Raw genomic sequence first — 115,343 nt, 5'->3', positions numbered from 1 at the left:
TTCATGCACTTGTGATGAGTGTCACATACCGGGTCGCGTTGGCCGGGTAGTCGTTGTTGCGGGTGGGGATTTGCCCTGAATTGCCTTTTACGGCAGCTTGTCACACCTATGACGGCTCGGTTCTGTTGCATCTGAGATCTCGCCGGGGGGAGGGCGTATCGCGTGAATGTGCTGTCGATCGATGGCTTGAGTGTCGATTTTAGGACCGGCGAGGGAACAACCCGCGCGGTGGACAACGTCTCCTTCGACGTGCCGCACAACCGTACCGTGGCTTTGGTTGGTGAATCCGGCTCCGGCAAGACGGTCATCTCCCAGACGATCATGGGGCTTCTGCCTCAAAGCGCGCATGTTGCCGGCGGTCGCGTGCTCTTCCGTGACAGCGCCTCCGCGGCGCCGGTCGACATTGCCTCGCTCGACCGCAAGGGGCCGGCGATGCGGGCCATTCGCGGCAATCGCATCGCCATCATCTTCCAGGAGCCGATGACCTCGCTCTCGCCGTTGCACACCATCGGCGACCAGATCGGCGAGGCGGCCGAGCTGCATCGCGGCGTCGGTGCCGCCGAGGCGCGTGAGCTGACCCGCGAGATGCTCCGCCTTGTGCGCTTTCCCGATCCCGAGAGGGGAGTGGATGCCTATCCGTTCGAGCTCTCCGGCGGCCTGCGCCAGCGCGCGATGATCGCCATGGCGATGATCTGCCATCCCGCACTTCTCATTGCCGATGAGCCGACGACCGCCCTTGACGTGACGATCCAGGCCGAGATCCTGAAGCTGATCAAGGATGTGCAGGCCGAGCTCAGCATGTCGGTGTTGTTGATCACCCATGATTTCGGCGTTGTCGCGAACATGGCCGACGATGTGGTGGTGATCTATCACGGGCGCATCATGGAGCGCGGCAGCGCCCGCGAGCTGTTTTCCAATCCGGGGCATCCTTATCTCAAGGCGCTGCTGAACGCCGTGCCGCGCTTTGCCATGGAGGCGGGAGAGCGGCTCGTGCCGATCCGGCCGATCGAGCCCCACGCCGTCGGTTCCCGCAAGGAAACGCCATGCCACGCCGTACAGGCCGACGCACCGCTGGTGACGCTCGACGGCGTTACCAAGAGCTTCAAGGGGCGCAAGGGAGGACTGTTCTCCGGTCCGCCGCGCGAGATCCTGGCGCTCGACAACGTCTCCTTCACCGTCCGGCGCGGAGAATGCCTCGGCCTTGTCGGCGAGAGCGGTTCTGGCAAGACGACCACCGCCAAGGCGATCCTGCGCGCGCTCGATATCGACTCCGGTTCCATCTCCTATGACACCGGCAAGGGCGGCTGCGACGTCGCCCGTCTGTCGGGTGCTGATCTTCTCGACTATCGCAGGCGCGTGCAGCTCATCTTTCAGGACCCCTTCTCCTCGCTCAATCCGCGCATGACGGTGAACGAGCTGCTGGCGGAGCCGCTGGTCATCCACAAGGTCGGTACGCCGACCGAGCGCGCCGAGCGGGTGCGCGAGCTGATGAGCCTCGTCGGCCTCGACCCGCGCTTCCTGCGCCGCTATCCGCACTCCTTCTCCGGCGGCCAGCGTCAGCGCATCGGCATTGCCCGTGCGCTTGCGCTCAATCCCGAGTTCATCCTCTGCGACGAGCCGACCTCGGCGCTGGACGTATCGGTTCAGGCGCAGATCCTCAATCTGCTCAAGGACCTGAAGTCGGAGCTCGGGCTGACCTACCTCTTCGTCAGCCACAATCTGGCGGTTGTCGACTACATCGCCGACCGTGTCGCGGTGATGTGCCGCGGTCGTGTCGTCGAGATCGGCGCGACGCGCGACGTGGTCGACACTCCCCGGCATCCCTACACCAAGGCTCTTCTGTCCTCCGTGCCGGAGCCCGATCTCGACGCGCCGCTTGATTTCGCCGCGCTCGACGCCGGCCGCTCCTCGGAGCCCAGTTTCTGGCCCGAGCCCTACCGTCTGGAAGATGGCATGGTTCCCAGCCTCGTCGAGGTGGCGCCCGGTCATTATGTCTGCGCGCCCGGCCTGGCCGGCCGGGGCAGGGGCACGACGCCCCGGGAGGCTGCTCAATGACCGTCCATTCCCGCCCGTTCGGCATGCTTGCCGCCGCCTTGCGCTCCTGTCTTGCCGGCGCTGCCCTTCTTGCAGTCAGCGGTATCGGCAGCGCCAGCGCTCTGGAACTGAAGGAGACGCCGAGCCTGGTTGATCGTGTCGGCGTTGACCTGCCGCCTGTCACCGAGCGTTTGCCGGAAGAACCGCTCATCGTCGATCCGTCCGTGCGCGGCCGGCAGATCGGCACGCCCGGCGGGCAGATCGACACGCTGATCGGCCGCTCCAAGGACGTGCGCCTCATCAATGTCTGGGGCTATGCCCGTCTGGTCGGCTACGACAGCGACCTGCAACTGCGTCCGGATCTTCTCAAGTCGTTCGAGAGCGAGGATGACCGCCGTTTCACGCTGCGCCTGCGCAAGGGGCACAAGTGGTCGGACGGAGCGCCCTTTACCTCCGAGGACATCCGCTTCTGGTATGAGGATGTCGCCCTCAACGAGAAGCTGCAGCCCTCCGGTTTGCCGCAATTCATGCTGGCCGGCGGCAAGCCGCCTGTCTTCGAGGTGCTGGACGAGACGACCGTCCGCTTTACCTGGGACGCGCCCAATCCGCTGTTCAAGCCGGAGCTGGCCAAGTCGCGTCCGCCCTTCATCTACCGTCCGGCGCACTATCTGAAGCAGTTCCACGCCCGCTATGGGGACATGGACGACATCGCGCAGCTCGCGGCGCGCAAGAAGCTGCGCAACTGGGCCGCGTTGTTCAACAAGATGGACGACATGTATGACGCCCGGAACCCGGATCTGCCGACGCTGCAGCCCTGGGTCCGCGTGGTCGACGACGGCGAGCGGCGGTTCGTGCTCGAGCGCAATCCCTACTATCACCGGGTCGATACGGCTGGGCAGCAACTGCCCTATGTCGACCGGGTGATCATGACGGTGGCCGACGGCAAGATCATTCCCGCCAAGACGCAGGCGGGCGAGGTCAACCTCCAGGCTCGCAACATCGGTTTCTCGGACATCACTATCCTCAAGCAGGGCGAGAAGGCGGGGCGCTTCGAGACCTACCTCTGGCCGATCAGCAAGGGCTCGCAGATCTCGCTGATCCCGAACCTGACGGTGAAGGATCCTGTCTGGCGGAAGCTGATGCGCGATGCGCGGTTCCGCCATGCGCTCTCGCTGGGGATCGACCGGGAGATGATCGACAAGGTGCTCTACCTCGGCTTCGGCTCTCCGGGAAATGACACGGTTCTGCCGATGAGCCCGCTGTTTCGCGCCGAATATCGCTCGCTCAACGCGGAATTCGACCCGAAGAAGGCCAACGCGCTGCTGGACGAGATCGGCCTGACCGAGCGGCGCGGCGACGGCGTGCGCCGACTGCCGGACGGCCGTCCGCTGGAAATCATCGTCGAGGCGGCCGGCGAAAGCCAGGAGGAGCTCGACGCCCTCGAACTCGTGGCAGAGACCTGGCGCGAGATCGGCGTGAAGCTGTTTCCCAAGCCGAGCCAGCGCGACATCATCCGCGAGCGGGCGCTTTCGGGCCTGCTGGTGATGGCGGTCTGGTCTGGCTTCGAGAACGGCATTCCCACCTCGGAAATGCCGCCGGAGGACTTTGCGCCGGTGCGCAGCGACTTCCTGTCCTGGTCGGCCTGGGGCAACTGGTACGAGACCCAGGGCCAGACCGGCGAGAAGCCGGACTGGGAGCCGGCGGTGCAGTTGACCAGCCTCTATGACGACTGGCTTACCTCCACGTCCGAGGAAGAGCGCACCGAAATCTGGCACGAGATGCTCAGGATCCACGCCGAGCAGACCATCCACATCGGTCTTGTCTCGGAGGTGCGCCAGCCGGTTGTCGTGCGCGATCTCGGCAATGTGCCGGTCGAGGGGATCTACGGCTGGGACCCGGGCGCCCAGTTCGGCATTCACCGCATGGACGAATTCTACCTGAAATGAGCGTGCGCGGCAGTGGCCGCGGCTGGGAGACCGCTTGATGCTCACTTACATTCTGCGCCGGATCCTGACGATGATCCCGACGCTTCTGGTGATCAGCCTGCTGATATTCGTGATCATCGAGTTGCCGGCGGGCGATTACATCTCGAACCAGATCGCCGCCCTGCGGGCGACCGGCGAGAGCGCGTCCATCGCCAAGCTCGAGTTCCTGCGCAGCGAATACGCGCTCGACCGGCCCTTCTTCGAGCGCTACCTGATTTGGGTCGGCCTCTGGCAGGGGCCGCACGGCTTTGACGGCCTGATCCAGGGCAACTGGGGCTGGTCCTTCGAGTATGAGAAGCCGGTTTCCGATGTGGTCGGCCCGACCCTGCCGCTGACCATCGTGCTCAACGTCGCCACCATCCTCTTCGTCTATGTGGTGTCCTTTCCGATCGGCATCTATTCGGCCACGCGGCAGTATTCCTGGGGTGACTACGGTTTCACCCTTCTCGGTTATCTCGGCCTGGCGACGCCCAACTTCCTGCTCGGTCTGATCCTGCTCTATTTCGCCAACCTGTGGTTCGGGCTCTCCATCGGCGGCATGATGGATCCGAAGTACATCGGCGAGCCCTGGAGCGTTGCCAAGGCGCTTTCGATCCTCGCGCACCTCGTGGTGCCGACGGTTGTCATCGGCACCGCCGGGACGGCGGCGATGATCCGCCGACTGCGCGCCAACCTGCTCGACGAACTGCACAAGCAATATGTGACCACGGCCCGCGCCAAGGGGCTGGGCGAGGCTCGGCTGCTGACGAAATATCCCCTGCGCATGGCGCTGAACCCGTTCATCGCCGATATCGGCAATCTTATTCCCGCACTGGTCTCGGGCTCGGTCATCGTCTCGGTGGTTCTGAACCTGCCGACCGTCGGCCCGGTTCTGCTCAATGCGCTGCAGTCGCAGGACCAGTTCCTGTCCGGCTTCATCCTGCTCTTTGTTGCCTTGCTGACGCTCTTCGGCATGCTTGTCTCCGACCTGCTGCTGGCCGTGCTCGATCCACGCATCCGACTTGGCGGGAGGGCGGGATCATGAGCGCCAACGACACGCGGGACGCGCCGCTGGAGCATTTCGTCGACGCCGAGCCGTTCAACCCGGCCGCCGCCAAGACGCTGACGCCCGAGCAGGAGCGCTACTTCCAGGCCTCGCAGTGGAAGATCATGTGGTGGAAGTTCCGCCGCCACCGGCTCGCCGTGTGGTCCGGTGCGATCCTCATCCTCTTCTATCTCTGCGTTCCCTTCGCCGAGGTGATCGCGCCCTACGCGCCCTCGGAGCGGTCCAACAACCATCTCTACGCGCCGCCCCAGACCCTGCGCTTCTTCCATGACGGGGCCTTCGTCGGTCCGTTCGTCTACGGGCTGAAGGCCGACATCGATCTGGAGACGGTGCGCTGGGTCTATGAGGAAGATCGCACCGACGTTCAGCCGCTGCGGTTCTTCTGCCAGGGCTCGGCCTATCAGTTCTGGGGTCTGTTCGAGGCCCGGTTCCATCTGGTCTGTCCGGCCGAAGGCGGCACCTTCTATCCCGTCGGCACCGATCGGCTCGGACGCGATGTCTTCTCGGGTCTCGTCTACGGCGCGCGTCTGTCGCTCACGGTCGGTCTGATCGGCGTCACGATTTCCATCGTGCTCGGTCTCGTCCTGGGCGGCATCGCCGGCTATTTCGGCGGCTTTGTCGACAGTCTGATCCAGCGCGTGATCGAGATCCTGCGCTCCCTGCCGGAACTGCCGCTGTGGATGGCGCTTTCGGCGGCGCTTCCGGTCACCTGGTCGCCGGTGTGGATCTACCTGGGAATCACGGTCATTCTCGGTCTTCTCGACTGGCCGGGACTGGCGCGCGCGGTGCGCTCCAAGCTCCTGTCGCTGCGCGAGGAGGAATACGCCAAGGCCGCGCTGCTGATGGGGGCGACGCCCTCGCGCGTTATCCGCAAGCATCTTCTGCCCGGCTTCACCAGCCATGTCATTGCCTCGGCATCGCTGTCCATCCCGGCGATGATCCTCGGTGAAACGGCGCTCTCCTACCTCAACCTCGGCCTGCGCCGCCCCGCCGTTTCCTGGGGCGTTCTGCTGAACGAGGCCCAGGACATTTCCGTCGTTGTCGTCTACCCGTGGCTGATGGCGCCGGTCGTGCCGATCATCATCGTCGTCCTTGCCTTCAACTTCCTCGGTGACGGTTTGCGTGACGCCGCCGACCCGTATAAGTGAGAGGGCTGACGCCCCATGCGGGCGGGACCGATCAAACCGGAGACGATGATGGCGAAGAATGCGACGACCGCGGACGGCTGGGACGAGGAATACCGGCGCGGGCGCTGGGCATTCCTGCGCGATCTTCCCGAGAGCGGGCGTTACGGCATCATCGGCATGTGGCTGGCGCTGAACGGCGCGCTCGACAGCGTGCTCGACATCGGCTGCGGCGAGGGGCTGCTCTATGAGCGCCTGAAGCCCATGGGCGTCGACCGCTACGTGGGTGTCGATCTGGCGCCGGCGGCTCTTGGCATTGCCGATGTCGACCCGCAGATCGCATCGCTTAGGGTCGGTGACCTGCACACGTTCGCGGCCCAGCCCGGTGAGACCTTTTCCGCCGTCGTCTTCAACGAAGTGCTGCACTTCTCGGAGGATCCGGCGGCGGCGGTCGCCCGTTACGTTCCCTTCCTGTCGCCCGACGGCGTCATTGCCATCTCGATGTATTCGCCCAAGCGTCCCGAGTCGGGTGCGAATCGCCTGATCGGGCGCCTCTGGGAGGCGACCGACGGTGCCGACTGGGAGGTGCTCGACGACTGCCGTCTGACCTCCGACAAGAAGAACGTCACCTGGCGCCTGCGCCTGATCCGCCCGAAGGGCTGAGGCTCCCCGAAGCGGCCTGAGCACGTCCTCAGGCCGCTTCGGGCTGTCCTGATTCCAGCGGGCAACGCGCCCCACCTGGTCCCGCCGCGTGGTCGGCAATCTCCCCTGCATCCCACTCTCGACGGCCCGCGCGCCGGACAGCACCCGTTTCCGGACACGGACCTCGCCGCGCGCGGTGAGATCCGCGCGCGTCATTTGAAGTTACCTAGCGTAATTTTCGGCTTTTAAAATGCAGTTCCCCGCCTGACATTCCGCGAGAATGTTGCGTTCCGGTCACACTCCTGAGGCGGCTTTCTTGGTTCTGCAAATATGCTGGATCGGGTGCGTTGTTTCTGTTCTGTAAGTATCCAAGGGTTCGAATCGCGAATATTGAAAGATTTCTTTCACTTTGGAGTGCCGAAAGTAACGGCGAGTGCCGGTGAGGGGTTATTCTTTCTGTTTCGACGGTTTTAATGTTTTGGAGAGTTGGGCGCCGATGGCGCCGCCTTGGGGGCAGGAATGACGCAATTGGCTTTTGAAGTTGACGCAACGTGCAAGCCGCGCCGGCGGGGCATCCTCCTTCGTGCGTCTGTCGCGCTTCTTGCGTCTTGCGCGCTGCCGCTTGCTGTCGTGCCAAATGCCCTTGCGGGAGATCTCGTCTTTGATGACGGGTTGCCTAGCGGAGTGTCTGCGCCCGTGACGGCCGGTAACATCACCGTGGGCGAGGCCAACACGGGAACCGTGGTCACTGTCACCGCGCCCGGCTCGATGACGGCGACCTACGACATCACGCTCGGAAAATCTGCCGGGTCATCAGGCACCGTGGAAACCAACGGCACAGTGACGTTGAGCGCGAACCGGTTCTATATCGGCGAGCAGGGTGAGGGGACCCTGACCCTTGCCGACGGAGCCACGGTTACCGCGGCGGGTGAATCGGCGAAGTTCTATGTCGGCTATTGGGGCGGCAGCAAGGGAACGGTCAACCTCTCCGGGGCGAGTTCAAGCCTTTCCGCCCACGACCTCAACATCGGCTGGAGCGGGACAGGCGAGATGACGGTCCAGAGCGGTGCCGATGTCGTCATTGCCCAGGATCTGACGCTCGGCAAGAACGCCCACACAACGGGCACGCTGACCGTGACCGGCGCGGGATCGACGTTGCAGGCCAGCCGGATCTATGTCGACGAAGCCGGTTCAGGCGCCTTGAACATCATGGACGGCGCCACGGTGACGACCACAGGCGACGACAAGGTCTATGTCGGCTGGGCCTATTCGCCTGGCGAGGCCGGCAGGATCAACATTGACGGCGCCGGTTCGAAGTTGACCACCGGCAGCCTGAGCGTTGGCTGGAGCGGAGCCGCCATCCTGGCGATTTCCAACGGCGGTGTCGCAGAGGTGTCCGGTGACACGTTGTTCGGCAAGAACAACGTGCCCGCGACCTCGGTGAGCGCGACGATCACCGGCGATGGTTCCCTGCTCTCCACCGACCGACTGTTCATTGGCGAGAGTGGCAGTGCCACGGTCAGTGTGCTGGACGGCGGCAAGATCTCGGTCGCCAATATTGTCGACATCGGCGTGAAGGAAACCTCGACCAGCAGCCTGACGATCAGCGGCATCAACGCGACGAGCGGCAAGGTGTCGACGCTCGAGACCAGCCGGGTGGTCGTCGGGCGCAACGGAAAGGGGACGCTGGCGGTCGAGAATGGCGGTCTGGTTTATGCGACCGCCACCATCCATGTCGGCCTGGAGCAGGGAAGCACCGGCAGGCTCGAGGTGTCCGGGGCCGGCTCGAAGGTCAAGTCCGACAGCAGCCTCTACGTCGGCAATGACGGTTCGGGCGAGCTTTCAGTCTCCGCAGGCGGCCGCGTCGAAGTCAGGGACGACGTCTATTTCGGCTATCACTCGACCGGCAACACCGGCAAGGGCCTGGTGACCGGCGCGGGGTCGACGCTTTCGACGTCGGTCCTGGAGGTCGGCCGCGGCGGTACGGGCGAACTCACGGTCGAGAACGGCGGCACGGTCGAGGTCAGCTCCATCGACGGCATATTCGTCGGCAAGGAAAGCGGCAGCAATGGCACGCTGGCGATCAACGCGGGCGGCACGGTGAACGCCGGTTTCGTCCACGTCGGTCTCGATGCAGGCTCGAAGGGGGCCGTCGTCGTCGACGGCGCCGGCGCGCATCTCGACCTGGCGGGTGGCTCCATGAACGTCGGCGAGAGCGGGGAGGGCTCCCTGACCGTGTCGAATGGCGGCAAGGTGTCCGGAAAGCTCCTCGATATTGCATCGGCGGCCGGTTCCGTCGGCACCGTCGTCGTGACGGGTGACGGGTCGCAGTGGGTCGCGGCCACGAGTTCCAGCCTCGGCAACCTCGGCAAGGGCAGCATGACGCTTGCCGCCGGTGGCGTGGCCTCGATCGCATCGGGCACCGGCACGCTGACCATCGCCGATCAGGTCGGATCCGAGGGTGCGCTGAACATTGGCGCGGCCTCGGGCGAGACGGCGGTTGCCGCCGGCACGCTAAATGCGGCGGCCGTCACGTTCGGTGCTGGTACCGGCAAGATCGTCTTCAATCACACCGATACGGCCTATGCCTTCGCGTCCGATATCTCGGGCGCCGGCAGCGTCGACGTTCTTGCCGGAACGACGCGGCTTGGCGGCACCAACACCTACACTGGAGCCACGACGGTCTCCGGGGGAACGCTGGCTGTCGACGGCTCCGTTTCCGGTGCGATTTCGGTTCTCTCCGGCGGCACGCTGGATGGCATCGGCTCCGTCAATCAGGTGACGCTGGTCTCCGGCGCGACTGTTGCCGCGAGCACGGCCAATGGCACGTTGAACGTCACCGGCAACCTGGACTTTGTCAGCGGCTCCACCTTTGCTGTCGGCATCTCGCCCGATGGCAAGTCGGGCGTTCTGGACGTGTCCGGCGTGGCCAAGCTCGACAACAACGCGTCCGTCTTCGTCAAGGCGGCATCGAACGCCAGCGCCACCCCGGCCTATGCCGACTACTCCACCTACACGATCTTGACCGCGGCTGATGTCGACGGGAAGTTCGGTTCCGTCTCCGACGACTTTGCCTTCCTGGACGCAGCACTTGGCTACACGGATACGACCGTCACGTTGACGCTGGAGCGCAACGACGTGAGCTTCGCAAGCCTTGGCAACACACAGAACGAGAAGGGTGTTGCCGGCGGGATCGAGAGCCTCGGCCCGTTCAATCCGCTCTACAGCGCCGTCCTTCGTCTGCCGACCGGAACATCGCCGACGGTCTTTGATCAGCTCACCAACGAAGACTCCGTCAGCGTCAACACCGTGGTTTTCCAGGGCACCAGCTTCGTTCGTCAGACGGCCAATCAGCGCATGCGCGCTGCCTCGGGCGGCATTGGCCCGATGCCTGCTGTCGCCTTCCACGGCGCGGGGGCGGCTCCTCGTCAGGATGGCGGCGTCAGCGTCTGGGGGCAGGCCTACGGCGGCTGGGGACAAAGCGCCAAGACCTCTGAGAGCCAGGGCCTGAAGCACAGCACCGGCGGCCTGTTCGTCGGCGCCGATATGCTGGTGTTCGACACGTGGCGCGCCGGCGTGCTGGCCGGCTTCGGCCGCACGCATGTCACCGGCTCCGCCTCGGCTGCCGACATCGACACCTATACCGTCGGTGCCTACGCGGCGAACAGCTTCGGGCCGGTCAACGTGCATCTCGGCGCGTCCTACGGTCTGAGCGACATTTCGAGCGACCGCAGCGTTGTCTTTCCCGGGTTTACCGACCAGCTGTCGTCCCGGTACAATTCCAACGTTGCCCAGGCCTTCGCGGAAGTCGGATATGAATTCGACACGACTTTCGCCCGGTTCGAGCCGTTTGCCAGCCTCGAGGTCGCCTACCAGAGCACCGACGATTACGCCGAAACCGGAGGTGCGTCGGCGCTGAAGGTCAATTCATCGTGGCAGGTCCTTGGTGTGTCGACGCTGGGCATGCGGATGGAGCGTCAGTTCCTCGAGACGGAGGCAGTGACCGCGAGCCTCAACGGGTCGCTCGGCTGGCGTCACGCCCTGGGCAATCTGAACAATGTCTCGACGATGCGGTTTTCGGGTGGTGATGCGTTCAACGTGATCGGCACGCCGATGGACCGCGACAGCGCGCTGATCGAGGCTGGCGTCAAGTTCGAGTTCACCGAACAGGTCCAGATCGATCTGAGCTATCAGGGCGGTTTCGGCAACGTGGCGCAGGACAACGCCTTCAAGGCGCGCTTTACCGCCCGCTTCTGAAACGAAACGCCCCTTTGAAACGACAACGGCCGGGGACTTCGTCTCCGGCCGTTTCGCTTTGGTGACGTCGCCTGTCGGGCCTAGGCGCCCTTTGGCAGGAACTCGGCGACGCGGGCAAAGTGCGCGCCGGGATGGCGGGCCAGGATCGCAAGCGTCCTGTCGAGGAAGTCGAAGCTCGCATCGTCCTGCGCCAGATGGTGGGAGAGCAGGCCGAGCGGTTCGTGCGCATTGGTGCGGCGGCGGGCGAGCTGGTAGTCGAAGCGCAATCCCGCCGACGGCCAGCCGATGAAGCGGCGTCCCTTCTTCCACTTGATCATGTCGACATGGGTCTGCACATGCAGCCGGTCGCGCGGGTGGAACTGGGTGAAGGTGGAGATGGCGAGGAGACCGGCCTCGCCGATACGGGCGGTGATCTGCGGCGCGATCCGGTTCCACGGCGGTACCATGACGGGCACGAAACGTGTGCCGAAGAGTTGTCGCAGGCGCGCGCTGCCCGCCGCGATCTCGGCGATCGCCTCGTCCACGTCACGGCGACGGCCGAACTCCGCGGCCTTCTCGCCGCGCGCCTTGTCCTGGAAGTTGCGGTGCTGGTAGCCGTGCTGCAGGACGCTGACGAAGGGTTCTGCGGCGAGCCGTTTTGCAAGCGCTGGCGTTGCGTCCTTCGGGATCACGGCGAGCGCCACCTCGATCTCATGGGCATTGGCAATGGTGACAAGCCGGTCAAGCGCATCACTCGGCTCCACCGCGTCGTCGTCGCGCCACCATATCGGCACGCTCATGCCGCGCTCGGCGAACCAGTCGAGATGGCGGTTCAGCCCGTCGCGGAAGTCCTCGAAGCCGCTTCCGCTCATGCCGCGCGCTCCCCAAGCGCTGCGATCAGCCGGTCGGCGGCAGCCTCGGCGCCGCCGAGGCGGACCGAGAAGCCGTCCTGGCGCGGAAGCTCCAGCGCCGCGTCGGCCGCGCCGGCAAGCTGCTCCGCCGTCAGCCCGGCTTCGGCCACGGCGACGGCGCGGCCATGGCGCACCAGCGCCTCGGCGCGCTGCGCCTGTTCGGTCTCCCGGATCTGGGCGAAGGGGACGAGCACGCTGGGCACGCCGGCGCGCAGCACGTCGAGCACGGTGTTGTAGCCTGCCTGGCTGATGGAAAGCCGGGCGCGTGCGAGAAGCGAGGGGAAGTCCGCCCGGGCCCGCTCGACCACAATGCCATCTCCGGCCCGCGCGACGAGCCCGTCGAGCGTGGCGGCGTCGATGTCATGGCCGGCGAGCAGGCGCCAGCGACAGTCCTGCGCCCCGCGTGACAGGGCGCGCGCGTCGATGGCCCGTGCAAGCAGGTCCGCCCCCACCGCGCCGCCACCGCAGGAGACGATCACCTCGTCCACGCCGTCGCCGTCCGGCGCCTCGGGCCGCGCACCGCTGGTGTCGACGAACCCCGTGTAGGACACGAGGTCGGCGATCTCCCCGGCAAAGGGAAAGCTGTCCTCCAGCCGCACGAAATCCGGGTCGGAATGGACGAGAACGAGGTCATAGGCGGCCCGCGCCCGCGTTGCCATTTCCTGCTCCTTCCAGAGCTCCTGCTTGCGCACCAGAATGTCACGGATCGAGGCGGCGATCAGCGGAGGCCTTGCCGCCGCCGTCGCTGCGGCGAGGAGCGGTTCCATCTCGAAGGCGAAGGGGCGTCGGCCGAAGGGCCATGTCTCCGTCAGGAGCAGGTCGAAGTCACGGGCGGCGAAGGCGGCAAGCGTTGCCTCGCGTCGCGCGGCCTTCCAGGCGTCGTCGATCTCGCACCCGTCCGGCGTCAGGAAGGTCTTGAAACGTGCGTCCCTGGCCCGTACCGGCGGCAGCTCGACCACGTCGAGGCCCGAGAGGTCGGCAAGCGGTGGCGGCGTGTTGCCGGAGGCGAGCGTCACCGCCACGCCGCGCGCGGCAAGCGCGCGACCGATCGCGGCGGCCCGCAGCAGATGTCCGGTGCCGAGAAGGTGCTGGACGTGGATGAAGGCGGAAAGGGTCATGGTGTCACCGGGTAGCGCGGGCCGCTTGAAGGCGCAAGGCGTCGCGCAGGAAGCCGTCGAGCCGTTTCGCGCCGGCCGCCAGCGTGTGATGTGCGCGGATATGCGCGCGCGCCGCATCGCCCATCGTCGTTGCGCGATCCGGGTGTTCCAGAAGCGTCGCGAGATTGGCCGCGAAGGCTGCCGCATCGCCTTCGCGGGAGAGCAGGCCGCTCGTGCCGTCGGCCACCACGTCGGGCACGCCGAAGGTGGCGCCACCGACGATGGCGAGCCCGGCTGCCTGGGCTTCGAGGAAGACAAAGCCGAACGCCTCGCGCACCGCCGGCCACACGAGAATATCGTGACCGGCATAAAGCGACGGCATGGCGTCGGCGGCGATCTCGCCGGCGAAACGCGCCGGCAGGCCGGCAAAGAGCTTCTCCACCTGGCTCCGGCAGGGGCCGTCACCGGCAACGGTCAGCCGGTAGCGCACCGGATCGATCCGGCGAAGCGCCTCGGCGAGCACCGTGTAGGAGGCCAGTTTCGCGCCCTCGCGCATCATGCCGACAGCAAGGAGACGCGGCGGCTCGCCGTCCCGGCGCGACGTGCGCGGCGTCTCCAGAAACGGGTCCGCGTCGAGAAACGGCGGGACAAGCGCCAGGCGTTCGTTGTCGACCACATCCTGAAGGCAAGTGAGATCGGCGCGGTGAAGCGCCCCCACCTGGTCGGCGCGGGCAAGGCCGGCGTCGGCGGCGGCAAAGCCATACGCCCAGTCGCCGGTCCGCCGCTTCGGCGCGCGGCTTGCCTCAAGCACCGCATAGGCCGCGCCGAAGCGCGTCGCGAGCGCCGGGCCGATCCAGTCGGGAGCCTTGTGGTAGAGATGATAGGTGAGGAACACATCCGGGCGATAGCCCTCGGCGTGCCAGCGGTCGCCGACGCGCAGGGCCTCGGCCAGCGCCTCCGCCTCCAAGCCCTGCTGCATGGCGATGCCGCCGGTCCCGCGCCAGGAGCGGAAGCCGGAGGCGATGCGAACCTCGTGCCCGGCCGCCGCCAGCGCGGCGACGATCAGCCGCCCCATGGTGCGCTCTCCCGAGGGGATCGGGTCGTCGAGCGGTTTCATGGGGGCGGTGAAGGCGATGCGCATGGCGCGTTACAGCACGGCCTTGAACCGCTCGGCAAGAAGATCGATGCCCGGGTCGGAGGAAAAGCGGGCACGCACGTCATCGGCCGCCGCCTGTCCCAGCCGGTCGCGCCTCGACGGGTCCCGGGCGAGGCTCTCGAGCGCGGCGGCGAGTGTTGCCGGCTCCTCGGGAGGCACCAGAACGCCCGTCTCCCCGTCGCGGATAAGCTCCGGGATTGCCGAGACATTGGTGGCAAGGCAGCAAAGTCCCATGGCCTGCGCCTCCATCAGCACATTGGGCAGGCCGTCGCGATCGCCGGATCGGGCGATCTTCGAGGCGAGTACGAAGACGTCGGCGCGTTCGGCGGCGGCGATCACATCCTCGCGCGGGCGCGCGCCGTTCCAGGTGATGCGCCCGGCGATCCCGAGCCGCTCGGCCAGAGCCGTCAGATCGCCGGCCTTCTCGCCGCCTCCGATATGCTCGAAGTGCCAGTCGAGATCGTCCGGCAGGCGGGCAAGGGCGGCAAGCACGTCGTCATACCCCTTCTTTTCCACCGCACGCCCGACCGAGAGGATGCGCACCGGCCGCCCCCGTGCGCCATCGTGCATCCGCGTCTTTGCCGCGCGTCGCGGAAACGGCGTGAAGTCGAGCCCGTGATAGACAAGCGTGATCTTCTCCGGCTCGGCCGCGAGCCCGCGCAGATGTTCGACGTTGACCCGGGTGCAGGTCACGCCCCAGGCGGCGTCGTCGAGCTTCACCTTGAGGTCCCAGTCCGGGCTCGTCCAGATGTCCTTGGCATGGGCCGAAAAGGACCAGCGCCGGCCCGAAAGATGCGCCGCGTAACGCGCCACCGAGCAAGGCGTGTGCAGGTAGTGGGTGTGGATCCAGCTCACGTCCTGCGGCAGTTCATGCGCCAGCACGCAGGCCTGTCCCCAGCGGCGCTGGCGGTTGGCGTTGTGCTCATGCGCGAAATCCGCCTCGTAGAGCGCGCGCGCGGCGGCGTGGGTCGGTTGCGCCTCGGCCCAGCGGCGGGCGCGGGCGACACGCGCCGGATCGTCCTTGATGTACTCGGGAAGATAGAGCACCTCGGCGCCGATCTGCCGGTGCACCTCGTGGATGAACGGATCGTAGGGCTTTCGCAGCGCCACGATGAGCTGGCCGACGCCGCGGCGCTCTAGCCCGAGGATCTCCTGGGCAATGAAGGTCTCGGACAGGCGCGGATAGCCTTTGACGACGACGGCGATGCGGGACATGTCGGGATATCCGGGTGTGTCGGGGTGCGTTGCGCGGGAAGGGCGCTCAGTGGGCCGGGATCATTCCCGGCGTGGCGCGCGGCGTGCGCGCGTCGAGTATCGCCTCCACGCGGTCGCCGATGGCCGTCAGTCCGTCGAGCAGATTGTCGATGCCCGCCGTCGACGGCGGCGCCAGCCAGGGCAGTTCGGCTAGCGCGTTGATCATCTTGCTCACGTCCGGGTAGTCCTCGATGGGAAGAACCTTGAGCAGGCCGATCTTTTCGGCGCGGGTGGCGCGGATCGACTGCTCCCGGCGCGGCACCACGCGTGGCACCAGCAGCGTCGGCTTGTCGAACGACAGGATCTCGCAGAACGTGTTGTAACCACCCATGCCGACGATGGCGCGCGCACCCGCCATATAGGGCTCGATGGTCGGCAGGAAGCGCATGACGTGCACGTCGCGCAGGAGCTCCGCGCGGGACTGGAACTCCGCCGCCGCCGAGGCCGGCATGAAGGGGCCAAGCACGATCAGCGCGGGGAACAGCGGTTTGGTGCGCGCCTCATAGGCCCGCATCACCCAGTCGACCATCTCCACCCCGTCGCCGCCACCACCCGGCGTGACCAGGATATAGGGCTCGTCGTCGAAGGGCAGGGGCTCGGCGATGCGTGCGTCGGCAGGGATGGTGCGGCGCAGGTAGCCGGTGTTCAGCGCCTTGTCGTGCACGGACCTAGGCAAGTCCATGCCTTCGAGCGGGTTGTGCAGGTCGGGCGGACCGTAGATCCAGATCTCGTCATAGAGATCGCGCAGCGCCGGATCGACGTTCTTGCGCGTCCACTCCTCGCGCAGCACCGCCGGATCGTCCATGACGTCGCGCAGCCCGAGCACCAGTCGCGTGTTGCCCTGCCGCTTGAGCATTTCCAGCGTGCCGAGGATCTCGCCGCGCAGGCCGAGCGGCTCCTTGTCGACGATCAGGATGTCGGGGTCGAAGACCTTGGCCGTGTGCTCGATGATCGAGGAGCGGATGGCGAGGATGTGTTCGATGTTCAGTGACAGCGACAGCGGCGTGTATTCGCCGTTCCGCAGCTTGATGACGCCGGGGATGCGCACGAAGTCGACGCGCGAGCGGAACTCGAAACTGCCGATGATCGGCGAGCCGGACAGTATCAGGACCGACAGGTCCTGAAACCGCCGGGCCAGCGCATGGGCGATGGTGCTGCAGCGGCGCAGGTGTCCGAGCCCGAAGGAGTCGTGACTGTAGATCAGGATCTTCGGGGAGCTGTTGATCATGCAAGCCTGTCTCGTAAGCGCAACCGCATTCCACGAACGACCACGCACCCGAATTTTCATTCTGTCTAGCGGGCGCGTAAATGGGATGCAAGGCCCCGGCACGGTGGAGAAGGGTGCCATGCCCGGCAATTCGCTTTGGTTTTTGTTCGGTTGCCGCTTTCGGTGAATTGGTGCTTTGTGGCAGGAAGGTTATGATATGCCGATGAACGGGTGAAAGGGGATGTCGACCGATCTGGTCCCCGAGCAGGCGTTTTGCGGTTGTTGACGAATTCGGTTGTTGGCGAATAAGGCGCGAGAACGCGGCTCGTATGGAAAAAAGTCTTTTCAACTTTATCTGGCGCTACAGCAAGCGCCAGCAGATGGTGATCCTGCTCATCACCATCGTCTCCTATCCGGTTACATATGTTCTGCTCGAACTGCCGAAGCTGATCGTCAACGACGCGATCCAGGGCGAGAATTTCCCGCGCGCCGTTTATGGCCTCGAGTTCGACCAGGTCTCCTATCTGGTGCTGCTCTGTTTCGCCTTTCTCGGCCTTGTCGTCCTGTCGAACGGCATCAAGCTGATCCTCAACGTCTTCAAGGGGCGACTCGGCGAGCGCATGCTGCGCCGCCTGCGCTTCGAGCTTTTCCAGCGGGTGCTGCGCTTCCGCTTGCCGCACTTCAAGAAGGTGAGTTCGGGCGAGATCATTCCGATGATCACCTCCGAGGTGGAGGACGTGGGAGGGTTCATCGGCGAGGCGATCGCCCTGCCGGCCTATCAGGGCGGCATGCTGGTGGTGCAGATCGGCTTTATCTTCATGCAGGATCCGCTGCTCGGGCTTGCGGCGATCTCCTCCTATCCGATGCAGGCCTATGTCATTCCCAAGCTGCAGCGCCGCGTCGTGCGCCTGTCGCGCGAGCGGGTTCGCAACACCCGCGTGATCGCCGACAAGGTGGGTGAGTCGATCGGCGGCATCTCCGAGATCCACGCCAATGACGCCTCTGCCTGGCATTCGGCCGACATCGCCGAGCGGCTCTATACCAACTACCTGATCCGCTTCAAGATTTTCAACTGGAAGTATTTCATAAAGTTCCTCAACAACTTCATGAACCAGTTGACGCCGTTCCTGTTCTACCTGATCGGCGGCTGGCTGGTGATCGAGGGCAATCTGTCCATCGGCGCGCTGCTGGCGGTGATCGCGGCCTACAAGGATCTGGCCGGCCCCTGGAAGGAGCTGCTGGCCTACTACCAGATGGTCGCCGACGTCGACGTGAAGTACCAGACGGTGGTGGAGAACTTCGATCCGGTCGACATCTACCCGGTGTCGCGTCTGGTTGACGATCAGGACGTGCGGCTCGAGGGCGACCTGGTGATGAAGAGCGTCAGCTTCTCCGGCGGTGCCGCCGGGCAGGAGGTGTTCGACGTCAGCTTCAAGGTCGCCGCCGGCGATCATGTCACGATCCTCGGCCCGGATGGATCGGGGCGTTCCGAGGTCCTCCAGCTCGCCGCCGGTCTGATCGGCGCGACGGGTGGTCGGGTGGAGATCGGCGGGCACAATCTCGACAACCTGTCGGAATCGGTGCTCGGCCGCCAGATCGCCTATGTGGGGCCGTCGGTGCATGTGTGGACCGGCACGTTGCGTGACAACATCTTCTACGGATTGCGCCACCGGCCACTGCGCCCGCCAGAGCGCGACAGCGCGGCGACGAGCGAGCACGACCGCCGTCTCGCCGAAGCCGATGCCACCGCCAATCCGGTGTATGATGTCGAGGCGTCGTGGGAGGATCTCGACCGTGTCGGCCTGGCGGACCTCGACGGGCTCGACGGACGCGCACTCGAACTGATCGAGATGACGGGTCTTGCGCCGGATGTCTACCGCATGGGCCTGCAGGCGCCGATTGATCCGGAACGCTGGCCGGACGTGGCGGAGAAGATCCTCGCCGTGCGTCGGGCGCTGGCCGACAAGGTGGAAAGTGACCCGACCCTTTCGGCCATGATCGAGCTGTGGCACGTCGACCAGTTCAACAACTCGGCCTCGGTGGCGGAAAATCTGCTGTTCGCGGCGCCGGCCGACCCGAACGAGGGGCTTGCCTCGCTTGCCGCCGACCCGGATGTCGGGGCCGCGCTCAAGGAGACCGGGCTTGTCCCGCAGCTCGTCGCCATCGGCCGCAAGATCGCCGAGACCATGGTCGAGCTGTTTGCCAATGTCTCGGGCGATTCCGGCCTTCTGGGCGACTATTCCTTCATCACCCAGGACGAACTGCCGGAGTTCGAACGCATCACCCGCGCGGCCCGCATGGGCGACAGCGGCAAGGCCGGGCTGACGCCGGCCGACGAGGCCCGGCTCATCGGCCTTGCCTTCAAGCTGGTGCCGGCCCGTCACCGTCTCGGCCTGCTCGACGACGACCTGCGCGCCAAGATCGTCGCCGCCCGCGGGACCTTCCACAAGCGGCTGGCCCGGCGCGAGGGGCGTATCGTCCAATTCGACCCGGAGCGCTACATCGCGCCGATGTCGGTGGAGGACAACCTGCTGTTCAGCCGTCCGCGGGTCGACCGGCGCGACGCGCGCGAGCGCATCGAGAAGGTTATCCGCACGCTTGTGGAGGAGATGGAGCTGCGTGTGCCGATCATTCGCGCCGGCCTCGATTTCCATGTCGGCGTCGCCGGTTCGCGCCTGTCGACCGGGCAGCGTCGCCGTGTCGCGCTGGTGCGCGCGCTGATGAAGAACGCGCCGATCACCATCCTCGACGACACCGCGGCCAGCATGAGCGACGACGACAAGTCCATTCGCGCCATGCTGCGTGGCGAACTCGAGGGGCGCATGCTGCTCTTCGGCTCGTCGAATTTGATCGTGTCGGAGGAATTCGACCATAGTATCGTCATGAACCAGGGTCGCGTGCGCGGGGAGGAGGAGGACTGATGACCGCTTTCTTCGGCTCGCGTCCCTTGTCGGGAAAAACCTGGGCGGCCCACGGCACAAGATCGCCGGCGCTGCGCCCGAAGGAGGTAATGTGACCCTTGACGCGGAAGTCGATGCGTTGCGGCGCGTGCCGCTTTTCCGGGGCATCGATGCGACGAAGCTGAGGCTGCTGGCCTTCATCTCCGACCGCACCCGCTTCGCGGCTGGCGAGCGACTGTGCAATCAGGGAGAGGAGGGCGACAGCGCGTTCATCATCCTGGAGGGGTCGGCGGACATCCGCGTCGACACGCCGGACGGGGAGAAAACCGTTGCCAGGGTGGGGCGTCATTCCATTGTTGGCGAAATCGCGATCCTGTGCGACGTTCCGCGTACCGCCTCCGTGGTCGCCGCGGAGGAACTCGATGTCCTGACCGTCTCCAAGGACGATTTCCTTCGTTTGCTCAAGGAGTTCCCTGACATGTCGCTCGAGGTCATGCGCACGCTTGCGCAGCGTCTGGAACGGACCACACAGGATCTCGCGGCGCTCAAGGCGTCAGGCGAAGCGGCGTGAAGCGGGCAGGCGACGTGGCGGGAAGTTCCGGGCTGTCTCTCAAGATCTGGGGCGTACGCGGGTCCACGCCGACACCCGGAGAAGCGACGCTGCGCTATGGCGGCGAGACCACCTGCTTCGAGCTCAGGGCCGGCAGCGACCTGATCCTCGTCGATTGCGGCTCCGGCGCCCGGCTTCTCGGCTCGGCGCTGATGGCGGAGCCGCCCCGAGCGCTTGACCTGTTCTTCACTCACACCCATCTCGACCACATCTGCGGCCTTCCGTTCTTCAAGCCGGCCTATGACGAGCGTTTCCGCATCGATGCCTGGGCCGGTCATTTCGCCGACAAGTCGGGGCTGATGGACATCATCTGCCGGATCATGTCGCCGCCGATCTTCCCGGTCGCGGCCAAGCAGTTGAAGGCCGTGACCTTCCGCAATTTCAACGCCGGCGAGACCGTGGAGCGGACCGGCGAGATCGCCGTCACGACGGTGTCCCTCAATCACCCGGGCGGGGCCACCGGCTATCGCTTCGAACACGGTGGCAAGTCGATCTGCATCATCACCGACCACGAGCACGGCGTGCCTGAGCATGACCGGGCGGTGCGCCGCTTCGTCGAGGGCGCGGATGTGATGATCTACGACGCCATGTTCACCGACGCCGAATATCCGACCTATGCCGGCTGGGGGCATTCCACCTGGCAGAAATGCGTCGAACTCGCGCTGGATGCGGGTGTGCGCCAGCCGGTGCTGTTCCACCACGATCCGCGCCGCTCGGACGACGCGCTCGACGCCATCGCGCAAGAGGCGGTGAAACTCCACCCCGGCTTGCTGGTGGCCCGCGAGGGCATGGTGCTTACCCCCTGATACGGCGTCCGGTCCGGCCTCCGCGAAGCGTTACTTGCCGACGAGGTTCGGTCGTTGTCTGATGCCACGACGGCCATTTCGCGCCGGCGGAAAGGGAGGAGAGGCGACGTGGCCGCATCGCAGCCGCCTGCCGGGGCAGCCGGGCATGTCCCCGCGCGTGTCGCCGCCGAGATCCGCGCCCGCGAGGCCAGCGCCGAACGACTGATCGGCTGGATCCAGCTTGCGCTCGTTGTGTTCTTCGCCGCGCTCTATTCGCTCGCCCCGCGCGCCGAGGGCGGCAGCGGGTTCAACTTCGTGCCGCTGGCGCTCGGCGCCTATTTCCTTTTCACTCTCAGCCGCCTGGTGCTTTCCTACCGCATCGAGCTGCCGACCTGGTATCTGCTGCTGTCCATCGTCGTCGACGTGGCGCTGCTTTGCGGCCTGATCTTTTCCTTCCACATCCAGTACGCCCAACCCGCGAGCTTCTATCTGAAGGCGCCGACGGTGATGTATCTCTTCATCTTCATCGCCTTGCGTGCGTTGCGGTTCGACCCGCGTTTCGTGCTGGCAACCGGGCTGGTGGGCAGTCTCGGCTGGGCCGCGCTGGTCGGCTATGCGGTGCTGCCGGCGCTGTCGGAGATGCGTGTCACCCGCAATTACGTCGAATATCTCACCTCCAATGCCATCCTCGTCGGCGCGGAGCTGGACAAGGCCATCGTCATCGTTGGCGTGACGCTGCTGTTGGCGCTGACGCTGCATCGCGGGCGGCAGGTTCTGGTCGCCGCCGTGCGCGAGGAGGCCGCCGCTTCCGATCTCAAGCGCTTCTTCTCGCCCGAGGTCGCCAGCTCGATCACCGACGCCGACGAGATGCTCGTCGCCGGGCGCGGCGAAGTGCGTGAAGTGGCGGTGCTCATGGTCGACATTCGCGGCTTCACCCGCATGGCGGCCGCCCTGCCGCCGGAAACGGTGATGGCGGTGCTGGCCTGCTACCAGGAGGACGTGTCGCGTGTGATCGCGCGCAACGGCGGGCGGGTCGACAAGTTCCTGGGCGATGGCGTGCTGGCGACCTTCGGCGCGGTCACCCCGAGCGAGACGGCCGCCGCCGATGCCCTGCGCGCGGGGCGCGAACTGCCCGCCACATTCGCCGGTCTCGCTCCCGCGCTTGCGCGGCTCGGCTGGCCGGAGGATCTGCGCGCCGGTGCCGCCGTCGCCGCCGGGCCGGTCACCGTCGGCGTCGTCGGGTCGGTCGACCGGCTCGAGTTCACGGTGATCGGCGATGCGGTGAACCGGGCGGCGAAACTCGAGGACGCCAACAAGGCGGAACGGACCACGGTGCTCACCGACGCGGAGACTTTTGCCAGGGCTGTGGCGCAGGGGCTCGATGCGGCCGGCGTCGAGCACAGGCCCGCCTGCACCGTCGCCGGCCTGGCGGGCCCTCGCGATCTCGTCGTCATCGCCTGACTGCGTATTCCCGCCAAGGCTTGACCGTCCCCTGTCCGTCTGTAACCTCTGCGGCTTCGGAGGAGGCTCGCGCCAAAGGTGCGGGCGCAACAACTTGGGAGTGAAAATGGAGCTTCGCGAAGGTCTTTCCGCCGTTGTCACCGGCGGTGCGTCCGGTCTCGGCGCGGCAACAGCGCGCCGACTGGCATCCGCCGGGGTCAGGGTCACGCTTTTCGACATGAACGTCGAGCAGGGCGAGGCGGTGGCCAGGGAAATCGGCGGCGCCTTCGTCGCGGTCGACGTGACCAGCGACGAGAGTGTGGAGAAGGGGTTCGCCACAGCCCGCGAGCACTTCGGCGTCGAGCGCATTCTCGTCAATTGCGCCGGTATTGCCCCGGGAGCCAAGACCACCTCGCGCGGTGAACCGCACTCGCTTGCGCTTTTCGAAAAGGTCATCGCCGTCAATCTGGTCGGCACCTTCCGCTGCATCGCCCATTCCTCGACGGGCATGAGCGGGCTGGAGCCGGTGACCGCCGACGGCGAGCGCGGCGTCATCGTTTCCACCGCCTCCGTCGCCGCCTTCGACGGTCAGGTCGGCCAGGCCGCCTACGCCGCCTCGAAGGGCGGCATTGCCTCGCTGACGCTGCCGGTCGCGCGCGACCTGTCGCGTTCCGGCATTCGCGTCGTCACCATTGCGCCCGGTCTGTTCGAGACGCCGATGCTTCTCGGCCTGCCGCAGGATGTGCAGGACTCCATCGGCCAGCAGATCCCGTTCCCCTCGCGGCTTGGCAAGCCGCAGGAGTATGCCGACCTCGTTGCCGCGATCTGCGAAAACGGCATGCTCAACGGCGAGACCATCCGTCTCGATGGCGCGATTCGCCTCGCGCCGCGCTAATCGCGCAAGACTGCGTTCGCAGGGCCGTCGCGGTGTCCATCGCGGCGGTTTCTTGTTTTTCACGCGGACATTTCATGGCGGTCATGCGCGCGCAGTGGCGCTTGCGTCGACCTCCTGCGAGGACTGCATAGCTGCCACAATTGATGTGTGATCCGGCTCCGATTTTTCTTGTCGCGTCGCGCGACGACGCGTAATTCTTCCGCAAATACATGCGTATTCCCGGAAAAGCTAAAGTGGATCAAAGCATCCCGTCCACGGCCGGTGCCGTGGTTTCGCCCGTGCCGGCCTCCGAGCGCCTGCCCGTGCTCGACGCCCTGCGCGGTCTCGCCGCGCTCGGCATCTTGTGGCGCAACATCTTCGTCTTCGGCCTGCCGACGGTCGCCTTCTCGCTGCCGGAGCAGTGGGGGCTGGCGATCGACTGGAACGTGACCACATGGCTGTTCGTCGTCATTTTCGTCGATGGCACCATGCGTGGCCTGTTCTCGATGCTGTTCGGCGCGACCGCGATCCTGATCATGGACCGCTACGAGCGCCGCCCGGGGGGGCTCTTCGCCGCCGATCTCTATTTTCGTCGCCTGATGTGGCTCGTCGCCTTTGGCCTTGTCCATGGCTACCTGCTGCTGTGGCCTTATGACGTTCTCTACGTCTACGGGCTTCTCGGCATGTTCCTCTTCGTCTTCCGCAATCTGCGCGGCCGCAGTCTGCTGATGATCGCGCTGGCGCTTTTCGTCGTGTCCTCGCTCAAGGACGGCACCGGCTGGAGCCTCGACCAGGCTTCCGTTGAGGCCTATGATTCCCAATTGTCCGCCGCGGCCGACACGCCTCAAGACACCGGCTCCGAGGTAGGGGCCGATGCCGGCGCGCAGGACCTGCCCGATATCGTCGCGGCCCCGCGCCCGGACACTGCCACCGGCGAGGCTGCCGGCGCCGATGCCGCGCAGGTCGACGAGGCCGAGCAGGCGGAGGAGGAGGAAGCGGCCCAGCAGATCCAGGAACTGGAGCGGCTCGCGCTTGCCGAGATGGACGAGCGGCTTGCCTCCTATCCCGACCTGCTGCGCACCATTGCGCTGGAGACCTTCCAGGAGCAGACGACGCTGTTCTTCTCCGATCATGTCCTCGATGTGGGGTCGATGATGTTCTTCGGCATGGCGCTTTTCCGCCTCGGCGGATTGTCCGGGCGCTGGCGCACGCGCACCTATCTGGCGATGGCGGTCGCCGGTCTTGGCGGCGGCGTTCTGCTCGGCTTCCTGATCCACGGCACGACGACGCTCGCCGCCTGGGAGGCCTATTCGATCGGTGACTGGGACGCCTATTTCTACAACGCCCGCCGCCTGCTGCTCTGCCTCGGTCTGATCGGCCTGTTCAATCTGGTGCTGCGGGCGAAGGCGGGGGCGACGCTGCTGCTGCCCTTCGTCGCCGTCGGGCGCATTCCGCTGACCATCTACGTCGGTCAGACGGTGATCTGCATCTTCCTGTTCTACGGGATCGGTTTCGGCCTGTTCGGCACCATGGAACACCATGAACTGCTGGGCGTCGCCTTCCTTATAAACCTGGCGCAGATTGTCTTCGCGCTACTGTGGCTGCGGTCCGGCCGACAGGGGCCGCTGGAGGCGCTGCTGCGCCTTCTGATCGCCGGTGGCAGACAGCACTGAACCGCAGGGGAGCCCAACGGAGAGGCGGCTCCCCGCAACCGCTGCAGGCCTTGCTCTTTCGTCGCGCTGATGCGCAGACTGGGCAAGGAAAGGGCGGGTGATGGTTTGTGACGGCGGAAATGCGCGCCTTCCTGGGCGCGCCGCAATGGCGGTATTGGCGCTTGTCCTCGGGTTTGCGGCGGCCGGTCGTGCGGATGCCGCCCGGGTGACGCGCCCCACCGCCGAACCTTCCGCGCCGCTCGCGCAAGGCCCGGTCTGCCCGCTTGCGCTCGTTCTGGCCATCGATGTGTCGTCGAGCGTCGACGCGCGCGAATTCGATCTCCAGATGCAGGGGCTTGCCCGCGCGTTTCGCGATCCTCGGGTCGGCGAGGCGATCCTGGCCAGTGGCGGGGTTCTGGTGACGGCCTTCGAGTGGTCGGGCCGCGCCCAGCATGTCACGCTTGCCGAATGGACCTGGCTGTCCTCGCAGGCCGGGATCGAGCGCTTTGCCGCCGGTCTTTCCGAAGCCCACCGCACCCATACCAGCTACCCGACGGCGCTCGGCTATGCGCTCGGCCACGCGGCGATCCGTCTGCGCGGCGCGCCGCGTCCCTGCCTGCGCCAGGTGGTCGACATGTCCGGCGACGGGGTGAACAACGAGGGCTTTCCACCCGAGAGCGCCTATCGCGCCTTCGACTACCGACGGATCACGGTCAACGGGCTGGTGGTGCGCGGCGCCGATCCCGATCCGGTCGTCTACTATCGCGAGAGGGTCATTCGCGGGTATGGAGCCTTTGTCGAGGTCGCCGACGGCTATGGCGATTATGCGAAGGCGATGGCGCGCAAGCTGCTGCGCGAGGTCTCCGGCAATGCCTTCGCCGGTGATGCGCGCGGGCGGACGCTGACCCGCAGGGACTAGCGGCAGCCGGTGTCGCCCGAGGAAACGGACACGCCGCCGCGCCCGCCGGAGCCGATGACGACGCCGCTCGAGCGGCAACCGTCGTCCGCAGCCGGTTCGGTCGCCTCTCCTGCCGCCTCTCCGGCCATGCACCTTTCGAAAGCCGAATCATAGGCGTCCTGCCAGGTGCGCTGCGCCGACCGGCCGAGCGCATCGAGCGTCGCCAGTCCGGCGGCGGCCCGCGCTCCGCGCTCCGCGCCACGCGGGCTCCAGTCGCGTCCCGGTCGGCTGCGTCCGGCCAGGCCGCCGATCACCGCGCCGTCCATGCCGGCACCGGTCACGCCATCGGTCACGTCGGCGGCGAACCCGGGATCCCGTTCCGGGCGGTTGCGCGATGCGGCAAGGTTGGCCTGTTGCGCGGCGATCTGGCCGCAGGCAAGCGAGCGGTCGCCGTTCTCGTACAGACTGTCGGCCCGCGCGCCCATCAGGGCTGCGCCCCCGGCAAGCAGGAGCGCCGCGAACATGGCGCTGCGTCTGGTGTTTCGGATGCGCGCTGGTGCCATTTTCCGTCTCCCTCGGTCGCCCTGTTCCGCCCGGCAGCCTAATCGACTCCGCCCTTCCGCGCGATTAACGTGTCCGGTGGTGAAACGTGGGGCTTCACAGAGGAAATATTTTAGGCTTAAAATAATTCCAGATCCGCCGCAGAGCGGAGCGGCAGGACGGACGGGGTCCTTCCATGCCGTGCCACGACAGTCACACCAGCCAGAAGCCGGCGCCCGCGCGGACATGATCCTGCGCCGGGCGTATCCGAGGGGAGAGTTCAAGAATGAAGCGTGCAGTGACGGCGGCCATCGCCGCGGCGGCATTTGGCCTTGGCGGCCTGAGTGCCCAGGCCGAGAGCCTGAAGATCGGTTTCCTCGCCACCCTGTCCGGTCCGCCGGCGGTTCTTGGCGAGCATATGCGGGACGGGTTCCTGCTCGGCGTCAAGCAGGCCGACGGTAAGCTCGGCGGCCTCGACACCGAGGTTCTCGTCGTCGACGACGAACTGAAGCCCGATGCGGCGCTGACCAAGGTGCGCGGCCTCATCGAGCGCGACAAGGTCGACATGATCGCCGGCATTGTGTTCTCCAACGTCATGATGGCGACCTACAAGCCGATCATCGAGAGCGAGACGATCTTCGTCGGCGGCAACGCCGGGCCCTCGCCGATCGCGGGCAAGGCCTGCTCGCCCTATTTCTTCACCGCCTCCTACCAGAACGACCAGAACCATGAGGCCATGGGCAAATATGCCCAGGACGCCGGCTACAAGCGCATGGTCGTGATGGCGCCGAACTATCAGGCGGGCAAGGATTCCATCGCCGGGTTCAAGCGCTACTTCAAGGGCGAGATCGTCGACGAGATGTACACCAAGCTCGGCCAGCTCGACTTCTCCTCCGAGCTGACCAAGATCGCCGCCGCCAAGCCCGACGCGGTCTTCGTCTTCATGCCGGGCGGCATGGGCGTCAATCTGGTGAAGCAGTATGCCCAGGCCGGGCTTACCGAGCAGGTGCCGTTCCTGTCCGCCTTCACCGTCGACGAGACGACGCTGCCGGCGACCAAGGACACGGCCGTCGGCATGCTCGCCGGTGCGCAGTGGGCGCCGAACATCGACAATGAGGCCAACAAGGCCTTCGTCGCCGCCTTCGAGAAGGAATACGGCTACGAGCCCTCGGTTTACGCTGCACAAGGCTATGACGCGGCCCGCCTCATCGACGGCGCGCTGAAGCAGGCCGGCGGCAAGGGTGACAAGGCGAAGCTGATGGCCGCCATGAAGGAAGCCCCGTTCGACAGCGTGCGCGGCGACTTCAAGTTCAACACCAACCACTTCCCGATCCAGGATGTGTACGTGGTGAAGGCGGTCAAGCGCGATGACGGCAAGTATGTCACGCAGACGGTCGAGAAGGTCTTCGACGACAAGGTCGACGCCTATGTCGACCAGTGCAAGATGAAGTGACCTGACGCCTCCGGCCCGCTCCCCCAAAGGGGCGGGCCGGTTGCCTTTCAGCCACATCCCTGGCCTGCCTGAGCGGCCGGGCCACATCACCTGCCCAACCCGCGAGGCCGGAGCGTTGAGCGCGACCCTTCTTGCCGTTCAGACATTGAACGGCCTGCAACTTGGCATTCTCCTTTTTCTGATCGCCGCCGGGCTGACGCTCGTCTTCGGTGTCATGGACTTCATCAATCTCGCCCACGGGGTGCAATACATGCTGGGCGCCTATCTGGCGGTCGCGGCCTATGCGATCACCGGCACCTTCTGGGGGGCGCTGGTTCTGGCGCTCATCGGCGCGCTGGCCTTCGGTCTGCTGCTCGAGGTCCTGGTGTTCCGGCATCTCTACGACCGAAGTCACCTCGACCAGGTGCTGGCCACCTTCGGCATCATCATTTTCCTCAATGAGGCGGTGCGGGCGGTCTGGGGATCGACGCCGCTCACCCTGCCGATGCCGGACCTGCTGTCGGGCTCCTTCGAGTTGATGGACGGGCTGCTCTATCCTGTCTATCGCATCGCCCTCATCGTCGCCGGCCTGGTGGTCGCGGTTCTGCTCTATGTGCTGGTCACCCACACCCGCGCCGGCATGCTGGTGCGCGCCGGAGCGACCAACGCTCCCATGGTCTCCGCGCTCGGCGTCGATATCCGCCGGCTTTTCATGCTGGTCTTCGGCTTCGGCACCATGCTCGCCGGCTTCGCCGGCATTCTCGCCGCTCCCATCCTGGTGGTGGAGCCGGGCATGGGCGACAGCCTGCTGATCCTCGCCTTCGTGGTGATCGTCATCGGCGGTATCGGCTCGATCCGAGGTGCCTTCCTTGCCGCGCTCATCGTCGGCCTCGTCGACACGCTGGGGCGGGGCTTTGCCACCGACATCGCCAAGCTGCTGCTTTCGCCCTCGGCCGCCAACGACGTCGGCCCGGCGATCGCCTCCATGCTCATCTACGTGCTGATGGCCGGCGTCCTCTTCTTCCGACCGACGGGTCTGTTCCCCGTCCGCAACGGATGAGCGGACGATGACGCGCCACACCACCCACAAGAAGCCAACCAATCGCTGATGACCGATCCCATCCCCGTTTCCGCTTCCCCACCGGCCGAGGCCGGGCCCGCCACCGCGCGCCGGGGCCGGGTGCCCGAACTGGTGCTCGCCCTCATCGTCTTCGTCGCCTTCGCGCTGCTGCCACCGGTGGCCGGCGCGCTCGACGACAGTTTCATCGTCTTCTTCGCCATCCGCGTCATGGTCTTCGCCATTGCCGCCGTCAGCCTGTCCCTGATCCTTGGCTTCGGCGCGATGGTCAGCTTCGGCCATGCCGCCTACCTCGGCATCGGCGCCTATTGCGTCGGCATCCTCGCCGAGAACGGCATCTGGGACGTCACCGTCTCGCTGCCGGTGACGCTTCTGGTCTCCGCGCTCTTTGCCGCCGTCACCGGCGCGATCAGCCTGAAGACGCGCGGCGTCTACTTCATCATGATCACGCTCGCCTTCGGCCAGATGGCCTATTACACGGCGACCTCGCTCTCCGCCTACGGCGGCGACGACGGGCTGACCATCTGGGGGCGGACCGAGATCCTCGGCTCCGACCTGCTCAATGATCGCACCACCTTCTACTACGTCGTGCTGGCCGTCCTGATCGGTTGCTATCTTGTCGCCCGCATGATCGTCGCCTCCCGCTTCGGGCGTGTGCTGCAGGGCGCCAAGCAGAGCGAGATGCGCCTGCGCGCCATCGGCATCGATCCCTACTGGTACCGGCTCGCCGCCTATGTCATCGCCGGCATGATGGCGGGCCTCGCCGGCGCGCTGCTTGCCAATGCGGCGGAGTTCGTCTCTCCCGCCTACATGTCCTGGCACCGGTCGGGCGAGCTGATCGTCATGGTGGTTCTCGGTGGCCTCGGGTCTCTCGTTGGCGCCATTCTCGGTGCCGCGAGCTATCTGGCGCTGGAGGAACTTCTGTCCCATGTCACCGAGCACTGGCGGCTGATCTTCGGCCCCTTCCTCGTTCTGGTCGTGCTGTTCGGCCGGGGCGGGCTGCTCGCGCTCATCCAGGGAGGGCGCAAGGATGACTGATCCGATCCTCAAGCTCGAGGACCTCACCAAGTCCTATGGCGCGCTCAAGGTCACCGATCACGTCTCCCTCGACGTGATGCCGGGCGAGATCCACGCCATCATCGGCCCGAACGGGGCCGGCAAGACGACGCTCATCGGCCAGATCTCCGGCGCACTGCGCCCGGACGGCGGGCGCATCTCCTTCGACGGGCGCGACGTCACCGCCGATCCGTTCCACGCGCGTGCCCGCGCCGGTCTTGCGCGGTCATTCCAGATCACCGAGATCCTGCCCGACTTCACCGCGCGCGAGAATGTGGCGCTGGCGCTGCAGGCGCGGCAGGGGCATTCCTTCCGCTTCCTCGCCAATGTGGGCCGTGACCGGAAGCTCAATGCCCGCGCCGGCGCCATCCTTGCCGAACTGGGGCTGGCACATCGCGCCGATCTCTCAGCCGGCATTCTGTCGCACGGCGAGAAGCGGGCGCTCGAACTTGCCATCGCCATGGCGCTCGAGCCGAAGCTTCTGCTGCTCGACGAGCCCATGGCCGGCACGGGGCGCGAGGAGACGGACCGCCTCGTGGAGGTGCTGAAGGCGCTCAAGGGCCGCTACGCCATGCTCCTTGTCGAACACGACATGAGCGCCGTCTTCGCGCTTGCCGACCGCATTTCCGTGCTCGTCTACGGCCAGATCGTGGCCAGTGGCACACCGGAGGAGATCCGCAACAGCGCCCGCGTCCGCGAGGCCTATCTCGGCGAGGAGGGCGTGGCATGAGCGTGCTTCTGGAAATCGACGGCCTCGAGGCCTCCTATGGTGCGGCCAAGGTGCTTTTCGGCATGGGCTTCAGCGTGAACACCGGCGAGGTCGTCACGCTCATGGGCCGCAACGGCATGGGCAAGACAACCACCATCCGCACGCTCATGGGCATGATGAAGGCCTCCGCCGGCCGGGTCGTCTTCGACGGCACGGAGGTGACCGGGCGTCCCTCCTACCGCATAGCCCAGGCCGGGCTCGGGCTGGTGCCGGAGGGCCGACAGATCTTTCCCACGCTGTCGGTGGAGGAGAACCTCATCGCCACCTCGGCGAACCGCTTCGCCACCGATCCGGGCTGGTCGCTGGAGCGCGTCTATGCTTTCTTCCCGCGCCTCAGGGAGCGGCGCTTGAACATGGGCAATCAGCTTTCCGGCGGCGAGCAGCAGATGCTTGCCATCGGCAGGGCGCTGATGACCAATCCCAAGCTCCTGATCCTCGACGAGGCAACGGAAGGGCTCGCACCGCTGGTCCGCGCCGAGATCTGGTCATGCCTGGAGCGGCTGAAAGGGGAGGGGCAGTCCATCCTCGTCGTCGACAAGAACGTCGACGCGCTGGAGGTGCTTGCCGACCGCCATGTGGTGGTTGAGAAGGGCACCGTCGCCTGGACCGGCACCTCCGCCGACCTCAGGGCCGATGCGAGCATCCGGGAGCGCTATCTCAGCGTGTGACCGGCGGCGGCGGGTTGCCCGTCGTTTTCTTGCGCGTCGTTGTGCGTGCGGTGAACGGCGGGGCCTTGCGGGCCCTTGGCGATATAGGCGGGGACCTGGTCGGCCTCCATGGGCGGGGAATAGAGAAAGCCCTGCACCAGATTGACATCGAGCTGCTTCAGCACGGCCAGTTCCTGCAGGGTCTCGACCCCCTCGACGATGCAGTCGAGCTGTCGGTCGCGCGAAAGGTTGACCAGTGATCGGACGATGTCGCAGCTGGCCGGGTTGTGCTCGATGTTCATCACGAAGCTGCGGTCGATCTTGAGCTTGGTCAGCGGCAGCGCGTGCAGGCGCGACAGGCTTGAGTAGCCCGTGCCGAAGTCGTCGAGGGCCACGCCGCATCCAATTTCGCGCAGGAAGTTCACCGAGTTCTGCACCTGCTGGGGGTCGAAGGCGAACGTGGTTTCCGTGATCTCCATGTCCAGGCGTCGGGGGTCGAATCCCGAGCGCCTGAGGATCCCTGCGACCTGCATCAGGTTCTCTGGCAGGGCAAGGTCATGGGCGGACAGGTTGAAGGACAGCCGCAGGTCGTCCGGCCAGGTGGCGGCGGCGGAAAGCGCCTGTTGCAGCAGCGTGCCGGTCAGGCGCGAGATGATGCCGGCGCGCTCCGCGATCGGGATGAATTCGGCTGGCGAGACAGGGCCGATGGTCGGGTTGTTCCAGCGCGCCAGCGCTTCGAAACCGACGGCTTTGTCGGTGCGAATGTCGATGATGGGCTGGAAGGCGACACGCAATTCCTGATCGAGATCCGCTCCGCGCAGCATCTGCTCGACAAGCGACTCCCTGTGGATCATGGCGCTGTGCGCCTTCGAGAAGACGGTCGCGGCGCCGCGATGATGACGCTTGGAATGGTAGAGCGCATAATCGGCGCGGTTCATCAGCTCGGTTGGCGAGGGAACCTCTGGACCTCCGATGGCAAAGCCGATCGACCCGGAGACCTGCACCCGTGTCGAGGCGAGAGCCACCGGTTTGGCGAGCAGGTCGCAAAGCTCCTTGCCGAATTCCAGCAACGCTTCGGGACTCGTCTTCTTCTCGATCAGAAACGCGAATTCATCGCCCCCGAGCCTTGCGACAAACGCGGCTTTGCGGGAGCAGATGTTCCGCAGGCGGGTGCCGATCTCGCGCAGCAGCTTGTCGCCGATGGCGTGGCCGTAGGTGTCGTTCACCGGCTTGAATCCGTCGAGGTCGACGACGCCGACCGCGAAGGTCTCGTTGTCGGCCGCGGAGATCTCGAAGGTGCGCTCCAGCCTTGAAAAGAAGGCGCGCCGGTTCGGCAGATCCGTCAGGCTGTCGAGGTTCGCGAGCCGAAAATTCTCTTTGCTGAGCGCCAGCGCACGCGTCTTCGTTTCGACCATTTCCTTGAAATTATTATAGTTTATCGAGACGATGATGAGCATGGCAATGGTGACAAGCACCACGTTGAGCCCCGATGCGATGAAAGTTGGCTCCCCGGTCGACATGAAGAACGAGACGAACAGGGTGTTGACGATAAGCCCGACGATGATTGCCGCCGACCTCAGGTGCATGAGACAGAACACGCAGCTGACGATGGTGATCGCCATGAAGAAGCCGACATGGGCCTTGGTATAGGGCGTGCCATAGCCGTACAGGGTGAGAGACCAGGTGCTGAACGCGAGTGACAGCACGACCGCCAGATACAGCGTGCGTTGCAAGGCGGCTCGGGCGTCGGCAACCTCCGGCTCCTTGTCGCGTTGCTTCCACCAGGACACGATCCGAAAAATGCAGATCAGGCTGAGGGTGGCTGCGATATAGAGCGTCAACCAGACCGGGGCGTAGGGGAAGTGCGTGATTGAGAGGGCCCAGCAGTTCATCACCAGGATGATGTAAAGCAGCGGAACTTGTCGCGAGAAGGCCTTGTACTGCGCCTTCAGGAGGTCGGGATTGTCGGGGGGCGAGAACGACTTCAGGAGATATCGAAAAAACATGGCCATGAATTGTCCGGTGCGGGACCGGAACTCTCCCCCCAGTCCACGAAGAAACGGTCTTCTCGTTGTTCTGCGGCCATCTCGCAGTTGCCATCAGAGCAACACTTTGATGGGCTCGGCTGTGCTTTAACTTTAAAAAAAGCCAGCTTGAGGCTCTGCGTCAGAAGCCGCAGTCAGTCCATCAAAACTTTCAGTTCAATCAGATTAGCACAACTGATGCTTGGACGGAGTTTGGAAATCTCCACTCTCTTGTGAAAAGTGCCATTGCCGCGCGCGCTGCCTCGGATCCGGATCGCGGGGCCTGGCCTTCGCCGCGGCAGAGGCATTCGCCCGTTTGCGGAAAAGAAAACGGGCGGCAACTGGGCCGCCCGTTCGCATTTTTCGTTCTGTGCACGCCTGCGGGCGGGCGAAACCGTCGCCTCAGTCGACGCGGCGCACCGCGCCCTCGGCGGCGGAGGTCGCCAGCAGCGCATAGGCCTTGAGGGCCGTGCTGATCTTGCGCGTACGCTTCTCGACCGGCTTCCAGGCGTCGGCGCCCTTGGCGTCCATCGCCGCGCGGCGATGGGCCATCTCCTCGTCCGAAACGGCAAGGTGGATGGTGCGGCCGGGGATGTCGATCTCCAGACGGTCGCCTTCCTGGGCAAGGCCGATGGCGCCGCCTTCGGCGGCTTCCGGCGAGACATGGCCGATGGACAGGCCCGATGTGCCGCCCGAGAAGCGGCCGTCGGTGACCAGCGCGCACAGCTTGCCGAGGCCCTTCGACTTCAGGTAGCTGGTCGGATACAGCATTTCCTGCATGCCGGGCCCGCCGCGCGGTCCTTCGTAGCGGATCAGCACGACGTCGCCAGCCTCGACCTTGCCGGTCAGGATGCCGCTGACAGCGCTGTCCTGGCTCTCGAAGATGCGCACTCGCCCGGTGAATTTCAGGATCGAGTCATCGACGCCGGCGGTCTTCACGATGCAGCCGTCCAGCGCGATGTTGCCGTAGAGAACCGCAAGGCCGCCGTCCTGCGAATAGGCGTGCGCCTTGTCGCGGATGACGCCCGTCTCGCGGTCGTCGTCAACGCTGTCATAGCGGCAGTCCTGCGAGAAGGCGGTCTGAGAGGGAATGCCCGCCGGGCCTGCGCGGAAGAACGCGTTGACGCTGTCGCTGTCGGTGCGCTTCACGTCCCACAATGCCAGCGCGTCGGCGAGACTCGCAGCATGCACCATCGGCAGCGAGGTATCGAGCAGGCCGGCGCGGTCGAGCTCGCCGAGGATGCCGAAGATGCCGCCGGCGCGGTGGACGTCCTCCATGTGCACATTCGAGACGGACGGGGCCACCTTGCAGAGCACGGGAACCTTGCGCGACAGCTTGTCGATGTCGGCCATGGTGAAGTCGATCTCGCCCTCGCGCGCGGAGGCGAGCAGGTGCAGAACCGTGTTGGTCGAGCCGCCCATGGCGATGTCGAGCGACATGGCGTTGTGGAACGCGGCGCGATTGGCGATGGAGCGCGGCAGCACGCTGGCGTCGTCCTGCTCGTAGTAGCGCCGGGCAATGTCGACGATCAGGTGGCCGGCCTCGATGAACAGCCGCTTGCGGTCGGCATGGGTGGCGAGCGTCGAGCCGTTGCCCGGCAGCGACAGGCCAAGCGCCTCGGTCAGGCAGTTCATCGAGTTGGCGGTGAACATGCCGGAGCAGGAGCCGCAGGTCGGACAGGCCGAACGCTCGATGGCCATGACGTCCTCGTCGGACATCTTGTCATCGGCGGCGGCGACCATCGCGTCGACCAGGTCGAGCGCCCGCTCGGTGCCGTCGGCGAGCTTGACCTTGCCGGCTTCCATCGGGCCGCCCGAAACGAAGACCACCGGAATGTTGAGCCGCATGGCGGCCATCAGCATGCCCGGGGTGATCTTGTCGCAGTTGGAGATGCAGACCATGGCGTCGGCGCAATGCGCGTTGACCATGTACTCGACGCTGTCGGCGATGATCTCGCGCGAGGGCAGCGAATAGAGCATGCCGTCGTGGCCCATGGCGATGCCGTCATCCACCGCGATGGTGTTGAATTCCTTGGCGACGCCGCCGGCCGCCTCGACCTCGCGGGCCACAAGCTGGCCGAGGTCCTTGAGGTGAACGTGCCCTGGCACGAACTGGGTAAAGGAGTTCACGATCGCGATGATCGGCTTGCCGAAATCGCCGTCCTTCATGCCCGTGGCGCGCCAAAGGCCGCGCGCGCCCGCCATGTTGCGTCCGTGGGTGCTGGTTCTCGACCGGTAAGTCGGCATTCTCGCCTCGGTGGTTCGTATGACAATTGATCCGCAAGACGAGGTACGAAATCAGGCGCGACGACGCAAGGAAATTACGTCTCGGGGCCGCGCCCGGACAGATGCCGGCAGATGTCGTGCGTCGGCCTCGGCCGCCACCGCGTCGTTTGGGATTGCCCTTCGCGAAAGGATCGGGAAAATTCTCGCGTTGCGGCGATTTTGGAACGGGGTGGGGACGATGGTTGGAAGAGAGGTTCTGGCGCGGCTTGCGCGCCGGCTGCCGGTGTTCGGTCTTGGTCTCTGCATGGCGTTGGGTGTCCTGCTCTGCGTGCCCCTGCCGGCGTTCGCACTCGACGTTCGCAACGACATGGCGTTCGACAATGTCTGTGAGGGCAACTCGGCCGCGTCATGCTACATCCTCGCGGTGGGCGGGATCACGGCCGACACGCCGCGTGCTTTCCGCGCCTTTCTCGAGCGCGAGCAGCCCGAGGGCAACAAGGTGCTGCTCTACAGCGGCGGCGGCAACCTGCGCGCCGGTCTCGATCTCGGCTCGATCATCCGCCAGCACAATTACGAGACCGCCATCGGCAACTGGGTGGAGGAGGGTGCGTTCGGCCGCGTCGGGCAGCAGGGCTTTTGCATGAGCGCCTGCGCCTACACCTTCCTCGGAGGTGCTGTCCGGCGGATTGCGGAAGGCAACCGCCTCGGCTTCCACCGTTTCTTCGTGCCGAACCGGGAGGCGTGGGAAAAGGCCGGCCTGACGCAGGACGATGCGCTGGCGCAGGGGCAGACGGAATCGAGCCTGATCGTCGCCTATCTGGTCTACATGAACATCGACCCGCGCATCTTCGTGCTCGGCGTCACCGCCGGGCGCGACGAGATGTACGAGCCAGACCGGGCGACGCTGGAGGAATTCGATCTCGTCTCGCCCGACGGCTTCGCGCCCTTCTATCTGGAACCTTACAAGTCCGGCATCGTCGCGGCGGCGAAGCGCCTCGGCCGCACGCGGCTTTACGACGAGCTGACCCAGGTCACCGCCTACTGCCGGCGTGGCGAGCCGCATCTCCTGGTTTCCTCCGACATCTCGCTGCCCGATGAATTGCCCGATCCGGGCGACCTTCTTCTCAGCGGCGCGGACGGCCAGGTGCAGCGGATTCGCGTGCCGCGCGATCGCATGCGGGTCCGCTCGGGCAAATCGGTGGAATTCCGACTCGATCGGGAGACGGGAACGCGGGTCGCCGGCGCGGCCGCTTTCGGGGTCAGCGTCTTCCTCGGGCAGTCGGCGGGCGGCGAGCTGCGCGGCACGGTGCCCCTGGTTGAGGGAGACCGCAGGATGCTCGACGCCGCCTTTCGCTTCTGCATCGACCGGTAGTCGCGGCAATCTCGGGCCGAGGGGCGGAATTTCAAGGCGCGCACGAGAGAGTTTTGCGAGCGCTGCCCGCCAACGAGCATCGCCGTCGGCCTCCGCGCCTTCTGCGGCAAACGGGACGGCGGCTCTTGAGCCGCGGACACGATGCGGGACAGGCCAACAGCGTCCCTCTCGTGTTCTCGAAGGCTGCGCTTGAGGGGGCGGATCGCCGGTTCGAGCTGAAGAGGATCACGAACCTCCTTGCCGGCGACCGGCGCAAGCGTGCCTTGGAATGCGCGCGGCCTTTCCACTGACTGCGGGGTCGTTCGCTGCTTTGCCGAGAGTTGACGGCCTCTCGCCCGCCTCACCGGATCTCGTAGGGCACCAGCCGGCGGTGGTCGCTGTCGATGGAGATCGCGCGGTTGAGTGGCGGCACCGAGCGCTGGGCGCAGGTGAGCCGCTCGCAGATGCGGCAGGAGATGCCGATGGGCTCGAATGCCGCGTCGCGGGCAAGGTCGAGCCCGTCGCAATAGACGATGTCGCGCGCATGCGCGATCTCGGCGCCGAGCGCGATGGCATAATGCAGCACCGGCCCGCCATAGCCGCCCGACTTCTTCACCACATGCGCGGCCAGCGAGATGTAGCGCGAGCCGTCCGGCGTTTCGGCAAGCTGGCGGATGATCGTTCCGTGGCTTTCAAAGGCGCGGTGCACGTTCCACAGTGGGCAGGCGGCGCCGAAGCGTGCGAACTGCAGCTTGGTGGCCGAGTGGCGCTTGGTGATGTTGCCGGCGCGATCGACGCGGGCGAAGAAGAAGGGGATGCCCTTCAGGCGCGGGCGCTGCATGGTCGAGAGCCGGTGGGCGACCTGTTCGAGGCTGGCGCCGAAGCGGTCGGCGACGAGATCAAGGTCGTGTCGCGTTTCCTGGGCGGCCTTGAGGAAGGTCCGGTAAGGCAGCACCAGCGCTCCGGCGAAGGCATTGGCAAGACCGATGCGCGCCACATGCACCGCGTCATCCGTCTGGAACTTGGCCTTCGCCAGCACGCCGTCGATGATGGCGCGCGCCTCGAGGAGCGCGATCTGGTGGGCGAGCTGGAAGACGATGGTCGATTCCGGCAGCGCCTCGTTCAGCGACAATCGCTTGCCGCGCGCGTCGAAGGTGCGGATCTCGCCCGCATCCGCCTCGTGGCGGTGGCGCGTCACCGAAATGCCGTGGCGCGTTTCCAGATGCTCGACCAGGTCGCGGGCGAAGACGCGCCCCGTCGGCGTCAGCCGGCTGTTCAGGTCCTCCGCGGCGACATCGAGCTCGTGGATGTAGTTGTTTTCGAAATGGAAGAAATCCCGCACTTCCTCATAAGGGGTCGGGCGTGCCAGCGTCTCGTCGCGCGCCAGCGTGTCGTCGAGCATGGCAAGCTGCTCGCTCATCTGCCGGTAGGCCTGGTGCAGGCGCACCATGGCATGGGCGAAATCCGGCGCATTCTGGCTGACCATCTTGAAGTCCTGAAGCCCCGGCCTGCCGCCGGCGAAGACCGGATCGGCGAAGACCTCGCGCAGCGCCGCGATCAGTCTGTCGTCGTCATCGACGGAAAGAGAGCCGAGGTCGAGGCCGAAATGTTCGGACAGGGACAACAGCACCGGCGCGGAAACTGGCCGTTGATTGTTTTCCAATTGGTTGACATAGCTTGTCGACAGGCCGAGCCTTTCGGCAAAATCACGCTGGGTGAGGCTCGCCGCCTCGCGCAAGGATCGGATCTGGCGGCCGATGAAGAGCTTCTTCATAATGGGGTCCCGGTTCCGAGGCGCGAGGCGTCGGGTTTGCAAATTTGCAAATGCGAATTTGCAAACAGATTAAGTTCGCCTTGCGGCTTTTTCAACTCTCCCGTCCGGCCCCTAAAACGGGTAGCCAGACGGGAAGGCAGCGGCCGCCGCGGCGTCGGCGGTCTGGAATATGGACTAACAGGAGAAACTGCCATCATGTTCACCACCGTGACCTCGTGGACGTCGGAGCGGCCGCTGGCGCGCACGCTCATCGTCGCCTTCGCCGGTTCGCTGCTTCTGACCGTGTCCGCCAAGGTCAGTGTGCCCTTCTTCCCGGTGCCGATGACGCTTCAGACCCTTGCGGTGCTGGTGCTCGGCTTCACCCTTGGCCCGCGTCTCGGCGCGGCAAGCGTGCTGATGTATCTGGCCGAAGGCGCGACCGGCCTTCCGGTGTTCACCGGAACCCCGGAAAAGGGCGTCGGCCTTGCCTATATGGCCGGTCCGACCGGCGGCTTCCTGCTCGGCTTCGTGGCTTCGGCCTGGCTCGCCGGCTGGTTCGCCATGAAGGGCTGGACCCAGGGCATCCTGCGCGCCGTCACCGCCTCGGTCCTTGCCCAGGCGATTGTCTTCGTCCCGGGCCTGATCTGGCTCGCCACGCTGCTCGGCTCGGTCGAGAAGGCGCTGGTCTTCGGCCTTTATCCGTTCCTGCTTGCCGGTCTTGTGAAGTCGGTTCTGGCGGCGGCCATTGTTGTCGCCGGCCAGCGTCTGAGCCCGCGCGGCTGACGTTCGAAAGTCGGCCTCGGCCCGTCTCCGGCATCCGGCCGGCGGCGGGCCGGGCCACCTCCGCCGGCTCCGGGCCGGTGTGAATGACGGTGGCGGCGCATGCGCCGCGCCGCGACACCAGCGCGCCGCCTGTCGTCCGGACGGCGGACCTGCGTCCGCCGTTGCCCGCATGCCGCGCAACCGCGTATCCGGCTCGCCTTCAGGGCGGCAGAGGGGTGGCGCAGGGTGGCAACGACGGGCCATCGCTCCGCCTGGATCAGACAGGTGCGAAGCTTGACAGCCGGCGCGACGACAAAGCCGGCGCGCAGATACAGACGACGCGAAAGCGAAGACACGAACAACGAGAAAATCCAGTCGGCCGAACGCCGGTCACGCATCACAGGAGCCGCCCGTGCAGGAGATCTTGCAGGAACTGGAAACCCGCCGTGCCGCCGCGCGCCTGGCTGGCGGCACCCGCCGCATCGAGGCCCAGCACGCCAAGGGCAAGCTGACGGCGCGCGAGCGCGTCGAAATCTTCCTCGACGAGGGCTCCTTCGAGGAGTTCGACATGTTCGTCACCCACCGCTGCGTGGATTTCGGCATGCAGGACACCACGATGCCCGGCGACGGCGTGATCACCGGTTGGGGCACGGTCAACGGCCGCATGGTCTATGTCTTTTCGCAGGACTTCACCGTCTTCGGCGGTTCCCTGTCCGAGACCCATGCCCAGAAGATCTGCAAGATCATGGATATGGCGGTGAAGAACGGCGCCCCCGTGATCGGCCTCAACGACAGCGGCGGTGCGCGCATCCAGGAGGGCGTCGCCTCTCTCGGCGGCTATGCGGACGTCTTCCAGCGCAACATCATGGCGTCCGGCGTCGTGCCGCAGATCTCGATGATCATGGGTCCCTGCGCCGGCGGCGCGGTCTATTCTCCGGCAATCACCGATTTCATCTTCATGGTGCGCGACACCTCCTACATGTTCGTCACCGGCCCGGATGTGGTGAAGACGGTGACCAACGAGGTGGTGACGGCGGAGGAGCTTGGCGGCGCCAAGACCCACACCAGCAAGTCCTCGGTCGCCGATGGCGCTTTCGACAACGACGTGGAAGCGCTGGTCGCCCTGCGCCGCTTCATCGATTTCCTGCCGTCCAACAACCGGGAGAAGCCACCGGTTCGTCCGTTCTTCGATGACCCGGCGCGCCTCGACATGTCGCTCGATACGTTGATTCCCGACAATCCGAACAAGCCCTACGACATGAAGGAGCTGATCACGAAGGTCGCCGACGAGGGCGATTTCTTCGAGATCCAGCAGGCCTATGCCGGCAATATCGTCACCGGCTTCATTCGCATCGAGGGGCAGACGGTCGGCGTCGTTGCCAACCAGCCAATGGTGCTGGCCGGCGTGCTCGACATCAATTCCTCGCGCAAGGCGGCCCGCTTCGTCCGCTTCTGCGACTGTTTCAATATTCCGATCCTGACCTTCGTCGACGTTCCCGGCTTCCTGCCGGGCACCACGCAGGAATACGGCGGCGTCATCAAGCACGGCGCCAAGCTGCTGTTCGCCTATGGCGAGGCGACGGTGCCCAAGGTCACGGTGATCACCCGCAAGGCCTATGGCGGCGCCTATGACGTGATGGCCTCCAAGCACATTCGCGGCGACATCAACTACGCATGGCCGACGGCCGAGATCGCGGTGATGGGCGCCAAGGGCGCGACCGAGATCCTCTACCGCTCCGAGCTTGGTGATCCGGAGAAGATCGCCGCGCGCACGAAGGAATACGAGGACCGCTTTGCCAATCCGTTCGTGGCGGCGGAAAAGGGCTTCATCGACGACGTGATCATGCCGCATTCGACGCGCCGCCGCGTCGCCCGCGCCTTTGCCACCTTGCGCAACAAGGACATCCAGAATCCCTGGAAGAAGCACGACAACATTCCGCTGTGACGACGCCAGGAACGGGACCTTTTCAATGATCAAGAAAATCCTCATCGCCAACCGCGGCGAGATCGCCTGCCGGGTCATCAAGACGGCGAAGAAGATGGGCATCGCCACGGTCGCGGTCTATTCCGACGCCGACAGGGATGCACTGCATGTGAAGATGGCCGACGAGGCGATCCACATCGGCCCGCCGCCGGCCAACCAGTCCTACATCGTCCTCGACAAGATCCTGGAGGCGGTCCGTGTCTCCGGCGCGGACGCCGTGCATCCGGGCTACGGCTTCCTGTCGGAGCGCGCCGAATTCGCCGATGCGCTGGCGAAGGCGGGGGTCGCCTTCATCGGCCCTCCGGCCTCCGCCATCGAGGCGATGGGGGACAAGATCACCTCCAAGAAGCTGGCGGCGGAAGCCGGCGTTTCCACCGTGCCGGGCTACATGGGCCTGATCGCCGATGCCGACGAGGCGGTGAAGATCGCCGCCGAGGTCGGGTATCCGGTGATGATCAAGGCCTCCGCCGGCGGCGGCGGCAAGGGCATGCGCATCGCCTGGAACGAGGCGGAGACGCGCGAGGGCTTCCAGTCGTCGAAGAACGAGGCGGCAAGCTCCTTCGGCGATGACCGCATCTTCATCGAGAAGTTCGTCACTCAGCCGCGCCACATCGAGATCCAGGTGCTCGCCGACAGCCACGGCAACACCATCTATCTGGGCGAGCGCGAATGCTCGATCCAGCGCCGCAACCAGAAGGTCATCGAGGAGGCGCCGTCGCCCTTCCTCGACGAGGCGACGCGCCGCGCCATGGGCGAGCAGGCCGTGGCGCTGGCCAAGGCGGTGAACTACGCCTCCGCCGGCACGGTCGAGTTCATCGTCGACGGCGAGCGCAACTTCTACTTCCTGGAGATGAACACCCGCCTTCAGGTGGAGCATCCCGTCACCGAGCTGATCACCGGCATCGACCTTGTCGAACAGATGATCCGGGTCGCCGCCGGCGAGACGCTTTCGATCTCGCAGGACGACGTCAAGCTGAACGGCTGGGCGATGGAAAGCCGCCTCTATGCCGAGGATCCGTACCGCAACTTCCTGCCCTCCATCGGCCGGCTCACCCGCTATCGGCCGCCGAGCGAAGGCATGCGTGCCGACGGCACCGTGGTGCGCAACGACACGGGCGTCTTCGAGGGCGGCGAGATCTCGATGTTCTACGACCCGATGATCGCCAAGCTGTGCACCTGGGCGCCCGAGCGCATCGCCGCAGTCGATGCGATGTCGGAGGCCCTCGATCGCTTCGAGGTGGAGGGTATCGGCCACAATCTGCCGTTCCTGGCCGCCGTCATGCAGCACCCGCGGTTCCGCTCGGGGGCGATCACCACCGCCTTTATCGCCGAGGAATATCCCGACGGCTTCCAGGGCGTCGAGCTGCCGGCTCCGGACATGGAGCGCCTCGTGGCGCTTGCGGCCGCCTGCAACCATCTCTCCGAGACCCGCGCCACGCAGATCTCCGGGGCCATGGACAATCATCGCCGCGTTGTCGGGCCGGACTGGACCATCGTCGTCGCCGGCGCCGAGTATCCGGTTGCGGTGACGCCGGAGACGGGGACGGGCATGTACCGCGTCGCCGCGCGCGAGGCCGATCAGGGGCACGCGCTTTCGGGCGAGATCCTCGTCTCGCTCGATGGCTGGAAGCCGGGCATGCGCCTGATCGAGGCGGAAGTCGGCGGCCGGGCGCTGGCGGTCAAGGTCGAGCAGACCTTCCACGGCTACCGCTTGCGTCAGCGCGGCGCCGATGTGACGCTCGCCTGCCTGACGCCGCGCCAGGCCGAGATGGCGCGGCTGATGCCCGAGAAGGTGGCGGCGGACACCTCGAAGATGCTGCTGTGCCCGATGCCGGGTCTCGTCGTTTCCATTTCGGTGGAGGAGGGCCAGACCGTCGAGGCGGGACAGACGCTTGCCACCGTCGAGGCGATGAAGATGGAGAACGTGCTCAAGGCGGAGCGCAAGGGCGTGGTCAAGGTGATCGCCGCCAAGCCCGGCGACAGCCTCGCCGTCGACGAGCTGATCATGGAATTCGAATGATGTTGGCGCGGGTCAAGCGAGAAGCCAGGATCATGGCGTCAGTGCTCGCCCGGTGGCTCGGCACATCGTTGGCTACATCGGAGGCGTGAGATTATGACCAAGACGACCGTTCGCGACTGGATGGACCTGGCGTCGAAGGAGCTCAAGGGCCGCGATCCGCAGGAGCTCGTCTGGAACACGCCGGAGGGCATTCCGGTCAAGCCGCTGTACACGGCGGAGGATCTCGACGGCATCGGCCATCTGGGCACGCTGCCGGGCTTCGAGCCGTTCCTGCGCGGCCCGCGCGCCACCATGTACGCGGGTCGGCCCTGGACCATTCGCCAGTACGCCGGCTTCTCCACCGCCGAGGCCTCCAACGCCTTCTACCGCAAGGCGCTCGCCGCCGGGCAGAAGGGGCTTTCGGTCGCCTTCGACCTTGCCACCCATCGCGGCTACGACAGCGACCATCCGCGCGTCGAGGGCGATGTCGGCAAGGCTGGCGTGGCCATCGACTCGGTCGAGGACATGAAGATCCTCTTCGACGGCATTCCGCTCAAGGAGATGTCCGTCTCCATGACCATGAACGGCGCCGTGATCCCGGTGCTGGCGAGCTTCATCGTCGCCGGCGAGGAGCAGGGCGCGAGCCGGGCCGAGCTCTCCGGCACGATCCAGAACGACATTCTCAAGGAGTTCATGGTCCGCAACACCTACATCTACCCGCCCGAGCCCTCGATGCGGATCATCGCCGACATCATCGAGTACACGGCGAAGGAGATGCCGCGGTTCAACTCCATCTCGATCTCCGGCTACCACATGCAGGAGGCCGGGGCGACGCTGGTGCAGGAACTGGCCTTCACGCTGGCGGACGGGCGCGAATATGTCCGCGCCGCGCTCGCCAAGGGTCTCGATGTCGATGCCTTCGCCGGCCGGCTGTCGTTCTTCTTCTGCATCGGCATGAACTTCTTCATGGAGGCGGCGAAGCTGCGCGCCGCGCGCCTGCTGTGGTCGCGCATCATGACGGAGTTCGAGCCGAAGAAGCCGCAGTCGAAGATGCTGCGCACCCACTGTCAGACGTCGGGCGTGTCGCTCGCGGAGCAGGACCCCTACAACAACATCGTGCGCACCGCCTTCGAGGCGATGTCGGCGGTGCTTGGCGGCACCCAGTCGCTGCACACCAACTCCTTCGACGAGGCGATTGCCCTGCCGACGGAGTTTTCCGCGCGCATCGCCCGCAACACCCAGCTCATCCTCAACCACGAGACCGGGGTCACCAACGTCGTCGATCCGCTCGCCGGTTCCTACTATGTGGAGAGCCTGACCGACGAACTCGCCACCCGCGCCTGGGAGCTGATCGAGAAGATCGAGGCCGAGGGCGGCATGACGGCGGCCGTCGAGAAGGGCATTCCCAAGCAGATGATCGAGGAGGCGGCCACCCGCCGCCAGGCGGCCGTCGACAAGGGCGACGAGGTCATCGTCGGCATCAACAAGTACCGGCTCGAGGACGAGGACAAGCTCGACATCCTCGACATCGACAACGCCGCGGTGCGCGAGAGCCAGGTCCGCCGGCTGGAGAAGATCCGCCGCAGCCGCGATTCCGACCGGGTGGCGGAGACGCTCGCGGCGCTGACGAAGACGGCTGAGACGGGTGAAGGCAACATCCTGGAATGCGCTGTCGAGGCGGCGCGCGCACGCGCCACCGTCGGCGAGATTTCCGATTGCCTGCGCTCGGTTTTCGGCGACCACGCCGCCGTTCCCAAGGTCGTTCGCAACATTTACGCGGGCGAATACAAGGATGAGCCGGAGTACAAGACCCTTGTCACCCGCCTGTCCGATCTGGCCGCCGAACTCGGCGAGAAGCCGCGCATCATGGTCGCCAAGCTCGGCCAGGACGGCCATGACCGGGGTGCCAAGGTGATTGCCTCGGCCTTTGGCGACGTCGGCTTCGAGGTGCTCGCCGGCCCGCTGTTCCAGACCCCCGACGAGGCTGCGGAAGCCGCCATCGCCGCCAAGGTCCATGTCGTCGGCGTGTCGTCGCTCGCCGCCGGCCACAAGACGCTGATGCCGCAGCTCGTCAAGGCGCTCGAGAAGCGCGGTGCAGGCCATGTCATCGTTGTGTGCGGTGGCGTCATTCCGCGTCAGGATTACGATTTTCTACGCGAGGCTGGCGTCTCCGCGATCTTCGGCCCGGGCTCGAATGTCCTCGACGCGGCACGTACGGTGCTCGACCTCATCGCGGGTCGACGCCGCAACGTCGCCTGAGGCGATCGCCCGGAGCCGAGGCCGGGCCCCGGCAGGAGGAGCCAGGGCCCGGCCCGCTTTTCAGACCGGTCCGGTTTGGCAGGCCCGACCGGATTGGCAGGAATAACCAGAGGGGAGGGGGAGTGCGGCCATGCCGCGCTCCCTTATCTTTTTGCGACACCGTCGGCCGATGCTGGCGACAGGGGCGCGGGGCGGCCCGCCCTGTCGGTCGAGCCTCGCCGTTGCTCGAGGCTTGATATCAGTAGATCCGGACGCGTGCCGTGATCGGGTCCCCGCGATAGCGCACCGTGCCGATGAACTCGCCCGTTTCGGTCAGTGCCAGTGTTCCAACCAGGTTCGACCCGCTCACCAGCAGCGTGTCGCCCTTGATCGTCATCGCACTGCCTTCCTGACAGCTGTCGGAACTGTAGAAGGACAGGCACCCCTTCTTGAAGTCCCGGTAGCGCACCGTACTGCTGATGACGTTGCCTTCGCCCTCGATATAACGCTTCGCGTTCTTGCCGAGGTCGTTGCCGGACAGCTCGACGTCGACGCGCGGCATGGCCATCAGCGCGTCGAACGCGATCTGCTGGCGCAGGATCGGATCCCGCGCATTCTCCATGCCGGCTCGGATTGCATAGGCACGCATGACAGGCTGATCGGAGCAGGCGAGCTCCTGATAGGCAAAGAGCCGGTCGATCGGATCCGCCTCCTTCTCGGTTAGCTTGTTCCGGAACTCCTTGAGTTCGGTCGCCGACAGCGCCTTGTAGGTCTCGCAGGCCTCGGCCGCCGGTGCCCCACCGGCAACGCCCAGTCCCATCAGCAGCGCGGCCGCCACACCTGTTCTCTTCCAGCCCATTTGGTTCCTCCGTTGAGTGATGGCGGGCGGCCGGGTCATTCCCCGGACTGTCCCTTGAATTCCTGCACCAGCAGCGACACGCTGCCGTAATGCGTTTGCCGTTGGAACTTGGCGACGCAGCCGGGAAACACCTCGTTGGGTGCGTCCATTGACACGCGCTTCTCCCATCGGCGGAAGCCGACGCGATACGCGAAATCCCGGTCCGTGTTGGCCAGCAGAAGGCCGGCCGCGGAGGCCTCGGCGGTGAAGTTTGCATGGCCGCACAGGCTGAAGGGGTCGGTGCCAAGCACCGTGAAGAGGCGCAGGGGGGCAGCGGGCTTTGTGGCCTGTTCCTGGGTCGGCGTCTCCGCCCGCGGCGTTCGCGCCGGCGGTTCTGCAGCCTTTTCCCGCGCAGGCGGTGGGGCATCCGTACCCGTCTGTTCGGGAAGAACGAGCGGGAGCCGGCGCACCGCAATCGTCGTCACTGCGGTTCTGTCGGCTTGCGGCATGGCCGGTGCCGCACGTTCGGTGATCCTGGGCGCGACGGGCTGTTGTGGCTCTGGCTGGCGCGGTCCTGCCACGGGCGGTTCGGAGCGGTGCGCCTGCGGGGCTGGCGCCGTTGCGGTCGGCGTGGGCATGGAGCGCGCGGCGAACTCTTTGACGAGTTGATCGAGGGAGCGCACCGTTGCCTCGCTCACGGCGACCACTTTGTCCGTGCGCATCTTTTCTTCCGCCAGCCGCGCGGCCTCGGCCTCGCGCCGTTCTTCTTCCAGCGCCCGCTGGTGGGCCAATTCCTTCTGCCGCGCCAGCTCTGTCTGCTCGGCGCGCATGTCGTTGAAATAGGACGTGATCATCAGGCTGATCGGCTCGTAGACGAGCGCGCCACCAGCAATGGTGAGGACCGAGAGGCCGGCGGCGCGCAGCCTGGTCAGGCCCGTTCCGAGCCTTGGCGTGGCCGGCGTCGCCGTGGGAGCCTGGGCACCGGCTTCCGCACCATGTTCCGCGCTCTCGTTCTGCGTCATGGCAGTCCGCGTCCTCTTCGGCCGTTTCGCTCTGAGCCAGTGCGCCGGCTGCAGTCTTTCAAAATGCCCCAGCCGGTTGCGGTCGACAACTGCAGACAGTTGAAAAGTCGCTCCGTGTCCGGGGCGTGCAGCCTATTCGGCCGGCAACTGCTCGGCTGCAACGTCCGCGCCCGTCTCCATTGCCTCGTTCGTTGCAATCACGTCTGCCGGAGCCGCGAAACGGGCGAAGGTGGCTTCCCTGCTTCGTGTGCCGCACATGGCATGCAGGTGATCGTCGCCAAGCGCCGTCACCTGTCGCGCCACCTCGGCGACGGTTTCGCGCAGCCATTGATGCGCCGGGTCGGCGTCGTCGCGACCGTGCCAGATCAGCGCGACGGTGAAATCGGGAAGCTCCACCGGCGGCTCGAAGATCTCGAGCCCCAGAAGCTCTGCCTTGGCGAGCGCGATACGCGCCGGCAGGCAGGCAACGAGGTCCACCTGTGCCGCCGCATAGGGGGCGAAGATGAACTGCGGCAGGGTCAGCAGGACGCGCCGGCGCAGGCCCTTCGCCGCCAGCGCCCGGTCGACGACGCCGCCCGCGCCGCCGCGCGGGGCGACAACCACATGCTCGGCCGCCAGAAACTGGTCGAGCGTCGGCCCCTGCGGCCCGAAGCGCCCGCGCCGGGCAACGCCCACCAGACGGTCGGTGTAGAGCGTGCGCGAGCGATGTCGCGCCTCCAGGTCGTTGCCGACGCCGACGGCCAGGTCGATCTCGCCGTCGTCGAGCATCGGCGTCATGCCCGAGGGGCGCGTTCCCATGATGTGCATGTCGAGCCGGGGGGCGTCGCGTCGCAGCCGCTCGATCAGGTCGACCAGAAGCACCGCCATGGAATTGTCGGTCATGGCGATGCGTACGATCCGGTCGATCTGCTCGGGAGCGAAGTCGAGCGCCGGCGCCAGCGCCTGCTCTATCCGCCTGAGCGCGTCGTTGAGAAGGGGCGCCAGCGTCTGGGCACGCGCCGTCGGCTCCATGCCGCGCCCCGAGCGCACGAAGAGTTCGTCGTCGAAAAGCGCGCGCAGGCGCGACAGCGCGTTGGACATGGCCGGCTGGGTCAGCCCGACCCGCCGCGCCGCGCGCGTCACGTTGCGCTCGCTGATCAGGGCGTCGAAAGCGACGAGGAGATTGAGATCGACCGAAGAGATATTCATGGCATCAATGTTTCCGGATATCCAAAATCAATTGGACCTTGGGTGAAGCGTGCCCCACCTAGAAGTACGTTGCAAACGCTCATGGTCCGCGCCTCCTGTAAAAGGCAACCGCGGACCGATTGGGTTTCAGGAGGGACATATGGTCCAGTTGACCGTCAATGGCGAGAACCGCTCGCTCGATATAGATCCCGAAACGCCGCTTCTGTGGGTTCTCAGGGACGAGTTGCAGATGACCGGCACCAAGTTCGGCTGCGGCATCGCCGCCTGCGGGGCCTGCACCGTGCACATGGACGGCATGCCGATCCGCTCCTGCCAGACGCAGGTGGGTGACGTCGAAGGCACATCGATCACCACCATCGAGGGCGTCTCCGGCAAGGCGGCCGAGGCCGTCCAGTCCGCCTGGCGCGAGCTCGACGTGCCGCAGTGCGGCTACTGCCAGTCCGGCCAGATCCTCGCGGCCACCGCGCTTCTTCAGGACACGCCGAAACCGAGCGACGAGGACATCGACGCGGCGATGAGCGGCAATGTCTGTCGCTGCGCCACCTATCCCCGCATCCGCGCCGCGATCCACCGCGCGGCAGAGACGATGGAGGGCTGAGCCGATGTTCAAGATGATCGATCATATGTCCGAAAGCGCGCCGCGTCCCTCGCGCCGCTCCTTCCTTCAGATGTCGGCGATTGCCGCCGGCGGCCTCGTCATCGGCCTCGGCGCGCCGGCACGCGTGGCCGTCGCCGGGGCCTCGGGCGAAGCTGCCGCGGGCGACATGTTCACGCCGTTCGTGCGCATCTCGCCGGACGGTCTCGTCACGGTGCTGAACAAGCATCTCGACATGGGACAGGGCAATGCCACCGGGCTTGCCACGCTTGTCGCCGACGAACTGGACGCGCGCCATGACCAGATGCGGGCCGAGTTCGCGCCCGCCGAGGTGGACAAGTACAAGAACCTCGCCTTCGGCATGCAGGGCACCGGCGGATCCACCGCGATCGCCAACTCCTTCATGCAGTACCGCGAGGCGGGCGCCACGGCGCGGGCCATGCTCGTTGCCGCCGCAGCAGCGGAATGGGGCGTTCCCGCCTCCGAAATCGTGGTGAGGGAGGGCACGCTCTCCCACGCTTCCGGCAAGTCGGCCGGCTTCGGCGATCTGGCGGAGAAGGCGGCGACGATGCCCGTGCCGGAGACGGTCGAGGTGAAAACCCCGGACCGCTGGGTCTTCATCGGCAAGTCCTTCCCGCGCCTCGACGTTCCCAACAAGACCGTCGGCGCTCCGCGTACCTATGGCATGGATGTCCAGCGCGAGAACATGCTGGTCGCCGTGCTCGAGCGGCCCCATGCGTTCGGCGCCAGGGTCAAGTCGGTCGATGCCGCCGAGGCGCGCAAGGTTCCCGGCGTTGTCGATGTCATCGAGGTGCCCGACCACGGCGTCGCGGTGCTGGCGACCTCGACCTGGCCGGCGATCAAGGCGCGCGGCCTGCTCGAAATCGAGTGGGACGAGACGGGCGCCGAGACGCGCTCAAGCGACACGCTCTTTGACGCATATCGCAAGCTCGCCGCTTCTGACGGCCCCGTCTTCCGCGACGATGGCGATGTCGCCGCGATACTGGCCGCCGGCGACGTGGTGGAGGAGACCTTCGAGTTCCCCTATCTCGCCCACGGCATGATGGAGCCGATGGTGCTGACCATCCATGTCGACGGCGACAAGGCGGACCTCTGGTATCCCTCCCAGTTCCAGACAGTGGATCAGGGTACGGCGGCCAAGGTGCTGGGCCTGAAGCCGGAGAACGTCGCCATCCATACGCTTTACGCGGGCGGCTCCTTCGGCCGGCGCACCTCGCCGGATGCGCGCCACATCGTCGAGCTGGCGACCATCGCCAGGATCTGGGGCAAGTCCCAGCCGATCAAGCTGGTCTACACCCGCGAGGACGACACCCGCGCCGGCTACTACCGGCCGATGGGCGTGCACAGGGTTCGCGCCAGCCTCGACGGCGACGGCAATATCGCCGGCTGGCACCACCGCATCGTCCAGCAGTCGCTCATGGCAGGCACCTTCATGGAGGCCTTTGCCGTCAAGGACGGCATTGACGTCACCTCGATCGAGGGCGTCGAGGACTTCAGCTACAAGACGGCGAACTTCAAGGGGGAGCTGCATTCGCCGAAGGTCGGCGTGCCGGTGCTGTGGTGGCGCTCGGTCGGCCACACCCAGACCGCCTATGTGGTGGAAGGGATGATCGACCGGCTCGCCCATGCGGCCAAGGCCGATCCGGTGGAGTTCCGCCGTCGGCACCTCTCAGCGCCCACGGGCAACGAGGAGCATGACGCGATCAACCGTCGCAAGCTTGCCGTGCTCGACAAGGTGGCGGACATGGCCGGCTGGTCCGGATCGAAGGTGGGTGACCGCTTCCGCGGGGTCGCCGTCCACAAATCCTTCGGCACCTATGTCGCGGAGATCGCGGAACTGTCGAAGGCGGAAGACGGCACCTTCAAGGTGGAGAAGGTCTGGTGTGCGGTCGACTGCGGTGTCGCGGTCAACCCGGACAACGTCAAGGCGCAGATGGAGGGCGGCATCGGCTACGGCCTTGGCGCGATCCTCTACGACGAGATCACGCTCACCGACGGCCATGTCGACCAGCAGAACTTCGACACCTACCTGCCGATCCGCATGGACGCCATGCCGGCGGTCGAGGTCGAGGTCATCGCCTCCGCCGAAGCGCCGACGGGGGCGGGAGAGCCCGGCACGCCGCCGGTCGGCCCGGCGGTCGCCAACGCCATTCTCGCCGCCAACGGCGTGTTGCCGGTGGTGCTGCCGCTGACCAAGGCGGGCCTGGTCTGATCGTCAGGGCCCGAGCCCGCCTGGCGACTGCGCAACCGGTTCCGCGTCCCGCGGGGCCGGTTGCGCTTCGTCGCGGCGGGCGGGGCACGGCCCATTTTATGTGATCGGCCGATTTCCTTTTTGCATTTCCCTCCGCCGCATCCCTGTCGGATCCTCCAGCTTCGCGCTCTGGCGGGGAGGGGAGATGCCGACTTTCACCATGAACCGGGTTCCGCGCATCGTCTGCGGCCCGCGCACGAGCGCGGGTCTCGGCGCGCTCGTCTCGGGGCTCGCCGGGGAGGGGGCCTGCGTGCTTCTCGTCGCCGACGCCGGCCTCGGCCCGCTCGGCCTGACGCCGCGCATCGCCGGCATCATGAAGGAGGCGGGCCACCGGGTCGTCACCTACGACCGGATCATGAGCGATCCCAAGGAGGAACGGGTCGAGGAGGCGATGGCGCTCGCCCGCGACCGCGAGGCCGGTGTCGTCGTGGCGCTGGGCGGCGGCTCGGCGCTCGATGCCGGCAAGCTTGCCGCCGCCGCGCTTGGTGCGCCGGATGCGCTTTCCAGCTACCGGCTCGCCTCCCGGCCGCTGCCGTTGTCGCGCCTGCCGCTGGTCTGCGTGCCCACCACCGCCGGCACGGGCTCGGAGACGACCGCCGTCTCCATCGTCTCCGACGCGCTGGGTGTCAAATACTGGTACTGGGGCGAGGCGCTGAAGCCCGATGTCGCCCTGCTCGACGCCGAGCTCACCACCGGGCTTCCCGCGCCGCTCACCGCCGCCTGCGGGCTCGACGCCATCGTCCATGCCATGGAGGCGGCGACGAACCGGGCCGCCTTCGCGGAAAACAGCGCTACCTGCTGCGCGGCGATCGCCCTTGCCGTTGCCCATCTGGAGAAGGCGGTGGCCGAGCCGGACGACCTCGCCGCGCGCGGAGCGCTGCTGCTTGCCGCCGCGCGCGCCGGCACCGGCATCGACAATTGCGGCACCGGCATTGCCCATATGATCGCCCATGCGCTGGCGAGCCTGCTGCCGATCCATCACGGGCGGGCGGTGGCGCTTGGCATGGCCGCCTCGCTGGCCTGGTCGATGGAGGGGCAGGAGGCGGCCTACAAGGACGTCGCCCAGGCCTTCGGCTGCGCCCACTATGGCGAACTGCCGATGGCGTTTTCCGGTCTGGTGCGCCGGCTCGGCATCTCGCTGCATCTTCCCGCCGACATCAACCGCCTGTCGCCGGAGCGTCTCGCCGCGCAGATGGCGCGGCCCGAGAACGCCCCGATGCGCCTTGCCAGCCTGCGTGCGGTGACGGACGAGGATCTGCTCCTCATCGCCGAACGGGTACTGAATGCCTGATGCCGGGTTCGGCGATGCGGTTCCGCCGGGGTGCAACTGGCGCTTTGCTTCCGCCGAAAGCCGGCGTAGCCTCAAGGCTCGAAACCTGAGCCAGCCGCCACGCACCGGACGCCCGATGACGAGCCAGCCTGCCCCTATCGACCGTCGGCGCCTGCCGCTCAACTCCTTGCGCGCCTTCGAGGCGGCGGCGCGGCAGATGAGCTTCACCCGCGCCGCCGAGGGGCTCGGCGTCACCCAATCCGCCATCAGCCGCCACATTCTCAACCTGGAGGAACTCATCGGCGCGCGCGTGTTCGAGCGCCGCGGTTCGGCGCTCGCGCTGACAAGGGCCGGGCAGGACCTGCTGCTCGCCGTGATACCGGCCCTCGACGGTCTCCAGACCGGGCTCAACGCGGTGTGCGGCATCGACCGGGGCGGCACGTTGCGCCTTGCCCTGCCGCCGTCCTTCGCCTGCCGCATGGCCGCCCCCATCATCGAGACCTGTCGCGCCGAGGGCGGTGTCGCCATCGAGATCGACACGCCTTACGTCCTCGACAGTCTCGACCACACGGCGCATGACGCGGCGGTGGTGTTTTCCCGTCCCCGGGTCACCGACCAGGTCATGGACCTGCTGTGGATGGAGGAGCTGACGCTGCTGTGCCGGCCCGATGCCGCCGCCCGGGTGGCGGGTGCGGGCCTGGCCGAGGCGCTGCGCGTCGAAACGGTCCTGCATGTGCGCAACGAGGGTGGCCGCCACACCGCCTGGGCGGAGTTCCTGCGCGCCGCCGGCGTGTCGCGGCCGCTGCCGCAGGGCATTGTCTTCGACACCGCCCATATGGCGCTGGACTTCGCCGCCCGCGAGGGCGGTCTCGTCGTTGCCGACAAGCGCCTTGCCGCGCGCGATCTCGCCGACGGTCGCCTCGCCGCGCCCTTCGACCTCTCGACTCCGTCCGGCTTCGGCTATTTCATGCTGTTCCGGCCGGACGATCTCCAGCGCGAGGCGGTGCGGATCTTCCGCCGTCGGCTGCTTACCGAGTTCGCCGTCGCCGAGCCGGCGCGCACCGGCTGGAACGAACGCACGGAAGGGGCGGCTTGAGCCGAGCGGAACGGGAGGGGCGCGGCGGCAGGCGCACCTTCGAACCAACTGAAACAGGGGTCTCGACACGGGACCCGGGGGAGCTTTGACGTTGCAGAGATATTCCGCCTTGTCGCTGGTGCGCCACGCGCTTTCCGGCCATCGAAACTGGCAGCCCGCCTGGCGCAAGCCCGAGCCGAAACCCGCCTATGACGTGATCGTCGTCGGTGGCGGCGGCCATGGCCTGTCCACCGCCTACTATCTTGCGAAGGAGCACGGCATCGCCAATGTCGCGGTGCTGGAGAAGGGCTGGCTCGGCTCCGGCAACATCGGCCGCAACACGACCATCGTGCGCTCCAACTACATGCTGCCGCAGAACAACCGCTTCTACGAGTGGTCGATGAAGCTGTGGGAGGGCCTGTCGCAGGACCTCAACTACAACGTCATGTTCTCCCAGCGCGGCGTGCTCAATCTCGCCCACACCCCGTCGCAGATCGACGACTATGCCCGGCGCGGCAACTCCATGCGTCTGCAGGGCATCGACGCGGAGCTTCTGTCGCGCGAGGAGGTCGCCGCCCGTGTGCCCGGCCTCGACGTATCGCCCAACGCCCGCTTTCCCGTACTCGGCGGCCTCCTGCAGCCGCGCGCCGGCACCGCGCGACACGATGCGGTTGCCTGGGGCTATGCCCGCGCCGCCGACGCGCGCGGCGTCGACATCATCGAGAACTGCGAGGTCACCGGCTTTATCGAGGACGGCGGGCGCATCGTTGGCGTCACCACCTCGCGCGGCGAGATCCGCGCCGGCAAGGTCGCCGTCGCCGTCGCCGGGAGCACGTCGGAGGTCATGCGCAAGGCCGGCGTCTCGCATCTGCCGATCGAGAGCCATGTGCTCCAGGCCTTCGTCACCGAGCCGGTGAAGCCGATCCTCGACAGCGTCGTCACCTTCGGCGCCGGCCACCTTTACATGTCCCAGTCCGACAAGGGCGGCCTGGTCTTCGGCGGTGACATCGACAAGTACAATTCCTATGCCCAGCGCGGAAACCTGCCGGTGGTGGAACACGTCATGGCCGAGGCGGTGGCCATGCTGCCCTTCGTCTCGCGCCTGCGCCTGCTGCGGAGCTGGGGCGGCATCATGGACATGAGCATGGACGGCAGCCCGATCATCGCGACCGGCCCGCGCGACGGGCTCTACCTCAATTGCGGCTGGTGCTATGGCGGCTTCAAGGCGACGCCCGCCTCCGGCTGGTGCTTCGCCTGGACCATCGCGAAGGACGCGCCGCACGAGCTCAACGCCGCCTTCACCCTCGACCGGTTCCGCCGGGGCGCCTCGATTGACGAGCGCGGCGCCGGCCCGGTTCCGAAGATGCACTGAAAGGACGCCCGCCATGCGTATTGATTGTCCCTGTTGCGGGCTGCGCGACGTCGCCGAATTCTCCTACGGCGGCGACGGAACGCTTACCCGTCCCGATCTCTCCGTGACCGAGGCCGAGCCCTTCGCCGCCTATGTCTACGACCGCGAGAATCCGCGCGGCCCCCACACGGAGCTCTGGCACCACATATCCGGTTGTCGCCACTGGCTGCGCGTTGTCCGCGACACGGCCACTCACGAGATCCTGTCCGTCGAGCCCGCCGGTCGCGCCGCGCTCTTCGCCGCCGAACTGGAGAGGCGCGCATGAGCGGCTTTCGTCTGAAAAAGGGCGGCAGTCATGTCGACCGCACGCGCCCGCTCGCCTTCCGCTTCGACGGCAATCGGCTTGAGGGCTATGCCGGCGACACGCTCGCCTCGGCGTTGCTGGCGACAGGGCGCAAGCTCGTCGGCCGCTCGTTCAAGTACCATCGGCCGCGCGGTGTCATGAGCGCCGGCCCGGAGGAGGCCAACGCGCTGGTCGAGCTGCGCTCGGGCGCGCGCCAGGAGCCCAACACCCGCGCAACGATGGCCGAGCTCTTCGACGGACTGGAGGCGAAAAGCCAGAATCGCTGGCCGAGCCTCGCCTTCGACGCCATGGCGATCAACAACAAGCTGGCGCCGCTCTTCGCCGCGGGCTTCTACTACAAGACCTTCATGGAGGCCGGGCAGACCGGCTGGCACATCGCCGAGCGCGTCATTCGTCGGGCCGCCGGGCTTGGACATGGCACCCACTTCCCCGATCCCGACCGCTACGAGAAGCGCAACGCCTTTTGCGACGTGCTCGTGGTTGGCAGCGGCCCGGCCGGCCTGATGGCAGCGAAGGCGGCGGCGGCAAGCGGGCTGAGCGTCATGCTCGCCGACGAGAACGCTTGTCCCGGCGGACGGGTCCATGAAGACGGGGCGACGCTCGACGGGCTGTCCGCCTCCGCCTGGGTCGAGCGGACGCTGGGCGAACTTGCCACGGCTGGCGTGCGCCTGCTGCCGCGCACCACCGTCCACGGCTATTACGACGGCAACGTGCTGGCCGCCGTCGAGCGGGTCTCGGACCACCTGCGCGAGCCGCCGGTGTTTCAGCCGCGCCAGCGCCACTGGGTGATCCATGCCCGCCGCGTCGTGCTGGCAACCGGGGCGATCGAGCGTCCGCTGGTGTTTTCCGGCAATGACAAGCCGGGCGTCATGCTGGCCTCGTCCGGGCTTGCCTATGCCAGGCGCTACGGGGTTTCCGTCGGTCGCTCGGTGATCCTCTTTTCCAACAATGACGGCGGCGTGCGCACCGCGCTTGCTCTCGCGGAGCTTGGCGTTCCGGTCAAGGCCGTGGTCGATTGCCGGCGCGGTGTCGGCGACGATCTCGCCGAGGAGCTCGGCGAACGTGGCATCCGGCTCGAGACCGGGGCGGTGGTCGTCGGCACGCGCGGCCACACGGTGCTGGCCGGCGTCGACATTCGCGGCTTCGACCCGGTGAGCGGCACGCTCGGCGTCAACGCCATGCGGCCGGCCTGCGACACGCTGCTCGTCGCCGGCGGATGGACACCGAGCGTGCATCTCGCCAGCCAGGCGGGCAGCCCGCCCGTCTTCGACACGGCGCTTCAGTCCTTTCTGCCCGGAACCCCGCGTGAGGCCTGGACCGCCTGCGGTGCCTGCGCCGGGCAACTGGATCTTGCGGCGGCGCTGGAAAGCGGGGCGCGGGCCGGGCAGGACACGGCCCGGGCCTGCGGCGCTGCGGTTTCCTCCGCGCCGGTGCTTCCCGTGCTTGAGGGCGCGGCGGGCGCCGAACTGCCGTTCCCGCTCTTCGAGGTGCCCGCCGTCGGCCGGCAGAAGCGCTTCGTCGATCTGCAGCACGATGTGACTGCCGACGATGTGGCGCTTGCCGACCGCGAGGGCTTTTCCTCCGTCGAGCACGTCAAGCGCTACACCACGCTGGGCATGGCGGCCGATCAGGGAAAGACGTCCAACGTCAACGCCATCGCCCTGCTGGCGAAGGCGCGGGGCCTGTCGGTGGCGGATGTCGGCACCACCCGTTTTCGCCCGCCCTACACCCCGGTCGCCATCGGCGCCATCGCCGCGCGTGAGGCCGGCGCCCACCTGCAGCCGCTGCGGCTGACGCCGATACACGATTGGCATGTGGAGCACGGGGCGCAGATGATGGCTGCCGGTCTGTGGATGCGGCCGCGTGCCTACATCGCCCCGGGCGAAACGCTCGAGGATGCCTATGTCCGCGAGGCGCGCGCGGTGCGCGCCGGCGTCGGCCTCGTTGATGTCTCGACCCTGGGCAAGATCGACGTCCAGGGGCCGGACGCGGCGGTCTTCCTCGACCGACTGTATGCCAACGGCTTCGCCAGGCTTCCCGTCGGCAAGGCCCGTTACGGGGTGATGCTGCGCGAGGATGGCATCATGTTTGACGATGGCACCGCCTGGCGGCTGGACGAGACCCGCTTCCTGGTGACCACGACGACCGCCAACGCCGGCGCCGTGCTTGCCCATATGGAGCACTATCTGGACGTCGTCTGGCCGGAGCTGCGCGTTCACGTCACCTCGGTGACCGACCGGTTCGCGGCTCTTGCCATTGCCGGCCCGTCCTCACGCGCGGTGCTGCAGCGGGCGCTCTCCAAGGGCGATGTCTCGCCCGATGCCTGTCCCCACATGGGGCTGACGCGCGGGCGCATCGCCGGCGTGGACGTGCGCATCGCCCGGCTCTCCTTCTCTGGCGAGCTTGCCTATGAGGTCTATTGCGACTGGACGGACGGGCTTGCGGTCTGGGAAGCGCTGCTGGAGGCCGGCGCGCCGGAACGAATCGTTCCCTACGGGCTGGAGGCGCTCGGGACGCTGAGGATCGAGAAGGGCCATATCACCGGAGCCGAGATGGACGGGCGAACGACGCTTTCCGATGTCGGTCTCGGCAAGATGGCCTCTCGTCGCAAACCCTACGTCGGCTCCGCCATGCTGGCGCGCCCTGGGCTCTCGGACCCCGAGCGCGAGGTGCTTGTCGGCCTTGTCGCGGTGGAGGGAGACAAGATCCGGGCGGGCAGCCACTTGACCAGCCCGGGAGAAGGGGCGAGTCTCGGGCACGTGACCGCCACGACCTTCTCGCCTGTTATGGGCACGCAGATCGCGTTGGCCCTTCTTTCCGGTGGAAACAGCCGCACGGGCGATGAACTCGACGCCGTCTATCCCCTCAAGGGGATCTCGGTTCGGGTGCGGGTGGTTCATCCCTGTTTCCACGACCCCGAGGGGAGCAGAATGCATGTCTGACGCCACCTTCGACAGCAACACCGTAGCCGCGGCTGGCAATGTGACCGGCGATCCCGCCCCGCCGCTTCCAGATGCCGGCCAGCCGGCAGGCCAGGACGAGGTCCACGGCGGGCCGCTGGTGGCTGGCGAGACCGGTGGCGCCAGTGGCCTGCGCCTTGGCCTGGCGCCGCTGGAGACCGGTGCGATTGTCGAGATCGGCGCGTGGCCGAACCGGCTTGAGGACGTATGCACCCGCCTCGGCGCGCTTGCCGGCACCGACCTGCCGGGGCGCCCCGGCAGGTTCGCCGAGGGCGAGGCCGCGCTCTTCTGCTGGGTTGCCTTCGGCCGCTTCCTGTGGCTCTCGTCGGATGCCGGCGACGTCGCCCGGCTGGACGAGGCTTTCGGGGCCGACGAGGCGTCGGTCGTCGACCTGTCCAGTGCCCGTCACGCGGTTCGCGTTTCGGGTGAGGACGCCATCGCGGTTCTCAACAAGGCGGTCGCCATCGATTTCTCGATGGCCTCCTTCCCGCCGGGATCGCTGGCGCAGTCCGTCATCCACCAGATGCCGGTCGTTCTCCTGCGCCGCAGCAAGGAGGCGTTCGACCTTCTCTGCCCGGCGAGCTTCGAGGCAAGCTTCCTGGAATGGTTGCGCGATGCCGCGCTGGAATTCGGCTATCGGGTCGGCGAGCCCGAGCGGATCGTCTGACGGATCCGGCGGGGCGGGGACAACCCCATTCCGCCGGGCTTTCGGGACTGCGGAAAAAGACGAGGCGGGTTGCGGACAATCTCCGCAACCGGCCTCTCAGTTTTTCGAAATCCTGTCGCGCGTTTCGCTCGAAATGCACGATCTTGCGCAAGATCGGCTCAGCCTGGCGTCAGTCCGCGCAGCCGCTCGGAACGCCGCCGCAGCAGCTCCAGCACCGTCAGCAGTGCGATCGAAATCGCCACCATCAGCGAGGCGACGGCCAGGATCGTTGGCGAGATCTGCTCGCGCAGTCCCGTAAACATCTGCCAGGGAAGGGTTTTCTGACCGGCCGAGCCCAGGAACAGAACCACCACCACTTCGTCGAACGAGGTGATGAAGGCGAAGAGCGCGCCCGAGACGACGCCGGGAATGATCAGCGGCATCTGCACCTTGAAGAAGGTGGTCACCGGGTTGGCGCCAAGGCTCGCCGCCGCCCGGGTCAGACTTCGGTCGAAGCCGACGAGCGTCGCCGTCACCGTGATGATGACGAAGGGCGTGCCGAGGGCGGCGTGGGCAAGCACCACGCCGATGTAGGTTCCCTGCAGTCCGATGCGCGAATAGAAGAAATACATGCCCGCCGCCGAGATGATCAGCGGCACGATCATCGGCGAGATCAGCACCGCCATGATCGCCGAGCGGAAGGGCACATGACTCTGCGACAGGCCGATGGCCGCCAGCGTGCCGAGGCCGGTCGCCAGCAGCGTCGCCACCGGCGCGATCGACAGCGAGTTCCACATCGCCTGCTGCCAGTCCGGGTTGGTGAAGAAGTCTTCGTAGTGCTTCAGCGAGTAACCCGCCGGGTCAAGCGCCAGCATCGCCTTGGTGAAGGTGAAGAAGTTCTCCGCGTTGAACGAAAGCGGCACGATCACCATGATCGGGAAGATCAGGAAAAAGAAGATCAGGCCGCAGATAACGCGGAAACTGTAGTACCAGGCGCGTTGGCCGGTAGAGGCATAGGCAGGAAGAGAGGACATTTTCTTCTTGGGCCTCCTCAGCCGAGCTTGACGTTATCGATGCCGACGATCTTGTCGTAGACATAGAAGAGCAGCATCACCGCGGCGAGCAGGATCACGCCCAGCGCCGCCGCCAGACCCCAGTTGAGCGAACTGGAAATGTGGTAGGCAATGCGGTTCGAGATGAAGATGCCGCTGGTTCCGCCCACCAGTTCCGGCGTGATGTAGTAGCCGATCGACAGGATGAAGACGAGGATCGCGCCGGCGCCGATGCCAGGCACGGTCTGCGGGAAATATACCCGCCAGAAAGCGGTCCAGTCGGTGGCCCCCAGGCTCTTGGCCGCGCGAACGTAGGTGGGCGAGATCGTCTTCATCACCGAGTAGAGCGGCAGGATCATGAAGGGCAGCAGGATGTGCGTCATCGCGATGATCGTGCCGGTCTGGTTGTTGATCATCACCAGCCGGTTGGCGTCGCTGATCAATCCGATCCAGACAAGGAAGTCGTTGATCACGCCCTGCTGCTGAAGCAGCACCTTCCAGGCTGACGTGCGGACCAGCAGCGATGTCCAGAATGGCAGAAGAACGAGGATCATCAACAGGTTGGCGGAGCGCGCGGGCAGCGACGACAGCAGGTAGGCGACCGGATAGCCGAGCAGCAGGCACGACAGCATGATGGACAGCGACAGGAACAGCGTGCGGGCGAAGAGGAAGAGGTAGATCCGCTCACTCTCGGGCTTCAGCTCGATGCCGTCGGCCGTCATCTGCATGTCGGCGGCGTTGAGGAAGTAGCCCGGCGTGATCCGCGGCGAGTAGCGCTTCAGCAGCGACCAGGTGGCGACATCGCCCCAGTCCTTGTCGATGTCGATGAACTGCTCCGCATAGGGCTTGTCCGCGTCCATGCGCTCGACGCGGCGGCCCGTCTTGCGGAACAGGCTCGACATGCCGGAGGCTTCGTAGTTGAGGCGCGAGCCAAGCCGTGTGTGCGTCTTTTCCTCGGTGGCGACCAGGAGGTCGTCACGCATGGCCTGGAAAACCGGTTCGCCGGGAATCTTGCCGGAGGCCGGATCCCAGGACGCGAGCGCCTTCACCGTCTTCGGCAAGGTGTCGGCGACGATGCCGTTTTCCACCGAGCGGAACAGCATGTCCGCGATCGGTGCGGCGAAGCTGACGAGAATGAACAGGAGCAACGGTGCGATCAGCATCAGCGAGCGCAGCTTCTCCCGCCTGAGCGCCTTGGCGAGGCTCACCTTGAGCGGGATCCCGTCGCGGGTCGTAAGCACCTGTGGTTCGGCCGATGTGTCGCTTGCCATTCCTGCCGTCTCTGCCTGCCGTCTTGGATCATGTGACCCCGTTTCCCGGGGCCGGGAGCGTGCGTGCCGGCCGGACGGAGGGGCCGGCGGCGGCGCGCGGGCAAGGTCATGTGAGACCCTCGTCCGCGCGCGGATCAAGAGCGGCGGGCCCCCGTGAGGGCACCCGCCGTCCTGTTGTCAGCCGATCAGCTGGCGAGCCAGGCCTGGAACTTGGCGTCCAGGTCGTCGCGATAATCCGCCCACCACTCGTAGTTGTAGAGGAAGGTGTTGGTCGCGTTGGCCGGGTCGGTCGGCATGTGCGGCGCCATCTCGATGCCGAGCTCGGCGTGCTTGCCGACGAGCGGGGCCGACGACTTGCGGGCCGGACCGTAGGAGATGTACTTCGCCTGGTCGGCAAGGCGCTGTGTGTCGGTCGCGAACTTCAGGAAGTCCATGACCATCTGCTTGCGGTCGTCCGGCAGGCCGGCGGGAACGATCCAGCCGTCAAGGTCGAACACCTGGGCGTCCCAGAGCATCTTGACCGGCTGCTTCTGCTCCTCGATCACGGAGAACAGGCGGCCGTTGTAGGTGGAGCCCATCACGACCTCGCCATCGGCGAGAAGCTGGGGCGTCTCGGCGCCAGCCGACCACCACACGACCTGATCCTTGATCGTGCCGAGCTTGGCGAGCGCGCGGCTCACGCCGTCTTCGGTCTCCAGCACGTCATAGACGTCTTCCTTGGCGACGCCGTCGCACAGGAGGGCCCATTCCATGTTGTTGATCGGACGCTTCTCGAGCGAGCGCTTGCCGGGGAAGTTCTCGAGATCGAAGACGTCGCAGATGCTGGTCGGCTCCTTGCCGTTCCAGGCGGCGACGTCGGTGCGGTAGCCGAAGGTCGTCGAGTAGACGATCTGCGGAATGAAGCAGTCGGAAACGAGCAGGTCGCCGAAGTCTTCGCTAGCCGGCGTGCCGTCGGGCGCATTGGCCAGGACCTTGTCCGGATCGATCTCCATGGCGAGACCTTCATCGCACAGGCGGATGGCATCGGAGGCCACCACGTCGACGAGATCCCAGGTGACGTTGCCCGCCTCGTTCATGGCGCGCAGCTTGGCGACCGCCTCGTTGGAGGACTCGTCCCAGATGAAGTTGATGTCGGGGTGCGCCTTGGCGTAGGGCTCGACATAGGCCTTCAGCTGCGAGTTCTGGTAGGCGCCGCCCCAGGAGACGACGGTGAAGTCTTTGGCGCTGGCGCCGGCCGTCAGGAGCAGGGTGGCAACGCCCGCGAAAAGGGCTTTCTTGAAGATCATGGAGTTTTTCTCCTCGCTTTCAGAGTGTTCGCCCGGGTCCACCCGGGAACAGGGCGGCGGTCGCACAAGGGACCGCCGCAAGCTTGCGGCACGGGCCGGGCGCGGGTTGAGCCGCGCCGGGTCCGGCCGAAGTCGTCAGGCAACCGGGTCGAGCGCCTTGCAATCGTTCGCCGCCCAGCCGATCTCGACCATCTGGCCGGCCTTGAGATCGCGCTTCTCGCCGCGGTTTCGGACCTTGACCACAAAGTCCTTGTTGTCGGCGACGGTCATGCGGACGCGGATGTGATCGCCGAGATAGATCATCTCCTCGATCCGGCCCTTGACCAGATTGTCCATCTGCTCGTGGGTGTCGAACTCGACGCGCTCGGGACGCAGCGAGATGGTGGTGCGCGACCCCACGCCGCCGATGTTGACCGCCTCGGCCTTCAACTGCGTGCCGTCGTCGAGCTGCACATCGCAGGAGTGCCCCTCGATCGCCGTTACCGTGCCGGAGAGCTTGTTGTTCTCGCCGATGAACTGCGCCACGAAGGAGTTCTGCGGGTTCTCGTAAAGCTCGTCCGGCTGCGAGAGCTGCTGGATGACGCCGTCGTTGAACACCGCGACCCGGTCCGACATCGTCAGCGCCTCGGTCTGGTCGTGCGTGACATAGACGATCGAGACGCCGATGCTCTCGTGGATGTGCTTGATCTCGTACTGCATCTGCTCGCGCAGCTGCTTGTCGAGCGCACCCAGTGGTTCATCCATCAGGACGAGTTCCGGCTCGAACACCAGCGCACGGGCAACGGCGACGCGCTGCTGCTGGCCGCCCGAAAGCTGCGCCGGCCGGCGTGATCCGAAGGCGCCAAGCTCGACCATCTCGAGTGCGCGCTTGACCTTCTCTTCCTGCTCGGCGCGGTTCATGCCGCGAACCTGAAGCGGGAACGCCAGGTTCTCCGCGACCGTCATATGCGGGAAAAGCGCGTAGTTCTGGAAGACCATGCCGATCCCGCGCTTGTGCGGCGGGACGTTGTTGATCGGGCTGTCGTTCAGGAAGATCTCGCCGTGGGTCGCCGGCTCGAAGCCCGCAAGCATCATCAGGCAGGTGGTCTTTCCTGAACCGGAAGGGCCGAGCATGGTGAGGAACTCGCCCGGGGGCATGTCAAGGTTCAGATTTTTGACGACGAGCGTCTCGCCGTCATAGCTCTTCTGGACGTTCTCGTAACGGACGGATGCGCCCCGTGCTTCTGTCATCTGCACCCCTAAAACAAATTGACACAAAGGGGCAGGCATTCGCTCCAGCTTCTGGAGCGATTGACGCATGTCCCCCTCTGCGAACTCTTTTGGTTCGCTTTATTACCCTGTCGGTGGACTTAGATAAGCAAAATATGAATCACATGGAAAGGGGGTATTCGAAAAAAATATAGGAAAGTCATGCCGAATGGCCTGATTCCGCACCCGGAATCCCTGCCGTTTTCACGGGTCGATTTGCCATCAATTCGGCCTCTTCACGCTTTTTTGCGCGAAGAGGCTCGTCTAATCTTGATGATATATAGATTACGCTGCGTTGGAATGAAGCGTTCTACACATTGCTGTCGGGAAATTCTGATTTGCGTCTCGACATGAATGCAATGAGTGCTTCGTCTATCGAAGTATCGAGCGGGGGTGCTTCATAGGACGCAAGCATCTGTTTCCACTTGCGATTCGCCCGCCAGGCGGCGTCAAGACCGCCGTCGGCGCTCCATTGTTCGAAGGAGTTGTTGTCGGCGATCTCGGACCGGAAGAAGGCGCTCTCGAAATTGCGTTGCGTATGTGCCGCGCCGAGGAAGTGACCGCCCGGTCCGACCTCGGCAAGCGCATCCATCGCCTGCGCTTCGTCCGAAAGATCGATTCCTTTCGCCAGCACATGCATCATTCCGAGCTGGTCGGCGTCCATGACGAATTTCTCGTAGGACGAGCACAGGCCGCCCTCGAGCCAGCCGGCAGCGTGCAGGCAGAAATTCACGCCGGACATCAGCGTCGCCAGAATGGTCTGCGCCGACTCCTGCGCCGACTGTGCATCTGGCGTCTTGGAGGCGGTGAAGGAGCCTCCGGAGCGGAATGGAAGCCCCGAGCGTCGCGCCAGCTTGGCGGCGCCGTTGAGCAGCAGGCTGCCCTCCGGCGAGCCGAAGGTGGGGGCGCCCGACTGCATGGAGATCGAGGAGACGAAAGCACCGAAGACCACCGGCGCGCCGGGGCGCACAAGCTGTGTCAGCGCGCATCCCGCCAGTGCCTCGGCCAGCACCTGCGACAGGGTCCCGGCCACCGTGACCGGGCTCATCGCGCCTGCGAGAATGAAGGGCGAGACGATGCAGGCCTGGTTGGCGGCCGCATAGACCTTGAGCGCGCCGAGCATGGTCGCGTCGAAGACCAGCGGCGAATTGGCGTTGATGAGCTGGATCATCACGCAATTCTGGTCGACGAACTCCTTGCCGAAGACGATTTCGGCCATGGCGACGGAATCGCGCGCCCGCTCGGGGGCGGTGACCGAGCCCATGAACGGCTTGTCGGAATACTTCAGATGCGCATGGACCATGTCGAAATGCCGCTTGTTGACCGGCAGGTCGACAGGCTCGCAGACCGTTCCGCCCGAATGATGCAGATACGGGGACGCGTAGGTCAGCTTTACGAAATTGCGGAAATCCTCGATCGTGCCGTAGCGTCGGCCGCGGTCCAGATCCGTGACAAAGGGCGGGCCGTAGACCGGCGCGAAGACGGTGTTGTTGCCGCCGATCTCCACCGAACGGGCCGGGTTGCGCGCGTGCTGGGTGAACTGCGCCGGGGCGGTCTTCAGCAACGCGCGCAGCATGCCCCGGGGAAACCGCACCCGCTCGCCGGAGACATCGGCGCCCGCCTTGCGCCAGATCTCCAGCGTTTCGGGATCGTCGCGAAACTCCAGGCCGATTTCCTCAAGCAGACGGTCGGCGTTGGCCTCGATCAGCTCCGCCCCTTCGTCGCTCAGGATGTCGTAGACCGGGATGTTGCGCGTGATGTAGGGCACGGAGCCCGCCTTTTGCGATCCGCGGCGTTTCTCGGTGCGTGCCGCCCGGCCTCGGCGCGACGTGCGGGTGTCCTCATGTTCGCTCATGCCCTGCAAGTCCTTTGTCGTCACTGCGCTGTCGCCGTGCCGTGCCGCCCGGCAGACCTGCAGGGCACGGCACGGAGTGCGTCCGCGTCACTGTGCGCCGAGGCATGCAGCCTCTGCGGCGCGAAAGCGGCGTCGGATTCTCTAAAAGCGTCATGGCAGCGGCGAGGGCAGGTGCGCGCGGCGCGCCAGGGTTACTGGGCGCGGCAGCCAAGCTGCGAGGAGTCGCAGTCTTCCTGGTTCATGATCACGGAGACGAGCGGATACTTGAAGTCGTCATTGTCCTCGTCATTGGCGGCGTCGATGATCGAAGCCGTGACGAAACCGACGAGGCCGTTGCTGGCACCGGCGCGGTAAATCGCCTTGCGCGTTTCGTTTTCCGCCCCGGCATTGGCAAAGCCCGTTTTGTAGCCGGGCGCGTTGCAACGCACGGAGACCGGGCGCGAGGCGTAGCCGTAGTTGGGCACCTTGACCTGCGCCGGCGTGCGGAATTTTGCCGAGTAGCCGTCGCTTTCGAGGGTGCAGTCGGCGCCGGTCATCTCTTCCTTGATGCCCGTGCCGCTGTCCTTGTGCAGCGTGTAGCGATAGCTGCGCACGGTGACGAACTCCGTGCCGCGAAGCTTGGGAATGTTCTGTCCCTGTGCACGTGCCTCCGCCAGCACGTCGCCATGCGCGGCGGTCGGGTTCGTTGGCTGGTAGTTGACGCTCATGGCAATCGGCTTGGCAGTCTGGCAGGCGGCAAGCCCGGCCATCGACGCGATCAGGACAGTTCGGCGCAGCAACATTCTTCTCGTCTCCCTCAACCCAAAATTGCCGATAGTGAAGATCAAACAGCCTGTCAACAGCGGGGGGCACCAATGCCAGCTCGCCGGAGCCGGCATTTTGGTGCGCCCGTGTCGTCGCGGTGATGTCACCATGACGCAATCAGGCCACTGGACGGTCTGTTCTGTGGCGATACTGACCGGCGAGGGGGCGGTCCGCCGCGCCGTGTCCATGCGAGAAAGGTGAAAGATGTCAGCGTTTCCGGAAAGGGCACAGATCGTTATCGTCGGCCTGGGCGGTATTGTCGGCGCGTCGATCGCGCACCATCTCATCGAACGCGGCTGGACCGACGTCGTGGGCATCGACAAGTCTGGCATTCCCACCGACATCGGCTCGACGGCGCATGCCTCCGACTTCTGCTACACGACCAGCCACGACTACCTGTCCGTCTGGACGACGCAGTACTCGATCGACTTCTTCGAGAAGATGGGCCACTACGCCCGCGTCGGCGGCCTCGAGGTGGCGCGTACCGGCGACGATGCCTGGATGGAGGAGATCCGGCGCAAGGTCACATCCGGCAAGGCATTCGGCACCAATGTCCGTCACGTCACGCCCGCCGAGATCAAGGCACTCTTTCCGCTGATCGAGGAGGATCAGGTTCAGGGCGGCATGTTCGACCCCGACGCGGGCCTCGTCATCCCGCGCTCGCAGACGGTGGCCGGCAAGCTCGTCGATGAGGCCGAGAAGACCGGCAAGCTCAAGTCCTTCGCCAACACGCCGGCGCAATCGCTGGTGGTGGAAGACGGGCGCATCAGCGGCGTCGTTACCCATCGCGGCACGATCCGTGCAGATCATGTGATCATCTGCGCCGGCCTGTGGGGCCGCCTCATCGCCGAAATGGTCGGCGAGGACCTGCCGGTGATGCCGGTCGACCATCCGTTGACCTTCTTCGGCCCCTTCAACGCGTTCGAGGGCACCGGCAAGGACATCGGTTATCCGCTCCTGCGCGACCAGGGCAACTCCGCCTACATGCGCGACACCGGCGATCCGAAGACCGCCGAGGGCGGCCAGATCGAATGGGGCTACTACGAGCCGAACCATCCGCGCATGTGCCATCCGCGCGACCTGCAGGAGAAGCACGAGGCCCGCCTTTCGCCATCGCAGCGCGATCTCGAGATGGAGCAGATCATCGAGCCGCTCGAGCGCGCCATGGAGCTGACGCCCATCCTCGGCGAGCTAGGCTACAACGAAGGCCATTCCTTCAACGGATTGCTGCAGGTTTCCGCCGCCGGGGGCGCGTCCTGCGGTGAATCGCAGAAGGTCCGCGGGCTGTGGTACTGCATCGCCATCTGGGTGAAGGACGGCCCCGGCTACGGCAAGCTCATTGCCGACTGGATCACCGACGGCCGCACCGAGATCGATCATGCCTCGATCGACTATGCGCGCTTCTATCCGCATCAGCTGAGCGAAGGGTTCATCGAGGGGCGCTGCTACGAGGCGGCCCAGAAGATCTATTTCCCCGCCATACACCCGCGCGAACCCTATGCCACGGGCCGCAACATCAAGCGCTCGCCCTTCCACGCGCGCGAGGTCGAGCTTGGCGGACACTTCATGGAGCTCGGCGGCTGGGAGCGCGCCCACGGCTACGCCGCCAACGAGCCCTTGCTCGAAAAATACGGCGACCGCGTGCCGATGCGCGAGAACGAGTGGGACAGCCGCCATTTCTGGCGCGTGTCGAACGCCGAACATCTGGCGATGAGCGAGGACTGCGGCCTCATCAACCTGTCGCACTTCTACATGTTCGAGGTCGAGGGGCCGGACCATGTCGCGCTGATGGAGTGGCTCTGCGCGGCCAGGATCGGCGGCGACGGCAACATCGGCAAGGGCATCTACACCCATTTCCTCGATGACGAGGGGATGGTCCGTGCCGACCTGACGGTGTTCCGCATGGCCGACCGCTGCCGCGTCATCGACGGTGCCGACGCCGGCCCGCGCGACTACCACTATGTCAAGCGCGTCGCCCGGGACAAGGGCTTCGACGTCACGGTCACCGACGTCAGCGAGGCGTTCATCACCATCGGCATCTGGGGGCCGAACGCGCGCGCGAACCTGAAGCAGGCCGTCTCCGATCCCGATGCGCTCGATCCGGAAAACTTCCCCTTCGCGGCGCTCCGGCAGATCGAGATCGCCGGCAGGAAGGTCATGGCCCTGCGGCTCTCATATGTAGGCGAGCAGGGCTGGGAGCTGCACATGGCCTATGAGGACGGGCTTGCCGTCTGGGACGCGCTGCGCGCGCTCGGCGTCACGGCCGTCGGGGTCGAGACCTACGCGAACTCGCGGCGCCTGGAAAAATCCCTGCGTCTGCAGAACGCCGATCTTCTAACCCAGTACAACCTCTATGAGGCGGATCTCGCCCGCCCGAAGGTCAAGGAGGCGGATTTCCGCGGCAAGGCGAGGCACCTGGAATACCGGGCGCGGGTGCACCAGCCGGCAATGCTGTGCACCCTGGTGATGACCGACAACGTCGATGCGAGTGGCACGGCGCGCTATCCGGTCGGCACGCTGCCGGTGATCGATCCCGAAACGGGAAAGACGCTGGTCGATGCGCTCGGCCGGCTTTCCTACACGACGTCCATCGCCTACGGCCCGACCATCGGCAAGAATATCGCGCTCGCCTACCTGCCGCACGAGCATGCCGAGGTCGGGCGCAAGCTGAATGTGGAGTATTTCTCGCAGACCTTCCCGGTCGAGGTGGCCGCCGTCGGCTACGCACCGCTTTACGATCCGCAGAACCTGAAACCGCGCAGTTGAGGGCACGGCGGGGATGGGGACCATGGGCGTGGCCCGGTGCATCTGCTGTCGTCCCGACTGGCAAGCCTCTCCGGCGTCACCCCGGGTCGCGCTGCGCCTGCCCGGGGGGACAGCAGAATGGGACGCCAGGGGCGTTGCAGGAACACGATGGTCCGCGGCGGTCCGCACCACCACGGCATACAGAAACACACGCCATGACGGCAACAAGGCAAGACGATGAGCAAGCTCGAAGAACTCCTCGCGCAAAATGGCACGCTGCTGGCCGACGGCGCGACCGGCACCAACCTGTTCGACATGGGCCTGACCTCCGGTGATCCGCCGGAGGAATGGAACGTCACCGAGCCGGACAAGATCCGCACCCTGCACCGCAAGTTCGTGGAAGCCGGCGCCGACATCATCCTCACCAACACCTTCGGCGCCAACCGCCACCGGCTGAAGCTGCACAAGCTGGAGGGCCGGGTGCACGAGCTGAACGCCGCCGCCGCCGGTCTGGCGCGCGACATCGCAGACAGCGCCGGACGCCCGGTGATCGTCGGCGGGTCCATCGGCCCGACGGGGGAATTGTTCGTGCCGCTCGGCGCGCTCACCCACGAAGACGCGGTCGCGGCTTTCACCGAGCAGGCACAAGGGCTGAAGGACGGTGGCGCGGATGTACTCTGGATCGAGACGATGTCGGCGGCGGAGGAAATGCGCGCCGCCGCCGAAGCGGCTGCATCCGTCGGCATGCCCTTCGTCGTGACGGCGAGCTTCGACACGGCCGGGCGCACCATGATGGGTCTCGGACCGGCCGCCCTCGGTGCCCTCACCGGCGACTTCGCCTGCACTCCCGTCGCCTATGGCTCCAATTGCGGCGTGGGCGCTTCCGACCTGCTTGCCGCGATCCTCGAGATCACCGCGGCCTACCCGCAGGCAGTCGTCGTCGCCAAGGCCAATTGCGGCATTCCGGTCATTCGCGGCGATGAGGTGGTCTATACCGGCACGCCGGAGCTGATGGGGGACTATGCGCGGCTTGCGGTCGACGCGGGCGCGCGCATCATCGGCGGCTGCTGCGGCACCTCCTACACCCACCTTGCCGCCATGCGCGCGGCGCTCGACGTGCACGAAAAGGGCGCGCGCCCGAGCGTGGCGGAAATCGTCGCCCGCCTCGGCCCGCTCGTCTCCCCGCCGGCGGCTCTTCAGCCGGTGGGCGAAGAGGGGGACGGCGGCAGCCGGAGAAGGCGGCGGAGAAGCTAGGATAGTTTTCTCTATATTTCTCGCAACCAGAGCGCGATAATGCAACGTTTCGTGGCGGGGTTCACCGAAGACTGGGTGATACACGCAAACTGTTCTGGGGGAGCTGCGGTGGGGTGGAGAGGAACGATGCGGTCGCTGGCCGCGGCCGCGCGAGCAGCCGAACGCGAGTCCATGCGTCGGCAAAAGGAACGGCACAAGCAGCGGGTTTTTTCCGATGCAGTTTCGGCGGTTGAGGATTGGGAAGATCTTATTGAGCGCCTAACCAGTGTTCATGTGTTTGAGCGATCCACGGTTGACTGGCAGCGACTTGCGACCTTGCCGCCTCCCGTCGAACCCGTTTTCTCGAACGAGCATTTGGATCGTGCGGAGAACGCACTCAGAGTATTCAGGCCTCGATTTTATCATTTCTTCAAAGGGGGCTCGAAACGTCTGCAGGCAAGACTGGTCTCGAATTTCGAGGTTGCGGCACAGGTGGATCAAGAGGCTTATGAACAAGCACTTCAGAAATATTCGAAGGATTTGGCCGATTGGCAAGTCGAAAATGATTTTGCCAAGATGGCAGTATCTGGTGAAGTCGAGACACTGAAAAAAATTCTCGAGGAGCTTACGTCACTCACTCGGATTGAATTTCTAGGAGAGCAAATTGAGTATAATATAAATACAGGTTTTATTCAAGCGAATCTGTATGTTAACGATAAGGATGTGGTTCCAAATTTTCGGCGTAAAGTCCTATCGAGTGGGCGACTTTCGGAAAGTCGTATGCCGGATGCGCAACGTAATGAAATATATCAAGATCATGTTTGTGGTGCTGCGTTAAGAGTTTCGGGTGAGTTGTTTTCGTCTGTTCCGGTTGATGAGATTTTAGTAAATTGCATGGCGCAAGCCGTAAACAAGTCAAACGGGCGCATGGAGCGTGTTCCTATTCTGTCTGTCCACTTTGTTCGCGAAACGTTTTGCAGTCTTAAAATGGATACGCTTGATCCTTCAGAGGCCATGCAGAATTTTCGGCATGTGATGGCCTTTTCACGCTCGAAGGGCTTTTCCACCATCACTCCTCTGGAAGTATAAATCTGACAATGTTGCCTCTTTTCGATGAGGCCGTCGCCGAGCGTGCAGGTCCGCGTCTGCTATCGCGGGCGCGCTGGTCCGGGGGCCAAGAGCGGGAGCGCTTGTGTTCTGGCAGCCGGAGAAGGCGGCGGAGAAGCTAGACGGCTCTGAGCACCGTCTCCATCAATTCTTCCACCGGCCGACTTCCGTCGACGCGCAGCACGGGGGTGGATTGCTGTGCGAGCCAGGCTTCGTGGCGGGCGCGGTTGCGGCCTGAAAACTCCGGCTCATCGTAGCGCGAGGCCCAGTCGGCGAAGGCGGTGTGGATCTCGTGCATGTCACCGCCGGGGCGGATGCGTTCGCCGTGGCGTTGACGTTCGCGCTCCATCAGGCGGGCCATGCGGACCGGTGTCGGCGTGGTGACGAAGACGATGAGGCCGGCCGTCTCGATCAGCGGATCGCCCCAGCCGTCGAAGGAGCCGGTCAGCACCCAGTCTCCCGCGCCGAGCGCCCCGGCAATCAGCGGAATGCGCTCAAGTGGCGGACGTTTGCGGGAATAGGGCGGGTCGGTCGGCAGCCAGTAGAAATCGTCGACATCGGCATGGGGGATGCCAAGACGCTGCGCGAGCCGCTGGCCGAGCGTGGTGACACCGGCGCAGGAGGCGCCGGTGATGTAGATGCGAATTGCGTCGGTCATGCCGGTTCAATAGCCAAATTGGCGGCGCGCTGCCAGAGCGTGGTGTCGGCCTCCTCAAAGGCTCTGCAGCCAGGGCAGAAAGCCATCGAGGAAGCGGGTCGTCGCGGGCATGAAGTGACTGCCGTGATGGTACATCGGATCGAGTGCGGTGACGATCATCGTACCGTTCGTCGTTACCTTGTCCTCATAGAGAACGGAGCCTTTTCCGGCGACGTCGATCAGGCTGGTCGCGCCCTCGGGTACGTCGAAATGGCCATGGTGATGCCAGGTCGCATCGGTCAGGGTGATATGTCCGAAGAGCGGATGATCGGGCGCAACCGCTTCGAGGCCGAGGCTCCCACCTTCCTTCCACCACCAGAAGTTCGTTGGCGTATCGTGCCAGACGACGCCAGGAAGCCAGGACGGCTGGCCGGTCGAGCCCATGGCGATGATGGTGCCGCCGCCGGCGAGGTAGTCGGCGATCTGCTCCCGACAGGGGATGAGCTGGGAGGGGTCCGTGCGGCAGGACACCAGCACCAGCTCGCGCGTCGAGAGGTCGATGCGGGCAAGGTCGCGAATGTAGACGACCTCGTCGAACCGCTCGCGGTAGCGCGGTTCGTGGATCGTGCGATGATGGTAGTAGGTTCCGCTGTCGAGAACCGTGATCCTGGCCATATCTCAGAACTCCGTTGCCGCCCAGCGGCACAACTGGGGGACGATGCGGGCGGTGGTGTCGGAGGAGCCGGCGTACATCCAAAGGTCATTGCCGGCGTGCATGAGAATGCGTCCGCCGCGCGGGCGCTCGTAGACCCAGTCGCAGGGCACCCGCGACGGACCCAGGCCGTGCAGCGTGACGGCACCTTCCGGCGGCGGATTGTGGCCACGGGCGTAGAAGCCGGCGACGCCGCGCCGGTAGGTGAGTTCACGCGGATCGACGCCTTCGAACACCGGATGCGCCGCGACCCGATGCACTTCCAGCGTTTCCAGCGTCACCTCGGGCAGGACCTGGAAGGTGTGGAACTCTGGCAGCATTGGCCAGGCGACATGGCCGTTGAAGACCAGCGTGCCGCCACCGTCGAGGAAGGCCGTGATCCTGTCCGTCATCGTGCCGAAGAAGCGCTGGTCGAGGTGGGCGGGAACGAGCAGCGCGCGATAGCGGGAAAGATCGGCCTCGGCGAGCGCGTAGTGGTCGATCTGGTCGAGATCGTCGACGAAGCCGGAGATGTCCGGCAGGTCGCCGCCGGCGCCTTTGATGGGCTTCAGGAAAAGGCAGGAGGCCATGGCATGCTCCGAAGTGGCCCGGCCGGCAGGGACGCCGGCCGGGTGCGGGGTCAGTTCTTGGTCACTTCCTTGAAATTGTAGAAGAAACCGGACGGGTGCACCTGGTAGCCGTCAACCGCGGCGCTGGAGGCAGCGACGTAGACCTTGTGCACCAGCGGGATGATCGGGGCGTCGTCCTGAAGGATCTGCTGCGCCTTCTCGTAGGTGGCGAAGGCCTCCGGTCCCGCGTCCTGGGTGCGGCCCTTGTCGACCAGCGCGTCGAACTCGGGGTTGGACCAGAACTGGTAGTTCAGCCCGGCGCCGGAGTGGAACTGAGACTTCAGGTGGAGGTCCGGATGACCGGTCATCTCCGGAGTCCAGAACACGACCGACACGTCGTAATCGCCCTGTTTCACCAGGTCGAGCATGCCCTCCCAGGTGTACATCTTGACGTCCGTGTCGATGCCCTGCTGCTGGAGCAGGATCGCCATCGCCTCGGTGATCGTCGGCATTTCGGCGCGGCTGGAATAGCTTAGGATGCGAAGCGTCAGCGGCTGGCCGTCCTTCATCCACTTGCCGTCGTTCTTTTCGTAGCCTGCCTCGCGCAGCAGGGCTGCTGCGGCCTCGGGATCGACCTTGTAGGGCTCGACCTTCTCGCTCGACCAGGGGAAGGAGGAAGGGAAGAACGTCCAGGCCGGCTTGCCGACGCCGTCCAGCGCTCCCTTGACGATCAACTGGCGGTCGACGAGCAGGTTCACCGCCTTGCGAATGCGCACGTCGTTGAGAACGCTCTTCTGGCCAGCGTTGAACGCGCCATAGTAGAGACCGGCACTCTCGTTCTGGTAGACCTTGAACGTCTTGTCCCGGGACAGGCGGGCGACGTCCGAGGGCAGCAGGTGGACGACAAAGTCGACCTCGCCCGTCTCCAGCGCCAGCGCGCGGGCGTTGTGGTCGGGAATGTAGCGGTATTCGATGCTCTTCAGCGCCGGTGCCGGGCCCCAGTATCCGTCGAAGCGCTCGACGATGGTGCGGTCCTGCTTGCGGTAGTCGACGAACTTCCAGGGACCGGTGCCGACCGGCTTCACGAATGCGCCGGCCGCGTCGAAGGATGCCTTGCCGTAGATGCCGGCAATGGCGTCGGTGAGCTGGTTGGGCAGGGCCGCGAAGGGCTCGGAGGTCTCGATCTCGAGGGCGAGCGGGCCGGCGGCGGTCATCGACTTGATGTTGAGCAGGTCGGCGGCATAGGGCAGCAGCGCGATCACGCGCTCGAGCGAGAACTTCGCCGCCTCGGCGTCGAAGGGGGCGCCGTCGTGGAAGGTCACGCCCTCGCGCAGGGTGAAGCGCCAGGTGGTCGGCGACACGCGCTCCCAGGAGGTGGCCAGCCCGGGGATGAGCTTCATGTCGAAGTCGAGCTTGACCAGCGTGTCGAGGATCTCGCTCTCGTTGAAGAAACGACTGCGGCGCGGCTTCATGGACAGCGGCAACGCCTCCCACATGGTGGCGACGACGAGCGTGTCGGACGGAGTTTCGGCGGCCTGCGGTGCGCCCGGCGCGAGCAGGGTTGCGGTGGCCAGGGCGGCAAGCGCGAACTTGCGCAGCCGGGCAAGGCGAAGGGTCATGTCAGCTCCTTGTGGTCAGGTAGTTGGTGCGGCCGTCGCGCAACCGGTCTCCCAGAGCGTCGCCGAGGAGATTGATGAGAATGACGAAGGCCATGATGGTGAGGCCCGGCACCAGCACGAGCCTTGGATGTTCGCGAAGATGGTTGCGCGCCTCGGCGATCATGCGGCCCCATTCGGGAGCGCCAGGTTCGACGCCGAGGCCGAGGAAGCTCAGTCCGGCGAAGGACAGGATCACCCAGGACATGGAATAGCTGCCCATCGCGAAGAGTGGGCCGAGGATGTTCGGCAGGAGGTGGCGGCGGATGACCTCCAGACGCGGCACGCCGAGCGCTTCGGCGGCCATCACGTATGTCTTGGCGCGCTCGACCATGGTGACGTTGCGCACGAGCCGGGCGTATTCCGTCCAGTGGACGGCGGCGAGTGCGATGATCACGGCCTGGAGCCCCAGCCCCAGCACGCCGGCAATCACCATTGCAATGGCCAGCGCCGGCAGCACGGAAAAGCCCTCGCACAGGCGCATCAGCACCCGGTCCGGCATGCCGCCGAAATAGCCGCTGAAAGCGCCGGCCAGTGTTCCGAAGGAGGCGGCGGCGAGGACGACCGCGAGCGCCGACAAGGTGGTGAGCCGTGCGCCGTAGAGCAGGCGCGACAGCATGCAGCGGCCCATGGCGTCGGTGCCGAGCGGATAGTCGAGGCCAGGCGGCGCCAGCCGGTTCATGATGTCGGCGTGATAGGGATCGTGGGGGGCAAGCAGCGGACCGGCCAGCACGAAGGCAAGAAGCAGGGCGACGCAAACGGCAAGGCCGGTGCCATGGCGCGCGGCTGCGCGTGCGACAGGCCCGCGTCTATTGGCGACCGGGGCATGGCAGGGCATCACACCACCTCCCGCACGCGCGGATCGTAGACGGCGATGATGTAGTCGACCGCGAGATTGACGATCACATAGCCGCAGGCGACGACGAGGAAGCACGCCTGGATGACCGGGTAGTCGCGCGCGAGCAGCGCCTCGACCATCATCCGCCCGATGCCGGGCCAGCCGAACAGGGTCTCGACGATGATCATGCCGTCGAAGATGCGTGCCAACTGCATGCCGGTCAGCGTCAGCACGGCGGGAAAGACATTGGGCGCGGCATGGGTCAGCAGCACGCGCGCCGGCGACAGGCCCTTTGAGCGGGCTGTGCGGACATAGGGCTGCGACAGTTCCTCCAGCAGGCAGCCGCGCACATAGCGCGCCAGGATGCCGGAGATCGACGTGGCGATGGCGATCGCCGGCAGCACGATATGCGCGGGCGAGCCGTAGCCGGTGCTCGGCAGCCAACCGAGCGTGAGGGCGAAGAAGAGCGCCAGAAGCAGCGCGTACCAGAAATTGGGGATCGACATGCCGACGACCGCGAAGGCGGCCAGCGCCCGGTCGAGAAGACTGCCGGGAAAGGCGGCGCAGAGCGCGCCAACGGGAAGCGAGATGGCAAGCGCCAGGCCGAGGGCGGCGAGCGCAAGTTGCAGCGACGCCGCGACACGCAGCTTGAGGTCGGCGAGCACCGGTTCGCCCGTCACCAGTGATACGCCGAAATCTCCGGACAGGAGATGGCCGAGCCAGCGCAGATACTGCAGGGGAAGCGGTGCGTCGAGGCCGTTCTCCGCGGCGAACCGCGCCACCGCCTGCGGGCTCGGCAATGTGCCATCCATCTGCGACATCAGCAGGATTTCCGCGAAGTCGCCCGGAAGCAGGCGTAGCAGCGCGAAGCCCGCGACCGAGATCGCTAGAAGCAGGAGCCCGGCCGAGACGAGCCGAATGAGCAGGAGGCGTGCCATGGCGTGGTGCGAAAGGGACGATCTGTCGGAGAAAACTTGAGCGCAGAGTTCAAGATTTAAGCCGAAATGTCCATGCTCTCGGGCACTAAAACAGGAGTTTCACCCTCATAAAATGACGAAGGATGCGGGATTCCACAGGCGTTTGCCGCCCAGGGTTGAGCGGGCACGTGCCGTCCTGTTCAGCAGGTTGAAATGGGCGAGGGGGCGTCCTTGCGGATTCGCCCTTACCCCCGGCGCCGTCGTCGGCGCCGTCCGCCGTCGTCGGGTTCCGTCTCGCCGCCCTCGGCAAGAGCGCGTCCCGGCACGGGAAGGGCGACGACCTGCGACAGGCGCGGGAAGCGGTCGACCTTGTTGGGGATCGCCATGGCGTTGACGAAGTGCTCCTGGAACCGTGGCTCGAGCGCGGTCTCGATCTTCTCGATCTCGCGCACGACCCGTTCGATCACCCGCCGCTCGCCGCGGTTGACGAGCGCCATGCGCGCGCCTGTTCCCGCGGCATTGCCGACGCTCGCGACCTCGGCGAGATCGCAATCGGGGATCAAGCCGAGGATCATGGCGTATTTCGTGTCGATGTAGCTGCCAAAGGCGCCGGCGAGGCGGATACGGGCGATCTCCGGATTGCCGAGCTTGTCCGAGAGAAGCTGGATACCGGCATAAAGCGCTGCCTTGGCAAGCTGGATGGCGCGGATGTCGCGCTGGCCGATGGCCAGTTCGATGCCCTCCGCCGCGATCACATAGGCGAAGGTGCGCCCCTGGCGGATGATGCGTGGGCTTTTCTCCGCCAGCGTTCCGTCGATAAGCCCGTCCTCGGTGATGACGCCGGCGAGGAACAGTTCGGCCACCGCCTCGATGATGCCCGAGCCGCAGATGCCGGTGACGCCGACCTGGTCCTTTTTCCCGGCGAACTCCGGGTCGTCGGACCATTCGTCGAGGCCGATGACCTTGAAGCGCGGCTCGAGGGTCACCGGATCGATGCGGATGCGTTCGATGGCGCCCGGGGCGGCGCGCTGGCCGCAGGAGATCTCGGCGCCCTCGAAGGCCGGGCCGGTCGGCGAGCTTGCCGCCAGCAGCCGGTCCCGATTGCCGAGGACGATCTCCGCGTTGGTGCCGATGTCGACGACAAGGGTGATCGCATCGGCCTCGAAGGGGCGGGTGGAGAGCGTCGCGGCGGCGGCGTCCGCGCCCACGTGGCCGGCGATGCAGGGAAGCATGTAGACCCGCGCGCCCGGGTTTAGCTCAAGCCCGAGCGCATCGGCCCTCTGGTGCACCGCGCCCGACACGGCAAGCGCGAAGGGCGCGCCGCCAAGCTCGGTGGGGTCGATGCCGAGGAAGAGGTGGTGCATGATCGGATTGCCGACGACGACCGCGTCGAGCACATCCGCGCGGCTCGCGCCCACGTCCGCCACGAGCTTGGCGACCAGCGCGTCGACGGCGGCGCGCACTGTGGCGACGAGATCCGGCAGGCGCTCCGGGTTCATCTGCACGTAGGACACCCGCGACATCAGGTCTTCGCCGAAGCGGATCTGCGGGTTGGAGGTGCCGGCCGAGGTAACCGTGCGCCCGGTTGCGAGATCGCACAGATGGGCGGCAATCGTGGTCGAGCCGATGTCGACGGCGAGTCCGTAGACGGTTGTCTTCTCGCCTGGCCACAGGGCTGTGACGAGGGGCGGATGGCCACCGTCTTGCCAGATGGCGGCGGTGACGTGCCAGTTGCCCTTGCGCAGGATCGCCTGAACGCGGGCAAGGAGAGGTGCGTCGAGCGAGAGGCCGGAAAGTCCCGTTTCGCGGGCCAGAACAGAAAGCAGCCGGTCAGCATCGCCGAGCGGCTGGTCCATGTCGGGTTCGTCGATGGTGACGGCAACGAGACGAATGGTGCTGTCGGGCGCGAGCTTGACGGTTTCCGCGCGCTTGCGCACCACCTGGCGGTTGGTCTGGGCATCGACCGGCACGTCGACCACCATGTCACCCAGGATCGTTGCCTGACAGGAGAGCCGCCGGTCGGCAGCAAGCTGGCGCAGCGAGGCATAGCGTGCTTCCGCCTCCGTGACCGGGCCGAGGTGGTCGGCGCTGCTCGACAGCTTCTCCTTGGCGAAACGTCCTTCGGAAACAGAAACCTGGCAGCGGCCGCAGATGCCGCGCCCGCCGCAGACGGACTCCACATAGACGCCGAGCGCGCGCGCGGCATCCAGCAATGGCGTGCCGAGAGGGAACGTGCCCCGCCTGCCGCTCGGCTGGAAGACGACGCGCGCCGTTGCGACGCCGTCCGCTGCCACCTGATCCTGAGCTGTCATTCCGTCCGCCATGTCCCTCACCGCATCCGCGATGCTCACTCCCGCCTGGCGCTCCCGTCCGTCGACGTGCGGGAGCGCCCGGAGCCGCCGCTACAGCTGTGCGCGCCGGCGCCCTTCGCGCCCGCCCCGTCGACCGCCGGATGCGGCGCCGGTAGAGGCGGAGGCCGCGCCGTCGGCCCCCGGCTTGTGGTCGCGGTAGGTCATGATCCACTCGCCGCAATTCGGGTCCGCGCCGGTGAGCACATTGGCCCCGCGTACGGCTTCCATCTCTTGCGGCCGGCAGGGGTTCATGATGGCGCTGGTCATGCCGGCGGCGATCACCATCGGGATGAAGGCGGCGTTGATGCCGTGCCGATGCGGCAGGCCGAAGGAGATGTTGGACAGACCGCAGGTGGTGTTGACCTTGAGTTCCTCGCGCAGGCGGCGCAGCAGGTGGAACACCTGCTGCCCGGCGGTTCCCATGGCCCCGATGGGCATCACCAGCGGGTCGACGACGATGTCATGGGCGGGGATGCCGTAGTCGGCGGCGTGTTGCACGATCCGGCGCGCCACCTCGAAGCGCACATCCGGGTCTTCCGAAATGCCGGTTTCGTCGTTGGAGATGGCAACCACCGGCACATTGTACTTCTTGATCAGCGGCAGGATCGCCTCGAGCTTTTCCAGTTCGCCCGTGACCGAATTCACGAGCGGCCGCCCCTTGGCGACCCTGAGACCGGCCTCGATCGCCGCCGTCACCGAACTGTCGATGGAAAGCGGCAGGTCGGTGAGGCCCTGAACGATCTCCAGTGTCTTGACCATCAGCGGCGGCTCGGTCTCGTTCGGATTGACCGCAGTGACGCCGGCATTCACGTCGAGCATGGTCGCTCCGGCGGCAACCTGGGCCAGCACGTCCTTCTCGACGGTGGAGAAGTCCCCGGCGATCATCTCGGCGGCAAGCTTCTTGCGTCCGGTGGGGTTGATGCGTTCGCCGATGACGCAGAAGGGCTGGTCGAAGCCGATGATGGCCTCGCGGGTGGCCGAGGCGACAAGGGTCCGGGTCATTGGGCGATCTCCGCGGAAAGGGACGTCGACGCACAGGGCTGAAATGGCCAGCTGCCGCGCGTGCGCAGCCATTCGGCCGTTTTTGTCAGGCCACCGAAGGGAAAGACGTGGATCTGGGCAAGACGGCAGTCGGGCCGGCTCCTGATGCGCGCCTCAAGCGGGCGAACCATCGTCTCGGGATCGTAGCCCGACAGCATCGACACGACCGCGCCGCCGCGCTTCTTCAGGAAGGAGAGTGAGTTCTCGACACCCGCAAAGGCCGCGTATTTGACCAGTGTCGTCATCTTCGCCGGGCCGGCGATGCCGATGTGGACCGGAAAGCGGTTGCCCCAGCCCGCGATCTCGTCGAGCCAGAGATTGACCCGCTGCGGATCGAAACCGAACTGGGTGACGATGCGGAATTCCGCATCGGAACCGGCGGCGATCTCGTGCTTGCGCATGAGGAAGGCGCGGATCGTCTCGGGCGGAATGTCGGGGGCGCCTTCCGGATGGCCGGCGACGGCGATCCGGCGGATGCCGCAGCGATCAAAGAGCCCGGTTTCCAGCAGGGAGATGGAGGAGGCGAGCGGGCCGGGCGAGGGGGCCTCGCCGGCGATCGCCAGAACTTCGGTGACACCGGCCTCTTCGGTCAACCTGCGGATGCGCGTCTCGAAGGCGGCAAGGCTCGGGTAACGTCGCGCCGCCATATGCGGCACGGCGATGAGACGGCGGTCGCGAAGCAGCCGCGCCGCCCGCACGATGTCATCCTCGCCGACGGTGCCGAGGTCGGTGAGATAGACCCGCGTGCCGACGGGCGCGAGGTCGAGAAGCTCCGGCTTGTCGACCACTTGGCGCGGCGACATTTCGGTCGAGGCGGCGAAGCGCCCCTGCATGGTCAGTCGGCTATCCGGCATGTCAGGCGTCCGCGCTGTCTTGGGTGGAAGGTGTGGCTCCGGTCGTCTCGCGGCCCTCGGCGGCGACAAGACCGGCGAGCCGGTCCCCGGGGTAGAGCGCAAGAATGTCCAGCAGAGCGGCATCTGCCTCGCTCTCGAGGTCGTCGCTGACCGTTACCGGATCGGCTCGCCGCCATTCGGCGAGATAGGCGTCGCTGTCTTTCGCCCCGACGCGCATGGCGCAGCGGTCAATGGCCTGGATGAAGCGTTCGGGGAGCTCGCGCCGGGCGGACTTCCGTCCCGCGCGCACGATCACCTGAGCTGGAATATCCCTCCAGAATACAAGGACTTTCTGCGCCATGAAGTCGCTCCGCGCCGCGCGTCTCCGCGTCCGTTTCTGCGATCATGATGCCTGTCGTCGGCCAAATCATCGGTGCACACACGACACTGGAAATCCTGAAAACGACAGGGTAGGGCGCGCGTTCTTCTTGGCGGTCAAGTATCGGGCGGGTGCGAGCTTGTATCCGGGCGCGCGGGGCTGAGAAAAACGCGCTGGTTTGATGTGCGAACGCCCCGGAAACGGTGTTTCCGGGGCGTTGGTCGCCTGGTGACAGGGGGCGGGCAGTTTCAGCCGCCCGCCTTCCAGCGCGCATGGACGCCGGCGACGTCGCCGGAGCAGAGTGCGCGCATCTCGCTCCTGATGCGCTCCAGCGGCCAGTCCCACCATGCCATCTCCAGCAGCATGGCGATCTCTTCCTCGCCGAAGCGCTTGCGGACCTCGCGGGCCGGGTTGCCGGCCACGACGCTGTAGGGGGCGACGTCCCTGGTGACGAGCGCGCGCGCGCCGATCATCGCACCATCGCCAATCCGTATGCCGGGCATGATCATCGCTTCCGCACCGATCCACACGTCGTTGCCGACGACCGTGTCGCCTGCCGGCAGATAGCCACTCTCCGCCTCGGCAAAGGCTGGCTCCTCCGACATGAAGAAGAACGGAAAGGTCGAGATCCAGTCGTTGCGGTGGCCCTGGTTGCCGGCCATGACGAAGGCGGCGCCGGTGCCGATGGAGCAGAAGCTGCCGATGACGAGCCGGTCAACGTCGTCGCGGTCCGGCATAAGGTAGCGGGCACAGTCATCGAACGAATGGCCGTGGTAGTAGCCGGAATAGTAGCTGTAGCGCCCGACGGTGATGTTCGGGTTGGTGACCTGCTCGCTGAGCAGCTTGCCCTTGAAGGGCGTTTCGAAATGGTTGGTCATGCTGCTTGTCCCTGCAAAGTCGCGCATGCGTTCTAGGCGGGAACAAACGACCGGGGCAAGGGCGGGAGGGCAACACTGGCGGCGGTTCCGGCCGTCCGGCCCTGCTCAGGAGGCAAAGCGCGAGATCGTCGTCGCCAGCATTCCGTAGCCGGTGGGGCGGTGCGCGAAGGCGAGGCCGATACGCTCGGCCGCCCGGCGCGCCCGCTCCAGGAGTTCCGCGTCCGCCACCTGCTCGAGATAGAGCAGGCGGGTGTAGTTGCCGAAATAGGCGTCGCGCAGTTCAGGGTGCGTATCGAGGCCGAGCGGGCGTATGACCAGGCTCTCGAAATGGCGAGCAAGGAAGTCGGTGAGATAGAAGGTCCCCGGCTCCGCGTCGGCCTCCGTCGCGAAGACGTCGAGACCGGCGAAGAAGGCATAGCAATGGGCGCCCTCGATGCGTTCCACCGCCTCCTCGGCCAGCACCTTGTCGAGGAGGCCGCCGGTGCCGCAGTCGCCGTAGCCGACGAGGATGTAGCGATAGCTGTGGCGCGCGGTGTGGATGGCGCGGCGCACCGCCTCGGGGATCTTTTCCGGGCGGTTGTGAAGCTGCGCCGGCAGGCATTGCAGGTCCACATGGGAGAGCCCGTCGGCGCGTGTGATGGCGAGGATCTCGTTGGCCAGCGCTCCGCAGGCGATAACGAGCACCCGCTCGCGCAGGAGCGCGGGCGTTGCAGCTCTGGAACTGTCCGCTCGCCTGCCCATGGCGGGGCCTCAGCCGGCGCGCGCCGCCAGCTGGTTGTGCCGGCGGGCGATCAGATCCTTGGCCATCTCCACGGTCACCGCGGCATCACGGCCATAAGCATCGGCCCCGACCGCCTGGCCGAATTCCTCGTTGAGCGGCGCGCCGCCGACCATGACGATGTAGTCGTCGCGGATGCCCTTCTCGACCATCGCATCGATGACCACCTTCATGTAGGGCATCGTGGTGGTCAGCAGGGCCGACATGCCGAGAATGTCCGGCTTGTGCTCCTCGAGCGCCGCCAGATAGGCCTCGACCGGATTGTTGATGCCGATGTCGATCACCTCGAAGCCGGCGCCCTCCATCATCATCGAGACGAGGTTCTTGCCGATGTCGTGGATGTCGCCCTTGACGGTGCCGATCACCATCTTGCCGACCTTGGGTGCGCCGGTCTCGGCCAGAAGCGGCCGCAGGATCGACATGCCGGCCTTCATCGCGTTGGCCGACATGAGCACTTCCGGAACGAAGAGAATGCCATCGCGGAAGTCGACGCCGACGATGCGCATGCCCTCGACGAGCGCCTTCGTCAGGATGTCGTAGGGCGTCCAGCTTCGTGCCAGCAGGATGTTGACCGCTTCCGCGATTTCGTCCTTGAGGCCATCGTAGAGATCATCGTGCATCTGTTCGACGAGTTCCTCGTCGGACAGCGCGCTGAGATCGAGTTCGTCTTCCCCGGACATCCGCTGCTCCACTTCATCGAAGGGTGGCCATCTGCTCCTTCAAGTACTGTGGGATGCGTTGCTCCGCGTCGATATCTCCAATGCGACATGCGCGGTCGCCTGTGCGACAGGGAGCGGGGCGGGATGCCGGGTGCGGGCCTCCCGTCCCGGTTTTCCTAGAAAAGTCCCTCGATGTGTCCGGCCTCGTCAAGGCGGATGTGGTTGGCGGCGGGAACCCGGGGCAGGCCCGGCATGGTCATGATCTCTCCGCAGATCGCGACGATGAAACCGGCGCCGGCCGACAGCCGTACCTCGCGTACGGGCACGACGTGCCCCTCCGGCGCACCGCGAAGAGCGGGGTCGGTGGAGAAGGAATACTGGGTCTTGGCCATGCACACCGGCAGGTGGCCGAAACCGTCGGCCTCCCATTTCGCGAGCTGGTCGAGGACCGACTTGTCGGCGGCCACCTCGCCGGCGCGGTAGATGCGCCTGGCCACCGCCTCGATCTTTGCGAAGAGCGGCATGTCGTCGGGATAGAGCGGAGCGAAACGGGCTTTGCCCGCGTCGATGACCTCCACCACCTTGCGCGCCAGATCCTCCGTGCCGAGCGATCCCTGCGCCCAGTGCCGGCAGGTGATCGCCTCCACGCCCTGGGTCTGCGCGTAGGCCTTCACGGCGGCGACCTCGGCTTCCGTGTCGGTGACGAAGTGGTTGATCGCAACCAGCACCGGCACGCCGAACAGGCGCAGGTTCTCGATGTGGCGTCCGAGGTTGACCGCGCCGCGCGTCAGCGCCTCGACGTCCTCCTTGGCCAGATCCTCGCGGGCGATGCCACCGTTCATCTTGAGCGCGCGGATGGTCGCGACGATGACGACCGCATCCGGCGACAAACCGGCCTTGCGGCACTTGATGTCGAAGAACTTCTCCGCACCGAGATCCGCCCCGAACCCGGCCTCGGTGACCACGTAGTCGGCAAGTTTCAGAGCCGTCTTCGTGGCGATCACCGAATTGCAGCCATGGGCGATGTTGGCGAAAGGCCCGCCATGGACGAAGGCGGGATTGTTTTCCAGCGTCTGCACCAGGTTCGGCTGCATCGCCTCCTTGAGCAAAACGGTCATGGCGCCGTCGGCCTCGAGATCGCGCGCGGTCACCGCCGTGCGATCGCGGCGGTAGCCGATGACGATGTCGCCGAGGCGGCGCTGCAGGTCGGCAAGGTCGGAGGCAAGGCAGAGGATCGCCATGATCTCCGAGGCGACGGTGATGTCGAAGCCGGATTCGCGCGCGAAGCCGTTGGACACGCCGCCGAGCGAGGTGACGATCTGGCGCAGCGCCCGGTCGTTCATGTCCATCACCCGCCGCCAGGTAATCCGGCGGGTGTCGATCTCCAGCGCGTTGCCCCAGTAGATGTGATTGTCGATCAGCGCGGCGAGAAGGTTGTGCGCCGAGGTGATGGCGTGGAAGTCGCCGGTGAAGTGGAGGTTGATGTCCTCCATCGGAACCACCTGGGCATGGCCGCCGCCGGCAGCCCCGCCCTTCATGCCGAAGCAGGGGCCGAGCGAGGGTTCGCGCAGGCAGATCGCCGCCTTCTTGCCGATGCGATTGAGCCCGTCACCGAGGCCGACCGTCGTCGTGGTCTTGCCTTCTCCGGCCGGCGTCGGATTGATCGCCGTGACCAGGATGAGCTTGCCCTCGGGCCGTCCGGCGAGCCCGGCGATGAAATCGGCGCGCACCTTCGCCTTTGTCGCGCCATAGCTGTCGAGCGCGTCGGCGGGAATGTCGAGCCGGGCGCCGATCTCGGTGATCGGCTTCATCTTCGCGGCGCGGGCAATCTCGATGTCGCTGGCCATTCACGCGTCTCCCGTCACGACCTCGGTGTCGTCGCGCCCGCCCCATTCCGTCCAGGATCCGTCATAGACGGCCGACTGGGGCTGTCCGGTCACGGCCAGCGCCAGCGACAGGATGGCGGCGGTCACGCCGGATCCGCAGGTGGTCGTGATCGGCTTCGAGCGGTCGATGCCGGCCGCGGCGAAAGCGGCGGCGAGCTCTTCGGCGGGCTTGAGCCGTCCGTCGGCGATGACCTCGCTCGAGGGCAGGCTGCGCGCGCCCGGCATGTGCCCGCTGCGCAGGCCGGCACGCGGCTCCGGATCGGTGCCGATGAAGCGTCCGCGCGGGCGTGCGTCGAGAACCTGCTGCCCGGCGGCCAGCGCGCGGGCAACCTTGTCGGTGTCGGCCAGGAGCGAATTGTCGAGCCGCGCCGTGAAGTGCCGCTCGCCACGCGGACCGGGATGGCCCTCTTCGGTCTCGCGCCCTTCCGCCGTCCACTTCGGCAGGCCGCCGTCGAGCACGAAGACCTGCTCGACACCCATGGCGCGGAACATCCACCACACCCGCGCGGCCGAATAGAGCCCCATGCCGTCGTAAACGACGATGGTCTGCCCGTCGCCGATGCCAAGCCGCCGCATCATCGAGGAGAAGATATGCGCCGGCGGCAGCATGTGCGGCAGGTCGCTCTTCGGGTCGCTGATGGCGTTCACGTCAAAGAAGACGGCGCCGGGAATGTGCCCCGAGGCATATTCCGGCTTTGCGTCCGGCTGGAGCAGGGGCGGCAGCCAGGCATTGACCACGACGAGATCGGGCGAGGCGAGCTTCTCGGCAAGCCAGTCGGTGGAGACAAGCGGGGAAGTGGACATGAACGCTCCTGGTGCAAGGGGCAGAAACCGGCGGTCGGAAAGAGGCCTCAGTCGGCGAGCTGGATGCGCACGCGCCGGTTCTGGCGCCCCTTCTTCTCGACCTTGGTGACGACGATCGGGCCAATCTCGGAGGTGCGCGTCACATGGGTGCCGCCGCAGGGCTGGAGATCGACGTCGCCGATGCGCACGAGGCGCACCCGGCCCGATCCCATCGGCGGCTTGACACTCATGGTCTTGACCATCTCGGGCTTGGCAAGAAGCTCCTCGTCGGTGATCCAGTCCGTGGTGACCGCGTGGTCGGCAGCGGAAATCTCGTTCACCCGCGCGGCGACCTCTTCCTTCTCCATCGGGAACTCTGGAAGATCGAAGTCGAGACGGCCGTCGCCTTCGCCGATCTGTCCGCCCGTCACCGGATAGGGCAGCACGACGGACAACAGATGCAGGGCGGTGTGCACCCGCATCAGTTTGTAGCGGCGCGCCCAGTCGAGATGCAGGACGATCTTGTCGCCAACGGCGGGAAGCGCCTGGCCTTCCGCCGGCACATGAACGATCTGCGTGCGGTCCTCGCCATAGACCGCCGTGGCGATGGTGATCCTGCTGCCATCGGCAAGCTCCATCTCGCCGCTGTCGCCCGGCTGACCGCCGCCCGTCGCGTAGAAGACCGTGCGGTCGAGCAGGATGGCACCGCGATCGGTGATCGCGGTGACTTCCGCCTCGCAGCTGCGCAGATAGGCGTCGTCGCGAAAGAGCAGGTCGGTCATGGAAGAAGGGATCCCTGAGTGATTCCGTGAAGGCGCCCAGCCTAGCCGATCGCTGCCGGCAATCAACCGGGGCAAGCGCCGTCGCGCGGCTCCCGCAACGTCACAGGATGGGGGAGAAGAGGCGCGCCGCCTGGGCGACGAAACGGAATGCGAGCGAGCGCCTGTCGAGGTCTTCCGGCGTGGTCTCGACCGCATTGGCAAAGTCGCGCTCGAGCATCTTCGCGACGTTCGAGATGGTGCGCTCATGGGTGAACCAGAGCGTGATCTCGAAGTTGATGCGGAAGGAGCGGGCATCGAAATTGACTGTGCCGACGCTCGCCAGCGTATCGTCGACCAGAACGACTTTCTGATGCAGGAAGCCGGCGCGGTAGCGATAGACCTTGATGCCGTGCTCGGTCATGTCGTCGGCATGGGCGTAGCTCGCCAGCCAGACAAGCCTGTGGTCGGCCTTCTCGGGAAGCAGGATGCGCACGTCGACGCCGCGCATCGCGGCAGCGAGCAGGGAGGTCTGCATCGCCTGTTCCGGCACGAAATAGGGGCTGACGATCCAGAGCCGCTCGCGGGCGCGGGCGATCACCTCGGAAAAGGCGACGGAACAGTCTTCCAGCGTATCGGCCGGACCTGTCGGCATGACCAGGACGGGCTCGTCGCCGTGCCGCTCGAGCTGTTTTGGAAAGTGGAGGTGGATCGGGCTTCCGGTGGCCCAGTGCCAATCCTCGCTGAACGACAGCGCACAGGCCACCGCCGACGGCCCCGACACGCGCACATGGGTGTCGCGCCAATGACCGAATGCCTTGTCGCGGCCGAGGTATTCGTCGCCGACATTGTGTCCGCCGACCCAGGCATCGATGCCGTCGACAACGACGATCTTGCGGTGGTTGCGGTAGTTGAGGCGCATCGGCCCGGTGACGCGCAACCACTTGTGTCGCTGATTGAAGCCGGCGACCTCGACCCCGGCCTCTTCCAGTCGGCGAATGTAGCGGTTGCTCAGGCTCTTGCTGCCGACATCGTCATAGAGCAGGTGAACCACGACGCCGGCCTGTGCGCGTTCGATCAAGGCATCGGCGAGCGCCGTGCCGATGCGGTCGTCGCGAACGATGAAGAACTGCACCAGCACCTGGTGCCTGGCGCGGGAGATGCCTTCGATAATGGAGGCGAACGTTGCCTCGCCGTCGATCAGCAGGTCGACCTTGTTGCCGCCGAGAAACGGGATCTGGGCGATATGGGTGAGCACCGGCCAGCTCGTGCTGGTGCTGGCATCGGAGACATGCAGCTCCTGAGCCCGGGCGGCGCGTGTCGCCCGGCCGGCGTATTCCCGTACCTCCGCATAGTCCTCGAACCGCTTCCAGCCGAAGACGAGATAGAGGAAAGCCGTCGGAAAGGGCAGGAACAGCAGCGACAGCAGCCAGGCAATGGAGCCTTGCGCTGTGCGCGAATACAGAACCTCCCGCACCGCGCAGACCGCGGCGAGCGCATAGAGCGCCAGGGTCAGCGCTGCTATGATTTCCAGATTGGCGACGATGGTCTCGAAGAGGCCAACGTCATGCACCACGGTCTGCTCCAAGGCGTCAGGCGTCCTCGTAAGGGGGCCGGATCTCGCTGCGCCGCTCGATCCAGGAAGGAACCGGAAGGCCCTTCTCGCGCAGGAACTCCGGGTTGAAAAGCTTCGACTGATATCGCGTACCGTAGTCGCAGAGAATTGTCACGATGGTATGGCCCGGTCCCATCTCGCGGGCCATGCGGATCGCTCCGGCGATGTTGATCCCGGACGAGCCGCCAAGGCACAGTCCCTCGTTCTCCAGCAGGTCGAAGACGATCGCGACGGCGTCCTCGTCCGGGATCTGGAACGGCATGTCGACGGGCGCGTCCACGAGGTTCGCTGTAATGCGCCCCTGGCCTATCCCTTCGGTGATCGAGGATCCTTCCGCCTTGAGTTCGCCGTGTGCGTAATAGTTGTAGAGTGCCGCGCCCATCGGATCGGCGAGGCCGATCTTGATGTTCTTGTTGCGCTCCTTCAGCGCCATGCCGACGCCGGCCAGCGTGCCGCCCGAGCCGACGGCGCAGATGAAGCCGTCGACCTTGCCGTCGGTCTGCTCGAAGATTTCCGGGCCCGTCGTCTCGATATGGGCCTGGCGGTTGGCGACATTGTCGAACTGGTTGGCCCAGATCGCGCCGTGCGGCTCGCTGCGGGCCAGCTCGGCGGCGAGGCGGCCGGAGAGCTTCACGTAGTTGTTGGGGTTCTTGTAGGGGGCGGCGGGAACCTCGACGAGCTCCGCGCCAGCGAGCCGGAGCATGTCTTTTTTCTCCTGGCTCTGCGTCTCGGGGATGACGATCACCGAGCGATAGCCGAGCGCGTTGCCCACCAGGGCCAGGCCGATGCCGGTGTTGCCGGCGGTTCCCTCGACGATGACGCCGCCGGGCCTCAGTTCGCCCCGGGCAACCGCATCCTTGATGATGTAGAGCGCGGCGCGGTCCTTGACCGACTGGCCCGGGTTCATGAACTCGGCCTTGCCATAGATCTCGCAGCCGGTCATCTGCGAAGCGCGGTTCAGCCGGATGAGCGGCGTCGAGCCGATCGCTTCGATCACGGAGTTCCTGATATCCATGTGTCTTTTCGTTCCGCTTGTGGGGAATGGGAGCAGGCTAGACGCGGTCTCGAGAAGGGTAGGCGCGCGCCCGAAGGGCTTCAAGGCGCATGCCACCAAATCCGCCGTGGGTGTCGAAAATCATTCTCTTCGGTGGGCGCGGGGCGAAACGGATCTTGCGCGAAAGCCGCCGTACTCGTGCGAATTTTGATTGCGTCGGGCTGATCCAGATATGGCGAAGCCCCGTAACACAGGCTAAGAAAGCCTCAAATGCGCTTGGCAGGAGAGGCGGTCAGGACGCGGGACGACACGTCCCAAGCGTCGCCAGCGGCCCTGCCTGGCGCGGTCGCACGGGCTTCCGACGCCGGAAGGCCGAGGCGGCACGCCGGAACCGCCAGACTGGGAGCGCATGTCAGCGAAGGTGTCGATGGGAATGGACGAAAGACAGCAACTCTTCGATGCGCTGCTGGCGGCCTATGTCGCGGGAACGCTCGCTGAGCCCGCGCGCCTTCTTGTCCGCTCTCACCTTGACCTGTCTCCCGACAACCGCGGTTTCGTGCGCGACCTGGAGACGGCCGGTGGGCGGATGCTGGATGATATCGCGCCGATGGCTCTGTCGGATCGCGATGGCATGCTGGCCTCGATCCTCAGCCTCCCGCCTGCTCCCGCCGCCGCGCCGGGCGACCTGCTGATTGCGGAACCGACCCGGCTTCCTGCTCCGCTCCACGATTTCATCGGCCGCGATGTCGATGCCCTGCCCTGGAAAACCCGCCTGCCGGGATTTCGCGAGTATCGCGTCGCGGAGGAGGATGGCTGCGTAGCCAGCCTTTTGTGGATTCGCGCCGGCCAGGCGATGCCCACGCACACCCATCACGGCACCGAGCTGACGCTGGTGCTTGAGGGGGGGTTCAGCGATCTCGACGGTCATTTCGTGCGCGGTGACGTCGCTTACGCCGACGACGACGTGGATCACCGGCCGATTGCCGACGAGGGCGAGGACTGTCTCTGCTTCGCCGTCACAGAGGGTAGCCTGCGGCTGACAGGGCCGGTCGGGCGTTTCTTTGCTCCCTTCATTCGCGGCTGATCCCCCGGAGCCTTTTAGCAAGCTCTGAAATCACGCCACGCGGGCAAACCTTTTGCGCGCGCTTGCGTATTGTCCGCAACAGCCTTTGTCTGGCCACCGGATAGGATGCCGGGCCGGGGCGTCAACTCTTCGGAAGGAGACGACCATGATGACAGGCGCTGCTCGACGACGCGCAGCGACGCCGGCCGACGGTGTCGCCTGGATCACCGGAGCAAGTTCGGGCATTGGCGCGGCGCTCGCCAGGCTGCTGGCAACGCAGGGCTGGAAGGTGGCGATCAGCGCGCGTTCTCACGACCGGTTGCTGGAGATCGAGCAGCAGGGGCAGGCGCACGTCGGCGTGATCCGGGCGTTTCCCTGCGATGTCACCGATGCCGCAGCGGTGGCGGCGACGGTCAGGGAGATTGAGACGGCATTCGGACCGATCGCGCTCGGTGTGCTCAATGCCGGCGTATATCTGCCGGTCGACGGCACGGATCCCGACCTCGACGCCTTCCACACGTCCTTTGCGGTCAACCTGGGCGGCACGGCCAATGCCCTCGTGCCGCTGATCGCGGCGATGAAGCCACGCGGCAAGGGTCAGATCGCCATCACCGCGTCCGTCGCCGGCTACCGGGGACTTCCCACATCCGCAGCCTACGGCGCGACAAAGGCCGGGCTTATCAACCTTGCCGAGGCCATGCGGTTTGATCTCGACCGCCTGGGCATCACGCTTCAGGTGATCTCGCCCGGGTTTGTCGACACGCCGGCGACGAAGGGCAATCCCTTTCCGATGCCGGACCTCATGGATGTGGAGGACGCCGCGCAGGCCTATGCAAAGGGGTTGAACCAGCCGGAAAGGTTCGAGATCGCTTTCCCCGCAAGCTTCACGTGGAAGCTCAAGCTGATGCGCCTGCTGCCCGACTTCCTCTATTTCCCGCTTGTGGCCCGCACGACCGGCTGGTCGAAGCGCGGACGATCCTGAAGCAGCTTACGACGCATCCCTTTGGCGCTCCTGCTCCCGCAGCGCCGTTGACAGCGCGGCCTGTGCGGTCTCGTCGAGGGGGAAGCGCCACATGAGCGCGATCGCTGCGAGCTTCAGCAGCACCGGGACCACCGCGTAGAGCGCAACCAGAACACCAAGGCCTTCTGGCCCGGCGCCTCCGCTTTCGAAACCGGCGAGGTCGAGAAGGGGAAAGGCGACGCCGACCGCAAGGGCGAGCGACAGCTTGGTGGCAAGACCCCAGAGTGCGAAATAGAGCCCCGACCGGCGCGCTCCCGAGGAGAGCCGGTCGACATCGATGACATCCGCCTGGATCGAGGCCGGCAACGCCAGGTCGGCACCGAGCGCGATGCCGGTCAAGACGCATATCGCGGAAAAGGCGAGAAGGTCGCCGGGGCCGAGCATGGGCACCAGGATGAAGATCGCGCAGGCGCCGAGCATGGCGAGGGACCACGCCTTGTGCTTGCCGGTGCGCCGCGACACCGCCAGCCAGATTGGCACGCCCGCGATCCCGCACAGGAAATAGAGGAAGAGAAAGGCGCCCTGAAGGTCGGGCCGCTCGAGAACCCTCGCGACGAAGAAGAGAAAAAGCGTCGCTGGAAGGCCGTTTGCGAAGCCGTTGACGACAAAGGCTGCCAGCAGGCGCAGGAACGGCTTGTTCTCCCGGATGTGGCGCAGTCCCTCGCGGAAGCGGAGCGGCCGGCGCGTCGCCTCGATCGGTTCGGGCAGGCGTGCCACGGCGACGAGCGCCAGACCGGGCAGGCCGACGGCGACGAGCAGGCCGAGCGTGCCGAGCGCTTCGGGCGTGCCGCCAAGCCGCATCCCGTCGAACAGCGCCGGCAAGGACACCGCGACCAGCGTTCCGGCAAGTACCATCCCTTCCCGCGCGGCGGCGATGCGGCTGCGCTCGTGGTAGCTCTCGGCCAGTTCCGCGCCCCAGGCGGAATAGGGGATGACGGTGGCGGTGTAGCCAAGTGATAACGCCAGACCCCAGCCCGCCAGATAGAGCCCACCTGCTTCCGGCGGCGGCGTCAGGATCATCCACGCGGAAACGGCGGCTGGGACGGAGCCGAGGAGCAACCAGCCGCGCCGGCGTCCCAGCGGTGGAGAGAAACGGTCGCAAAGAAGCCCGACGATCGGGTCCGACAGGGCGTCGAACAGGCGCACGCCAAGCAGGATGACGCCGACGAGGCCGAGCGACAAGCCGACGGTGCCGGCGTAGAAGCTCGGCAGGATGACGTAGAGCGGAAGCGTGAGCGCTGCGAGCGGCAGCGCCGGCCCGGCGTAGGCGGCGAGGGCGCCGCGCGTGAGGCCGCCATTCGTTGAGCGGCTCATCGGCAGCGGCAAAGGCTGGATGCCGACGCCCTTGGCGTCGGCTGCTTGCAAGATACGGTCGTAGAGCGTGCTGTCATGACCTCCTTACGTCAGGAGGGCTTCACATAGATCATCTGCCGCACGTCGATGTTGCCGGACCGGAAGCCCGCCTCGCAGTAATGGAAGTAGAACTCCCAAAGCCGCTTGAAGCGATCGTCGAAGCCGAGCTGGCGGATGCGCGGCCAGGCGGACCAGAAGCGGTGCCGCCAGACCTCCAGGGTGCGCGCGTAGTCGACACCGAAGATCTTCTGGGCCGCGAGCGTCAGCCCCGTTCGCTCGCCGAGCTCGGTGAGCCGCCCCGGCGGTGGCAGCATGCCTCCGGGAAAGACGTGGCGCTGGATGAAGTCCGGCGTGCGGCGGTAATCCTCGAAATACTGGTCCTGGATGGTGATGATCTGCAGACCGGCGCGGCCGCCCGTCTTCAGGCATTCGGCCACCTTGCCGAAATAGGTTTGCCAGTATTTTTCGCCAACCGCCTCGAACATCTCGATGGAGGCGATCCGGTCGTACTGGCTTGTTTCATCGCGATAGTCCTGCAGCTTCACCGTCACCCTGTCGGCGAGGCCGCCCTCGTGGATGCGCTTGCAGGTGAAGTCGAACTGTTCGCGCGAGATGGTGAGCGCGGTGACATTGGCGCCGATCTCGCGGGCGGCGAACTCGGCGAACCCGCCCCAGCCGCAGCCGATTTCCAGAACGCTGTGCCCCGGGCGGATATCGGCCTCCTCGGCGAGGGAGGCATACTTGCGCCGCTGCGCCTGCTCCAGATCGTTGACCCCGCCGTCAAAAAGTCCCGAGGAATAGGTCATCGAGGGGTCGAGCCATTCACGGTAGAAGGCGTTGCCAAGGTCGTAATGGGCGGAAATGTTGCGCCGGGATCCGGAGCGCGTGTTGCGGTTCAGCCAGTGACGCAGCCGCGTCACGATGCGGAATACCGGGCTGCCACGCAGCATGTCGATGGTTGCATCGCGGTTGTGGCAGAAGAGCTCCAGAAACGTGGTGACGTCGGTGCTTGTCCATTCCCCGGCCATATACGCCTCGCCCACGCCGACGTCGGCGCCGCTTATCAGACGTTTGATGAAGCTCCAGGAATGGATGGTCACATCCGCGTTCGGGCCGGGTTCTGCTCCTGTGATAAGGAAGCGCCGGCCTTCCGGCGTCTCGATGGCAAGCGACCCGACGCGCAGCTGAAGCGCCACCCGAAGACCGAGGCGGGCAAGGCGTGGCAGTCCGGCGAGTGCCGTGCGGGCATTGTCCTGCGTAAGAGAGATTGCAGTCGACATGATCAGACCTCGTCAAGAAGGCACGTCTGGCGTGGACAGCGGTCAGCTTCGCGAGGGATGCGCGGGACCGCGATGACGCTTCGACGGTGAGTGGAACGGCGCTCCTTTCAACCAAAGCTTGAGGGCCTCCCAGTGGATGCCTCCTATTACTTTGAGTGTCATGAACGGAATTTTCAAGCAGAGCGCGCATAGGGCGGAGCTGGTCAGCGGGCGCCGGCGACCGGCGAAACTGGCTGCAAGGAGAGGGCCTTCGCCATCAATTTCCAGGATCCGGATGCGGACCGCGTCGCCTGGGGGCAGGACGCGGAACCGGTAGGTCTGGGCCATGTCGATGAACGGCGAGACATAGAACAGCTTGGCGCGCACCTGGCGGATCCCCTCGGGGCCTGCCTCGCCGGCGGCGACCGGGGCGACATAGGTGTGCAAGTCGCCGAAGGTGTTTCGCACCTCGTAGATCACGGCCAGGGTTCGCCCGTCGCCGTCGAGGGCGAAGTAGACCGAGATCGGATTGAACACATAGCCAAATACGCGCGGATAGGTGAGCAAAAGCACCCTTGCCGCCCGCTCGCGCAGGCCCTGGGCGGCAAGGAGACCATCGACATGCGCGCGCAGCGGCGAGCCGTCGCGCGGACCGTGGTCGCGCTGCCGGAACGAGACGAGATTTGCCCGGTCGACGGAGAAGAAGCGCGATTGCCGGCCCGCCTCGTCCAGCCGGTCGAGATCGACCAGCACCGAGAATACCCGGTAGGAGAAGCGGTGGCCGAAGGGCTTCATCCGCTGGTGCATGACGAGGCCCGGATACAGAGACGCCGCGGCGGCGGGTGGTGGGCCGTTCATCTCCATTGTCGTCGGGGGGCGTCGTGTGTTCACGGTCTGCCTTACTCGGCCGCCTCGGCCGGTTGTGCCCGGCCGTCGTGGTCGACGCGCCAGGGAATGTCACAGCCGATGGCGCGAGCCACGTCGAGACCTGCCCTCAGGCCATCCTCGTGAAAGCCGTAGCCGCACCATGCGCCACAGAACCATATATGGTTCTCTCCCTGGATCTGGTCGAGGGCGCGCTGGGCGGCCATGGCGTCACGGGTGAACTGGGGATGGTCGTACGTATAGGTGCCGAAGACGAGATCCGCGCGTGGGGCTTCCGGCGGATTGAGGCTGACGAAGAGGGGCTTGTCCGCGGGAAGGTTCTGAAGCCTGTTCATCCAGTAACTCACCGACACGTCGCGGCTGTCTGCTCCCGGGGCGCTGGAGGCAAGATAGTTCCAGGACGCCCAGACGCGCTTGCGCCTCGGCATCAGCGCCGGGTCGCGGTGCAGGTAGACGCGGTTGGAGCGATAGGGCACGGCCGAAAGGATGTTGCGCTCCTCCGGGGTTGCGTCGATCAGCATGGCGAGCGTCTGGTCCGTGTGGGAGGCCATCACGACCCGGTCGAACACGTCTTCGTTGCCCGAGGCGTCGACGACATGCACCTTGCCGGCGGCGCGCCACACCCGTTTCACTTCGGTGCCCAGGCGCAGCCGGTTGCCCAGCGGCTGGACAAGCCGCTCCACGTAGGAGCGAGATCCGCCGGAGACCGTGCGCCAGACGGGGCGGTCAGTATGGACCAGCCGGTGGTTCTCGAAGAAGGCGACGAGCGTTTCCGCCGGGAACGCGAGCATTTCCGCCGGCGGTGTCGACCAAATGGCGGCTCCCATCGGCAGAAGGTAGTTGCGGGCGAAACCCTGTGAGAAGCGGCGCCAGCCGAGATAGTCGGCCAGCGACAGGCCGGCGAGATGGCCGGCGGCGCGATCGGCAAGGCACTGCCGGTTGAAGCGCAGCACCTCGCGCAGCATCCAGTGAAAGCGCGGGGAGAAAATGTTGCGACGCTGGCCGAAGACGGTATTCAGGTTGCAGCCGGACCACTCGCAGGCCCCCCCGTCGAGCGACAGGGCGAAACTCATGTCGCTGGCCTCGCTTGCCACCCCCAGGTGCTCGAGCAGTGCGGTGAAGTTCGGATAGGTCAGCTCGTTGTAGACGATGAATCCGGTGTCGACGGAAAGGGGGGTGCCGTCATAATCGATGTCGACGGTGGCGCTGTGCCCGCCCGGACGGTTGCGCCGTTCGTAGAGCGTCACGTCATAGCGCTCGGCGAGCGCCCAAGCGGCGCTGTTCCCGGCAATGCCCGATCCGATGACGGCAATGCGCATGCTGGCTTCCCTCCGGTTTTTTGTTTTCGCTATTCTGCGGTTTTCAGGGTTTCGAACGCATCAAGCGCGCGTTGTCGCGCCTTGCCGTGATCGACGATGGGTCGGGGGTAGGTCTCCCCCAGACGAACGCCCGCGCTTTCAAGCACCTCCGCGGGTGCCTCATGCGGGCGGAAAAGAAATTTGTTCGGCAGGGCTGCGAGCTCCGGCACCCATTTGCGGGTGTAGTGGCCCTCGGGGTCGAATTTCTCCCCCTGTCCGGTCGGGTTGAAGATGCGGAAGTAGGGGGCAGCATCGGCACCGGATCCGGCCACCCATTGCCAGCTCGCAGGATTGCTGGCGGGGTCGGCGTCGACCAGCGTGTCCCAGAACCAGGCCTCGCCCTCGCGCCAATCGAGCAGCAGGTGCTTGACCAGGAAGGAGGCGGCGACCATGCGCACGCGGTTGTGCATGTAGCCCGTGTGCCAGAGTTCGCGAAGGCCCGCGTCGACCAGCGGATAGCCGGTCCGCCCCCGCGTCCAGGCGGCGAATGCACCCGCATCCCGCTTCCACGGGAAGCCGTCGAAGCGGGGCTGGAAGTTCTGCCTGTCGAGTGTGGGGAAATGGAAGAGCAGATGATAGGAGAACTCGCGCCAGCCGAGTTCTGCCTGGAATTTCGCAAGCGCCGTCCTGGTATTGGGCTCCCCAGCCGTTTCGGCATGAAAGGCGGCGGCGTGCCAGATCCGTCGCGGGGAAATTTCGCCGAAGCGCAGGTGCGGCGAAAGACGCGACGTCGTTGCCTTGCCCGGCGCATCGCGATGCTCCGCGTAGCCGGAAAGCCGGATATCTAGGAAATCCGAAAGCCGGGCCTTTGCGCCGTCCTCGCCCGGGGTCCATGTCTCGCGCAATCCACCGGCCCAGTCGGGAGCGCAAGGCAGGAGGTTCCAGGCGCCCAGCTCGTCGGAGTGCGGCACGGATACGGGCACAGAACTTCCCGAGCGCTCGCCGCATGCGTGAGGACGGGCGGGCTCTCCTCGGGCAACAAGGGCCTTGAAGAACGGGGTGAACACCTTGTAGGGGGCTCCCGCCTTGGTTGCGACCTCCCAGGGCTCGACCAGGAGCGCGCCGTTGAAGCTCTCCGCGGACAGCCCGTCCGCGCGCAAGGTGCTCTTGAGCGCCGCGTCCAGGCGGATCGCTGCGGCCTCGTAGCGGCGGTTCCACACGATGCCGCTGGCCCCGGCCTCACGGGCAAGCCGGGGAACCTCGTCGAGCGCGCCGCCTTGCCGCAAAACCAGCGGAACATTTATCCGCGTCAGTCGCTCGGCAAGCGCTGAGAGGGAATGGTGTAGCCACCAGCGCGAGGCTCCGCCGAAGGGGCGCACGCCCTCGGACACCTCGTCGAGAAGATAGAAGCCGATCACCGGCCGGCCGTCCGAAAGGGCGGCGGAGAGAGCCGGATTGTCATCCGTCCGCAGGTCGTCGCGAAACCAGACAAGAAGCGGCGAGGAGGTATCGGGTGAAGGCATGTGTGACGGGATCCGGGTGCGATTGTTTCTACCCGGTGATACGGTCGTTTGCCTTTGATGGATTAGTGGTTTTTGCGTTCACGTGAATGTGAGCGTCAAGGCGTTCGGCGGCCAAGAGCGCCGACGCGGTGCGAAGCCGGAAAAAGGCGTGCCCAGGAAAAACGCCGCCACCCCGGGGGCGGCGACGGATATCTGCGCACACAAACCGGTTCGTCAGGCGCGGAACGGCTCTGTGATCCAGTTCCAGGCGACGACGACACTATCCGCCGCGAAGTTCAGGCTGGCGACGATCCTCGACCAGACCGTGTGGCCGAAGGTTGCGATGCGCATCATCGTGGACTGCTCCTCGCGGGGCTTTTCCTCGATGAACTGGATCTCCGTCTGAAGCTCGGGATCGTTGACCACGCGGCGGGTCACGACGAGGCGTGCATCGGGCGCGACGCGGGACTGGTCTGCCTTGGCGACGGTCGTGGCGACCGAGTCGGGATCGGCCAGCGCCCGCACCACGACGGCGCGGCCGTCCGGGAGAAGATGCGTCTCGTTGTGGGCGACCTCGCTGTCGTAGATCACCTCGCCATAGTCGTCGATGAGTTCGACCCACACGGCCTTGCGTCCGTCGCGCTCGACCTCGCCGACCCAGATGGCATAGGAATTCTCGTCGTTGGCTGCGGCCCCGCCGGGCGTGCCAAGCGTCACGGCCAGCCGATCCTCGGGAATGAGGAAGGTCTCCCGGTCGCCCTTGGCGGAAGCGGCGTCCGTTGAAAAATCGGCAACCTGCGCCGCAACACCCGCCGCGCGGGTTGATGTCTCGCTCGCTTGCGCGAGAGCGGGCAGTGCAGCCAGCCCGGACGCCAGGATCGCTGCTATGGCGATGCGCGACGTCGTCCTTGCGATGTCAAACATTCTCGCCTCCCAAGGCAGGGCGGTCCGGAGGTCTTTGCGTCCGTAATCGCCGGGAACTCATGTCGTTAAGATTTGGTTACTCCGTCGGAACATTCCAATCTCGACAGGGATGATGCTCCACGAAATCCTCTGACGGAACCGTAACGCGCATCACAAAACGGATGGTCTTTACGTAACGTTCCGTTAGGAAGTGCCGCGCTCAGGGTATTAACGCCATGAAAAGGCGAAAGTTCCACGGCAGGCGAAAATGTGTCGCAGGTGAGGCAAAAATGTGTTTGGAGGGCGATCACAAAGTCGTGAACCCGTCTATATCGAGTTGCCTGTTGCCCGTTTCACCCGCGTCTGGTGCCCGCAGCCGTCCGTGGAGGCGCTGGGCAAGGCCGATGCGGCTTGCGGAAATGGCCTGCGACGGACGCCCGTGCGGGCGAGGGTCTGGCGGGGGCACGTCGCGAGGCAGGGGAGATGCCGGCGCGGATCGCGCCGCGCCGGCTGTCATCGACAAGGCTTTGAGATCAGCTGCCGGCCTTGGCGTTGGGGAAGAAGAGCTGCTCGCCGTCGACCTTGTAGTCGGCGATGACCTTCTGGCCCGCGTCGGAGATCACCCAGTCGACGAAGGTCTGGCCGAGGTCGGCCTTCACGTTGGGGTGCTTTTCCTTGTTCACCAGAATGATGCCGTACTGGTTGAACATCTTGTCGTCGCCCTGGACGGCGATCTTGTAGTCGCCCTTGTTGCCGAAGGAGATCCAGGTGGCACGGTCGGTCATCACATAGGCGCCCATGCCGGTACCGGTGTTGAGCGTCGCTCCCATGCCGGAGCCGGTCTCGCGGTACCAGTCGCCTGAGGCCTTGGATACGTCGACATCGGCTGCCTTCCACAGACGCAGCTCCGCCTTGTGGGTGCCGCTGTCGTCGCCGCGCGAGGCGAACGGCGCCTTGCTCTCGGCAATCTTCTTGAGGGCGGCGGTCACGTCGCTGGAGCCGGCGACGCCGGCCGGGTCGGACGCCGGGCCGACGATGACGAAGTCGTTGTACATCACGTCAAAGCGCTTCACGCCGTCGCCGGCGGCGACGAATTTCTCCTCGGCCGGCTTGGCGTGGACGAACAGCACGTCACCGTCGCCATTGGCCGCGTTTTTGATCGCCTGGCCGGTGCCCACGGCGACGACGCGAACCTCGATGCCGGTCTTTTCCGTGAACTTCGGCAGCATGAAGTCGAACAGGCCGGAGTTCTGCGTCGAGGTGGTGGACTGCACGACGATGAACTTGTCCTCGGCCTGGGCCGGAGCGGCAAGGCTGGCGGCAACGATCGCGGTGGCGGCGAGTGCAAGGAAATGGCGTCTGAACATCTGGACTATCCTTCGTTTCGGGTTGCTTGGGCTGCAGGAGGATCGAGGACCAGCCGGCCTTCGAGCCAGGCGCGCGCAGCGGCGCTGCGCGGCGAAGTGAGCACACGCTCGGCCGGGCCGGTCTCGACCAGCCGGCCGCCGTGCAGGAAGGCGACGTCGTCGCCCAGGCGCCGGGCCTGGCCGACGTCGTGGGTGATCATGGCGACGGTGACGCCGCGTGCGCGCGCGCCACGCACCAGGTCCTCGATGGCAAGCGTTGACGCCGGATCGAGGCTCGCCGTCGGCTCATCGAGAAGCAGGAGTTGAGGGTCGCAGGCGAGCGCGCGCACCACCGCCAGCCGCTGTTGCTCGCCTCCCGAGAGCACGCGGGCTGGCTGGCGCGCGAGCTCGGAGAGGTTGGCCTGCTCAAGCGCCTGGCGAATGCGCTCCGCCCGTTCCCGACCACGAATGCCGCGAACAGCGAGCGCAAAGGCAAGATTGGCCATGACCGAGCGGCGCAGCATGACCGGGCGCTGGAACACCATGGCCTGCGCGTCGCGGGCAGCGCGGTCGAGCGGTCGTCCGCGCCACGCGATCTCGCCGGAGGTCGGCGCGATCAGCCCGTGAACGAGACGCAGAAGCAGGCTTTTTCCCGCGCCATTGGCTCCCATGATCATGGTTGTGCGACCGGCGGCGATGCTCAGGTCGACGTTGTCGACGAGCGTTCGCGTGCCGGCGCGAAAGGCGAGGTCCCGGGTTTCCAGCAAAGCTGGGTCGGATGGCGTCGTTGTCTGGCCGTGTGCGCCGGGGATCCTGTGCAGGCTTGCCTCAGGCATAGGCGGACCTCGCGGCGGAGGCCTTTAGCGCCATCACCAGTGCGTTGACCGCGACGGCAATGGCAAGCAGCACCACGCCGAGCGCCAGCGCCAGCTCGAGATTGCCCTTCGAGGTTTCCAGCGCGATCGTGGTCGTCATGACGCGGGTGACATGGTTGATGTTGCCGCCGACGATGATCACGGCGCCGACCTCGGCGACGGCGCGCCCGAAACCGGCGAGCGCCACTGTGATCAGTGCATAGCGCGCGTCCCATAGAAGCGCCGTGACACGGCTCGCCGGGCCAACGCCGAGCGAGGCGAACTGTTCGGCGTACTCCCCGTAGAGATCTTCCACGACCTGCCGGGTCAGCGCGGCGACGATCGGCGTGACCAGGATCGTCTGGGCGATGACCATCGCTGTTGGCGTGTAGAGCAGACGGAGAAAGCCGAAGGGGCCAGCCGCCGACAGGCAGAGGTAGACAAGGAGGCCGACGACGACAGGCGGCAGGCCCATCAGGGAATTGAGCAGGACGGTGAGCGTTCCCCGGCCAGGAAAGCGAAAGGCACCGACGCAGGCCCCAAACGGCAGCCCGATCAGGCAGGAGATCGCGACAGCCGTGAGCGTCACGCGCAACGACAGCGCGATGATCTCAATGAGATCCGCGTCGCCGGCAAGGATCAGTCCGATGGCTTCTGCCAGCACGGACGCAAAGCTATCCATTTGTGCGTTTTCTCCCTCTATCGGGAAGAATTACACCATTTGGCAGGATTTTCCATAACGCTCGCGCGCCCGACACGCAGCTTCTGATCAATCTTGACGGAAAGTCGCGGAGTTAAGCGGGCTGAACCGGTCATGACCGGCAAGTCGTTGTTGGAGATCTTGTGAATGAATTGTACAAAATGACATAAAAAACATAAAAAAACATTCTTTGGACGGGCGGTAGGCTCAAACCTGCGGAAATGCCCGCAGAAGCTCGGGCGCGGCCAGGGCCGCGACTGGCGGGGAAAAGATATTGCCCTGAACGAGGGTGCAGCCGAGGGAGCGCAGGATCTCGCGCTGGCGTTCTGTCTCGACCCCTTCCGCGATCGCGCGCACGCCGAGACGATTGGCCAGGTCGAGGATTGTCCGTACGATCTCGCGACAGCGCGGGTCGTGGTCAAGCTGCTGGATCAGGCGCGGCGAGATCTTGAAACTGTCGAAGGACAGCGCGCTCAGGCGGCTGAAATTGGCGTATCCGGCGCCGAAGTCGTCGATGACGATGGCGACTCCGGCGTCTCGCAGGGCGGTCAGTATCCGCACGGCGTCTTCGTTGGTTTCGAACACGCTGGTTTCCGTCAACTCGATCTCCAGGCGCGTTGGCGGAAATTCGGCCTGGCTCAGGGTGTTGAGGATGCGGCTGGCGCAATGCCGGTCCGCCAGTTCCGCTGGCGACAGATTGAAGGACAGGCGTGCCGCCGTCGGCCATGACAGCGCGTCGTGGCAGGCGCGGCGCAGCAGTCGGTCGGTCATGACGCGAATTCGCCCGAGACCCTCGGCGAGCTTGACGAAAATGTCCGGCCCGATGGGGCCGTGTTTCGGGCTGGTCCAGCGGGCCAGCGCCTCCAGCGAGACGACCCCGTTCCTCTGCGTGTCGAACACCGGCTGGTAATCGAGGTAGATCTCGTCAGCGTCGAGCGCGATGAGGAAGTGTTCCTCGATCTCCTTTTGCTCACGCATGCTTGCCTCGAGCTTCGCGTCGAACAACCGCACCGGCTGGTCCTGGCCATGCTTGGCGGCATACATCGCCATATCGGCCTTGCGGATGGTTTCGCGCAGCGTCTCGGCGTGATCGGGATAGAGGCTGACGCCGATGCTCACGCCAAGGCCGATCTCGCTGCCGCCTTCCTGCAGCGTCATCGGCTCGGTGATGGCCGCATGAAGCGTTCCCGCGGTCGCGGCGGGGTCGTCGAAGCGGGCCCGGTCGGCGATGACCAGAAACTCGTCGCCGCCAAGTCGGACCACGGTCTCTTGCGGAAAGGCCGTGGTCAGCCGTAGCGCCATGCCGATCAGCAGATCGTCGCCCGCGGCGTGGCCAAGCAGGTCGTTGAGGTTCTTGAAGCCGTCGAGATCGATGCTGAAAACCGCAAGGCGCGGCTGGGCGTTCGCGCTCTGGCTGTCGATGTCATGAATGAACTGGGCGAGTTGGCGGCGGTTCGCCAGCCCGGTGAGTACGTCATGCTCGGCAAGCCATGCGGCGCGCCTCTCAGCCTCAACGCGTCGGCGCAGTTCGCCCTTGAGGCGGGCGTGATGCCTGATGCTGTAGAGGAACCCGAGGATGCCGATGATGGAAATTGCCAAGAAGGCTTCGTCGAGTTCAAAGGTCTCATGAGCCTTGGCAAATGCGACAGCTGCCTCAAACGCGTCCAGGTAAACAAGGATGGACCAGATTCCGATGCCACTCGCAATGACAAGTACCGGTTCGGCAAACCGTTGCCAAAGTTGTGCTATCTGCGGTGGCATGTCCGCTTCCCCCGTGGCCCCAAGAAATAACAATGTTCAATGCCAATAAATTATGATTACCCATCGAATTTGCATAGGAAGGGAAAATACGAGCGTTTATGAGAGATCCCGCCGCTCAATGTTTCGCAGCAGCGGTGGGAGAATTTATTTGTCGAATAAAAACAAGCGTCAGGACAAATCCCAAAGGGGAAGGGTGCAAGCATGGCAGACGGCGCCGATTGGCCACGCTGAGGAGAGCCTTGATGTTTCTTACATTGTTTCTGCCAGATTAACAATATTGCCACGATTACGCCAATTGTACGAAGACCGTGCCTGTCCCAGGTTTTAGCGGCAAGGCCGGCAAGGGGGCCGGCGCTTGCGTGGCGAGCGGATGCCAGGCGCAATCGGGGACTTATGATGGAGCTTCACACAAAGACCGGAACCGGGCAGTTCGATATGATGGCCGCGCCGATGCGCGTCGGTCGCGTAGTTCTGGCCGTTCGCGATCTGGCGGCAATGACCGATTTTTACCGCAAGGTGCTCGGGCTTGCCGTTCTTGCGCGCGATGATGAAACCGTGCGGCTGGGAGTTGGCGATTCTGTGCTTCTGGAGCTGCGCGGCGATCCTTCTCTTGCCGCGTCGAGCCCGCGCGAGGCCGGTCTCTTTCATACCGCCTTCTTGCTGCCGACGCGCGCCGATCTCGGCTGCTGGCTGCGCTTCGCGCTGCAGACGGGCCTAAGGATCGACGGGGCGTCGGATCACATCGTCAGCGAAGCGCTCTACCTTGCCGATCCCGAGGGCAACGGCATCGAGATCTACACCGATCGCCCGGCCGAGGTCTGGTGGCGTGCGGATGGCACGGTGACCATGTCCACCGATCCGCTCGACGCGGAAGGCCTGATCGCTGCTGGAGCAGAGCGGACCTGGTCCGGCATGCCGCAAGGAAGCATCGTCGGTCATGTTCACCTGCGCGTCGGCGACACAGATCTGGCTGAGGGCTTCTATCGCGACGTGATCGGCTTTGACCTTTCGGCGCGCTATCCTGGCGGCAGCTTCTTCGGCTCCGGCGGTTATCATCACCAGCTTGCCGGCAATGTCTGGAACAGCCGGGGGGCGGGCACGCGCACGCCGGGGCGCACCGGTCTCGCGTCGTTGGAGCTCATCGTTCTTTCGAAGGAGGATCGCGACCGGATCTCCGCGACTGCACGCGCCGGGGGGATTTTCGTCGATGATTCGGGTGACGTGCTGACGCTTCGGGATCCCTGGGGAACGGAAATCGTTCTGCGCGGGGCTTGATGCACGGATCGGTAGACATCCGTCGGAGCCAGTTCCGGCGGATGCCATCTCCCCGATTGCATGCTTGCGACGGGCGGGAGGTCGAACAACCGCATGCGCTGCGAAGCGCCGCCTTGCGGAAAATCTCGATGTAAGGAAAAGAAGAAGAGTGGCTCCCCGGGCCGGATTCGAACCAGCGACCAAGCGGTTAACAGCCGCTTGCTCTACCACTGAGCTACCGGGGATCACTGAACCGCAGTGCGGTGCACCGCGTCGGTGAGGGGCATATAGCAAAGCCCATGCGCATTTGCCAAGTATTTTGTCATGATTTTTCCACAGGCACCAGTGCGGGGAGGGGATCTGGCGCCGAATGCCGGGCGGTCCGGCGAGCTTGTTGGCGGCCTCGCGCCGCGCTATGAAGGGCGACCGGTCCTTATCCGACGGACAAAGTCCGAGGGAGAGGTGAAAGTCGGAATACGGTGGGGGACGACCCAAGTCGGGGTCCCGAATCCGTAGCTGCCCCCGCAACTGTGAGCGGCGAGCCATCCTGCGCGTACCACTGGGCGAACGGCCCGGGAAGGGCAGGGACATGGCCGCGACCCGCGAGCCAGGAGACGAGCCGGAGATCCCGGGAGCCCGCATCCGCCCTGTGGCGCGCGGCCCCGGCCCGAAACGTCACGGCCGTCGGGTGGACGGCAGGAGGCTGCAATGAAGAGATTCGATCCCGGCCGTCGTCTGCGCGGCCGTACACGCCTGTCACCGCATTGCCCGCGCGTGGCCGGAAACTAATGCCCTTCAGGACTGTTCTCGTGACCGGCGGTGCGCGCTCTGGCAAGAGCGCCTACGCGGAGGGGCTCGTTCGCGCCAGCGGCCGCGAGCGTGTCTACGTGGCGACCTGTGTCGCTGGCGACGGCGAGATGCGCGAGCGCGTCGCACGCCACCGCGACCAGCGCGGCGAAGGCTGGCTGACGTTGGAGGAGCCTCGCGATATCGCCGGCGTCATCGCCGCCGAGAGCCGGCCCGGGCGGGCGATGCTGGTCGACTGCCTGACGCTCTGGCTTTCGAACGTCCTTTTCGCCGAAGCGGATCCCGCCGCCGAGACCCTGCGGCTGCGTGCCGCGATTGCCGCTGCAGCCGGGCCGGTGGTGCTCGTCACCAACGAGGTCGGCTCCGGCATCGTTCCCGACAATGCGCTTGCCCGCCGCTTTCGCGACGAGCAGGGACGCCTCAACCGTCTGATCGCGGAAGCGGCCGAGGCCGCGGTGCTGGTCGCCGCCGGCCTGCCGCTTGTCCTCAAGCCCAATTCCGCCCAACCGGAGATCACCTTATGAGCACTTCCCAGCCCCCGCAGCGGACCGGCAAGATCCCGGCCACGATCGTCACCGGCTTCCTTGGGGCCGGCAAGACGACGCTGCTCTCCAATCTCTTGCGCGAGGCGAAGGGCAAGAGGATCGCGCTCATCGTCAATGAGTTCGGCGACATGGGCTTTGACGGCTCGCTGGTCGACGGCTGCGCCGACCCGACCTGCGCGGCCGACGAGGTGGTCGAACTGACCAATGGCTGCATCTGCTGCACGGTCGCCGACGACTTCCTGCCGACGATGGAAATGCTGATCAACCGCGAGGACGCGCCCGAGCACATCGTCATCGAGACGTCGGGCCTGGCTCTGCCTCAGCCGCTGGTGCGCGCTTTTTCCTGGCCGAGCGTGAAGACGCGGGTCACGGTCGATGCCGTGGTGACCGTTGTCGACGCGGCCGCCGTTGCCGAGGGGCGTGTTGTCGGCGACGAGGCGGCCCTTGCCGCGCAGCGCGCCGCCGACGAGGCGCTGGACCACGAAAGCCCGGTGGAGGAACTTTTCGAGGACCAGCTCGTCTGCGCCGACCTCGTCGTGCTCAACAAGGCCGATCTTGTCGACGCGGAGGGGCTTGCCCGTGTGCGCGCCGAGGTCGCCTCACGCGTGCGCCCTGCCGTTGAGATCGTCACGGCGGAGAAGGGGGTGCTCGCCGCCGACGTGCTCCTTGGCCGCATGAGCGCCTCCGAGGAGGACATGACCGGGCGCGAGGGGCATCACGAGAGCCATCACCACCACGACGACGGGGATCACGATCATGATCACGACGATGATCACGATCACCACCATCATCATCACGATCATGACCATGATGAATTCGAGAGCCATGTGATGACGCTCGCGGCGTTCGCGTCGTTGAAGGACCTTGAGGCGCGCGTCGGCGCGGCGATGGCGGTTCCCGGCGTGCTGCGGATCAAGGGCGCGGCGGAAATATCCGGCAAGGCGGCACCGGCGATGGTGCAGGCCGTCGGCCCCCGCGTGGAAGCATGGTTCGCCCGCGACAGCCGCGCGCCGGGCCGGCTCGTGGTGATCGGGCTCGCCGGTTTCGACCTGGCCCGCGTGGAGGGGCTTCTCGCCAGCGCGCAGGCCGCCTGATCAGGCGAAAGAGCGGGCGGGAAAACGGAACCACAAGGGGAGGCGGCATGCACATTCTTGCCGGACGCAGCGGACGCATCGACCAGGGCGACGAGGCGGTCGATCTCGGCCAGAGCCCGGCGGACGTGATTGTCCTGTCTGCGGCCGACACCGAGCTCGCCTCTCTGGCGGCGGCGAAGCAACGGCTTGGCGAGACCGTATCTTCGCTGCGACTTGCCAACATGATGGCGCTTTCCCATCCGTATTCGGTGGACCTTTACGCCGAGGACACGGTCGCGGGCTCTCGCCTCGTGATCCTTCGGCTGCTCGGCGGGGCGGAGTACTGGCCCTATGGCGTCGAAAGGCTGACGGAGGTCGCGCGCGGCGCGGGCATCGGGCTTGCCGTGATGCCGGGGGACGACCGCTGGGACGCGGATCTTGCCGCGCGTTCGACCCTCGATGTGGCGACCGTGGAATGCCTCTGGCGCTATCTCGCCGAGGGCGGGGCGGAGAACCAGGAAAACTTCCTGCGGTTCTGCGGGCATCTGCTCGATCAGACGGCGGAGCCCGATCCGCCCCGCGCGCTGCCGCGCGCCGGCATCTTCCTGCCCGACGTCGCGCGTCCCTCGCTTGCCGATCTCCGCTCGCTGTGGAGCGATCCGGATGCGCCCGTTGCCGCCATTGTCTTCTACCGCGCGCTCGTTCAGAGCGCGGCGACCGCGCCGGTGGAGGCGCTTGTCGCGGCGCTGCGGGCGCGCGGGCTCAACCCTCTTCCGGTTTTCGTCGCATCCCTGAAGGAGGCGGAGTCCGCTTCCGTGCTCGCCGCGCTCTTCGACGCGGCGCCGCCGGCGGTGGTCCTGAACGCCACCGCCTTCGCCGTGTCGAAGGCCGGGGCGCGCCACCGCCCGACGCCGCTCGACGCGCCGGGCGCGCCGGTGCTCCAGGTGGTCTTCTCGTCGTCCTCGCAGGAGGGCTGGCGCGATGCGGATCAGGGGCTTTCGATCCGCGACCTTGCCATGCACGTGGTCATGCCCGAGGTGGACGGGCGCATCCTGACGCGGGCTGTCTCCTTCAAGGAGGAAGCTCCGCGCGACGCGCGCACCCAGTCGACGACCATGCGTTTCGTTCCCAAGGCGGACCGCGTCGATTTCGTTGCCGAACAGGCCGCCCGTATTGCCCGGCTGGCGCGAAAGCCGGCCTCGGAGCGGAAGGTGGCGCTCATCCTTGCCAACTATCCGAACAAGGATGGCCGGCTCGCAAATGGCGTCGGACTCGATACGCCTGCGTCCTGCGCCGATCTTCTCAACGCGCTTGCCGGAGCGGGATACGCGGTCGCCAGCCCCGCACGCGATTCTTCCGCGCTCATGGCCGCGATCAGTGAAGGGCCGACCAATGCGCTGGAGGATCGGCGGGCCCGACACGGCGGCGCCGCGCTGGCGCTTTCCGACTACCGGGCGCATTTCGGGCGCCTGCCGGAGGCGGTGCGCGAGGCCGTGGCCGCCCGCTGGGGGGCGCCGGAAGACGATCCCCATGTCGAGAACGGAGCCTTCCGCCTCGCGGTCACCCATTTCGGCAATGCTGTCGTCGGCATCCAGCCAGCGCGCGGCTACAACATCGACCCGAAGGCGACCTATCACGATCCTGATCTGGTGCCCCCGCACCACTATTTCGCCTTCTACATCTGGTTGCGCGAGATCTTCGGCGTCGATGCCGTCGTCCACCTCGGCAAGCATGGCAATCTCGAGTGGCTGCCCGGCAAGGCGCTGGCGTTGTCGGAGGCCTGTTATCCCGAAGCCGTGCTCGGGCCGGTGCCGAACGTCTATCCCTTCATCGTCAACGATCCAGGCGAGGGCGCGCAGGCCAAGAGGCGGACCTCGGCCGTCATCGTCGACCACCTGACGCCGCCGCTGGCGCGGGCCGAAAGCCATGGCGTCGCCGCCGAGCTGGAGGTCCTGCTCGACGAGTATTATCTGGCGCAGGGCGTCGACCCGCGGCGGCTCAAGGCACTGACGCGGGATATCCTCGAAACGGCGACGCGGCACGGGCTGGACCGCGACATCGGTCTCGACGGCAGCATGGACGAGGAAACGCGGCTGGCCCGCCTCGACGCCCATCTCTGCGATCTCAAGGAACTGCAGATCCGCGACGGGCTGCATGTGCTGGGGGCCGCGCCCAAGGGCGACCTGCTGACGGCGCTGCTTGTTGCGCTCACGCGCGTGCCACGCGGGACGGGCGCGGAAAACGAGGGACTGACGCGGGCGCTCGCACGGGATCTGGGGCTTGGCGACTTCGATCCGCTTTCCTGTGACTACGAGACCGTCTGGGAAGGCTCGCGGCCGGCGGCGCTGGAGGCTGTCTCGGCCTCCCCCTGGCGCAGCGCCGGCGATACGGTGGAGCGGCTCGAATTGCTTGCCCACGATCTCGTGGCGAAGGCAGGGATCCCCGTCGGTATGCCTGCAACCGCTGCCGTTCTGGGGGAGATCGCCACGACGATCCGCCCGGCGGTGGAGGCCTCGGGCCCGGCGGAAACAGACGCCGTGCTCGATGCGCTCGCCGGACGGTTCGTGCCGCCCGGCCCCTCCGGCGCACCGACGCGCGGGCGGCCCGACGTGCTGCCGACCGGTCGCAATTTCTACTCCGTCGACGTGCGCGCCGTGCCGACGGAAACCTCCTGGCGGATTGGCGCGGAGAGCGCCGCCCGCCTTGTCGAGCGTCACTTTCAGGACGAGGGCGAATACCCCGCCGCCGTCGTGCTCACCTGCTGGGGCACGGCCAATATGCGTACCGGCGGAGACGATGTTGCCCAGGCACTGGCGCTGATCGGCACGCGGCCCAAATGGGAGCCCGGCTCCGGTCGGGTGACCGGCTTCGACATCCTGTCGCTTGGCGAACTCGGTCGTCCGCGCGTCGACGTGACCCTGCGGATATCGGGGTTCTTCCGCGACGCTTTCCCGCACCAGATCGACCTGTTCCAGTCGGCGGTTGCCGCCATCGCCGACCTTGAGGAACCCGACGACGCCAATCCACTCGCCGCCCGCGCCCGAACCGAGGCCGAAAGGCTCGAGGCCGACGGCGTCGATGCGCGCGAGGCGCGTCGTCGCGCGCGCTTCCGGGTCTTCGGGTCCAAGCCCGGCGCCTATGGCGCGGGCCTTCAGGCACTGGTGGATGAAGGGATATGGGAGGAACGCTCGGACTTCGCCGATGCCTTCCTGGCCTGGGGGTCTTTTGCCTATGGCGGGGGCGCTAAGGGCGAGAATGCGCGCGCGGCCTTCGAGGCACGGCTTTCCAGCGTGGACGCAGTCCTGCACAATCAGGACAACCGCGAGCACGACCTGCTCGACAGCGACGACTACTACCAGTTCGAGGGGGGGCTTTCCGCGACCGTGGAGACGCTGAAGGGCGTGGCGCCGAAGGTCTATCACAACGATCATTCCCGCCCCGAAAGGCCGGCGATCCGCACTCTCGCCGAGGAGATCGGCCGGGTGGTGCGTGGGCGCGCGGCCAATCCGAAGTGGATCGCCGGCGTTATGCGCCATGGCTACAAGGGCGCTTTCGAGATCGCCGCGACGGTTGACTATCTCTTCGCCTTTTCAGCGACGACCAACGCGGTGGGCGATCACCATTTCGACCAGCTCTACGAAGCCTATCTGGACGACGCGGAAGTTCGCGCCTTCCTTGAGGAAAACAATCCGAAGGCGCTTGCCGAGATCGAGGCGCGGTTCCGCGAGGCGGTCGAACGCGGCCTCTGGCGACCGCGCCGCAACTCGACGCGCGCCGCATTCGACATCGAACAGGGAGAAACAACGCGATGAGCGACAAGAAGTCCGAGATGAGCGAAGAGGAACTGAACGCCCGTCACGCCGAAAAGATGCGCAAGAAGAAGGCGGCACGCGACAAGATCATGGCCACCAAGACGATCGAGAAGGGGCTTCTCATCGTCCATACCGGCAAGGGCAAGGGCAAGTCGACGGCTGGCTTCGGCATGGTCTTCCGTTCTCTCGGCCATGGCCACAAGGTGGGCGTCGTGCAGTTCGTGAAAGGGCGCATCGAGACGGGCGAACGCATGGCGCTGGACCGCTTCGCTGACCTGGTGACGATCAAGCGCATGGGCGAGGGCTTCACCTGGGAAACCCAGGACCGCCAGCGCGATATCGACGCTGCGCGGGCCGCGTGGGACGCGGCCAAGGACATGATCCGCTCGCGCGACTATCGATTGATCCTTTGCGATGAACTCAACATCGTCCTGCGCTACGACTATCTGCCGATCGACGAGGTGGTGGCCTTCCTGCGCGACGAGAAGCCGGAGGACGTGCATGTCGTCATCACCGGCCGCAACGCCAAGGACGAACTGATAGAGATCGCCGATCTGGTCACCGAGATGACCCAGATCAAGCATCCCTTCCGCTCGGGTGTGAAGCCGCAGGAGGGGATCGAGTTCTGATCGGAGAGCCCGCGGCCCATGCCGTGGCTGTCCGACGTCGGAGCGACGGAGTTCCGCTTGCTGGAGGCGTGGTCTGGCACTGGTTGTGCGTTTTGGCGCATTGTTGTTGAAGGCGCGCGCCGTCTCGAGCGCGACGTGAGAATGTGGAACAGGGAGTGTCAGGGCCGGAATGAAGTTGTTTGATGCAAGGTTGAGGCGCGCCTCCCCGTCGCACGAGACTCTGGTGCGCCGCTACGAGCTCTTTCGCACGGTGGTGGAGTTCCTTGCCGCGTTGACCTTCATTGTCGGCAGCGTACTGTTCTTCTACGACAGCCTGCAGGTCGCGGGGACATGGTTTTTCGTGATCGGCTCGGTCCTCTTCGCGGTGCGCCCGACGATCCGCCTTGCGCTGGAGCTTCATCTTGCGCGTCTGCCGGTTCCCAAGGAGTTCAGGCCCTACGGGGCAGACAGGGAGACCACGGCATGAATGCTGCCCGGCGTGTTCCGGCGCTGATGATCCAGGGCACCGGATCGAATGTCGGCAAGAGCCTGATTGTCGCCGGCCTTTGCCGTCTGCTCGCCGATCGTGGTCTCGTCGTGCGCCCGTTCAAGCCGCAGAACATGTCGAACAACGCGGCCGTGACGGCAGATGGCGGAGAGATCGGACGCGCGCAGGCGCTGCAGGCGATGGCTGCGCGCGTGCCGGCGAGCGTGCACATGAACCCCGTCCTGCTGAAGCCGGAGACGGATGTCGGCGCACAGGTCATCGTTCAGGGCAGACGCGCCGGCACAATGCGCGCGCGCGAGTACGGGAGCCGCAAGGCCGAGCTTCTGCCACGGGTCCTCGAAAGTTTCGAAATCACGGGCCGGAACGCCGATCTTGTGCTGGTCGAGGGAGCGGGAAGTCCGGCGGAAATCAACCTGCGCGCCGGCGATATCGCCAACATGGGCTTTGCCGAGGCCGCCGACTTGCCGGTGGCGCTGTGCGGCGATATCGACCGGGGCGGCGTCATTGCCTCGCTGGTCGGCACCCACGCGATCCTTCCCGAGGCCGAGCAGCGCCGCATCAAGGCCTTTTTCGTCAACCGCTTTCGCGGGGATGTCTCGCTCTTCGACGAAGGGCTGCGAGAGATCGCCATGCGCACGGGCTGGCAATCGCTGGGCGTGGTGCCCTGGTTCGCCGATGCGCGCCGGCTCCCGGCCGAGGATGCACTGGGCCTCGAGGATGGCGAGGGCGCGGGGCCTGTGAGGATAGCGGTTCCGGTCATCAGCCGGATTGCCAATTTCGATGACCTCGATCCCTTGCGCATGGAAGCCGATGTGTCGCTGACGCTGGTTCAGCCGGGTGAACCGCTGCCGGGAGACGCAAGTCTGGTCCTGCTGCCGGGCAGCAAATCGACGATGGGCGATCTTGCATTTTTTCGCGCGCAGGGCTGGGACATCGACCTTGCCGCCCATGTCCGCCGCGGCGGACGGGTGCTCGGCATTTGCGGTGGCTATCAGATGCTTGGGCGCACCATCGCCGATCCCGATGGTCTCGAGGGACCTCCCGGCACGGTGGAGGGGTTGGGGCTGCTCGACGTGGAGACGGTGCTTTCGCCCGACAAGCGGCTTGTCGAGGTCGAGGGACGCGACCGTTCGAGCGGCGAGGCGTTGTCCGGCTACGAAATCCATCTCGGCCGGACCGAAGGACCGGACGCCTTGCGCCCGTTCGCCGATATCGGCGCGCGCGGCGACCACCTGCGACATGCCGATGGCGCCCGTTCGCCCGATGGCCGGGTGACGGGAACCTATGTGCACGGGCTCTTCGGGTCCGACGGCTTTCGTGCCGCCTTTCTCGCCGGACTCGGCGTGGCCTCCGGGCTCGCCTATGCGCAAACCGTGGAAACGACGCTCGACGGGCTGGCCGCGCATCTTGCCGATGCGCTCGACATCGAGGCGTTGCTGGCGATCGCACGGTCGCGCTGAGACGTCTTCCTCAGAGATAGACGTGAGCGATTGCGACAAGTCCGACGACAAACGCCTGAACCGCCATGGCCCAACGATAGGCCGCGAGCGCGCGGGAAATGTCGGATGCGTCGAGTTCCCGGCGGCCTTGCGGGTTCATGTAGGGATCATCGACCTTGTAGCCGGGATAGGCGCGAGGTCCGGCGAGTGCGACGCCGAGCACCGAGGCCATGGCTGCCTCGGGCCATCCCGCGTTGGGCGAACGGTGGCTGGGCGCGTCGCGCCGCATGTCGGACAGCGTCCGCCCAATGCCGCCGCCGAAGACAGGGGCGCTCAGCGCGAGGAACAGGCCGCACAGGCGCGAGGCGGGCAGGTTGACGAGATCGTCAAAGCGCGCCGACGCCCAGCCGAAGGCGCCGTGCCGCTCCGTCTTGTGGCCGATCATGGAATCGGCCGTGTTCACCGCCTTGTAGGCAATGAGGCCGGGAAGACCGAGTAACAGGAACCAGAACGCCGGGGCGGTCACGCCATCGGCGGCGTTTTCCGCGCAGGACTCGATGGCCGCCCGCGACACGCCCGATTCGTCGAGTTGCTCGGGATCCCGACCGACGATCATCGCGACTGCCTTGCGCCCGCCGGCCAGACCCTCGCGGGCGAGACCGTCGCGGACCGCCGCGACATGCTGGTGCAGGCTCTTTTGCGCCAGAAATACGGCGGCGATGGCAACGATACCGATGCGGCCATAGGGCAGGCCGCGCAGGATGACCTCCAGCAGAACGCCAACCAGAAGCGAGCAGAAGACGAGACCTGCGAGAAACAGAGTGCCGTAGAGCTTGCGCTGCTTTGCCGTCAGGTCCGGCGTGTTGAAGTCCTGGTCGGCGATTTCGACGATCTTGCCGAAAAGCACCACCGGGTGCGGGATGCGTCGCCACAGCGCCGGCGGGTCGCCGATGAGGGCGTCGACGAAAAGCGCCAGCAGGAGCAGCAGGGCGGCGTCGCCGAAGATCAGCATGGTCAGCTTTCCGCCATGGCCGCCTCGAGCGCGGCGTCGAGCCGTGCGAGCTTCTCCGCGCCGCCGGGCAGGCCGATCCTCAGCCAGGTCGGAGCATAGTCGAAGCGGCGCGTCCAGATGCGCTGACGTGCCAGCGCTTCGTGTAGGCGCGCCGCGTCGCGCGTCCCGGCAAGGACAAAGAGCGGTG

Annotated in this window: 90 protein-coding genes, 1 tRNA gene, 1 pseudogene and 1 riboswitch; of the genes and pseudogenes, 43 read left to right on the top strand and 49 right to left on the bottom strand. The window is 66.0% G+C overall.

Annotated elements, in window-relative coordinates; genetic code table 11:
- The first annotated feature begins 162 nt into the window (after window positions 1-162).
- From ACN0WF_RS16770 to ACN0WF_RS16745, 6 genes are all read left to right on the top strand, one after another.
- On the top strand, window positions 163-2,055 hold the full coding sequence (locus ACN0WF_RS16770; RefSeq protein ID WP_417773930.1) for a dipeptide ABC transporter ATP-binding protein: 1,893 nt from the start codon (window positions 163-165) through the stop codon (window positions 2,053-2,055).
- Complete coding sequence (locus tag ACN0WF_RS16765) at window positions 2,052-3,980, top strand: ABC transporter substrate-binding protein (RefSeq protein ID WP_417773929.1); 1,929 nt, start codon at window positions 2,052-2,054, stop codon at window positions 3,978-3,980. Before ACN0WF_RS16770 ends, ACN0WF_RS16765 begins: the two co-directional genes overlap by 4 nt.
- A gap of 37 nt (window positions 3,981-4,017) precedes the next feature.
- Window positions 4,018-5,043 carry an ABC transporter permease gene (locus ACN0WF_RS16760; RefSeq protein WP_417773928.1) on the top strand — a complete coding sequence of 342 codons (1,026 nt, stop codon included), beginning with the start codon at window positions 4,018-4,020 and terminating at the stop codon, window positions 5,041-5,043.
- The gene (locus ACN0WF_RS16755) at window positions 5,040-6,212 is read left to right on the top strand and encodes an ABC transporter permease (protein WP_417773927.1); all 1,173 of its coding nucleotides are present in this window, start codon (window positions 5,040-5,042) and stop codon (window positions 6,210-6,212) included. Before ACN0WF_RS16760 ends, ACN0WF_RS16755 begins: the two co-directional genes overlap by 4 nt.
- Before the next feature lie 48 nt (window positions 6,213-6,260).
- Window positions 6,261-6,851, top strand: coding sequence for a class I SAM-dependent methyltransferase (locus ACN0WF_RS16750; protein WP_417773926.1), 591 nt, complete (start codon window positions 6,261-6,263; stop codon window positions 6,849-6,851).
- Window positions 6,852-7,526: 675 nt separating this feature from the next.
- A complete protein-coding gene (locus ACN0WF_RS16745) occupies window positions 7,527-11,087 on the top strand; it encodes an autotransporter domain-containing protein (protein ID WP_417773925.1) in 3,561 nt (1,186 codons plus the stop codon).
- An 80-nt stretch (window positions 11,088-11,167) separates the two neighbouring features.
- Here ACN0WF_RS16745 and ACN0WF_RS16740 read toward each other — a convergent pair whose 3' ends face one another.
- From ACN0WF_RS16740 to ACN0WF_RS16720, 5 genes are read right to left on the bottom strand one after another with little or no spacing between them, the layout of a single operon-like run.
- Window positions 11,168-11,938 (bottom strand): polysaccharide deacetylase family protein, encoded by a 771-nt coding sequence (locus ACN0WF_RS16740; protein WP_417773924.1) that lies wholly within the window; start codon window positions 11,936-11,938, stop codon window positions 11,168-11,170.
- Entirely contained in the window at window positions 11,935-13,095 is a 1,161-nt protein-coding gene (locus tag ACN0WF_RS16735) for a glycosyltransferase family protein (RefSeq protein WP_417773923.1), read from the bottom strand. The genes ACN0WF_RS16740 and ACN0WF_RS16735 overlap by 4 nt, the downstream gene beginning before the upstream one ends.
- Window positions 13,096-13,099: 4 nt before the next feature.
- Entirely contained in the window at window positions 13,100-14,215 is a 1,116-nt protein-coding gene (locus ACN0WF_RS16730; RefSeq protein WP_417773922.1) for a glycosyltransferase family 4 protein, read from the bottom strand.
- A gap of 6 nt (window positions 14,216-14,221) precedes the next feature.
- The gene (locus ACN0WF_RS16725) at window positions 14,222-15,445 is read right to left on the bottom strand and encodes a glycosyltransferase family 4 protein (RefSeq protein ID WP_417773921.1); all 1,224 of its coding nucleotides are present in this window, start codon (window positions 15,443-15,445) and stop codon (window positions 14,222-14,224) included.
- A 46-nt stretch (window positions 15,446-15,491) separates the two neighbouring features.
- The gene (locus ACN0WF_RS16720) at window positions 15,492-16,712 is read right to left on the bottom strand and encodes a glycosyltransferase family protein (protein WP_417773920.1); all 1,221 of its coding nucleotides are present in this window, start codon (window positions 16,710-16,712) and stop codon (window positions 15,492-15,494) included.
- A gap of 308 nt (window positions 16,713-17,020) precedes the next feature.
- Between ACN0WF_RS16720 and ACN0WF_RS16715 the strand changes: the two genes are divergently transcribed.
- From ACN0WF_RS16715 to ACN0WF_RS16685, 7 genes are all read left to right on the top strand, one after another.
- Window positions 17,021-19,612, top strand: coding sequence for an ABC transporter transmembrane domain-containing protein (locus ACN0WF_RS16715; RefSeq protein WP_417773919.1), 2,592 nt, complete (start codon window positions 17,021-17,023; stop codon window positions 19,610-19,612).
- 91 nt (window positions 19,613-19,703) lie between these two features.
- Window positions 19,704-20,162 (top strand): cyclic nucleotide-binding domain-containing protein, encoded by a 459-nt coding sequence (locus tag ACN0WF_RS16710; protein ID WP_417773918.1) that lies wholly within the window; start codon window positions 19,704-19,706, stop codon window positions 20,160-20,162.
- Window positions 20,159-21,007: an MBL fold metallo-hydrolase gene (locus tag ACN0WF_RS16705; protein WP_417773917.1), complete on the top strand. Its 849-nt coding sequence runs from the start codon at window positions 20,159-20,161 to the stop codon at window positions 21,005-21,007. The genes ACN0WF_RS16710 and ACN0WF_RS16705 overlap by 4 nt, the downstream gene beginning before the upstream one ends.
- A gap of 108 nt (window positions 21,008-21,115) precedes the next feature.
- Window positions 21,116-22,447 carry an adenylate/guanylate cyclase domain-containing protein gene (locus ACN0WF_RS16700; RefSeq protein ID WP_417773916.1) on the top strand — a complete coding sequence of 444 codons (1,332 nt, stop codon included), beginning with the start codon at window positions 21,116-21,118 and terminating at the stop codon, window positions 22,445-22,447.
- Window positions 22,448-22,553: 106 nt separating this feature from the next.
- Window positions 22,554-23,321, top strand: a complete 768-nt coding sequence (locus ACN0WF_RS16695; RefSeq protein ID WP_417773915.1) for an SDR family NAD(P)-dependent oxidoreductase — start codon at window positions 22,554-22,556, stop codon at window positions 23,319-23,321.
- Between the two features lie 233 nt (window positions 23,322-23,554).
- Entirely contained in the window at window positions 23,555-24,973 is a 1,419-nt protein-coding gene (locus ACN0WF_RS16690) for a DUF418 domain-containing protein (RefSeq protein WP_417773914.1), read from the top strand.
- Between the two features lie 205 nt (window positions 24,974-25,178).
- Window positions 25,179-25,871 (top strand): DUF1194 domain-containing protein, encoded by a 693-nt coding sequence (locus ACN0WF_RS16685; protein WP_417773913.1) that lies wholly within the window; start codon window positions 25,179-25,181, stop codon window positions 25,869-25,871.
- Here ACN0WF_RS16685 and ACN0WF_RS16680 read toward each other — a convergent pair.
- Window positions 25,868-26,413, bottom strand: coding sequence for a hypothetical protein (locus tag ACN0WF_RS16680; RefSeq protein ID WP_417773912.1), 546 nt, complete (start codon window positions 26,411-26,413; stop codon window positions 25,868-25,870). The genes ACN0WF_RS16685 and ACN0WF_RS16680 overlap by 4 nt on opposite strands.
- Before the next feature lie 263 nt (window positions 26,414-26,676).
- Here ACN0WF_RS16680 and ACN0WF_RS16675 point away from each other — a divergent pair, with 263 nt between their 5' ends.
- The 5 genes from ACN0WF_RS16675 (at window position 26,677) to ACN0WF_RS16655 (ending at window position 31,393) form a co-directional block, all read left to right on the top strand.
- Window positions 26,677-27,843 (top strand): ABC transporter substrate-binding protein, encoded by a 1,167-nt coding sequence (locus ACN0WF_RS16675; RefSeq protein WP_417773911.1) that lies wholly within the window; start codon window positions 26,677-26,679, stop codon window positions 27,841-27,843.
- Window positions 27,844-27,958: 115 nt separating this feature from the next.
- Window positions 27,959-28,882, top strand: a complete 924-nt coding sequence (locus ACN0WF_RS16670) for a branched-chain amino acid ABC transporter permease (protein ID WP_417773910.1) — start codon at window positions 27,959-27,961, stop codon at window positions 28,880-28,882.
- 48 nt (window positions 28,883-28,930) lie between these two features.
- Complete coding sequence (locus tag ACN0WF_RS16665; RefSeq protein WP_417773909.1) at window positions 28,931-29,938, top strand: branched-chain amino acid ABC transporter permease; 1,008 nt, start codon at window positions 28,931-28,933, stop codon at window positions 29,936-29,938.
- The gene (locus tag ACN0WF_RS16660; protein WP_417773908.1) at window positions 29,931-30,686 is read left to right on the top strand and encodes an ABC transporter ATP-binding protein; all 756 of its coding nucleotides are present in this window, start codon (window positions 29,931-29,933) and stop codon (window positions 30,684-30,686) included. The genes ACN0WF_RS16665 and ACN0WF_RS16660 overlap by 8 nt, the downstream gene beginning before the upstream one ends.
- On the top strand, window positions 30,683-31,393 hold the full coding sequence (locus tag ACN0WF_RS16655) for an ABC transporter ATP-binding protein (RefSeq protein ID WP_417773907.1): 711 nt from the start codon (window positions 30,683-30,685) through the stop codon (window positions 31,391-31,393). Before ACN0WF_RS16660 ends, ACN0WF_RS16655 begins: the two co-directional genes overlap by 4 nt.
- On the opposite strand, the gene ACN0WF_RS16650 is transcribed toward ACN0WF_RS16655, so the two are convergent.
- Both ACN0WF_RS16650 and ilvD read right to left on the bottom strand, forming a co-directional pair.
- Window positions 31,378-33,384, bottom strand: coding sequence for a putative bifunctional diguanylate cyclase/phosphodiesterase (locus ACN0WF_RS16650; protein WP_417773906.1), 2,007 nt, complete (start codon window positions 33,382-33,384; stop codon window positions 31,378-31,380). The two genes, ACN0WF_RS16655 and ACN0WF_RS16650, sit on opposite strands and share 16 nt — an antisense overlap.
- Before the next feature lie 414 nt (window positions 33,385-33,798).
- Window positions 33,799-35,643: a dihydroxy-acid dehydratase gene (gene ilvD / locus ACN0WF_RS16645; RefSeq protein ID WP_417773905.1), complete on the bottom strand. Its 1,845-nt coding sequence runs from the start codon at window positions 35,641-35,643 to the stop codon at window positions 33,799-33,801.
- Between the two features lie 217 nt (window positions 35,644-35,860).
- Between ilvD and ACN0WF_RS16640 the strand changes: the two genes are divergently transcribed.
- Window positions 35,861-36,994: a hypothetical protein gene (locus tag ACN0WF_RS16640; protein ID WP_417773904.1), complete on the top strand. Its 1,134-nt coding sequence runs from the start codon at window positions 35,861-35,863 to the stop codon at window positions 36,992-36,994.
- Between the two features lie 340 nt (window positions 36,995-37,334).
- Here the strand turns inward: ACN0WF_RS16640 and ACN0WF_RS16635 are convergent, their stop codons facing one another.
- Window positions 37,335-38,747 (bottom strand): helix-turn-helix domain-containing protein, encoded by a 1,413-nt coding sequence (locus tag ACN0WF_RS16635; RefSeq protein ID WP_417773903.1) that lies wholly within the window; start codon window positions 38,745-38,747, stop codon window positions 37,335-37,337.
- A 195-nt stretch (window positions 38,748-38,942) separates the two neighbouring features.
- Here ACN0WF_RS16635 and ACN0WF_RS16630 point away from each other — a divergent pair, with 195 nt between their 5' ends.
- The 4 genes from ACN0WF_RS16630 (at window position 38,943) to scpA (ending at window position 45,730) form a co-directional block, all read left to right on the top strand.
- Window positions 38,943-39,509 (top strand): biotin transporter BioY, encoded by a 567-nt coding sequence (locus ACN0WF_RS16630; protein ID WP_417773902.1) that lies wholly within the window; start codon window positions 38,943-38,945, stop codon window positions 39,507-39,509.
- A 391-nt stretch (window positions 39,510-39,900) separates the two neighbouring features.
- Window positions 39,901-41,433: an acyl-CoA carboxylase subunit beta gene (locus ACN0WF_RS16625; RefSeq protein ID WP_417773901.1), complete on the top strand. Its 1,533-nt coding sequence runs from the start codon at window positions 39,901-39,903 to the stop codon at window positions 41,431-41,433.
- A 25-nt stretch (window positions 41,434-41,458) separates the two neighbouring features.
- The gene (locus tag ACN0WF_RS16620; RefSeq protein ID WP_417773900.1) at window positions 41,459-43,492 is read left to right on the top strand and encodes an acetyl-CoA carboxylase biotin carboxylase subunit; all 2,034 of its coding nucleotides are present in this window, start codon (window positions 41,459-41,461) and stop codon (window positions 43,490-43,492) included.
- Between the two features lie 93 nt (window positions 43,493-43,585).
- Complete coding sequence (scpA, locus tag ACN0WF_RS16615; RefSeq protein WP_417773899.1) at window positions 43,586-45,730, top strand: methylmalonyl-CoA mutase; 2,145 nt, start codon at window positions 43,586-43,588, stop codon at window positions 45,728-45,730.
- Window positions 45,731-45,968: 238 nt separating this feature from the next.
- Here scpA and ACN0WF_RS16610 read toward each other — a convergent pair whose 3' ends face one another.
- The 3 genes from ACN0WF_RS16610 to ACN0WF_RS16600 all read right to left on the bottom strand — a co-directional run bounded on the left by ACN0WF_RS16610 (window position 45,969) and on the right by ACN0WF_RS16600 (window position 48,757).
- On the bottom strand, window positions 45,969-46,568 hold the full coding sequence (locus ACN0WF_RS16610) for a hypothetical protein (protein ID WP_417773898.1): 600 nt from the start codon (window positions 46,566-46,568) through the stop codon (window positions 45,969-45,971).
- Window positions 46,569-46,603: 35 nt separating this feature from the next.
- Entirely contained in the window at window positions 46,604-47,401 is a 798-nt protein-coding gene (locus tag ACN0WF_RS16605; protein WP_417773897.1) for a hypothetical protein, read from the bottom strand.
- Between the two features lie 300 nt (window positions 47,402-47,701).
- Window positions 47,702-48,757 carry a LysR family transcriptional regulator gene (locus ACN0WF_RS16600; protein ID WP_417773896.1) on the bottom strand — a complete coding sequence of 352 codons (1,056 nt, stop codon included), beginning with the start codon at window positions 48,755-48,757 and terminating at the stop codon, window positions 47,702-47,704.
- Between the two features lie 139 nt (window positions 48,758-48,896).
- Between ACN0WF_RS16600 and ACN0WF_RS16595 the strand changes: the two genes are divergently transcribed.
- From ACN0WF_RS16595 to ACN0WF_RS16560, 8 genes are all read left to right on the top strand, one after another.
- Window positions 48,897-49,355 (top strand): (2Fe-2S)-binding protein, encoded by a 459-nt coding sequence (locus ACN0WF_RS16595; protein WP_417773895.1) that lies wholly within the window; start codon window positions 48,897-48,899, stop codon window positions 49,353-49,355.
- A gap of 4 nt (window positions 49,356-49,359) precedes the next feature.
- Window positions 49,360-51,585 carry a molybdopterin cofactor-binding domain-containing protein gene (locus ACN0WF_RS16590; protein ID WP_417773894.1) on the top strand — a complete coding sequence of 742 codons (2,226 nt, stop codon included), beginning with the start codon at window positions 49,360-49,362 and terminating at the stop codon, window positions 51,583-51,585.
- A gap of 184 nt (window positions 51,586-51,769) precedes the next feature.
- Window positions 51,770-52,915 (top strand): iron-containing alcohol dehydrogenase, encoded by a 1,146-nt coding sequence (locus ACN0WF_RS16585; RefSeq protein WP_417773893.1) that lies wholly within the window; start codon window positions 51,770-51,772, stop codon window positions 52,913-52,915.
- A 115-nt stretch (window positions 52,916-53,030) separates the two neighbouring features.
- Window positions 53,031-53,990: a LysR substrate-binding domain-containing protein gene (locus tag ACN0WF_RS16580; RefSeq protein WP_417773892.1), complete on the top strand. Its 960-nt coding sequence runs from the start codon at window positions 53,031-53,033 to the stop codon at window positions 53,988-53,990.
- Window positions 53,991-54,081: 91 nt separating this feature from the next.
- Complete coding sequence (locus tag ACN0WF_RS16575; protein WP_417773891.1) at window positions 54,082-55,341, top strand: sarcosine oxidase subunit beta family protein; 1,260 nt, start codon at window positions 54,082-54,084, stop codon at window positions 55,339-55,341.
- A 13-nt stretch (window positions 55,342-55,354) separates the two neighbouring features.
- A complete protein-coding gene (locus ACN0WF_RS16570; protein ID WP_417773890.1) occupies window positions 55,355-55,645 on the top strand; it encodes a sarcosine oxidase subunit delta in 291 nt (96 codons plus the stop codon).
- On the top strand, window positions 55,642-58,626 hold the full coding sequence (locus ACN0WF_RS16565) for a sarcosine oxidase subunit alpha family protein (protein ID WP_417773889.1): 2,985 nt from the start codon (window positions 55,642-55,644) through the stop codon (window positions 58,624-58,626). The genes ACN0WF_RS16570 and ACN0WF_RS16565 overlap by 4 nt, the downstream gene beginning before the upstream one ends.
- A complete protein-coding gene (locus tag ACN0WF_RS16560) occupies window positions 58,619-59,311 on the top strand; it encodes a sarcosine oxidase subunit gamma (protein ID WP_417773888.1) in 693 nt (230 codons plus the stop codon). Before ACN0WF_RS16565 ends, ACN0WF_RS16560 begins: the two co-directional genes overlap by 8 nt.
- A 158-nt stretch (window positions 59,312-59,469) precedes the next feature.
- On the opposite strand, the gene ACN0WF_RS16555 is transcribed toward ACN0WF_RS16560, so the two are convergent.
- From ACN0WF_RS16555 to ACN0WF_RS16530, 6 genes are all read right to left on the bottom strand, one after another.
- A complete protein-coding gene (locus tag ACN0WF_RS16555; RefSeq protein WP_417773887.1) occupies window positions 59,470-60,324 on the bottom strand; it encodes an ABC transporter permease in 855 nt (284 codons plus the stop codon).
- 17 nt (window positions 60,325-60,341) lie between these two features.
- A complete protein-coding gene (locus tag ACN0WF_RS16550) occupies window positions 60,342-61,613 on the bottom strand; it encodes an ABC transporter permease (RefSeq protein ID WP_417773886.1) in 1,272 nt (423 codons plus the stop codon).
- A gap of 185 nt (window positions 61,614-61,798) precedes the next feature.
- Entirely contained in the window at window positions 61,799-62,899 is a 1,101-nt protein-coding gene (locus tag ACN0WF_RS16545) for an extracellular solute-binding protein (RefSeq protein ID WP_417773885.1), read from the bottom strand.
- A 135-nt stretch (window positions 62,900-63,034) separates the two neighbouring features.
- The gene (locus ACN0WF_RS16540; protein WP_417773884.1) at window positions 63,035-64,129 is read right to left on the bottom strand and encodes an ABC transporter ATP-binding protein; all 1,095 of its coding nucleotides are present in this window, start codon (window positions 64,127-64,129) and stop codon (window positions 63,035-63,037) included.
- A 328-nt stretch (window positions 64,130-64,457) separates the two neighbouring features.
- A complete protein-coding gene (locus tag ACN0WF_RS16535; protein WP_417773883.1) occupies window positions 64,458-66,002 on the bottom strand; it encodes a trimethylamine methyltransferase family protein in 1,545 nt (514 codons plus the stop codon).
- 191 nt (window positions 66,003-66,193) lie between these two features.
- Window positions 66,194-66,784, bottom strand: coding sequence for a hypothetical protein (locus tag ACN0WF_RS16530; protein WP_417773882.1), 591 nt, complete (start codon window positions 66,782-66,784; stop codon window positions 66,194-66,196).
- Window positions 66,785-67,010: 226 nt separating this feature from the next.
- Here ACN0WF_RS16530 and ACN0WF_RS16525 point away from each other — a divergent pair, with 226 nt between their 5' ends.
- The 3 genes from ACN0WF_RS16525 to ACN0WF_RS16515 all read left to right on the top strand — a co-directional run bounded on the left by ACN0WF_RS16525 (window position 67,011) and on the right by ACN0WF_RS16515 (window position 71,873).
- Window positions 67,011-69,572, top strand: coding sequence for a GcvT family protein (locus ACN0WF_RS16525; protein WP_417773881.1), 2,562 nt, complete (start codon window positions 67,011-67,013; stop codon window positions 69,570-69,572).
- A 216-nt stretch (window positions 69,573-69,788) separates the two neighbouring features.
- Complete coding sequence (bmt, locus tag ACN0WF_RS16520; protein ID WP_417773880.1) at window positions 69,789-70,805, top strand: betaine--homocysteine S-methyltransferase; 1,017 nt, start codon at window positions 69,789-69,791, stop codon at window positions 70,803-70,805.
- A gap of 126 nt (window positions 70,806-70,931) precedes the next feature.
- Window positions 70,932-71,873, top strand: a complete 942-nt coding sequence (locus ACN0WF_RS16515; RefSeq protein WP_417773879.1) for a hypothetical protein — start codon at window positions 70,932-70,934, stop codon at window positions 71,871-71,873.
- A gap of 136 nt (window positions 71,874-72,009) precedes the next feature.
- On the opposite strand, the gene ACN0WF_RS16510 is transcribed toward ACN0WF_RS16515, so the two are convergent.
- The 18 genes from ACN0WF_RS16510 to ACN0WF_RS16425 form a co-directional block, all read right to left on the bottom strand.
- On the bottom strand, window positions 72,010-72,549 hold the full coding sequence (locus ACN0WF_RS16510) for an adenylate kinase (RefSeq protein ID WP_417773878.1): 540 nt from the start codon (window positions 72,547-72,549) through the stop codon (window positions 72,010-72,012).
- A 54-nt stretch (window positions 72,550-72,603) separates the two neighbouring features.
- Window positions 72,604-73,203, bottom strand: coding sequence for a hypothetical protein (locus ACN0WF_RS16505; protein WP_417773877.1), 600 nt, complete (start codon window positions 73,201-73,203; stop codon window positions 72,604-72,606).
- A 3-nt stretch (window positions 73,204-73,206) separates the two neighbouring features.
- On the bottom strand, window positions 73,207-73,809 hold the full coding sequence (locus tag ACN0WF_RS16500) for a hypothetical protein (RefSeq protein ID WP_417773876.1): 603 nt from the start codon (window positions 73,807-73,809) through the stop codon (window positions 73,207-73,209).
- Window positions 73,810-73,859: 50 nt separating this feature from the next.
- Entirely contained in the window at window positions 73,860-75,407 is a 1,548-nt protein-coding gene (locus ACN0WF_RS16495) for an ABC transporter substrate-binding protein (RefSeq protein WP_417773875.1), read from the bottom strand.
- A 1-nt stretch (window position 75,408) separates the two neighbouring features.
- The gene (locus ACN0WF_RS16490) at window positions 75,409-76,281 is read right to left on the bottom strand and encodes an ABC transporter permease (protein ID WP_417773874.1); all 873 of its coding nucleotides are present in this window, start codon (window positions 76,279-76,281) and stop codon (window positions 75,409-75,411) included.
- Entirely contained in the window at window positions 76,281-77,219 is a 939-nt protein-coding gene (locus tag ACN0WF_RS16485; protein ID WP_417773873.1) for an ABC transporter permease, read from the bottom strand. The genes ACN0WF_RS16490 and ACN0WF_RS16485 overlap by 1 nt, the downstream gene beginning before the upstream one ends.
- Window positions 77,220-77,443: 224 nt before the next feature.
- Entirely contained in the window at window positions 77,444-79,510 is a 2,067-nt protein-coding gene (locus tag ACN0WF_RS16480; protein ID WP_417773872.1) for an ASKHA domain-containing protein, read from the bottom strand.
- 90 nt (window positions 79,511-79,600) lie between these two features.
- Complete coding sequence (locus tag ACN0WF_RS16475) at window positions 79,601-80,551, bottom strand: methyltetrahydrofolate cobalamin methyltransferase (protein WP_417773871.1); 951 nt, start codon at window positions 80,549-80,551, stop codon at window positions 79,601-79,603.
- Entirely contained in the window at window positions 80,548-81,444 is an 897-nt protein-coding gene (locus ACN0WF_RS16470) for a methylenetetrahydrofolate reductase (RefSeq protein WP_417773870.1), read from the bottom strand. Before ACN0WF_RS16470 ends, ACN0WF_RS16475 begins: the two co-directional genes overlap by 4 nt.
- 1 nt (window position 81,445) lies before the next feature.
- Complete coding sequence (locus tag ACN0WF_RS16465; protein WP_417773869.1) at window positions 81,446-81,784, bottom strand: virulence factor; 339 nt, start codon at window positions 81,782-81,784, stop codon at window positions 81,446-81,448.
- Between the two features lie 266 nt (window positions 81,785-82,050).
- Window positions 82,051-82,680, bottom strand: a complete 630-nt coding sequence (catB, locus tag ACN0WF_RS16460; protein ID WP_417773868.1) for a type B chloramphenicol O-acetyltransferase — start codon at window positions 82,678-82,680, stop codon at window positions 82,051-82,053.
- 105 nt (window positions 82,681-82,785) lie between these two features.
- On the bottom strand, window positions 82,786-83,421 hold the full coding sequence (locus ACN0WF_RS16455) for a DUF1638 domain-containing protein (protein ID WP_417773867.1): 636 nt from the start codon (window positions 83,419-83,421) through the stop codon (window positions 82,786-82,788).
- A gap of 9 nt (window positions 83,422-83,430) precedes the next feature.
- On the bottom strand, window positions 83,431-84,138 hold the full coding sequence (locus ACN0WF_RS16450; RefSeq protein ID WP_417773866.1) for a corrinoid protein: 708 nt from the start codon (window positions 84,136-84,138) through the stop codon (window positions 83,431-83,433).
- A 155-nt stretch (window positions 84,139-84,293) separates the two neighbouring features.
- Window positions 84,294-85,964: a formate--tetrahydrofolate ligase gene (locus ACN0WF_RS16445; protein WP_417773865.1), complete on the bottom strand. Its 1,671-nt coding sequence runs from the start codon at window positions 85,962-85,964 to the stop codon at window positions 84,294-84,296.
- Window positions 85,965-86,807 carry a 3-mercaptopyruvate sulfurtransferase gene (sseA, locus tag ACN0WF_RS16440; protein ID WP_417773864.1) on the bottom strand — a complete coding sequence of 281 codons (843 nt, stop codon included), beginning with the start codon at window positions 86,805-86,807 and terminating at the stop codon, window positions 85,965-85,967.
- Window positions 86,808-86,854: 47 nt separating this feature from the next.
- Complete coding sequence (locus ACN0WF_RS16435) at window positions 86,855-87,568, bottom strand: alanyl-tRNA editing protein (protein ID WP_417773863.1); 714 nt, start codon at window positions 87,566-87,568, stop codon at window positions 86,855-86,857.
- Between the two features lie 100 nt (window positions 87,569-87,668).
- A complete protein-coding gene (gene cls / locus ACN0WF_RS16430) occupies window positions 87,669-89,132 on the bottom strand; it encodes a cardiolipin synthase (RefSeq protein ID WP_417773862.1) in 1,464 nt (487 codons plus the stop codon).
- A gap of 4 nt (window positions 89,133-89,136) precedes the next feature.
- Window positions 89,137-90,174: a cysteine synthase A gene (locus ACN0WF_RS16425; protein WP_417773861.1), complete on the bottom strand. Its 1,038-nt coding sequence runs from the start codon at window positions 90,172-90,174 to the stop codon at window positions 89,137-89,139.
- 412 nt (window positions 90,175-90,586) lie between these two features.
- On the opposite strand from ACN0WF_RS16425, the gene ACN0WF_RS16420 reads away from it, so the two are divergent.
- Both ACN0WF_RS16420 and ACN0WF_RS16415 read left to right on the top strand, forming a co-directional pair.
- Window positions 90,587-91,237 carry a ChrR family anti-sigma-E factor gene (locus tag ACN0WF_RS16420; RefSeq protein WP_417773860.1) on the top strand — a complete coding sequence of 217 codons (651 nt, stop codon included), beginning with the start codon at window positions 90,587-90,589 and terminating at the stop codon, window positions 91,235-91,237.
- A gap of 145 nt (window positions 91,238-91,382) precedes the next feature.
- Entirely contained in the window at window positions 91,383-92,198 is an 816-nt protein-coding gene (locus tag ACN0WF_RS16415) for an SDR family NAD(P)-dependent oxidoreductase (protein WP_417773859.1), read from the top strand.
- A 6-nt stretch (window positions 92,199-92,204) separates the two neighbouring features.
- Here ACN0WF_RS16415 and ACN0WF_RS16410 read toward each other — a convergent pair whose 3' ends face one another.
- From ACN0WF_RS16410 to ACN0WF_RS16365, 10 genes are all read right to left on the bottom strand, one after another.
- Window positions 92,205-93,602, bottom strand: coding sequence for an MFS transporter (locus tag ACN0WF_RS16410; protein ID WP_417773858.1), 1,398 nt, complete (start codon window positions 93,600-93,602; stop codon window positions 92,205-92,207).
- 38 nt (window positions 93,603-93,640) lie between these two features.
- A complete protein-coding gene (locus ACN0WF_RS16405) occupies window positions 93,641-94,870 on the bottom strand; it encodes a class I SAM-dependent methyltransferase (RefSeq protein WP_417773857.1) in 1,230 nt (409 codons plus the stop codon).
- Between the two features lie 42 nt (window positions 94,871-94,912).
- Window positions 94,913-95,713, bottom strand: a complete 801-nt coding sequence (locus ACN0WF_RS16400; protein WP_417773944.1) for a DUF1365 domain-containing protein — start codon at window positions 95,711-95,713, stop codon at window positions 94,913-94,915.
- A gap of 35 nt (window positions 95,714-95,748) precedes the next feature.
- Complete coding sequence (locus ACN0WF_RS16395) at window positions 95,749-97,053, bottom strand: NAD(P)/FAD-dependent oxidoreductase (protein WP_417773856.1); 1,305 nt, start codon at window positions 97,051-97,053, stop codon at window positions 95,749-95,751.
- A 29-nt stretch (window positions 97,054-97,082) separates the two neighbouring features.
- Window positions 97,083-98,555 (bottom strand): cryptochrome/photolyase family protein, encoded by a 1,473-nt coding sequence (locus ACN0WF_RS16390; protein ID WP_417773855.1) that lies wholly within the window; start codon window positions 98,553-98,555, stop codon window positions 97,083-97,085.
- A 213-nt stretch (window positions 98,556-98,768) separates the two neighbouring features.
- Window positions 98,769-99,458 carry a hypothetical protein gene (locus ACN0WF_RS16385; protein ID WP_417773854.1) on the bottom strand — a complete coding sequence of 230 codons (690 nt, stop codon included), beginning with the start codon at window positions 99,456-99,458 and terminating at the stop codon, window positions 98,769-98,771.
- 512 nt (window positions 99,459-99,970) lie between these two features.
- A complete protein-coding gene (locus tag ACN0WF_RS16380) occupies window positions 99,971-100,804 on the bottom strand; it encodes a substrate-binding domain-containing protein (RefSeq protein WP_417773853.1) in 834 nt (277 codons plus the stop codon).
- A 5-nt stretch (window positions 100,805-100,809) separates the two neighbouring features.
- Entirely contained in the window at window positions 100,810-101,619 is an 810-nt protein-coding gene (locus ACN0WF_RS16375) for a phosphate ABC transporter ATP-binding protein (protein WP_417773852.1), read from the bottom strand.
- Complete coding sequence (locus ACN0WF_RS16370; RefSeq protein ID WP_417773851.1) at window positions 101,612-102,319, bottom strand: ABC transporter permease; 708 nt, start codon at window positions 102,317-102,319, stop codon at window positions 101,612-101,614. The genes ACN0WF_RS16375 and ACN0WF_RS16370 overlap by 8 nt, the downstream gene beginning before the upstream one ends.
- Window positions 102,320-102,544: 225 nt before the next feature.
- Window positions 102,545-103,936, bottom strand: a complete 1,392-nt coding sequence (locus ACN0WF_RS16365) for a putative bifunctional diguanylate cyclase/phosphodiesterase (protein ID WP_417773850.1) — start codon at window positions 103,934-103,936, stop codon at window positions 102,545-102,547.
- 558 nt (window positions 103,937-104,494) lie between these two features.
- On the opposite strand from ACN0WF_RS16365, the gene ACN0WF_RS16360 reads away from it, so the two are divergent.
- The gene (locus ACN0WF_RS16360) at window positions 104,495-105,373 is read left to right on the top strand and encodes a VOC family protein (protein ID WP_417773849.1); all 879 of its coding nucleotides are present in this window, start codon (window positions 104,495-104,497) and stop codon (window positions 105,371-105,373) included.
- Window positions 105,374-105,522: 149 nt separating this feature from the next.
- Here ACN0WF_RS16360 and ACN0WF_RS16355 read toward each other — a convergent pair.
- A tRNA-Asn gene (locus ACN0WF_RS16355) sits at window positions 105,523-105,597 on the bottom strand.
- Window positions 105,598-105,762: 165 nt separating this feature from the next.
- A riboswitch (cobalamin riboswitch) is annotated at window positions 105,763-105,991 on the top strand.
- Between the two features lie 149 nt (window positions 105,992-106,140).
- Between ACN0WF_RS16355 and cobU the strand changes: the two genes are divergently transcribed.
- The 6 genes from cobU to ACN0WF_RS16325 all read left to right on the top strand — a co-directional run bounded on the left by cobU (window position 106,141) and on the right by ACN0WF_RS16325 (window position 114,165).
- Window positions 106,141-106,683, top strand: a complete 543-nt coding sequence (gene cobU, locus ACN0WF_RS16350) for a bifunctional adenosylcobinamide kinase/adenosylcobinamide-phosphate guanylyltransferase (protein WP_417773848.1) — start codon at window positions 106,141-106,143, stop codon at window positions 106,681-106,683.
- Window positions 106,680-107,798: a cobalamin biosynthesis protein CobW gene (cobW, locus tag ACN0WF_RS16345; protein ID WP_417773847.1), complete on the top strand. Its 1,119-nt coding sequence runs from the start codon at window positions 106,680-106,682 to the stop codon at window positions 107,796-107,798. Before cobU ends, cobW begins: the two co-directional genes overlap by 4 nt.
- 47 nt (window positions 107,799-107,845) lie before the next feature.
- Window positions 107,846-111,589: a cobaltochelatase subunit CobN gene (gene cobN / locus ACN0WF_RS16340; protein ID WP_417773846.1), complete on the top strand. Its 3,744-nt coding sequence runs from the start codon at window positions 107,846-107,848 to the stop codon at window positions 111,587-111,589.
- Window positions 111,586-112,218 carry a cob(I)yrinic acid a,c-diamide adenosyltransferase gene (gene cobO, locus ACN0WF_RS16335; RefSeq protein ID WP_417773845.1) on the top strand — a complete coding sequence of 211 codons (633 nt, stop codon included), beginning with the start codon at window positions 111,586-111,588 and terminating at the stop codon, window positions 112,216-112,218. Before cobN ends, cobO begins: the two co-directional genes overlap by 4 nt.
- Before the next feature lie 169 nt (window positions 112,219-112,387).
- Window positions 112,388-112,684, top strand: a complete 297-nt coding sequence (locus ACN0WF_RS16330) for a YrhK family protein (protein WP_417773844.1) — start codon at window positions 112,388-112,390, stop codon at window positions 112,682-112,684.
- On the top strand, window positions 112,681-114,165 hold the full coding sequence (locus ACN0WF_RS16325; protein WP_417773843.1) for a cobyric acid synthase: 1,485 nt from the start codon (window positions 112,681-112,683) through the stop codon (window positions 114,163-114,165). The genes ACN0WF_RS16330 and ACN0WF_RS16325 overlap by 4 nt, the downstream gene beginning before the upstream one ends.
- A gap of 10 nt (window positions 114,166-114,175) precedes the next feature.
- Here the strand turns inward: ACN0WF_RS16325 and cbiB are convergent, their stop codons facing one another.
- Window positions 114,176-115,156 carry an adenosylcobinamide-phosphate synthase CbiB gene (gene cbiB, locus ACN0WF_RS16320; RefSeq protein ID WP_417773842.1) on the bottom strand — a complete coding sequence of 327 codons (981 nt, stop codon included), beginning with the start codon at window positions 115,154-115,156 and terminating at the stop codon, window positions 114,176-114,178.
- Window positions 115,157-115,158: 2 nt separating this feature from the next.
- Window positions 115,159-115,343 (bottom strand): annotated as a pseudogene (locus ACN0WF_RS16315) (threonine-phosphate decarboxylase); the annotation flags it as partial.

The organism is Stappia sp., from assembly GCF_048268045.1.
In the GTDB taxonomy this organism is placed as follows: domain Bacteria; phylum Pseudomonadota; class Alphaproteobacteria; order Rhizobiales; family Stappiaceae; genus Stappia.
The sequence above is the reverse complement of the archived record's forward strand: the minus strand, read 5'-3'. Positions and strand labels throughout refer to the sequence as shown.

What these genes read in the sequence shown, in the direction of transcription:
- ACN0WF_RS16765 (WP_417773929.1), top strand. Translation starts at nt 2,052, where the DNA reads ATGACCGTCCATTCCCGCCCGTTCGGCATGCTTGCCGCCGCCTTGCGC.
- ACN0WF_RS16760 (WP_417773928.1), top strand. Translation starts at nt 4,018, where the DNA reads ATGCTCACTTACATTCTGCGCCGGATCCTGACGATGATCCCGACGCTT.
- ACN0WF_RS16755 (WP_417773927.1), top strand. Translation starts at nt 5,040, where the DNA reads ATGAGCGCCAACGACACGCGGGACGCGCCGCTGGAGCATTTCGTCGAC.
- ACN0WF_RS16750 (WP_417773926.1), top strand. Translation starts at nt 6,261, where the DNA reads ATGGCGAAGAATGCGACGACCGCGGACGGCTGGGACGAGGAATACCGG.
- ACN0WF_RS16740 (WP_417773924.1), bottom strand. Translation starts at nt 11,938, where the DNA reads ATGAGCGGAAGCGGCTTCGAGGACTTCCGCGACGGGCTGAACCGCCAT.
- ACN0WF_RS16735 (WP_417773923.1), bottom strand. Translation starts at nt 13,095, where the DNA reads ATGACCCTTTCCGCCTTCATCCACGTCCAGCACCTTCTCGGCACCGGA.
- ACN0WF_RS16730 (WP_417773922.1), bottom strand. Translation starts at nt 14,215, where the DNA reads ATGCGCATCGCCTTCACCGCCCCCATGAAACCGCTCGACGACCCGATC.
- ACN0WF_RS16725 (WP_417773921.1), bottom strand. Translation starts at nt 15,445, where the DNA reads ATGTCCCGCATCGCCGTCGTCGTCAAAGGCTATCCGCGCCTGTCCGAG.
- ACN0WF_RS16720 (WP_417773920.1), bottom strand. Translation starts at nt 16,712, where the DNA reads ATGATCAACAGCTCCCCGAAGATCCTGATCTACAGTCACGACTCCTTC.
- ACN0WF_RS16715 (WP_417773919.1), top strand. Translation starts at nt 17,021, where the DNA reads ATGGAAAAAAGTCTTTTCAACTTTATCTGGCGCTACAGCAAGCGCCAG.
- ACN0WF_RS16695 (WP_417773915.1), top strand. Translation starts at nt 22,554, where the DNA reads ATGGAGCTTCGCGAAGGTCTTTCCGCCGTTGTCACCGGCGGTGCGTCC.
- ACN0WF_RS16680 (WP_417773912.1), bottom strand. Translation starts at nt 26,413, where the DNA reads ATGGCACCAGCGCGCATCCGAAACACCAGACGCAGCGCCATGTTCGCG.
- ACN0WF_RS16675 (WP_417773911.1), top strand. Translation starts at nt 26,677, where the DNA reads ATGAAGCGTGCAGTGACGGCGGCCATCGCCGCGGCGGCATTTGGCCTT.
- ACN0WF_RS16665 (WP_417773909.1), top strand. Translation starts at nt 28,931, where the DNA reads ATGACCGATCCCATCCCCGTTTCCGCTTCCCCACCGGCCGAGGCCGGG.
- ACN0WF_RS16660 (WP_417773908.1), top strand. Translation starts at nt 29,931, where the DNA reads ATGACTGATCCGATCCTCAAGCTCGAGGACCTCACCAAGTCCTATGGC.
- ACN0WF_RS16655 (WP_417773907.1), top strand. Translation starts at nt 30,683, where the DNA reads ATGAGCGTGCTTCTGGAAATCGACGGCCTCGAGGCCTCCTATGGTGCG.
- ACN0WF_RS16650 (WP_417773906.1), bottom strand. Translation starts at nt 33,384, where the DNA reads ATGGCCATGTTTTTTCGATATCTCCTGAAGTCGTTCTCGCCCCCCGAC.
- ilvD (WP_417773905.1), bottom strand. Translation starts at nt 35,643, where the DNA reads ATGCCGACTTACCGGTCGAGAACCAGCACCCACGGACGCAACATGGCG.
- ACN0WF_RS16640 (WP_417773904.1), top strand. Translation starts at nt 35,861, where the DNA reads ATGGTTGGAAGAGAGGTTCTGGCGCGGCTTGCGCGCCGGCTGCCGGTG.
- ACN0WF_RS16635 (WP_417773903.1), bottom strand. Translation starts at nt 38,747, where the DNA reads ATGAAGAAGCTCTTCATCGGCCGCCAGATCCGATCCTTGCGCGAGGCG.
- ACN0WF_RS16630 (WP_417773902.1), top strand. Translation starts at nt 38,943, where the DNA reads ATGTTCACCACCGTGACCTCGTGGACGTCGGAGCGGCCGCTGGCGCGC.
- ACN0WF_RS16620 (WP_417773900.1), top strand. Translation starts at nt 41,459, where the DNA reads ATGATCAAGAAAATCCTCATCGCCAACCGCGGCGAGATCGCCTGCCGG.
- scpA (WP_417773899.1), top strand. Translation starts at nt 43,586, where the DNA reads ATGACCAAGACGACCGTTCGCGACTGGATGGACCTGGCGTCGAAGGAG.
- ACN0WF_RS16610 (WP_417773898.1), bottom strand. Translation starts at nt 46,568, where the DNA reads ATGGGCTGGAAGAGAACAGGTGTGGCGGCCGCGCTGCTGATGGGACTG.
- ACN0WF_RS16605 (WP_417773897.1), bottom strand. Translation starts at nt 47,401, where the DNA reads ATGATCACGTCCTATTTCAACGACATGCGCGCCGAGCAGACAGAGCTG.
- ACN0WF_RS16600 (WP_417773896.1), bottom strand. Translation starts at nt 48,757, where the DNA reads ATGAATATCTCTTCGGTCGATCTCAATCTCCTCGTCGCTTTCGACGCC.
- ACN0WF_RS16595 (WP_417773895.1), top strand. Translation starts at nt 48,897, where the DNA reads ATGGTCCAGTTGACCGTCAATGGCGAGAACCGCTCGCTCGATATAGAT.
- ACN0WF_RS16590 (WP_417773894.1), top strand. Translation starts at nt 49,360, where the DNA reads ATGTTCAAGATGATCGATCATATGTCCGAAAGCGCGCCGCGTCCCTCG.
- ACN0WF_RS16585 (WP_417773893.1), top strand. Translation starts at nt 51,770, where the DNA reads ATGCCGACTTTCACCATGAACCGGGTTCCGCGCATCGTCTGCGGCCCG.
- ACN0WF_RS16580 (WP_417773892.1), top strand. Translation starts at nt 53,031, where the DNA reads ATGACGAGCCAGCCTGCCCCTATCGACCGTCGGCGCCTGCCGCTCAAC.
- ACN0WF_RS16570 (WP_417773890.1), top strand. Translation starts at nt 55,355, where the DNA reads ATGCGTATTGATTGTCCCTGTTGCGGGCTGCGCGACGTCGCCGAATTC.
- ACN0WF_RS16565 (WP_417773889.1), top strand. Translation starts at nt 55,642, where the DNA reads ATGAGCGGCTTTCGTCTGAAAAAGGGCGGCAGTCATGTCGACCGCACG.
- ACN0WF_RS16560 (WP_417773888.1), top strand. Translation starts at nt 58,619, where the DNA reads ATGTCTGACGCCACCTTCGACAGCAACACCGTAGCCGCGGCTGGCAAT.
- ACN0WF_RS16555 (WP_417773887.1), bottom strand. Translation starts at nt 60,324, where the DNA reads ATGTCCTCTCTTCCTGCCTATGCCTCTACCGGCCAACGCGCCTGGTAC.
- ACN0WF_RS16550 (WP_417773886.1), bottom strand. Translation starts at nt 61,613, where the DNA reads ATGGCAAGCGACACATCGGCCGAACCACAGGTGCTTACGACCCGCGAC.
- ACN0WF_RS16545 (WP_417773885.1), bottom strand. Translation starts at nt 62,899, where the DNA reads ATGATCTTCAAGAAAGCCCTTTTCGCGGGCGTTGCCACCCTGCTCCTG.
- ACN0WF_RS16540 (WP_417773884.1), bottom strand. Translation starts at nt 64,129, where the DNA reads ATGACAGAAGCACGGGGCGCATCCGTCCGTTACGAGAACGTCCAGAAG.
- ACN0WF_RS16535 (WP_417773883.1), bottom strand. Translation starts at nt 66,002, where the DNA reads ATGAGCGAACATGAGGACACCCGCACGTCGCGCCGAGGCCGGGCGGCA.
- ACN0WF_RS16530 (WP_417773882.1), bottom strand. Translation starts at nt 66,784, where the DNA reads ATGTTGCTGCGCCGAACTGTCCTGATCGCGTCGATGGCCGGGCTTGCC.
- ACN0WF_RS16525 (WP_417773881.1), top strand. Translation starts at nt 67,011, where the DNA reads ATGTCAGCGTTTCCGGAAAGGGCACAGATCGTTATCGTCGGCCTGGGC.
- bmt (WP_417773880.1), top strand. Translation starts at nt 69,789, where the DNA reads ATGAGCAAGCTCGAAGAACTCCTCGCGCAAAATGGCACGCTGCTGGCC.
- ACN0WF_RS16515 (WP_417773879.1), top strand. Translation starts at nt 70,932, where the DNA reads ATGCGGTCGCTGGCCGCGGCCGCGCGAGCAGCCGAACGCGAGTCCATG.
- ACN0WF_RS16510 (WP_417773878.1), bottom strand. Translation starts at nt 72,549, where the DNA reads ATGACCGACGCAATTCGCATCTACATCACCGGCGCCTCCTGCGCCGGT.
- ACN0WF_RS16505 (WP_417773877.1), bottom strand. Translation starts at nt 73,203, where the DNA reads ATGGCCAGGATCACGGTTCTCGACAGCGGAACCTACTACCATCATCGC.
- ACN0WF_RS16500 (WP_417773876.1), bottom strand. Translation starts at nt 73,809, where the DNA reads ATGGCCTCCTGCCTTTTCCTGAAGCCCATCAAAGGCGCCGGCGGCGAC.
- ACN0WF_RS16495 (WP_417773875.1), bottom strand. Translation starts at nt 75,407, where the DNA reads ATGACCCTTCGCCTTGCCCGGCTGCGCAAGTTCGCGCTTGCCGCCCTG.
- ACN0WF_RS16490 (WP_417773874.1), bottom strand. Translation starts at nt 76,281, where the DNA reads ATGCCCTGCCATGCCCCGGTCGCCAATAGACGCGGGCCTGTCGCACGC.
- ACN0WF_RS16485 (WP_417773873.1), bottom strand. Translation starts at nt 77,219, where the DNA reads ATGGCACGCCTCCTGCTCATTCGGCTCGTCTCGGCCGGGCTCCTGCTT.
- ACN0WF_RS16480 (WP_417773872.1), bottom strand. Translation starts at nt 79,510, where the DNA reads ATGACAGCTCAGGATCAGGTGGCAGCGGACGGCGTCGCAACGGCGCGC.
- ACN0WF_RS16475 (WP_417773871.1), bottom strand. Translation starts at nt 80,551, where the DNA reads ATGACCCGGACCCTTGTCGCCTCGGCCACCCGCGAGGCCATCATCGGC.
- ACN0WF_RS16470 (WP_417773870.1), bottom strand. Translation starts at nt 81,444, where the DNA reads ATGCCGGATAGCCGACTGACCATGCAGGGGCGCTTCGCCGCCTCGACC.
- ACN0WF_RS16465 (WP_417773869.1), bottom strand. Translation starts at nt 81,784, where the DNA reads ATGGCGCAGAAAGTCCTTGTATTCTGGAGGGATATTCCAGCTCAGGTG.
- catB (WP_417773868.1), bottom strand. Translation starts at nt 82,680, where the DNA reads ATGACCAACCATTTCGAAACGCCCTTCAAGGGCAAGCTGCTCAGCGAG.
- ACN0WF_RS16455 (WP_417773867.1), bottom strand. Translation starts at nt 83,421, where the DNA reads ATGGGCAGGCGAGCGGACAGTTCCAGAGCTGCAACGCCCGCGCTCCTG.
- ACN0WF_RS16450 (WP_417773866.1), bottom strand. Translation starts at nt 84,138, where the DNA reads ATGTCCGGGGAAGACGAACTCGATCTCAGCGCGCTGTCCGACGAGGAA.
- ACN0WF_RS16445 (WP_417773865.1), bottom strand. Translation starts at nt 85,964, where the DNA reads ATGGCCAGCGACATCGAGATTGCCCGCGCCGCGAAGATGAAGCCGATC.
- sseA (WP_417773864.1), bottom strand. Translation starts at nt 86,807, where the DNA reads ATGTCCACTTCCCCGCTTGTCTCCACCGACTGGCTTGCCGAGAAGCTC.
- ACN0WF_RS16435 (WP_417773863.1), bottom strand. Translation starts at nt 87,568, where the DNA reads ATGACCGACCTGCTCTTTCGCGACGACGCCTATCTGCGCAGCTGCGAG.
- ACN0WF_RS16425 (WP_417773861.1), bottom strand. Translation starts at nt 90,174, where the DNA reads ATGGATATCAGGAACTCCGTGATCGAAGCGATCGGCTCGACGCCGCTC.
- ACN0WF_RS16420 (WP_417773860.1), top strand. Translation starts at nt 90,587, where the DNA reads ATGGACGAAAGACAGCAACTCTTCGATGCGCTGCTGGCGGCCTATGTC.
- ACN0WF_RS16415 (WP_417773859.1), top strand. Translation starts at nt 91,383, where the DNA reads ATGATGACAGGCGCTGCTCGACGACGCGCAGCGACGCCGGCCGACGGT.
- ACN0WF_RS16405 (WP_417773857.1), bottom strand. Translation starts at nt 94,870, where the DNA reads ATGTCGACTGCAATCTCTCTTACGCAGGACAATGCCCGCACGGCACTC.
- ACN0WF_RS16400 (WP_417773944.1), bottom strand. Translation starts at nt 95,713, where the DNA reads ATGGAGATGAACGGCCCACCACCCGCCGCCGCGGCGTCTCTGTATCCG.
- ACN0WF_RS16395 (WP_417773856.1), bottom strand. Translation starts at nt 97,053, where the DNA reads ATGCGCATTGCCGTCATCGGATCGGGCATTGCCGGGAACAGCGCCGCT.
- ACN0WF_RS16390 (WP_417773855.1), bottom strand. Translation starts at nt 98,555, where the DNA reads ATGCCTTCACCCGATACCTCCTCGCCGCTTCTTGTCTGGTTTCGCGAC.
- ACN0WF_RS16385 (WP_417773854.1), bottom strand. Translation starts at nt 99,458, where the DNA reads ATGTTTGACATCGCAAGGACGACGTCGCGCATCGCCATAGCAGCGATC.
- ACN0WF_RS16380 (WP_417773853.1), bottom strand. Translation starts at nt 100,804, where the DNA reads ATGTTCAGACGCCATTTCCTTGCACTCGCCGCCACCGCGATCGTTGCC.
- ACN0WF_RS16375 (WP_417773852.1), bottom strand. Translation starts at nt 101,619, where the DNA reads ATGCCTGAGGCAAGCCTGCACAGGATCCCCGGCGCACACGGCCAGACA.
- ACN0WF_RS16370 (WP_417773851.1), bottom strand. Translation starts at nt 102,319, where the DNA reads ATGGATAGCTTTGCGTCCGTGCTGGCAGAAGCCATCGGACTGATCCTT.
- ACN0WF_RS16360 (WP_417773849.1), top strand. Translation starts at nt 104,495, where the DNA reads ATGGAGCTTCACACAAAGACCGGAACCGGGCAGTTCGATATGATGGCC.
- cobU (WP_417773848.1), top strand. Translation starts at nt 106,141, where the DNA reads ATGCCCTTCAGGACTGTTCTCGTGACCGGCGGTGCGCGCTCTGGCAAG.
- cobW (WP_417773847.1), top strand. Translation starts at nt 106,680, where the DNA reads ATGAGCACTTCCCAGCCCCCGCAGCGGACCGGCAAGATCCCGGCCACG.
- cobN (WP_417773846.1), top strand. Translation starts at nt 107,846, where the DNA reads ATGCACATTCTTGCCGGACGCAGCGGACGCATCGACCAGGGCGACGAG.
- cobO (WP_417773845.1), top strand. Translation starts at nt 111,586, where the DNA reads ATGAGCGACAAGAAGTCCGAGATGAGCGAAGAGGAACTGAACGCCCGT.
- ACN0WF_RS16330 (WP_417773844.1), top strand. Translation starts at nt 112,388, where the DNA reads ATGAAGTTGTTTGATGCAAGGTTGAGGCGCGCCTCCCCGTCGCACGAG.
- ACN0WF_RS16325 (WP_417773843.1), top strand. Translation starts at nt 112,681, where the DNA reads ATGAATGCTGCCCGGCGTGTTCCGGCGCTGATGATCCAGGGCACCGGA.
- cbiB (WP_417773842.1), bottom strand. Translation starts at nt 115,156, where the DNA reads ATGCTGATCTTCGGCGACGCCGCCCTGCTGCTCCTGCTGGCGCTTTTC.